We start from the raw sequence: 113,148 nt of genomic DNA on the forward strand, positions 1-113,148 counted from the left end.
GGCCCCGCGTCGGGCCCACACCATGCCCACCGGCAGAAACACCGACAGCCGCACCCACAACACCAAGATCAATCACTCATGAAAGACCGAGGCTAGACAAAGACGGCATCCGGCGCCTCCGCCTGGCGCGCACCCGCAGTCACGTCGAAGCCATGGTCAACACCGCCGACTCGGCACTTCACCTCATCCGGCACCCGTTGCTGGAATTCGACCTCGCAGGCGTGACGACCCATCTCGAGCTAGATGTGCTGTCCTGCGCCTCGCTCGGCCAGCTGACTCCCATCGAAATCAAGTCGCTGCCCCTGCACCACCAGACCGATGCCGACCCGCACAAGGTCGGGGCCGCCGTCCGTCAGATCGCGGTGTACATGGTGGCGCTACGCCGGCTGGTCATCGTCTCCGGCGGCACGCGAGATCAGGTAGCCGATCAGGCCCTCCTGGTCATGACCAGTGGCTTCAGCATGCGGCCCGAGGCCTTCGTCGTGGACATGCGACCGCACGTCGATCACCTTGAGTGGGTGTTGGCCCAACAGCCTAACGCTGGTCTGGTACTCGCTGACCTGCCCCGACCTGCGATCCTTCCGTCGCCGATGGCGCCCGAGGCCTCCCCGGAGGAGAAACTCGAAATCAAGGCTGCGACCAAGGAGGCGGTGTCGGCCTTGCCGATGCACTACGGCGATGGCTGCGCCACCTGCCCCATGTTGGCGTTCTGCGCCAAGGAAGCGGAGCTACACGACTCCGTTGCGCAGATGGGTACCCAGGCGGCCAACGCCTGCGGCAGCGTCGGCACGATCTCCGCCGCTTTCGACCTAATCGGAGGCAGGCGCATGCCCGTGAGCGGAGCCGAACGAGCGGTGGTCGCCGATTTCAGCCGCGCCTCAGCCGCACTCGCCCTGGCCGGGGTGCAGCTTGACCACTGATGTGCTGCTTGCCATGCACGCGAACCGCTACGGCCGTGCCTTCCCGGCGGCCCGGCACCGCCACGTGCACGTCTCGAAGCGGCCATTCGTGGTCGTCGGTTATCACCTGCCGGGAGATCCATCAGCGCCGATCGGCGTGATGTTCGGCGATAATCCCGACCGCCCCGGCTTCACGTACGCCGTTGAACCGACGCGCTGGCGCAACAAGATCGACTCCATGGAAGGCTTCGCCCGTTCGCTTAACCGATACATCGCGGGCGCCATCCAAGGCAACAATGGTGCGCCGCAGCTACTGCTGGCCAACCAAGCAGCGGTCGAGTGGCTCTGCGGCGACATCGGCCGATACTGGCGTGGTCTGGACGCGGACGGGCAGTGGGGTGCCGGGCCGTCGATCCCGATCGCCGGCGCTCACCTGTCCTACTTCGCCGGCGCCAACCGAATTCCGGGCAGTAGTGCCGTACTGCCGCTGGCGGACGTGCTGACCCTCCACTGGGCCACCGGCCGGCTCGCCACTCTCGACCGGCGGCTCGGCGTCGCGCTCGCCTGGATCCAGCGTCCAGACGATATCGCCGCCGCTGAAGCGGAGCTATCCGACGGACCAGTGCCGGACGCGACGTGGGAACAGCAGGAGTACCTCGTTTCCCTGCGCGCCTACGAACGCCACAAGGGCCCAGATCGTCAACTCGCGATGAAGATCATCGATGGGGCGGTACGGAGTGCGCTGGAGCCGACCTGGTGCCATGCCTGGCAGGCGCACGAACTGCTTTATGGGATGAGCGAGGCGGAGACGGTAGGCGAGCGCTGGGAGCGCGACCTCGCCAGGTTCCGCCTACACGCCGAGCGCCTCCGGGCCGGTCAGGCACGTTTTAGAAGCATTCTGCCGCTGCTGGACGCCTATAACCACATCGACCGGGTGGAGCGGATGACCGCAGAGCTCCACCACGCGATGGCCTTCGACGACGACATCATCATGGCCGCCCATGTCGCGCGAGGGGCCGCACTGTCCGGGATCGTCACCGCCCGCAACGGGCGAACCCTCGCTATCCGGCCCGATCTACCGTTCGAGCGTGCCGCCGGCACCCGGCTCTGGTGGCGTACCCGCGCCACGATCAAGAACCGTGAGCGTCACGTCTTCGTTGAACTACGGGTACGCGCCGGCCTCACGAACGATTTAGTGGAACTCGATGTCGTCCGCGGCGCCGCCACCTCTGCCACCCGCAACCGGCTCCCCGCCGTCGGCACTCACATCGTCTGCCCGCCCTTCGGCGGACCGAAGTTCATCCGCCGAAGCATGCCCGACGAACTGCCCTGGACCCACTTGCCTGCAGGGGTTACACCGTGACCGAGACAACCTCACCGGCGAGCGCGCACGCCGCCGCCGTCACAAGTGTCATGGCCAATCTCGACTCGGATAATCGCGCGATAGTAGTCAACTCGCCGCCCGGCGCTGGCAAATCCACTCTAGTCCGCATCGTGGCACGACAGATCGCGCAGACCGGTAATACCGTCCCGATCATCACTCAGACCAACGACCAGGCAGATGACCACGTCCGCGCACTTCGCCAGTCCCGACTCCGAATCGGTCGGCTACACGGGGTCGAATACAACCCCGGGCGACACCCCGACAACCACCATGACCTGCGCCAACTCCAAGGCTGCGACATCATCGTCGCACCCGCCGCGAAGTGGGCAACTCTCCATGCCCGCGAGAATCCCGACTGGTCGCCCCGCCTCGGCATCATCGACGAGGCCTATCAAATGTCCTCGGCCGCCCTAGCGGCCGTCGCCGACTTCCACTACCGACTCTTGCTCGTCGGCGACCCAGGACAACTCAGCCCGTTCACCACCGCCGACATGCGAACCCTTCGGTCTTCGATCACCTGGCCTCTCGACACCGCCGCTCACACCGTCCTCGCCAGACATCCAGCTAGCCCGCAGGTCGAACTTCCGGTCACCTGGCGTCTACCACCCACCACCGCCCGCCTCGTAGCCCGCGCGTTCTACCGGCAACACTTCACCTCCGGGCTCAGCCCCGCACAGCGGCGCCTCAGCCCACTCGGACTTGTTCGGGACGCCTACGATCAGGCAATACACGCGGCGGCCGAGCACAGCATTTGCATGCTGGAACTACCCGACGAGCATGTCGCGCTCAACGACCCGGATATGGCCTCTGCCATCGCAACGCTCGTGAGCCGGCTGCTCACCAGGCGAATCACCCTTATCGACGGCGAAGAACGACGACCGCTGGAAGCCCGGGACATCGCCGTCGGGGTAGTCCACACCGAGCAACGTGACCGCATTCAGTACGCCGTCGACACCATGACGGCCTCACTCGGCCTTGCATCCGGCGACATCCTGGTTGACACCGCCAACCGCCTCCAAGGCCGCGAATTCGAAGTCGTCATCGCACTACACCCGCTATCCGGCCGACGCGACGCCACCTCGTTCCACCTCGAGGCCGGGCGGCTCTGTGTGCTGACGTCTCGACACCGCACGGCATGCATCGTCATCACCCGTGCCGGTATCCAACGACAGCTTCATGGCTACCCGCACACCCAGCCAGTGTGGCTCAACGCACCTCGCCCGCCGATGGACGGATGGACCGCCAACCGGACTTTTCTCGACGGCCTACGGCACACAGCTACTATATCGCTGCCGCCTGACTTACTGATTCCCCGACCACGCTAAACCACTCGACGCGTTCAGTCTCGAGACCAATGCTAGCTTCGTTTCACTCACCTGGCGGAGGCAGGAAAGTCGGACGGACAGGGTACACCGAATTGCGGTCGGATCGATTAGGCCAGTTAAGGGGCTACGCGATCATGTTATGGCGCATTAGTCGACCATCGGTTTCGGCAAATTACTGGGCACTCGGAGCGCGGGCTTGGAATCGTAGCGGCTCGCGTCCTGAGTCGAGCGGGTCGCGATGGTGCGGACGCACGGTCGGTGCGTGCCGAATTCGCGAGGCCGTCCGCCGCAGCGCCTTCTCGCGAGGCCATGCCAACTTCGGCCGATAACTACAATGCGTCGGCCGCGTGAAGAAATGTCCGCGTCCACTTTATCTCGCCGTCGACATCTGAGCGCTTTATTTTCCTGTAGTAAAGGTGTTGTGGACGCTCTTGTGGCTTATAGTCGCCTTCATGGGTGATCTGATTTCTCCGGGCGTACTGACGGTTGAGCCTTTCGCGAATAGCCTGAGGGCTTTCGTTCATGCTCACCGAAAGCGCTGACCAGCACTTCGCTACACCAAGCAGGTTGAATGCACGCTCGATGTTCCGAGCCCCCTGAAACGTGTCCTTGAGAAGAGCTTCTTGCACGATCTTCATCAGTCGAACTCTTGGGCGGGAAGTAGTTCGATTATCCAAGAAAGCTCCAACCATCTCCTCGATGGGTCCAAGCGGAACCAGATATCCTTGGGCAGCCTTACTCATGGGCATCATCAACAAAGCGCGACGAACACGTTCGTGAAAGTACGTATCCAAAGACGCGCCAACAAAAGTCCATGATGCTCGCAGAATGTCGCTTTCCACAGACCACTGATCGACGGGCGGTACTTCAGCGCGCTCGGCAAGAAGTTCGGCGCGCTGCAGCAAATCATCAGCTGCGTTCAAAGCAGTAAGGGGCACGGGCGCATCCCAGCATAGAAGTCGATCAGGGCAAGCGAGCGTACGCCACGTGAGCAACAGTCACACCTCAGCACAGGGCACTGCCGTGCTTTGGAGCGACGAAAGCCGCGTACGCACGGCGCGCTCACACCCAGCCTCACCAACATCCGCGACGGCGGCTGGACCTTCGCCCACGGCCCGCCCGACGCCGACGTCACCACCCGCACGAACGCCGACCTGAAGCTCCTCCCAGCGGACTAATCACGCCAGGCGCCGCACATCGCGCAGCCCAGAAGCGTCGCCCCCAACCGCGGTTCTGGTTCCACGGCTACTGCCGGTGCTTCCGGAAGCCTCGGGCCCTGTCAACGTCGAGCACCCGGTCGGACCAGTGTCTGGCTTCGGCCGCGCTTCCTCGTCCTTCATCGAGGCAAGCCTGAACCCGGGCGAGCCGGCTCTCGTCCCCCGAACGGGCCAACTAGAGCGACCCTGGCGCACAGCAGAGCGCCAGCCAGCAGACATTGGGGTCGCGTCCTACCGGCCCTGCTGGGAGCCGGCCGTGTCGTCCCCTACGGGCACGGAGGACCTTCGGCATCGCGAGCGGCGGCACCAGGGCGTGGCACCCTGCGCACTCGCTACGCGATCATTCGGCGATAGCCGTCAGGTCCGGCGCTCCGCCGCCCGTAATCAGTTTCCCAGGTCACCGACCTGCCGAGCCTGCGCCACCGCTGTATCGACGTGTTGCCGGGCCGCAGTCCCGCGCGTCCGGACAGTCACCAGGACCTGCAGCACCTGCTGCAGCCGCGCCACCATCGGACCAGGCTGCCCTCCGTGCAACGCCGCCCTGACCAACCGTCGCGCGTCATCGACCGCAGACGCCGCCGCCGCGAGATGGCCGTCGACGGCGGTCAGCGCGGCCACCACCGGCGTGAGGACGGCGATCGTTTCCTGCGGCGACGGCTGCTGCGCCACCGCACCCAGCGACCGCGACGCCTCACCCAAGACGCCACCGGCCTCCGTCAGGTCAGACCGAGCCTGCCCAAGCACTGCTCGCACTCGGGCCAACCCCACCGTGATGCCAGCAAAGCCGGAGGCCACCGCCCGGACGGCGATCTGCTCGATCCCACGGTCGGCGGCCGAGGCCTCCTGCTGCGCCCGGTCCATACCCGCCGCCATCGCCTGCAAATCGGGCCCCAATGGTGTCGGTCAGCGACATCGCGCCACCCTCCGGCTCAGAGTCCACACCGAACCGTGGCAGCGTAGAGACGAGCGCCTATGGAACACAACCGACCGGTGACAGCGCCGAAATTCGGCATGCCTGCCGGATTTTTGCCGATATCCAGCGGCCCACCCCCGACCCTTTGGTTGCGTGGGGAACACCGCCGGTGCGCGGCGTCGGGCCCATCCCCATGAGCGCGGGGATCAGGTGTCGACGATTCCCGTCGGATGGCCGCATGCCGATCCAACCCACCGGCGCGAGGGTAGAACGGGTGCCGCGCAGTGCCTGCGCGACAAGCTGAGGTGCTCCCCACGCCCGTGAGCTGGCCGGCCGACCCACTGCCCGTGGAGTCGACACGCCGCCGGATTAGTACAAGTGAGCTAATTCTTCGGTAGTCTGGCGGTTGTGACAGTCGACGAGTCGCTACCGACGCCGACGCCTCGACAGCGACGGATCCTCGCTGTGATTCAGGGCTGGGTGGATCAGCATGGCTACCCGCCGACCGTACGGGAGATCGGTGCCGCAGTCGGCCTCGGTTCTCCGTCGTCGGTGGCGCATCACTTAAAGATCCTGCAGCGGCACGGTCTGATTCGCCGGATCCCGGGTGGACCGCGCGCGCTCGACGCACGCCCGGCCGCCGTGCCTAACCGGCAGGGTGCAGTCTCTGTCCCACTGCTGGGGGCCATCGCCGCGGGCGCACCGATTCTCGCCGACGAGCATGTCGAGGATGTTCTTCACCTGCCTGCCGACCTCGTCGGCCGGGGCACGTTGTTCGCCCTGCGGGTGCGCGGCGATTCGATGGTCGAGGCGGGCATCGCTGACGGGGATGTGATCGTCGTACGCCAGCAGCCAGTGGCTGACTCCGGGGATATCGTCGCGGCGCTGATCGGTGATGAGGCCACGGTCAAGCAGTACCGAGTCCGAGATGGGCGCGTTGAACTCGTCCCCCGCAATCCCCGCTATCCCGTAGTCCTCGCCGACGGCGCGCAGCTTCTCGGCAAGGTCGTCTGTGTCCTGCACGGCCAATAAAGGCTTTCTTCGTCGCAGCACCAGACAAACAAATGTTCCCTACCTTGGCAGATCATGCAGCTTTGGGAAAGGGGAGCCGGGGCACGCCGTACCCGCGCGAGGGCTCGTTAGCCCGGGGTGATCCTGGGCGTTGCCCCGGCTCCCGGCTTACGTCCCGTTCTCGGCTGCGGAGTCGGGTGGGGCAGGGAAGGCGAGGTCCTCGTCGTAGAGGATGCCGGCGCGCAGGCAGTGGTGCAGGCTGCCGAGGAGCCGGGCGTAGATGCGCCGTAAGGCGGCGGGGTGGCGGTCGCCGGTGGCGCGGCGGCGGTCGTAGAGGGCGCGGGCGCCTGGGGAGCGGGTCAGGGTGGCGAAGGCCCATAGGTGGCCGGTTTCGGCCAGGATCGGGTTGGCTTTGCGTCGGTGGCTGACCTTGTGGGAGGTGCCGCTTGCCCAGGTGATTGGTGTGGCCGCGCAGAATGCCCGCAGGTTGCGTGCGGTGGGGAATCGCTGTGGGTCGTCGCCGAGTTCGGCGAGCAGTCGGGCGGCAAGGAGCGGGCCCATGCCGGGGAAGCTGCGGTAGATCGCTGTGTGCGGGTGCTGCTCTGCCAGGTTGTCGATCTGTGTCCATAGGGTGTGCGCCGAGGCGATGGCAGCGTTGAGCTGGGTCAGCAGGGCGGTGGTGGTGTGTCCCATTGCGGTTTCGACTTCGGCGGGTTGGCGGAGCGTACGGGTGTGGAACAGCTCGTGCAGTCGGCTGGCCTCGGCGGTGATGAGCCGGGTACGTCCGGACGCGGTCAGCAGCGTTTCCAGACGTCGGTGGGTGAGCCGGGCCGCGCGGGTCGGGTTGGGGGCGGCGGTGAGGACGGTTCGGGCTTCCGGCCTGGTGAGACCTCCTGGCAGGTGCGCCCAAGCGGTCGCCGCCCCGGGGTAGTAGTCGCGCAACACCGATCGGAGCCGTCGCGCCAGCAGGCCGGCGGTGTGTAGCGCTTGCCGGTGGGTGCGGGTCAGCTCTCGCAGCGCGGCGGCCTGGGGCGATACCGCTGGTGCGGGTCGGTGGGCGTCTCCGTCGACCCGTAGTACGTGCGCGAGTAGGTGGGCGTCGCCCCGGTCGGATTTCTTGCGCTGGGCAGCGAGGCGGCTGCGGTAGTTGGCTACCTGCGTCGGGTTGAGCACGACGACCGGCTGGCCCGCCTTACGCAGGCCGGCGACCATCAGACCACGGCCAGTCTCGATTCCGATCGGGATCGAGCTTCGGTTGCGCCGCACCGCGGCGAGCGCGGCCAGGAGTTGGGCCAGACCGTGAACGTCGTCGGTCACACGTAGGTGGGTGATGAGCTGACCTTGCTCGTCGACGACGGCTACGTCGTGATGACTCTCGCCCCAGTCCAGGCCCGCGTAGTACCTCATGATGGTCCAGTTCAGAGAAGGGGCGTGGTGGTGCTGGTCGGGCGCACGGTCTCGCTTGAGGGCTCGGCAGCCCAGGATCGCAACGGGCATGGACCCGACCAGCCGGTGATTCGATGATCACCGGGATGGACACTAGATCGACTTACGGCCGGGATCGAGTCACGCCGATCGGTTGCGGGATTGGCCCCACCCTGGCCGGCCCCGTCGGCGCCACCACGGTGGGCCCCTCAGCTCCGGTACCTGCCGGATACGCCTCGGCGGTCTAGGGTTTGTCGGGTGCCCGGTACGCAGCCGACGTTGCCCCTAAAGATGCGGCCGGCCGAGGCGGGTGACCAGCAACCCGTCGCTGAGATGATCCGCGCCAGGTCGGCGTGGATGCGCGGGCACGGGCTTCCGGACTGGGACGCAGCCGCAGACGAACTAGCAGCCCAGGCCGGCGAGCCGAGCATTCCCATGTGGGTCCTTACCGGCGCCAGCGAAGTGATCGGCTGCACCACCCTGTACGAGCAGTCGCCAGCCTGGCTCTGGACCGAGCAAGAACGCGCCGAGCCGGCGCTGTTTATGGCCACCACCGTGACGCACCCCCGCTTCGCCGGTCAGCGCTTGGGCTGCCGACTGGCATGGTGGGTACTCGACCACGCCGCCTGCACGGGCCGGATGACGGTGCGCCGCGGCACCGTCGTGCCTCGGCTGGTTCGCTACTACCGGGACGCGCAGGGCTGGCAGGTCGTCCGCGAGAGGGAACGGGGCGGGTTGACGGTCGTAGGACTCGCCCGGCGGGCAGTCCTCATGCCGGACCTGCGAATCAGCGTGATTCAGTAACCGGTGGCCGGCGTCGCTTAACGGTCGGCAGTCGATCCATAGGTCGCATTGGTTGCCGGAGGGTGGGCAGTTAGGCGGCGAGCGGGTCGGCGAGTTCGTGTGCGGCGGGGTGGTGCGCAGGGTCGCGCAGATGGTGCGGAGGTCGTTGGCGCGGCTGCGGACTAGGCCGGTGCGGAACGCGCGTGGCACCACCGCCTGATCCGGCCTGGGGCCACGGCCGAGTCCCCACCACCGCGTCGGCTACATCCGGCACGCCTCCAACGGGATAACCAGGCTCGCCCGCGCACCCACACGCTTCAGGTCATCCATGGTGCGCTGCACACCCGCGCGCTTGACCATCGCCCGCACCGCTACCCAGCCGGCGCGCGCCAGCGGCGACACGGTCGGCCCTTCGATTCCCGGCGTCAAAGCGCACGCCGCGTCCAGCGCCTCACTGGGGCAGTCGTACTCGACCATCACATACCGCCGGGCCGTCAGCACACCCTCCAGCCGCTCGACGAGGGCGTCGATCGCCTCGGCTGCCCGCGACGACTGGCGGGACGTCTCGCTGCGGATCAGCACCGCCTCGGACTCCATCAACGAGTCGCCGAACGTCACCAGTCCACAGTTCTGCAACGAGGTGCCCGTCTCGACCACATCGGCGATCGCGTCCGCCAGTCCCAGGCTGATCGCGTTCTCCACCGCCCCGTCGAGCTTCACCAACGACACGCTCACCCCAACATCCGCGAGGTACTTCCCGACCAGGGTCGGGTAACTCGTGGCGACGCTGAGACCCGCGAGATCAGCCAGTTGCTGCGGGCCGTCGGGGCGGGCAGCGAAGTGGAACCGTGACCGCGCGAACCCCAGCCGAAGGGCCTCCCGCGCTGGAGCCGCTGAATCCACCAGCAGATCCAGACCGGTGATGCCCACGTCGAGCGCTCCCGACCCGACATAGACCGCGATGTCCCTGGGACGCTGAAAAAAGAACGTCATATTGTTCTCAGGATCATTACATTGCAGCTCCCTGCCGCTGCCCCGGTACACCAGGTAACCGGCGTCGGTCAGCAATCTGAAAGCTGACTCACTCAATGAGCCCTTATTGGGGACAGCCACCCGCAGCGGAGAAGTAGACATGGGCCAGATGATGGCACGATTTCCACTCCAACCAACAACCGATTCCCCGGGCAGACCTCGCCCCGGCCCAGCGTGATCCGTGAGGATCTTTCACTGCCGATGAGGTCGCGTGACATGCCGGGTACGCCACGACGTTGTACCCACTGCGCCAGGGCGATCAGCTGCTCAGGGTCGCCACGCGAATGTCGACGCCAGCCTCACGGAATTTCTGGTGGTACTCCTCGATCCAAGTCAGGGCAGCCTTCTGCGGATCGTCGTCGTACTCGTAGATCGTCCACGTCTGCGAGCCCACCCGGACGCGCTGCACATCCATGCGCCACTGCCCGGCAGCTCGGCCAAGCGCCGGGTCGGCGTCGAGGATCTGCTGCACCTCGGCGCGCGCCTCGTCGCGGGTGAGGTAGCCGGGACCGATTGCCGGTCGGGCCAGCAGATCGTCCAACGACACATCCACGTGCAGCGTGTTCCACATGCCGATCAGGAGATCACACCGCCGCCGCACCTGAATGCACACGGAAGAGTCAGAAATCAGTCCGCGGCTCAGCGCGAGTCGATGCCGGCTGGTGCGGGCGACTGCGCGACGTCGGGCCAGCCACTCCTCAAGATGGGAGTTCGTCGGTTTGCCGTCAGCCGGCGCGCGAGGTTGTCCGGCGCGCGAGTTGGTGCAAGGCGGCAAGAATGTGCTCTTTCTCGGCGGAGGTGGTGCGGGGGTCGATAAATCGGTCGCGCACGGCCATGAGAAGCAGTTCCATCGCCGTCGCCGCGGGCACCTCTGGCGACGGCGAAGTCTTGTAGGTCAGCGGGGTGAGGGCGCGCAGGGCAGCACCGAGCGGGAGGTCCAAGGCCGCGCAGAACGCCCGCACCTTGGGTAGCTCTGGATGGTGCTGCCAGTCACCGGAGAGCCACCGGAAGATGGTGGAGCGTCCGACGCCGCTACGTGCCGCCACTTGCGTGATCGACCAGTCATGCTCGTCATGAGCGGCGTCAACGGCGTGCCGTACGAACTGAGCGAACGCGTCCTGCGCTGCCCGTTCGGTGGCACCCATCTCCTGGCCGTCGCCGTCCCCGTAGTCGGTACCCAACTAGCTTCTCCCACCCTCCCTGCTGCCGTCTGCAATGCAGTCGCGCGAGTGTGCAGACGGCCGTTGTGAGCGCTCGCGCCTGAGGGGCCGGGTCCGCTACTAGGTGACGGGGCCCGAATCTCCGCACCAGGCGCGGCAGCCCATCGCTGCGCGTACTGCCGTCCCATCGCTGTCGCCTTCACCCGAAGTCGAAGGCCTGAGTTCACAGTACGACTGGGGGCAAGCGAAGCCTATTGGAAGGCCTGGCAGCTGACGGAGGCCCTCATTTACATGATCAGCGGATGGTCGCGTGTCGACTACCGCCCATAGCTGCTCCGCCGGGCGCGCCGCCCTCGACGCTGGACGCGAAACGTTCGGGCCCCGAGATCGCCGGGGCGGCGCGCGTCACCGGTGGGGTTAACGCGGTGGCTCGACGACGACCCTGCCGCGCCTAGGGACGTCGCCGTCGTGGGCGCCGCGGCCACGGACGTGGACGACGGTGCTTGGGATGATGACGCGCCGGTCGGGTTGGACGACTGGTTCCGCCGGCTCGACGTTGCCAAGCCCGCACAACTAGTGCGCCAAGGGTGGCCGTAACCCGCCGAATGCTCGTTGAGGGCTGCACTCTGTCACCGCCTTCTCGCATGATGTATAGATGGCGGGTGCTCCGCGCTAACCCGGCGCTCAACCAAGCAGCACGGAGCACCCTGACCGACCAGCCAGTCAGCACCGATCGGCGCGGATAACTTTCCTCGACGTCCCTAATGTCGGGAAAGGAGTCCGGACCAACTCCCGACAACATCGACCGCTGTCGGGCCACCCTCGTGCATCAAGGACGACCGCATGAGCACCGGCCAGCACCCCGCGCCGCGCCGCAACGCCCGCCCTTACGCCGTCGACGAGGTCACCATCCGCCAGCGGTGCGCCAGCCCCGACGCCGCCGAGTACACCCTCTACGTGCGCGGGCTCATCGACGCCTACCTGGGCGTCGGCGGGCAGGCGAAGATCCTCGAACACGCCCGCAACAGAGGGCTGCACTACCCCGGTCTCAACAGGCAGAAGGTCTCCGAGCAGCTCAGCCGCTACCGCCTCGGCCCGACCTGGGAGATGACCGAGCTGATCATCGCCTGCCTGCCCGACAGCTGCGACACCGCCGGCATCCGAGCCCTCGCCGCGGGCTGGTACCAGTGCGCCCGCGGCCAGCTCCCTGACGGCTATAACGGTCCGGTCAGCCGCCCACCGGGTAAACCCGGCCAGCGCAACGTCCCGGAGAGCGAACCCTCAATTCCGGTCTTGCAACGCCGAGTCGCCCGCCTGCAGGAACGCCTCAAGGCGGAAACCGATCGCCACGTCAGCAACCTGCGGGCCTCGGAGAACGCCCGCAACGAAGCGGTCCGCCAGGCCATCCAGCTCGAAGTGCAATTCCACCAGACACGCGATGAGCTGCTGCGGGTTCGCACCGTCGCCGCGGAGGTCGCGACGCTCCGCGAGGAGTACGCGCGCCAGTGCGTCGCGCTCGAACTCGTGGCCGCGCCCGGCCTGCGCTCGACGCCGGTCATCGACCTGCCGGAACTGCCCGCCACCCGCCGCCGGGTCCGCTTCGGACTCCTCGTCGCCGGGATCGACACACAGTCACCACCGGCGCGCCGGGCGCTGGCCCGCTATCTGTGTGTCTACGCCGAGCTCACCGGCGTCTCCCCCACCGAGCTCGCCAGCAGGGCGGACATCGCGACCACGGTGACGATGGACATCCTCGCTGGGCGCCTCGTACCCACCGCCGCCCACGCCACCCGATTGACCACCGTACTGAACTGCGAACCAGACACCTTGCGCTACCTCATCGGCGCCGCCAGCAGCGCCACCGCCGTCGACGAACACTTCTGGAGCATCGCCGGCACCGTCGACACCACAACCTCTCCAGGCGGCGCGCCGATCGTCGAACACGTTGTCGGGTTGGATCCCGACAACCATGTCGCGCATCCCCACCCCGACCCGACAACTGCACCGTCCAGCCCGATCGCCGACCGGCTCCGCCAGGTCGCCGCCGTCTATCAGCAGGGGCTGATCAGCGTTGGCGAGTACGCCGAGCAACGCACTCGCATCCTGGGCGAGCTGTAAGGGGCCACTCGGTTACGAATGCGCGAGCCGACAGAACCGCTCGAAGGGGTAGACGCGGCGCGCCCTCTGACGGGATCGCGGTTCATCGCCGGCACGACCGTCATCTTCGGCCGCGCCCCGACCGAGCGCACGGGGTGATCTGGGATTCTCGGCGACCTCAGCGCCAGGGGCACGCACTTGCCCTCTCGGACCCGGCTGGTTGGCGACGCCGGCCGGTGCCTGCGGCCGAAAACGCGCGGGCGGCAGCGGGTAGCCGGTGTCGGACTGCTCTGGCACTCTAGTGCGGCAGTGACACAGGGCAGTCTCTTCGTTACGGAGGATCGCGGGCGTGGATGAACCGGAGGGCCGTCGGCGGCTCGGCATGGGCGCGGTGGGGCAGCTGCTGGGTGTGCCCCGGCTGAACGTGTGGTGGTTGCCATCGAAACGTGCTGAGGGCAAGCCGCCACACGTCGCGGAAGGAGTCCGGTGACCGTCCCCGATCCACTGCTCGATGCCGTGCCGGAGCACTACTACGTCGACAACGAGCACCGCGGTGAGACCCTGCACCGGTCCGCCGCGCAAGCCATCCACCGCGATGTGATCGCCCTCAACGTCGGCGACAGCGCGCGCGTGCTGGAAATCGGCACCGGCACGGGATACTCCGGCGCGTTACTCGCCGCGCATGCCGGGCCCACCGGACACGTAACCAGCATCGATATCAGCGATCACCTGGTCGGCTGGGCGAACCAGCTGCATCACCAACGCGGGGTTACCACGATCACCTGCCACGTCGCCGACGGAATGGCCGGCTACCCGCCGCACGCCCCCTACCAACGACTCGTGGCCTGGTGCACACCCCCACGGCTTCCCCGAGCGTGGGTCGAACAGCTCACCCCCGACGGACGGATCGTGGCCTGCCTGCCCATCGCCGCCCAGCCCTCCACCACCCTCATCGCGACCATCACCCTCACAGCGGGGCAACCGCACATCGAGACGATCACCTTCGGCGGATACGCCCAGAGCACCGCCGTCCCCGTCGACGACGTGCTGACCATCCCCGGCCGCTGGGTGGACTACTGCATCCAGCAGCCCGAGCCAGCGTGGATATCCATCAGCTGGCGCGACCGCGACGACCAGCATCACAGCGGCGCCCGCACCGCCCTCAACCTGCTACTGAACCCTGGTCACACGGAAACCTACGCCCATGCACCGTTGGACTGGTTGTCATGGACGGCCTTCTCCGTCATCGTCGGCGGCCACCACCGCAGCATCGCCGCTCTCCGCGACGGCATACGCGGCATCGGCCACACCACCGCAACCTCAGCCGCTGTGATCCTGACCGACTCGACCATCATCGCCGACAGCCCGGACTCCGCATCCCTGACAGCGCTGCGGACGTGGCTCGGCCGATGGGAACAGGCCGCACGACCCGCCGTGGATTGGTTCACACCCACCCTCACCCTCATCGAGGACGGTGATCTTCCAGGCTGGGACCTACAGATCAAGAACCACATCGGTACACGACGGCAGCCATGACCGGACTTGCACCACCGACAACAGCCACACTGGGCTCAGCGCACCGCATCGACAACGTCAACCCACTCACCGCCCGAACAGGCCTGGCCCAGTCCCTGAATCGGGCCATCGACTCCGCTCGCGCAATGGACACTATGGATGACGTGTAGGCACCACCGCAAAAGGTTGCACTGTCCTGACAAATCTTCCTACGCCTGGTGCTGGCGGCCGGGCCGGTTCGGCAGGTGCTGCGGGCAAGCCGCCGCCGAACCGGGGGTGATGGGCTGGCCCCAGCGTCTGGCAACCACGCCAAGCTCCTCAGCCGCCGGCGGCGGGGATTTGCCGCCCAGCCCGGTCGGAGACGAAAGCAGATTCGCCACCATCGTGGAACCACCGCCTGTCCCGCGACCGGTCAGGGGGTCAGCTGTGAAAGTTGACCGTTAGGCAGTCCTGCCGGTTCGGCACCGATAAGCCGCCCATTGAGACGTCCAGGCCGCAAGGTCCCGCACCCAAGCCGCGGTCGACCCGGTCGACTTCGACGCCCACTTCTCCGCGCTCTTCGTCGCGAAGTAGTCCAATGCCTCTGGGTCGGTCAGCCCCCACGCGGGGTGTCGCGCTAGCCACTGTTCGGCCTGTTGCGGGGTGTGTCCGGCGCTGATCAGCCACTGGGTGAGCATGGCCAGCTCGACCCACGGCGCGGCCCTGGCCGCCATCGCCCAATCGACGATCCGCAGGCCGTGCGGGGTCACGATCAGGTTGGCCGGGCCGAGGTCGGTATGAACGAGCGTGTTGCCGCCCATTGCCGGGTGCTCGAACCCGAGCCGCGCCTTCGGAGTGAACAACGGCACATCGGGTGCTGGTGTCTCACCGAGCACCGTCAGTGCTTCAGCGAGAAGATCCAGATCGGGGCTAGCCGGGGACAGGTCAGCGTGCGGGCCGTCGCAGTGCTCGAAGCCCACCACCAGCCAGCCAGCCGCCTCGAAGTGCCACTCGACGGCGGGTAGGTGAGCCCCGCAGACGGCCTCACTTACCCGCAGCTCGAAGCGCAGTGACCGAACACCAAAGTCGGTATGGGCGGCTTTGACGAACACCTTTCCGGTCGTTCCGGTGACGGTTGCGGCTATCTCCGCGTGGTCACCGGTTATGGCAGGGGTGATGTGAGATCCGCCGGCCCGGGCGGCTACCTCTTTGGTGACGGCCTTGGGTAGTGCGGTCCAGTCAATGCGCATCGGTGAGGTCGCCCTTTCAGACCCCGGGTTCGGCGGGCAGCAGGACCGCGCCTCGCCGTCTGAGAACTCGGGGTCGATGTAGTAGCCGGTCGCCTTCGAGCCTCGCGGGTGTACTCGATGGAGGAGCTGTCCGCCATGCCCTCCGTCAGGATCGGCACGTGGTGCATGAAGCCTCCCGCAATCGGCGCAGGCGGCCCTGGTACGCCTCAGCGTGTTGCGGCGAAACGTGCCAGGCGGCGTTGAACGGCTCGGTCGGGACGACCCGGTAGGACTGCACGCCTGCCGAGCCTCGTCGTAGTCGGCGCCCTCCAGATGCCCGATCGGGCGCCTCACGCGGGTCAGGTGCCAGTCGGTCTACCCAGACACTGGAGTACCCGGATGCGGCAGGATTCAGCTCATCTGAGCAGTCACCGCCGGTTGCTCCGCCGGTCGGCGACTGCTTGGCGAACGTTGGCGGTTTGCGATACGAGGACGGGGTGATACCCCGCCGGCCCGGCAGGCGATGCGGGTGGCCGTCGGTGCCCGTTTAATGAACGGCCGGTCCGACGGTCAGCGTGCCGGCGGCAGTGTCGATGGTCGCTATCGTGCCGAGTGGAATCGTCGGGGGGTGCAGGCCGTGTCCGGCTGGGATCCCCCCGAGCACGGGGACGCCGAGGCGGGTCAGACGGTCACGCAGGACGTCGATAATGCCCCACCCGCCGAGCGACGGGTCGTCGGCGGCGCCTTCAAAACCAAGCGCCGACCAGGACCCCTGTCGCGGTGCCGTCCACGGTGACCGGCGTGGTGACCTCGCCCCGCTGCTGTTGCAGGACGACGGATTCAGTTGTCATCAGCGCGCTACGCAGCGCCTCGGCGGACGCGGGTCCGGTCCATTCGTCGCTCCAATTGGCGAACGGGCCATGTAGGCTGGCCAGCCCGGCACGCGCCCATAGGGCGAGGTGAACATGGCTGATATCGCTGAAGCCGACCAGCGGCTTGGGGTCTCGCCGGGCGGCCACTAGGTCCAAATCATCAACGATGCGGTACGCGCCTTTGCCACCGCGCGCCGTGAAGATGGCACGGACCCCAGGATCGCGGAACGCGGAATTCAGGTCGGCGGCTCGGTCCTCGTCTCGTCCGGCCATGTAGCCCCACCGGTCGAACACGTGGGGCCCGATCTCGACCTGAAGCCCCCACGAGGTCAACAGTTTTACGCCGCGAGCGACGCCGTCACGGGTCGGCGGGCTGGCCGGGGCGACGATGCGCACCCGATCCCCTTGGCGCAGCCGCGGGGCACGGACTCCTGCAGGCACCTCGTGGTCATTCAACGGATGTTCCCTTCGCAGACTGCAGATTAAGGGTCTTATGGAAATGTTCGGTCGGCCTTCGGGACGCGCCGAGGGTGCGCTGCGTTGCTGTAGTGCGGCGTTTCCGCCCCGTGTAGGCAGGGTGCGTAGCTCGGTGACGAGGTCATGGACGGCTGGGGCGCGCGAGGTGGCGGGGGCGAGTTCGTCGTGCAGGCGCAGCAGCAACGCCACGCTACGGGTGGAGGTTCACAGCGGGTAGGCGCCGCTCCGCCTAAAAACAGGTCCTCGCGACCTCGGCTCGTCTCGCCCGCCACACGCCCTCACAGGTGATCCGACGCCGAGGAACGGCCGGACCACGCGGCGCCGACACGGCATCTCATATCACCCTGGCGTGCCGCCTAGGGCTGCGGGCGCGACCTGTCCTCGCCGACGGTCGAAGGCTCGGGATGCCTCCGCCCTTCTGCCGGCGCTGAATGTTCAGCTATACCAGGCTGAGTCCGTTGAGTCCTTGCGCTGACAACCGGCCGCCTCCACCGATTGCAAGCCGGCCGTGCGCTTCGGCACGAGCCGTGGTGACGTCCTGCGGATGAAGATCAAGCCGGACTCGGACCAAGCGGCCACGGTGCCGAACGCGACCGAACGGGCCGTCGAGCGCAGTGTCGACTTCCACCTCGGCGACCAGAGTCGGCTCTACCGGGATGAACGCCACCGGCCGCCGCTCGGCGAAGTTGCCGGTCCACGCGGCCGGCAGCGGACACGGCCACGGGTGGCCGGCCTCGGGCCTGCGGAACGGCAGGCCGCGCAGCGCGCGTGCCACATCCTGACGATCCTCGGTCTTTACCGGGTGCGTCTGGCCGACGAAACGGAAAGTCCCGCGGTCGTCGAAGCGGCCGAGCAGCAACGTCACCGGCCGATCGAGGGCACCGGTCACCCCACCGATGACGAACTCCGCGGTGTCACGAGCGCGGACCTTCACCCACAACCCAGCGGCAGGGCGATACAAACTGGCGGCGGGCTTAATTACGAGGCCCTCCACTCCAGCGACACCGAGCTCGCCCAGCCAGCCCAGCGCAACATCCCGGTCCTGGGTCTGCGGGCAGACGGCGATTTGCGCAGGCGCGCCGCGCAGCAGCCGCTCCAGTTTCGTCCGGCGCGTCGCCAGCGGCTGAGCAAGTAATTCGACGCCACGCCCGTCGCGGAGCAGGTCAAACGCGACGAGATGAGCCGGGTGCTTCCGGACGATCTCCGGCAGCCGGTGGCCGGCCGTCAGCCGACGCTGCAGCAACGAAAAACTGGACCGGCCACGGCGGGTGTCCCAGACCAGCAGCTCCCCGTCCAGCACCGTCCTAGCCGGCAACGCACCCGCCAGCGGGGACACCAGATCGGGGAAGAACCGGGTGAGATCAACACCTTGACGTGACTGAATCCGAATGCCACCGGCAGCGCGCCAGACCACCGCCCGGAACCCGTCCCACTTCATCTCATACAGGGACCCGCTGCGCGGCGCGGGCACTGACCGGGCCGCGACCGCGCGAACCGGGTCCACGGGCCAGCTCAGCACGACGGTCCCCCTCACGGTCGGAACCCTCGACGCTAACCGCAGCAGAACGCCACTGAGCTGCCAGAACACCGAATTCGCTGACCCTGAGAGGACGGCCAGCCGGCGCTGACCGCCCCAGTCGAGCAATGACAGGCACAAGGGTGCCGAAGGGGCTGACACGCCACCCGGCGAGTCACGAGGACCAGACGGCTCTCCGCTGCCCTGATCACCGGCGAATCTGGCGGCGGTCGCAAAAATTCTATGAATTACATATCCGACATGCCCGCCTACAGAAGGTGACGAACTGCGCCGGCCGCCCTGGGCTGCAAGCGGCGCGGGACGACAGCAGCATCCGTCGGTCGCCGACCATGACTGAAAGCGATTTGCCGTGCACCTACCGATGACGATCGCATGACTCGACTCGCAATAGTCGTCACTGCCGCACCACTGCGAGGTCGCCGCAAGGGGACAGCACCCTGCTTTTACTTTCGCAGGGAGCAGTTTGCGGGTTACTGTGCTATCAGTTACCTGCCGATTCGGTTCGAAGGAGTATTGACGTGGCCAAGCAGATCATTCACAAGCTGCTCGATGACCTGGACGGCGGGGACGCCGACGAGACCGTCAGGTTCGCCCTCGATGGGGTTCATTACGAGATTGACCTCTCGAGCGCTAACGCCGGGAAATTGCGCGAGGTCTTCGGGCTGTACACCTCGAACGGGAGCAGGGTCGGCCGGGCCGGTGTCGTTGGTGGCGGACGGGCACGCGGCCCTGCAGGAGCTGGTGACGGACGAGTCACCGGGGGGCGGGTCAGCGCGGCCAGCTCCCCGGAGCAGAACAAGGCAATTCGGGTGTGGGCCAAGCGGGCCGGCAAGAACATCTCTGACCGAGGACGGATTCCCCAGGAGATCGTCATGGAGTTCCACGCACAGGCGGGTCGCTGACCTGCCGCACGTGCGAACCAAGTTGTTCGCGCCACCACCACACCGACTAGCAGCGTTCCTGCCGTTGGGGCTAACTGGACGTCGCGAGTCGCCGAGCTTTGATATTCGAGTCCGGTCGCGTGGTTGGCGAGCCGGGGACGTGTTGCACTAGGCCAGTCGCTGCTAACACGGGCTGACCCTGACTGAAATCGCCTTGCCGCTGGTAGCTCGGCAATTCGATGCAAGTTTCACACGTCCCCGGACCCCTTTGCCCCAGGGTTAGAAGCACCACGGAAAAGATTGCACCACTACGGCTTCGCTGTAGTGAAACCGCGGTGCTCGGGCGCCCGCTTCCGGGTCACTCGCATCGAGGCGTTCTTACGCTTCTCACCCGGCGGCCCTGAACGGCAGCGCCCGTCGGGCCGCGATCCCGTCGCACCCCAGAGGCCCAGGTCAACCGACTGCTACAGCAGGGAGACACGGAAGCCCACTGACGTGAGCCCACCCTAGGGCCAGCTGCCAGGCGTGACGCCCAAGGTTCCCATCCCCGCTGGTTACCGAGGTGCGCGAGGTGCGGCACGACCCGCCACATCGTCCCACCACCCACCTCACTGTGTTCGAACGTGCGTACGATCGGGTCTGTGGATGAGGTGGTCCGGAGGTGGTGGAACGGCATTTGGGGCCGTCTCGCGCGCCGTGATGTGTGGCTGATCCGCGAGACGCGCTGGAAGGTCGTCGCACGGGCCGGGGACAGCGAAACGGGCAGGGTGCTGCGTTGGGACTTTGACACGCAAGCCGAAGCGCAGGAGGTAGTCGACCGCCTGCTGCGGGCACCCTCGCCGGGATCATGGCGCGAACACATCACACCCGACTGAGCGGCTCTCGCCGCGACGCGACCCCGGCGTTCTGCGAGCCTGTTACCTCGGCTGACGAGCCGCGGCGACCGCACCCGCAGGCGGCCGACCTCTGCAAGACCGCGCGGCAGATGGCGGTGTGCGACACAGCCAGGTAGAACGCCCGTCTCCCCGAGGGAGCCTCTGCCCCTCATTCAGCTCTTCACAGGAATGCCGCCCCACCGCCATGTTCATCGAAGATGGTGAGTGCGATCGTTTGTTGATGATGACGGGGAGGTACGGCATGGCACGACCAACAGCGAAGACGTCCTCACCCGCTCGACCCCGTGCGCGTGCAGCGTCCCTGGCACTCGCGGCGCTCGCTGGCGCGGCCCTGTCGGTCGCCAGCGCAGGGCCTGCGGCGGCAACGCCACCGGGCATCCCATCGAAAGCGACCGCGCAGTCGCAGCTGAACGCCCTCACCGTCGCCAGCGAGGGATCGACCAGCGGTTACTCCCGCGACCTGTTTCCGCACTGGATCGCCGTCAGCGGCAACTGCGACACTCGGGAGCAGGTCCTCAAGCGCGACGGCACGTCAGTGGTCGTCAACGCATCGTGTCAGGCCACGTCTGGTCGCTGGTACAGCCCGTACGACGGGGCGACCTGGTCAGCGGCCTCAGACGTCGACATCGATCACGTCGTTCCTCTCGCGGAGGCGTGGCGCTCCGGCGCGAATTCTTGGACGACCAGCCGCCGGCAGAGCTTCGCGAACGACCTGTCGCGCCCACAGTTGATCGCGGTGACCGACAACGTTAACCAGTCCAAGGGCGACCAGGATCCGTCGACGTGGCAGCCGTCGGTGTCGTCGTACCGGTGCACCTACAGCAAGATGTGGATCACCGTGAAGTATGCCTGGGGTCTGCGGCTGCAGTCATCGGAAAAGTCCGCCCTGCAGAGCATGCTCAACACCTGTTCCTCCTGAGCCCGAGCGGCGTTGCGGTGTCGGTGTCCTCGCTCTGGGCCGCCGACGCCGAACCGCGCCGCGGTGAGTTGCCCTCCGGTGATCACAGGCTACTGAGCGCAGCCGAGAAAACCGCGCCGGCGAGCATGTAGGGGCCGAAGGCGATGTCTGGTTGGCGGCGCAGCAGGAGGCGGGTCAGCGCCTCCGGCACGGCGAGCGCGTACGGCAGGGCAGCGCCCAGGAACACCGCCGGCCATCCGATCACGCCGAGCGAGGTGCCAAGGAGCACGGCCAGGCGAACGTCGCCGAGGCCCATCTGGCTTGTGGTGATGAGTGCCAGCAAGAGGTAGCCGCCGCCGAGGGCTCCGCCAGCTAGAGCCGCGGTGGTCAGGGTGTGTGCTTGGCCGGTGGCCAGCGCGTGGGCGGTGAGGATTATCCCGATCGCGAGCGTCGCAATGCCGATGATCGGCGTGGGGAGTCTCCTCGTTGCGACGTCGACGGCAGCGAGCAGCGTGCCGGCGTAGAGCACGGTGGCCCAGGTCGCGACCAGCAGCAACCCGTCGGGCCGGTCCCCGAGGAGCCAAGCCATGCCCGTGAACGCTGCGGCCATAGCGATCCCGCTTGCCAGCGCATCGAGCGTTCGTTGAGCCGGGCGGCTCGCATGAGGGCGGTGGTGGGTGTGGCGACTCGGGGAGGGCTGGGCGTTCGGCGCCGTCAGGGTCGTCATGATCCGGACGTAGGCATCAGGCATTGTCAGGCCGGCCAGCGCACCGATCAGCGCGGCGCACCACAGGACCGGTCCGGTCATCGTGTACCGCACCCATCCCTCAACCACGGCAGCAGCCGGTGAACCCGGCGGCTCGTCACCAGGCCATCGAGGGCACCGCCCACAGCGAGGTCAGCGCTGCCAGCGTTCGGGCAGCGAACTTGGTCCATGAATACGATCTGCGGCCGACACCACACGACGCAACCATAGTTGGCCGGAGTGCAAACCGTGGTTGACGATGTGAGTGAATCCGTGCTTAGCTCGCCTCAGTGGAGCTAACTGCGGTTCGGTCAAGGCGAACCACAGTTAGCCCCGGAGTGCGCTGGGTGGCCCACGGAGTGTCGGCTCTGGAGCGTCGGTGGCGACGCTGTTGGAGCAGTCAGCGCGCTGGGTCAGTTCGCCGGATGCCCGCGACGTTCATGATCGCGAGACCGTCGTCTCGCCGTTACCAGGAGGCAGGATCAGCAATGACGGTAGTTATCGCGAGACGTAGGTTCCGTGCCAGGTCGGGTGGCCGGTGGGCTCGGCTGCTCGGGCTGCCAATAGTGCTCTGCCTCGCTGCCGCCGTCGGCGCCTGTGATTCAGATGGACCCGGCGAAGACGCGACACCGAGCGTCTCCGCGCCGCCGCCGAGCCAGAGTCCGCGGGCGAGCGCGGACGACGCGGCGTTGTCCGCGTATCGGGAGATGTGGCAGGCCTATGCCAAGGCCGGTCTGGCCGCGAACCCGGACGACCCTGACCTCGCTCGCTTCGCGAGCGACGCCGCACTACAGACGTTGAAAAGCGGTCTGTCCTCGTACCGGAGCAAGGGCCAGATTCTCAAGGGTGATCTGGTGGTGAACCCGCAGGTGCGGCAGTCGTCGCTGGTGTCGACGCCGCCCACGGTGACGGTGACCGACTGCATCGATGACACCCGGTTTCTGGTCTACACCGCTGCCGGTTCCCCTATCAACGACGTGCCGGGTGGGCGCCGAGCCGTCGAGGCGACGGTGACTGACGGTGGCACGCAGGGTTGGAAGGTCGTCAGCTTCGGTGTGCGGGAGGTCGGCACATGCTGACGCGGCGCGGCGGTCTGGCCGTGCCCCCCGTAGTCGCTGCCGCTGTTGTCCTGGCTTGCTCCGGGGTCGCTGCGGCGGACGGGGGCCTGGGCGGCGTGGACTGCCGGCAGAACCCGTCGGCGCCGCAGTGCGACATCACCGCCGGCACCCCCGGCGACCCCGGACAGCCGGCCGGTTCATCGAATGATGGCAGCGGCGGATCGGACGACGGCGCGACGGGCCAGAAGGACCCGTGCCATTGGGCGCCGGTGGAGGGACAGCGTCCGCCACCGGCAGGGAAGGGCCCGGCTGGCGGTTGGTACGCGTGGACGTGCGCGGGGGACGGTTTCGGTTCGCAGCGCACGCCGGTGTGGCTCGATCAGGCACCCGGAGTGGACTTGGCCGCGATGGCGCAGATGGCGCGCTCGCGGCTGGTGCTGCCCACGCCGCAGATCCGCACGAGCCCCGACAGGGTGCCGTTCGTGCTGGTCCGGGTGCCCGTGTGGCTGTGGGTAGATCCGCTGACGTGGGGTCCACGATCAGCGACGGCCGCGGTGCCCGGGGTGACGGTAACGGCAACGGCGACACCGGTGCGGGTGCGGTGGTCCTTCGGGGACAACACCGCGGACCTCACCTGCGCTGGCCCGGGTAAGCCGTGGGCGCCCGGCACGGATCCCCGGACCGCCTCGTCGTGTGGGCACACCTACACCCGATCCTCGGCCGCGACGCGCGATGAGGCGTTCGTTCTGCGGGCGACGGTGACGTGGACGGTGACCTGGTCCGGGCCGGGCGGCGGGGGCACGCTCGCGGCGCTGACGACGACCTCGGCGGCGCCCGTGCGGGTGGCCCAGTCGCAGTCCATCGTCGGGAGTACCCGATGAGCGTGACGACGGAGCGACCGCCAGCCAGCCCGGCCGTACAGAGCACGAAGGCCGGCCCGTCGCATCGGGCGGGCCAGCGCAGCGGCCGACGGGTGGCCGCCGGCGTGCTCCTGGTGCTGGCGACGGTGGTGACGTTCTGGCAGGTCGACCTGCGTCGGCACGCCGAAGAACAGGTCCTTGCCCTGACCCGAGGCGTGAACGCCGGAGCGGTGATCAGCGACGGGGACGTGCGGGTGGTGCGGGTGGCGAACCCGTCGGGCCTGGCGCTCATCAGCGCTGACCGGCGCGACGAGGTGGTGGGGCGAACGGCGGCGGTCCCGCTGGCCGCCGGCAGCTTGGTGGTGTCGTCGCAGGTGGGTCCGCCGGCGTGGCCAGCGGCCGGACAGGCGGTGATCGCGGTGCCGGTCAAGGCGGGCCGCGCCCCCGCCGCTCTCGCCGCAGGGACCCGAGTCGTGGTGCTCGTGGGTCCGCCTGCCGCGGCTCAGCAGGCCGGTGGAACCCCCACCGCTGACCAGCCTGCGGCGGGGGCGCGGCGGGCACTGGCCACCGTGGTGTCAGCGGGCGCAGGGGAACAGGCAGGCGGGCAGGTGGTGGGCCTGCTGCTGGCCGCTCAGGAGGCGGAGGCGGTGGCCTCGGCGTCGGGGGATGTGTCGCTGGTGCAACTGGGGCCAGGGCAATGAGGGACGGGACGGTGCACAGCATGTTGGTGGTGGTCGCGTCGGTGTCCGGCGCAGCAGGAGTATCGACGGCGGCGCTCGGCTTGGCCGCGCTGTGGCCCAACCGACCCGGGCTGCTGGTAGAGGCAGACCCCTGCGGAGGGGTGCTCGCCGCGCGGTTCGGCCTCCCACAGGACCCGGGCCTCGCGACGCTCGCGGCGGCGGCCCGCCACGGCCCGCCACTGAGTGGGCCGGCGCCGTTCGTGCAGTCGTTGCCACTGGGGTTGCACGCGCTCGTCGGGCCCGGCGCCGCCGAGACCGCCGCGGCGGCGCTGTCGGTCCTCGCCCACCAACCGACGGTGGAGGCGTTGGCACCGGTGGTGGTCGCGGACGTGGGCCGGCTGTATCTGGGCAGTCCGGCTCACGGGCTGCTGCCCCGCGCGCACGCGGTGGTCCTGGTGACCTCGGGGACCGTCGAGCACCTGCATCATCTCGACACCCGGCTCGCTGCGCTGCGGGTGAGCACCTCGCCCGGCGGTGTCGGCGTCGCCGTCGTCGGCAAATGCGCCTATGAGCCGCAGGAGATTAGTAACCGCCTCGGCGTGCCGGTGTGGGCACACCTGCCCAGTGACCGGTGGGGCGCGGCGGTGCTCTCGGGGCGGATGACTGGGCCGGCGTGGTCGCGGACCCGGCTGGCGCAGGCATTGCGCGCCCTGGCCGGCACCGTCGCGGGACAGCCGCGACCGCGACCAGCCCGTCCCGCGTTGGAGGTCGTGCGATGACCGCCCCACGATCCGATGGTGAAAGCCCGCTCGTGGTGGCCCCGGAGCTGGTGGCGCAGCTACGCGCCCGCGTCAGTGACCGCCTCACCGCCCACGGCGCGGACCTGCCCGACGGGCAACGTGAGGCAGTGATCGCCGGTTACATCGCCCAAGAGTTGATGGCATACGCGCAGGAGACCATCAGCAGCGGCCGGGCTCCACTGACACCGCAGGTCGAGGGGGCGTTGGCGCGGGCGCTGCGCGACAGCCTTACCGGCCTCGGCGGCCTGCAACGCCTGATTGACGACCCGCAGATCGAGGACATTTTCGCCAACGGCTGCGACAACGTGTGGGTCCGCGGGACCGACGGGCGCACCCGGCGAGTCCCGCCGGTCGCCGCGTCGGACGCAGACCTGATCGACCTGGTGCGCATCGCGGCGGCCCGAAGCGGTCTGGAAGAGCGCCGCTTCGACCGCGGCTCCCCGAGCCTGTCGCTGCGGCTGCCAGGCGGGCAGCGGCTGTTCGCGGTGATGGCCGTGTCGAAGCGCCCGTCGGTGTCGATCCGCCGCAACGTGCTACACCGGGTTACCCTCGACGACCTCGTACACCGTGCGGAAATCACCCCCGGGCTGCGGGACCTGATCACGGCCATGGTGCGGGCCCGCAAGAACCTGGTGATCTGCGGCGGCACGGGCGCCGGTAAGACCACGCTGCTGCGCGCCGCAGCCGGGGCGATCGGCGTTCACGAGCGGATCGTCACCGTCGAAGACGCGTTCGAACTCGGCCTGGACGAGGACGCCACGTCGCACCCGAACACCGCCGCGTTGCAGCAGCGCGAGCCGAACCTGGAGGGTGTCGGTGGCATTGACATGGCCGCGATGGTCCGGTGGGGGCTGCGGATGCGCCCCGACCGGGTCATCGTCGGTGAGTCCCGCGGCGCCGAGGCCGTGCCAATGCTGCTGGCGATGTCGCAGGGCAACGACGGGTCAATGTGCACCGTGCACGCCTCCTCCAGCAAACAGGCGCTGACCCGGCTGGCGATGTATGTGATGCAGGCGCCGGAGCGGTTGGCGTTCGACGCGGCGAACGTGCTCATCGGTCAAGCCGTGCATTTCGTGCTGCACCTCGACGTCGCCACCGACGGCACCCGAGTGCTCTCCTCAATCCGGGAGGTGTTGGAGACAGACGGCGAGCAGATCCCGTCCAACGAGATCTACCGGCCCGGCCCGGACCGTCGGGCGGTCCCGGCCGCGCCGATGCGCGCCGAAACCCTCGACGAGCTCATCGCCGCCGTACCCAACGTGGTCTTCCTCGCCCAGGACCGGTGGTAAGAATGCTGCCGATCCTGCTCGGTCTCGGCTGCGCCGCCGGCCTCGTTCTCATCGCCGACGGCCTACGCCGCCGGCCACCCGGCACCCCCACCCGCCGGTCGCGCCGACCCTGGACGGGCGCCGACCGCAGCCGACTGCTCGCAGCTGTGGGCGGGGGGCTCGCGGCGGCGGCGCTGACCCGATGGCCGGTGGCGGCGCTGCTGGCCGGCGCGGCCGTGTGGGCATTGCCCCGGGTGCTCGGCCCCGACCGGGAGCACACCCGAGCGGTCGCCCGCATCGAGGCGGTCGCCACCTGGGCGGAACTGCTGCGCGACACCCTGTCCTCGGCCGCCGGACTGGAGCAGGCCATCACCGCTACCGCCCCGGTCACCCCGCAGCCGATCCGCGCGCAGGTCACCGCCCTCGCGCAGGCAGTGCGCGGTGGGGCGCGGCTGCCCGACGCGCTGCGCGTGTTCGCCGCCGACCTCGCCGACCCGGTCGCCGACCTCATGGTGCGGGCGCTAACTCAGGCCGCCGGATACCACGGCGGGCAGTTGTCGCAGTGCCTGACCAGCCTCGCCGTCACCGCCCGCGAGCTGGCCGGGATCCGGATGCGGGTGGCCACGACGCGGGCGGCGACCCGCACCGCCGCGCGGGTCATCACCGGCACCTCGGTGGCGATGGTCGTCGGGCTGATCCTGCTCAACCGCGGATTCCTCGCCCCCTACCACAGCGTCAACGGTCAACTGGTCCTGCTCGTCGTGGGCGGCGTCTTCGGTGGCGGGTTCTGGTGGCTGGCCCGCGCTTCCCGTATCCCCCAGCCTCCGAGGGTGCTGGCCGAACCGGGGCGGGCGTCATGAGTGTGGTGCTCGCGTGTGGGCTCATCGCCGGGCTCGGCCTGGTCCTGGCGGGATCTGGCCTGGTGCCGGCCCGGCCCGGCCTCGCGCACACCCTTGACGCGCTGCGCCGCTCACCGCAGGCACCGCCGGAGCCGATTCGGGCGCGGACCCGTCTGCTGGCCGCGCCGATGCGCGCGCTCGGCATGCCCCGCGAGCGGATGCGCGTCGACCTGGCCGTACTCGAGCGACCCGTTGCCTTGCACTTGGCCGATCAAACCTTGGCCGTCCTCGCCGGGCTGGTTCTGCCTCCGGTCGCGATGGCCGTGCTCGCCACCACGGGGGTCACCTTCGCCGCCGGAATGCCGCTGTGGGCGTGCCTCGCTGGCGCCGTTGGCGGGTGGTGGCTGGCCGAGACCACGGTGCGCGGCGAGGCGCAGCGCCGCCGCGACGAGCTGCGCTACGCCCTGTCCGCCGTCCTCGACCTCGCCGTCATCTCCCTCGCCGGCGGCGCCGGCCTCGAGCAGGCAATCGACGACGCCTGCGCCGACAGCCACGGCTGGGCGGCACAGCGGCTACGCCGCGCGGTCGACACCGCCCGCCTACTGCGCGTCGCACCCTGGCAAACCTTAGGCCAGCTCGGTGAGGACACCGGCGTGAGCGAGCTGCACGAGCTCGCCGCGACGATGAGCCTCGCCGGCACCGAAGGCGCACGCATCCGCGACTCCCTGACCATCCGCGCCGCCACCCTGCGCGCCCACCAGGCAGCGGCCCTCGAAGCGCAAGCGAACTCCGCCACCGAGCGTATGTCGATGCCCGTCATGCTCCTCGCCGCCGCCTACCTGCTGTTCCTGCTCTACCCGGCGATCTCTGGAATCGGCACATTTTGACCAAACCCGCGCGTGCCGCATACGACGCACCCAAGGAGGCAGACCCATGCGCCCGAGGAATTTACTCGTCCTGCTGACCCTGGCACAGCTCACGCTCACCGATCGGATCCGCCAACTGCGCCACAGCGGAGACCGAGGCAGCGAGACCGCCGAAAAGGTCATGTGGATCGCCCTGCTGGTCGGCCTCGCCCTGTCCGTCTTCGCCATCTTCCGAGACAAGATCATCGGCAAGGTCAGCGGGATCAACCTGTGACAACCATCCGGCAAACCCGCGCCAGGCGGCGCCTGCGCGTCAACGATCGGGGATCAGCGAGCACCGAGGTCGTCCTCTACGCGCCCCTGCTGTTCCTGCTCGTCCTCATCGGCGTGCAACTCGCGCTGTGGGCCCTCGCGCAGCTCGGCATCCAGCACGCCGCCAACCACGCCCTACAGACCACCAGGGTGTCCGGCGGCACCGCCGCCGCCGGCACTGCCGACGCCACCACCGTCCTGGACCAAGTCGCGGGCCGCGCCGTCGACGACCCGCAGGTGTCCGTGGCCCGTAGCGCCGACACCGCGACCGTGGCGATAGCCGGTCGGGTGCCGGCCGTGGTGCCGTTTCTGCGCCTGCGGGTGGACACCCACGTCAGCGCGCCCGTCGAGCGATTCCGACCCGAAGTCGGCTAGATCGCGTCTAGACAAGGGGGGATGCTGGTGAGCAACCTCGGCAGGACGAAACGTCGTCCCGGCATGCGCCGGGCGCGCCTGGCCCGGTCGGCTCGCGATCGGGGGTCGGTCAGCGTCGAGATGGCCCTCGGCTACGTGCCGCTGATGGTCCTGGCCGTCCTCGCCATCGTGGCGTGCCTGCGCCTGGCATCGGCCGCCATCGACGTACGCTCCGCGGCAGCGGCGGCGGCCCGGCAGGCATCCATCGCCCGCACGCCCGCCGAAGCCCGTCTCGACGGCGCTGACGCCGCATCGATCACCCTGGCCGGACGCTCCCTCCCCTGCCGACCGTCGACCATCACCGTCGAGCCCGGCGCGTTCGTCCCCGGCGGGCAGGTCACCGCAGCAGTGGCCTGCACCGTGAGCCTCGAAGACCTCTACGGCCTGGGCCTGCCCGGGTCGGTGACAATTCGCGCCACCTCGCGGCAGCCCCTGGACACGTACGGGAGTCAGCCGTGAACCGCCCGCCGGCATCTGCCTCTCACCGGCCGCGCTTAGACGATCAGGGGCAAATCACTCCGTGGACCGTGGTCGGCACCCTCATCGTGCTCATCCTCGCCGGTCTCGTCTTCGACCAGGGCATGGCGATGGCCACCAAGGTGTCCGCATACGACACCGCCCAGGCCGCCGCCCGCGCGGGAGCCGACGAGATCGACCTGGCCAAGTACCGGCTCACCGGCGCCGTGCAGCTCGATCCCGCTGCCGCGACCGCCGCCGCCCACACCTTCCTCGCCCAAGCTGGTCAGGGCGGCAACGTGGCCGCGACCACCGGTCAGGTCACCGTCACCATCACCACCCGCCACCGCACCCAACTGCTGCACCTCGTCGGCATCACCGACATCCCGGTGGCCGCGACCGCCTCCGCCACGCCCGCCACCGGTGTCACCACCGCCACCGAACCCAGCTGATGTCCGCGCCCGGAAGGTTGCCGCCGTGATCGCGACGCTGCTCAACATTGTCCGCCGTGCCGTCGGCGGCGCCGCGCTGGTGCTACTGCTCGCCGCCCCGCCATACGCGCTGCTGCGCTACCTCGACTCGCCGCTTCCCAACCAGTCGCCCACCCGGGACACCGTCACCGCAGCGCTGACCAGCCCGCTGACTGACGAGATGATCGGCGCGGTCCTCACCGCCCTACTCTGGGCGGCCTGGGTGTCTTTCGCGTGGTCGGTGCTCGCCGAGCTCGCTGCCGCTCTCACCGGCCGAAGACTGCCGCAGCCCCGTGTCCTCAGCCCTGGTCGTGGCCTCGCTGCGCTGCTCGTCGCCGCGATTACTGGCGGAGTCCTGGCCACCGCCGCGCAAGCCGCCAGCCCACCCCTGACCGACACCGCTCACGCCCACCCGAGCGCCTCCGGCGTTGCCGCGGCCACAGCAACCGTCGCGCACCGCGAGCCGCTCCCCGTCAGCGTCACTCTCCAGGTCGCGCAGGTAGCCGCGTTGCCCGAGCAGACGCTGGCGCACGGCGAGGTCACCCTCGTCGCGAACGGCCGCGAGTACACCCACACCGTCAAGCGCGGCGACACGATGTCGAAGATCGCCGAGCAATGGCTCGGCGACGCGAACCGCTGGCCGGAAATTTTCGCCCTCAACCGGGGCGCCCATTTCACCGACGTTGGCGGCACGCTGCGCAACCCGAACGTCATCTACCCGGGTTGGACCCTCGACCTGCCCGCCGACGCCACCCCACCCAGCGGGCAACAGCCCCGGCCGCCCGCCGCTGCGTCAAACCAACCCGGCGCTAGTGACACACCGAGGGAACCCGAGACGGCGCCGTCGCGCCCCACGCCCTCAGCTCCCACGCCCCGCCCGCAGCAGCCCACAGAGACAGCCCCGACGCCCACCAGCACTCCTTCCGGCAGCGCTGTCACCGTTCCGGCACCCGCCACCTCATCAGCGGATGCGCCCAGTCCATCGGTCAGCGGCGCCAGCCAGTCCGAGCGGGCGCACCGAGGTGTGTGGCTGCCCAGCGGCAGTTGGATCGACCTCGGCCTGGCCCTCGCGATCGCTGCCGCAGTCGCGTTGGTCTGGGCCCGCCGGCAACACCGCTACGTGCCCCGCAAGCCGTCAGCCCAGCCTCGTCTCAACGACTCCACCCTTACTCCCATGCCTGCCGTCGTGCGACAGATCCGCCGTGGCCTGCGTCGCGCCGACGCCGGGCACCCCGATCCCTACGAACCCGAGGATCTGCGCCCGCACGCCGATCAGCGCGGCGTCGACGAGCAGGACCAACTCGACGCCGAGCCAGACGGCAGCGGCGATGCCGCATCTGACGAGCACGACGACGTCGCACGGGCAGGCAACGACGATCGCCCAGCGCCGGGACCGGTGGCGCCGGCATCTGACGACCCGCTGTCGGAGCTGTGGCCGGCTGCGGGACTGGGCCTTGTCGGGCACGGCGCGGAAGCCGCCGCGCGGGGATTCCTGAGCGCGGCGCTCGCCTCTGGCGGGGTAGAGCATCCCGAGGCCCGCACTGAAGTGGTCATTCCGTCGATGACCGCGGCGACGCTGCTCGGCGCCGCAGCGGTGACCATGCCTCGCACACCACGTCTGACCGTGACCGCCGGGTTGGAGGAGGCGTTGGAATTCCTGGAGACGCAGACCCTTCAGCGCACCCGCCTGGCGTACCAGCACGAGGTTGACAGCGTGGCCGAGTTGCGCCGCGCCGCCCCCTACGAGCAGCCTCTCCCGCCGATCATGCTGCTGGCCGACGTCACCAGCAGCCACGAACGCGCCCGCGTCGCTGCTCTGCTCGCACAGGGCCAACGGCTTGACATCCACGGAATCCTGCTCGGCGACTGGCCCGACGGAGACACCGTTGTCGTCGCCGCTGACGGCACCACCACCGCCGCCGTCGACAGCGACCGCGCCCGTCACGGCGCCCACCCCGCCGACATCGGTCGGCTGGCGGTGCTCGACCCACTCGAGACCGCCGATCTGCTCACCACGCTCGCGGAATCGCACACCGGCCTGCCGCAGGCCCCCGCCCCCACCGAACCCATGCCCACTCCACCCGCCCAAGAGTCCGACCCGACCGCCCCCGAAGACGCCGAAGACCCCAAAAACACCAACACCACCGGCAGCTCGGCGGACACCACCGCCGAGGACGACAATTACGCCGACGACGCTCCGGGTTCCGCCGCTTCACCGCCAGGGCGCCAGGACAAAGCCATCGCGCCAGTCCCCGACGCCGAGGAACCGCCCGCAACGGACGAAAAGAGCACCGGGCACGCCTACAGCGAGCACGCGCACGAGTCGGGGAGCGCGCAAACGACACCGGCGCGCGTGCAAATACTAGGGGCGCCCCAGGTCGTGGACGGCGACCCGCAACGCACCCCACGCGCCAAATCCCTAGAGCTGCTGGTGTACCTGGCGGTCAACGACGGCGTCGCCTCGACCGAAGCGATCCTCGACGACCTGCTGCCCGACGCCCCGTCCAGCAAGGCAGCCGCCCGGCTCTACACCTACGTCTCCGGGCTACGCGCCCTCCTAGGCCACGCCAGTGGAACCAGTGGGCACGTCCCCCACCCCGACCACCGCTACCTACTCAGCCGCGACCTGCTCGACGTGGACCTCTGGCGCATGCGCGAAGCCATCCGCGACGCCGCGCGAGCCAGCGACCCGCACGACCGCGTTGCCGCGCTACGGCGGGCGGTCGAGGCCTACACCGGTCCCCTCGCCGAGGGCTGTGAGTACGAGTGGGTCGAGTCCTACCGCGAGGCGATACGCCAAGAGAGCCTCGACGCCTCGCTCGCTCTCGCCGATGCCCTCACCGGTGAACCTGCGGAGCAACTCACCGTTCTCGACGCCGCCATCGCGCACAGCCCTCACCACGAAGCCCTCTACCAGGCAGCCATGCGCGCCCGCGCGGACCTCGGCCACGCCGACGGCATCCGTGAGCTGCGACGCACCCTGACCCGCCGGCTCATCGACATCGACGCCGAACCCGGCGACGACACCCTCGCCCTCGCCGACCGGCTGATCGCTGACCTACGCCGCCGAGGCCGCACCTCGGGCAAGCAGCACCCGCCGGACCGGGACGGACCTCCGCAGTGACCACGACCGCCGCCACTAACAGCGACGCTCCCCTAAACGCGGTAGTAGGTGGTGCCACCACACACCTGCGACGGCTGCGGTGGGCAGTGCGCGCCACGCTCGTCCTCGGCGTCGCCGCGTCGGTGGCCGCGAACGTCTTACATGCCCGCCCGAACCCGATCAGCCAAATCATCGCCGCGTGGCCACCGCTGGCACTGCTCCTCACCGTAGAACTGATCTCGCGAGTGCCCCACCACCGGCGCCTGCTCGGCGCGATTCGCATCGCGGCAACCTCTGTCATCGCCGCCATCGCTACCTGGGTGAGCTACTGGCATCTCGCCGGGGTCGCAGCCCGCTACGGCGAGACCGAGCACGGCGGGGCGTACCTGCTGCCCATCTCCGTCGACGGGCTCGTCATCGTGGCCAGTGTCAGCCTCGTCGAAATTACCGCCAAGATCCGAACCACCGCACCCCCACCATCGCCGCCCGCGCTCACACACACGCCGCCGCCCACCAACGCACCTGAAGCAACGACCGCAGCACCGTTCAGTGCGAGGCATCTGGCCACCGCAACCGACACGTCAACCACTACCGCCCCGGCCCGACTCGTCGGCCCCTCCGCCGTATCGGCGATGCCATCACACACCCCTGCACCAGGCACGGCCGAATCGGCCGCCGACAGCGCCAGCACCTTATCCACCCCTCAGCATCGCCAACACGACGACAGCAATCCGCACGGGGAAGGGGCATTCGCCACGCTCAGCGACTGCGCGCCCCAACCCGAGACAGAGGCGAATCCGGACGACGTAGGCGAACCCGCGCCGTCGCAGACCTCATCGCCAAGCGTCAGAGGCGCCGAGCCGACCAGACCAGCGGATGACGAGCGAACAGACAACGCACCAGCCGATACCGCCGCTGCGGTCGCCTACTGGCGCCACCGCGACCCGGAACTATTGCCGGCGGACATCGCCGCCCGAATCGGGAAATCGGAACGCACGGTCTACCGCTATTGGTCACCGCCAACACCGAACGTCAACGGTCGCCCCGCCGACAACCTCCGACGCTGACAGGGAAGGAAGACCTCGCACCCTCGGCAATGCAAGCGGCTACGAGCACGGCACCACAAGCTCGGCTCTCTGCCGCCCAACAGCCGTCACCGGGCCTGAACCGACCCGCGAGCCGAGCCGGAGCGCGTCCGCCTCCTATATCAACGAGGAAGGGTCTCTGACTCTCACGGGGTGTTGGCGCGGCACACCGAGGGGCGTTGAGGCAATAGCGTTGCTGAGCGCGGGGGGCCAGGGGGCCGACTCGTGGCTCCAGACGTCGTGTTCGCGCCTGCTCGCTCGACGGCCAGCGACGCCGCGGCGCAAGACAACGCTCACCCGCCACGTCGCCACACCTCAGCAGGTCCACCCGTGAGGCCACAGAAGCCAGCCCCTCATCGAGAGATGCCGGCAAAAATTTCCAGGATTGACATTGCCCCGGCGGAGGTGGTGCTCGTGAGCTACGAGGAGGGGTATCGGCCGAGCACACGAGCAGTCGCCCGTCCCACCACCCCAAGCGGGGTCCTACAACGAAAAAAGGCCACATCTCTTACTCATCCGGTCCAGCAAGGCAGGGAACCTACCCGAAGTAATTTGATCGGATTCGGCATGACGGGTCCGACAATGGGTGGGCGGGACGCGGTGATACCGGTCCAGCCCACCCATCATCGATGGGCATCCCAGTTACCCCACTGCAGGGTCTACCCAACAGCATGTGCACGCGGTGCGATGGCACACGTACAGGCCATCGGCATCGGAACCCGGTGCTGATATGGCCGGCCGCCTGCTTAGACGTTCCTTACCTATGTGCTGGTCCGGACTCAGCGCTGCCAGTGGCACAGTCCCTCGTCGGCACAGTGCCGTCGGTCGGAGTTGCGTCCTTCTCGGGCGGGTCGACTTCAAGGAACCCGAAGAGCCGTTCGATCACCTGCAGCGTCTGGGTGGAGTAGCGGTCGGCGAATCCTCGGCAAATAGCGGGTTTGACACCGGGGCGCCGATAGCCGGGCAGCGTCTCGTGGCAGATGACGAAACCCTCGTCACGCCGAGCCTCGGCAACCAGATCACGTAAGCGGCCCTCGGAAAGGTGCATCAGGTTCCCGGGACGGAAGATGCACGTGTCGCACTTTCTGGACAGCAGCCGCGACTTCCGCAGCACCGGATCGCCGACGCTGAGGTCGCCGCCGTCATCCCCCACCTCGTCGCTCTCCTGCGGTGCAGGCGGGCCGGTTCTGGGCTCGTCTCGCGCGTAGGGCTCCTGCGCGTCGATGGCCAACCGACTGAGCCAGTTGAGGACCTGATCGATGTGACCTCGTTGTAGGCCCGTGACGCCGTCGACGGGCACTAGCAGAGTGGCGTTGCCACGCGCGGTGCGGTCAGCGGCCTCAGACCCATCCCGGCCGCCGAACGTGTCGTCGAGAACGGCCACCGGTCGTCCGCCTATCGCGCGGTAAAGACCGGCGAGCTTGAGCTGGCGACCGAACCGTACGCCACTTTGGCCGACGTCGATGACCGGCAGGTCAACCGGCAGGCCGAGTCGAGGTCCGATCCACGTCGCGGCGAGCGCGCCCCAGCTCGTGCACCAGACCAGGTCGGCGTGGAGGGCGAGTTCTCTGAGCCAGGTGCCGTGGTCGGGGTGCAGCCACACCTCGCCGGAGACGTGCTGACCGCTGGGCGCGGGACCGTCGTAGCGGTGCGGGTGGTAGCCGAGCTGGCGGGCGGTCCTCGGGTCGTCGGGGTTGAGTACCCCGTCGACGTCGATGGCGACCACCGGCCGTGCCCGGTTCGCGGCCAGAGCAGGAGCGGTACGTGGGGTGGTCATCGGACCTCGAATCCGCGGGCTCGGGTTGGGCTGGTTGAGCCTGCCGACTGCTGGGTCGCGGGGGTGAAGGCGACCCGGCCGTCACCAAACAGGCAGGCGACGATGTGCCCTTGACGAATTGCCTCGATCAGCGCGGCGTCGATGGCCAGGCTGCCGTCTCGACTTTCGGAATGGTCCCCCATCACCAGGAGACTTACCGCCTCATCGGCCGCCAGCAGCCGCCCGCCGGGCGGTATGGAGGGCAGGCCTGGCCTGTCGCGCCAATCGGCGTCGGCCTCGGGGCGATGGGCGTGACCAAGACCGTCGGCGTCGTCTGGCTCGTGCGGCGACCATTTCCACCGGTAGGCGCCGATCGCGTAGTGGTCGTCGGCGTCGGCTGGCACCCGGTCGTCCTCGATCCACAGGCTGCCCTCGTCGCTCGCGGTCTCCTCGTACTGCACGCTGACGAAGTCGCGGGCGGTATGCAGGACGGGGTGCTCGCCGGGCATGTCGCCGATCGACAGACTGTGCAGGTGCCTGCTCATGCGTTCGACCTCGTGGCGCGGGAAGCGGCACAGCAGGCCACCGCGCAGAGCGGTATATCCGTCGGCGACGAGTGCCCGGTAGTAGCCTCCCCCTGCGTTGTGGCAGGTGACGAGTGCCGGCACCCAGAGCGCGTTGGCGGGTAGGACATCGCCCCGGCTGTGCGAGATCACGTACCGGTCGGTGCCCTCTTGGCTGGTTCGGACCGGGTTAACGCCGAACCACTGCAGGCCGTGGGCGCGGGCGAAGCGGAGCAATTCGAGCAGCGTTCGGCGCCCGTCGGAGTGTTGCAGGCGCAGAGGAAGGAACCCGTCACCGTCGTCGCCGGGATGGGGGTTACCGGTTGTGCCGGTTGCTGTGTGGGTCCAGGTCTCGGCCCGCACGCGGTACTCGGTCCCATCGGCGCTGTACCAGGTGGGGTCACCATTGGAGGACAACCAGTCGCCGTCGGCGTCGTGGGACCAGATTAGCGCGGGCACAGCAGGCCATCCGGCGCGGTTCTGCTGACGGGTCTGGTGGTGATGGGGCGTGGCGGCGGCGTGCTCGGCCAGGGGCAGGATCTTGTCGGTTCGCCACCATAGTCTGCGTGTCATCGTTCGGTGTTTCCTTCCGTTGGTCAGGCGAGTGGCCCGGTCCACGTGGCGGGAACCGGGCGAGATGAAGAGCGTGTGAATCGCGGGCGTCGCGGTTAGATGACCGCCCGGACGCGCCCCCGGCGCGGGTACCGAAGACGGGGGCGCGTTGCCGTAGCGGGGGCAACCGCGGGCGCTAGGCCGAGGGCATACGGGCGGTAGGCCCGGCAGGGCCTGCATTGCTCAGCTAGCGCGGCGGCGACTGATCGGGGCTCACCGGCCGAGGACGGATACCAGTTCACCGTGCAGGAGCGGGGCTCCGTCCGGTCCCTTGATGTGGGTGTGGATCCAGATCCGGTACCGGGTGCCGTCCTTGGCGGTGAGGTGTCGCCAGTGTCCACGGACGAAAAACCGCACCCGGTAGTGCCACTTCGCGTCACCGTCAACGCCTGCCCCGACGGGGCTGGTTCGACGGAGCATGACCACGCGGGTGTTGTGCACGATCGATGACCGTGCGGCGCGGCGGCTCGTTGCGCGCGGCAGGGGTGGCTCGCTGATGGTGGCGAGGGGTTGGGCTTGGATGCGCCAGAACGCGTACGTGATAGCGGCGCAGACTCTGGATGCTGTGCGATCGTCGATCACCGTGCGGCCGTCCGGCGCGCCCTGCCAGTCGATGGGCGGGGCATCGGTGTCGGGTAGGTCAAGCGCGGGCACTGGTCTGCCGACTGGCAGGGTCGCCAGGTCAGTGAGGATGTAGGGCCCGAAGGTGGCCCGGTTGCGCTGGTACTCGGCTGAGGCGAGCAGCGCCGCGATGTGAGGATCATCGGTGTCCTCGTGATCCGCCCAGCCGCAAATCAACCAGGACCTGCCGGCAGGCGTGATCATCGTGGTCCAGGTGATCGCGGCTATGCCTCGGATGGTGCCGGCGGCAGAGCGGATGAAGATTGGCTCGGGGAGGAACAGCACGCCGCTGTCAGTCGGCGCGGTGTCGGCGGTGAGTAGGTCATCGGTCAGGTCTAGGGCCTGCGCGGCGGCGGCGATGATCGCCGTCATCGCTGGGGCGACGACGAATGGCTCCCCGATGCGCCAGGCAGTTTCGAGTTGCCGTGTAAGGGTGCGGCCAGCGCTCTGCGCGGTCGCCGTCTGTGCCTGCCACTGGTGATTGTTGACTTTGACAGTCAGGGCATCCGCCATGATCACCGAGACAAGCTCGTCGGCGCCTTGTCGGGCGCAGTGCTCCGCCATGAGGGTCTTCGCGTTTACGGCGGCCCGGGCGTACCCGGCGTAGGTTGTTTCCCGTCTCAGGCCCACGGTAATTGATCCTTTCTTTGGGGTCTTCGGGAGCAGCAGGCGCAGGTATGCACCCACGAATTAGAGACGCGTGGCGGTAACGAGCTGAAGAAGGATTCGGTGGGTTGGCGTCTCCGCGTAAACCGAGCCATCGGCGTCGTACTCGTTCTCTGGAGCCGCGCCCCGCAGCCGTGCTATCCGATACAGGCCGCCATGCTCGTCCGCCGCATCAACGACCCGGGCTTCCTTGCCATCCGCAGATTGCTTGATGTAGACGAAGACCCAGCCCACATTGCGGGTGTACGGATTGTCGTGGGAAGTAAGTACCGCCACCGCTTGGGAGGCAGGTGACCGGAACTGCGCGAGGAGCGCGTCTAGGACCTCGATCGGGCCGGCGTCGTGCCAGATCCGCCGCGGTACATCTACTGATCTCGCGGCAAGCCGCCACTCGTCGGCCGTTCCCGGCACAGGTTCGTTCGTGATGGCGAGGAGTACCGGCGAATGATTCCAGCCGGAAGATTCGCCGAACGCCTCGATCCCAATCAGGTGCTTCAGGAGATGCTCTCGGTTTAGGTCGGGTATGCCGTTGCCAGGGCTGTTCATTGAAAGTCCGCCTTTCCTCATTGTGCTTACTTGCCGTCTCGGGCTGAGCAATAATTGTTTATTCCGGCTGGATCGCGTTCTCGGCTTGTCGTTGGTACCCCTCCAGCGTTAGTGGCGGTTCGCGGGGCGGTTCGGGGATGGCGGCCAGCAGTCGCTCGACGCCCTCGTAGCACCTCTTGCACACAGGACGCCGCCGTCGATGAAAACGGTGACTGCGCGAAGCAGTAAGGCGAGAGATAAATAGGCCCCCAGGAAAGCTCGATGTAGGCAGGTCGCAGCGATCGACAAAGATCACATCTGGCATCGGCGGATGGTGGGCATAGCTATTACTTGGGCTGACTGTGAGCGCCTCACATCAGGCGGATTGCTTGGCGAATCGCGTTAGAATTGACGCTCGCTTTAATGAAGACAGCAAGTCGTGTCCCGCTGAGACGTCGTCGTTTCGCTGTGATCGGACGCCCGAATGCGGGAACGGCCCCGACGCGGGTCGGGGCCGTTCCCGTCTTCTCGGAGGGGCGGGCGGGAGGCGAACGTGCGGTTTGGTCAGAGGGGACGTTGACAACTACCGGCGACGCTCACCTCGTAGGCGGTGCCGGTCACGGTGAGTTGCAGCCAGCGGTAACCCTCGGCGTGAGCCGCGCGTAGCTCTCTGATCAGTGGCGCGGCCGGGTCAGTGAGGTGTAAATGTTCGGCGAAGTCGTCGCCGCCGAGGTCAACGTCGCGGCGATAGCCGTCGGTGTTCGGGTTCCAGCCGTCGGCGTAGACCAGGAGGTTGGAGTCGGGACGGTCCGGGTCGTGGAGGCGCGGCAGGCCGCTGGACATGAGGTAGACGCCCTCGTCGTGGACCCAGACCAGCGCGCCAGGGCAGGCGATGCCGTCCTCGGTTTCTGTGTAGGACTGTGCCTGCTCGGTGCTGGAGACGGCGTGTTCGGCCAGCCGCAGCGTCTCGGTCAGGTTGAAGTGAAGGTGCAGGGCCATCAGGGTCTGCTCATTTCTGGTCGGTTGATGGCGGGTTCTCGGCAGGGGTTGTCGGGGTGGCTTGGCTGTCAAGGGCGGCGGGTGGAATGCCGGCGCGCAGGGCGTGGTCGATCAGCTGGGCGAGAGGGTCGTTGGGGTCGGCGTCCAATGCCCGGTCGATAGCGACGGAGGCGAGGGCGCCGAGTCCTGTCCGCCAGGCGATGACGGCGAGTAGGACGGCTGGTGGTGCGGCGAGGGCTGGGTCGACGCGGCGGGTGATGTCGGTCCATAAGGCGAGGTCCGATGAGTTGGCGTCGTTGGTTCGCCAGGCGGCGTCACGGACCTTGTAGTCGAGGAGGAGCACGGACAGCCAGGCCACCTCGTCGTCGGTGAGGACCCGGTCGTCGGCGTAGCGGGCGACCGCCGCTCGGAGCGCCTTCTTTCCGGCGCGGATGACTGCCGCCCGCCGGCCCGCAGCGAACAGGGTGTCGCGTCGCTCATGTGCCCGCTGGGTGGCTGTCGTGACGGCGTCGCGGGCGGCGCCGGTCGTGGGGGCGATGCTGGCCACGAGAGCAGCCCGGTCGGGCAGCGCCGTCTGGCCCGCGACGATCGCGTTCACGGCGACGACGCTGCCGACGGCGTCGAACGGGACCCCGTCGACGGGGCAGCACGCTGGGTCGTGGCAGAGGTAGGAGTAGTAGCGGCCGTCGGTGACCCGCAACGCGTCGCGCACGGTAATACCGGCCTGGTCGAAGTGTGGGGTGAGGATGTCGACGATCGGGGTGACCGTGTCAGCGGGCCCGTAGCCGATGATGGTCGCGGCGGTGGCGCCGACGTTGCGCAGCATGGCGAGAGACTGTGATGTGGTGGTGTCGACCCATGAGGGGACTTCGTCACGCTTGGGCAGGTCAGCGCGGGTGGCCGCGGTGAGCATGGACTCGGTGTATCCGACGATGACGACGCTGTGGTCAACATGAAAGCCGAACAGGTACGGCACTGCGGCAAGCAGGTCAGCAACGGAAGCCAGAGAAATATGGGGTCGGTGATCGTGGGCCATAGGAAACTCCTTGTGGGCGTGGGGAGGCACACCGGTAGGCCCCGCGGCGGAGATTGAGCCGAGGGGCCTACCGGTGTGCGGATGTGGACGCGCGCCATTCATGCGCTGGGCGCGGGTGCGGCCCTCGCCGATGTGCTCGGTTGCCGTCCCCGCTGTGCCCCAGGGTTGACGCGGTTGCGTGCAGTGGGCCACGACTCGGGCTCTGGCAGCCTCGTCAGTGGCTTGGAATTGGTGAGGGGCTGTCAGAGGTTGGAGCCATCGGGGTATGTGAGGGTCATCATCTGCCGCAGCAGGTCAATGACCGGGTTGCCGCCCGGGTCGTCGATGGTCGCGACGAGACCCGTGTCGGTGTCCGGCATGCGGGTGAGCACATAGATCGTGCCGTCGGTGGCGACCGCGTCGATGCACCGCACCTCGGTGGGTGCGTCGCTCTCGTGCTCGACAATCCTCGGGTACACGAACAGGTAGGCCAGGACGCGTTGCTGGTAGTCGCGGTTGCCGGCCTGTAAGGCGATGGCCGCCTGGTGGTCGGGGTGGTGCGCCTCGGTGGCGATCTCGCGCAGGGCCGCAACCGGCCCGTCCGGTTCGTTGTGCCATCGCTGCGGGTCGACGAGCAGCGGGACGACATCGACGGCGCGGGCGCTCGGGTCAGGGTGATCGGGCAGTGAGGTCTCTCGGAGCCAGCCGAACACGACTGGCCCGGGCCACGGGTGCGTTGTCGCTGCGAGCCTGTCTATGCCGTGCAAGCAGTGCACGATGGCTTCGTGTTGAATCGGTGACAGCATCGGGATCCGTTTCTCTAGGTGTTGCCAGGGCGTTCCGCCGTTTGGCCGCGCCGCCACGGTGACGAGTCAGGCGTGACGTCAGGTCTGAGTCGCTGGTGTGCCGGGCCTGTGTGGCGTTGGGTCGGCACCGCCCGTGGTGAACAGGAGCGTGGCGGTGCCGACTCAGGTGGCTGTCATTTGGCGCAGCGAAAAGCACCGGCCTGAGGAGTCAGGCCGGTGCGGGGTTGAGCGGATGCGGCCAATCGTCGAGTTGCGGCCTTCTACGGTGAGTCCGTCTCGGACGCAGGTGGGTGCAGGCCGACGACGACGCGGTCCACAGGCGGCCATCCGTCGGTGTCGGGTTGCCATGCCTGCGCGTCCGCGGGGGTGGAGAAGGGGCCGACAATGACCATCTGGGCGCGGTCGCGGTCGAGCAGCACCAAGCCGACGCTTGTGGTGTCGAGCGCTCCGGTGTGGGCGGCTGCCGCGATGTCGGGTGGGATGGTCAGCCACTCGCTGGTCCCGATTGTCGTGTTGTCGGGGTGGTGTAGGGCGGCTGGCGTGGTGGCGGCGATGTCCGCGTTGTGCATGGCGAGGTGGGGGGCGTAGTCAGCCGCTGCTGTCCGTCCGGCGATGGGTCCGTGCAGGGACAGGGCCGCGTCGGTGGTGACAGCGAGCAGCGCGTGCGCCTGGTGGTCGTCGGCGGTGTCGATCAGGGCGAGGCTGACCGCGTCGTGGCTGGCGACGTCGACCAGGGTGAGCATGGTGGGTCGGCCGGTGGCGTTCTCCCAGGTGACGACTTCGAAGTGTTCGCCGGCGAGGGTGAGCAACCGCTGGTAGGCGCGATTGTTGGTATCGAAGGGGTAGTCGGTGTGCAACATGATGTCGCTCTCTCTGTTCTCGTAGCGGGCACGGCTGCCAGGCGGGGTGGCGTAGTCGCCGCACGGCGTGGCAGCGGTACGTCGATCAGTTCGAGTTGGGGTCAGCGGGCGAGGACGGCGACGGTTTCGCCGAGAAGCAGGGGCGCTCCGTCGGGGCCCTTGATGTGGGAGTGGATCCAGATGCGGTATGGCTGGTCGTTGGCGTCGGTCAGGCGTCGCCAGTGCCCGCGCACGATGAACCGGACGCGGTAGTGCCATTTGGCCTCGCCGGTGGCTTCGGCGGCGGCCTTGGTGCGTCGAAGCATGACCACGCGGGTGTCGTGGCGCAGGCTGGCGCGCAGAGCCCGCCTGCGGGCGGCCCGGTCCAGGGGTGGGTGGGCGACGGTGGCGATGGGTTGTTCCTGGATGCGCCAGAACGCGTACAGCACCGCCGCCACGGCCCGCATGCTCAGCGCGGACTCGTCGATGCAGAACCGGCCGTCGGGCGCGGTTTCCCAGTCCACGTCTGCGGCTTCGGGTTGCTCGCCGTGCGCGGGGATCGGGGTGCCGATGGGGATGTTGGCGAAGGTGTTGAGGACGTAGGGGCCGAACTGCGCGGCGAGTTCGGGGGCCGCCGCGACCTGTTTGCGGCGTCGGGCGGCGGAGGGGTCGAGGGGGTCGTCGCGGTCGGCCCAGCCGAAGATCGCCCAGAAGCTGCCTCCGCTGTCGCGAAGGCGGGCCTTGATCCAGGTGATCGCGCCAATGGAGGTGACCTCGCCGTGGGGGCCGCGCTCGTAAATTGGTTCGGGCAGGAACAGCACACCGGCGTCGCTAGGGGCGGTGTCGCTGCTGACGATGTCGCCGGTCAGGTCGAGCGCTTGCGCGGCGGCGGCGATGATCGCGGTCATGGCCGGGGCGAGAACGTAGGGGTCGCCGTCGCGCCACGGTTGGTGAGCGATGCGGCTGAACGTCTCATGGAGGTCGAGGTCGTGGGCGATGTCGTCGTCGAAGCGGGACTCCAACCACGCCCGCATGTACTGCTGGGCGAATCGCCCACGGCAGTAATCGGTCATACGCAGGCGCAGGTCGACTGCAGCGCGGGCGTAGCCGGCGATCGTCTTCTCGGTGTGAAAGCTCAATTGTTCTCCTTTGATAAATGGGCACCCAGGGACGGGTCGTCGCCGGGTTTGGGCCGCGTGAGGTCCGGCAGGGTGCTTGGGTGCTCAGGCGGCCCGGGGGGACGGCACGGACCGTGGCGACGATGGCGGGATCGGTCGGGTGGGTCGGAACCAGCCGGTGAACCTCGTCGCCAGGGCGGCGGCCGGTGCGGTGACTCGGGCCCGGCCGCGCGCGATCAGGGTGGGCCGAGTGGCGGCCTGGCGGGCGCGCTGTGCGTCACGCGCCGGTGGGCACGGATACACCTCGTCGACGCAGCGCAGGTTGGCGCAGTGACCCGGCCGGTCGGGACGGGGTGGGTGGGCGTCGGCGACATCGGCGGCGAGCAGCCACAGCAGGACGTCACTGACGTTGCGGGGTAGGGCGCGGCGGTGCGGCATGGTCGAGTTGCCTCTTTCGCGGTCGTCTCAGCAGCGGGTCGCCGCCGCTGGCCAGCGGTTGTAGGGAGGCCGCTGTCGGGTACGCCGGGGCGGCGACTAGGTGCAGTCACGCTCGACTTCACGAATTGATCAAGTCACCGCGGCGGCCGGGCAAGCGAGGTGGCGAGAGTGCGCTGATGGCCCGGCTGCGGAGCCATCCACAGGGCTACGCCGCGCGGGGCGTGCGGGACGGCGAAGGCGCTTGAGCGCCAGCGTCTCGGTCTCGACCCCTTGATCTGTTCGATCAGGGCGTCAAGGCGTCATCCAGTTCGGTGTAGCTGTGGGCCGATAGCCGCGCCGTCGGGTCGCCGTTTTGTCCGATATCGGGTCAGGGTGTTGGCAGGCCGAGCCGGCTGCGTTCGGCGGCCAGGAGTGTGCGGGCGGGAGTGTGCCAACTCTCGTCGTCGAACGGCGCGGGGATCGTCCCGTCGGCGAGTGCCTGCAGCGCGGGGACCTGCTCGGCGTATGGGCCGCCGAGCTTGTCGAGGTCCGCGCACGCTCTTGTGATGTCGGCTCGGGTTTTGGCGGTCCACGGCCCAGGCCGACGCCAGGTCTCGCTGCGGCGCCCTCGGATGGGGCCTTCGCACAGGTGGTAGCCCAGCCATACCACCGGCGGGTGCAGGCCGGTCGCCTCGGCGAGCAGGGCAACCTTGTCGTAGTCGCCGGCATGGTCTCCGCGATACGAGCGGTAGCCGACCGGGCGAGGATTTGTCAGGAGGCGCCAGTAGCCGGGATACACGGCGGTGGACGCCACCAGCTCTGTCGCGGTGCGGAAGTTGCCGGCGGTGAGCGCATGTGGGAGTTGGTCGAGGAGCAGGTGCGCCAGTTCGCGGCGTACCGCGGGCACGCCCGGGTCGTCAGCCCGCCAGTTGCGGCCCCGCAAGCCCGAACCGTCGGCCTTCGAATTTCGGCCCTGGTGATCGGGGACCGCGGCGGCGGCATCGATCTGCGGTAGCCCGCAGTCGTCGGCCAGTAGACCGAGCAGCCGGGCGGCGAAGTCTTGGAGCATGTTCTCGAAGCCACGGCTGCGGTCATGGTAGTCAGGGATCGCCGACCAGTGGCCGCCGCCGCGATGCCCGACCCGGTGCGCGGCCTCGTGCAGCAACACCCCCAGCGTCCGGTGCCGGTCGGTGAGCTGGTCGCGGTGGATGGCCACGTCTCCGGTCAGCGGTCGGTAGAAGCCACGGGAGCAGGGCGACTCCTCGCTCTGGTCGTACACCTTCACCCGGTCGAGCGCGAACGGGCCAATCGCGCGCCGCACTAACTCGCAGCATTCGTTCAACAGGGTGCGCTCCGCGTCGGTCAGTGCCTTCCGCGCGACCCAACTGGTCCTGTTGGCATTACGGACGACGTGGCGAGTCTGGCTGGCTCTGGCCGCCTCCACACCCAGCAGGCCCATGACGGCCAGCTGTTGGTGTCCACTGAGACCGGCGGCGAGCAGCTCGGTGTAGCCCTTGTCCTTGAGATAGAGAGCGGCTTCCTCACCGCCCGGTGAGGTGTAGTACGCCCGCTCCGGCAGGTGGGCGCGGGCCCAGGAACGCCACGCTGCGCGGGGGCGGGGCATCCTCACGTCGCCGAAGAACTGTTCCTGTTCCCGGAGTTTCCCGCCATCGAGCACGTGACGAGCGAACAGGTCGATGATCTGCGGGTCGTCGCTGCCGGCGAGGATGTCGCGCACGGCGGTGCGCAACGCGCCGGCCTCCACCACGGTCCGGTCCCGGTTTTGCAGCGCCTTGTGGTCCAGGGACAGGTCGTAGGAGGCAAGGAAGCCGGACATGCGGGTGACCAGCACACCGCCGATCCACACCCGTCCCGGATCGCCGTCGCGCACGCACACCCCCGGTGCCTGCGGCGGCCGGTAGCCAGGCTCGGCCAGAGCGCGGAACCGCCCGATGGCCTCCTCTGCCAGCTTTCGGGGGCACTCGACGGTGAAGACGGTGCCACCGGTGCGGGCGCTGGGGTGGAATCGGTAGACGAGGACCTCGCTGCCCTGCTGCGAGCGGGAGGGGATCAGCCCGCCGAGCAGCTTGCGACGCTCGACGGCGGGAATGAAGCCGTACCCGACGGTCTCGCAGCGCACGGCGCCGATCTCCGGAGAGCGGGCCAGTACGAGGCAGGCGAGTTTCTTCCCTTCGCCGAATTGACCGATCTGCTCGTTGGTCTTGGTGGAGACACCCAGGATGAGACCTTCCTCGGGGATGCCGGGGCCCTCGTCGGCGATAGTCAGGACCCCGTCGGCCCAGCTGACCTGGGCGTTCGGGTCTTCGTCGATCGCGTTGGCGATCAGTTCGGACACCGCCCGCACGGGCGTCCACGACTTCACGTACTCCGGTGAGATGGGGTAGGCCAAGCTGTCGGTATCAGCCGCGGCCCCGCTTGCGGACGGGTCTGCTCCGGCGCGTGAGACGCCGATGGCACTGTTGATGTCGGACACGAATTTCCTCCGGAAATAGCGAAATCCGCGACCGGGTTCGGTCGCGGATCGGGAATGTCGGGATAGGTACTGGTGACTCGTTCGCCGCTAAAGCCCGGCAATCGCTGGGACCCGCAGGGAGACGTCGAAGAAGTGGCGTCGCTGGTGGCAGCCGGGCGCGGTTTGCTACCTCCCGCTCAGCGACGACTCGTCGACCAGCACCCACAGCAGGACATCGTCGACGTTGGCGGGTAACTCGTGGCGGCACGGAATAGTTGCGGCTGCCCTCTCAGGATCGGGCGTCGACGCAGCGGTCGCCGTCCAGACCAGCGGCAGGGAAACCCGCCGTCGAGCCCGTCGGAGCGGCCACCCCACTACATGGACGAAGGCAGGCAGCTTTAGCCGACCTTTTCCACAAGCTGCCAACGTCGCGGCCTTCCGCCAACTGACGTCACCAAACCCCGCCTTTCGAGGGCATGCAAAGCCAAATGCACACTGCCCTCGGTGCGGCCGACAACCTTCCTAATCTCGGCGTTTGACATTCCAGGAAGGCCCTTCAACCCAGGGATTTTCAGAATTTCCCGTTGAACGGGCCCCAACCTCGGATTCGCACGCCGGGCCTTAGCCGCGAACAACTCGTCAAGCATTGCGTCCGTCAGCTCGGGGAGTTGCTCGATTGCAGACTGCAGATCGCTGTACGCTCCCCTTCGCAATTCGATGTCGTCTGCCGCTTTCTTAAGAGCCGCAGCCAAAGTGCGGTAGGCCAAGACCACGCCCGCCATTACATCACCCATAAACTGCTCCAATCCACTGAGGTGATCTCAGCAACGCATAAGGGTTGATTGGTGCGACACGGGCGAAGGCTGCGAGTCGGGCGGCAGTGGAAACAGGCGTGGAGCCATCGATAGACACGTCCTTGCGACAGATCCGCGTCTTCGAGAGGGCTCCACGTGATTGCCTATCGTGCCATGGTCGACGTCCCGAGGGAACTCGTGCAACACCTCGCCCGGCTGCTGAACACGCAGCGCCGCGCCTGCGGTACCCGTCGTGGCACCCGCGCCTTGACCTGCTTCTACCAGGCCCTGATGGTGCTCGTCTGGTTCCGCAAGGCCGAGGACGTGACCCTCCTCGCCGCCGGCTTCGGGATCTCCCGGGCCACGGCGTACCGCTACCGCGACGAGGGCATCGCGGTGCTCGCCGCCCAAGCCAGCGACCTGCACACCGCCCTGCGCCAGGCCGCCGCCGACGGCTGGTCTCACGTGATTCTCGACGGCAAGCTGTTCGACTGCGACCGGCTCACCGAGACAACCCTGTCAGTCAAGGGTGAGGTGATCGACGCCTGGTATTCCGGGAAACACCGCGACTTCGGCGCGAACATCCAAGCAGTCATGCGGCCGGACGGTTTGCCGATATGGACCTCCGAGGCAATGCCCGGGCACTTGCATGACACCAGCTGCGCCCGTGAACTCGGGATCACCGCCGCTCTGAACTGGTCCGCCGCCGCACTGGAGCTGCCCACCCTCGCCGACGCCGGCTACGAAGGCGCAGGCCAGGGCATCAAGACACCGGTCAAGCAGCCCGCCGACGGCCACCGGCTCGCACCCGACAACCGCGCCTACAACCGGCTGCTACGCGGCCTGCGCTGGCAAGGAGAACGCGGCTTCGCGATCCTCATCGGACGCTGGAAAACGTTACGCCACACGACCGCCAGCCCACGCCGAATCGGTGACATCGTCGCCGCCGCGCTACACCTGACCCACTTCGAATACAAATACCTACCAGATTCTTGCTGAGATCACTTCACTAACGTCGCAACTTGCTCTTAGTCGGCAAGCGATCAATTCCGCACGATCAAGCCCTGGAAATCATGGACAGTCAAGTCGCCGTTGGGCCCGGCGGCTGACTGGGCAGCGATTGCACGTCGAAGTCTCTTGAACGTTTCCTTGACCGGCGTATTGCGCTCTGGCGTTTTAAGGCGACCTAGGCGCGGTGGATGAGGAAGCAGTCGGGCGCGGCGGGGTCGTCGTGCCGGTAGTCGTCAAGGCGCGAGTCGTAGTGGGCGGGCCGACCGCAGTGCTGACAGTGCATGGGTTGTGTCGCAGGAAGGTCGGCGCCGTCGGGGCTGTGCAAGGTGGTGTGGTCGTGATCGGCGAAGGTGCAGGCTCCGTAGGTGCAGAACGGTCGGCCGGTGGTTCGCAGGCGAGCCTCGACGAGGTCCTGCACGGCGACGGTGATCTCGCTGGCGGCTTCCGTGCCGTAGGGGACGCCTTCGGCGTAGAGGTAGTCGTTGGCGTCGAGGTAGGAGTGCAGGTCGGAGAAGGAGCCGACACCGAGGGGCAGGACGCCTTCACTGATGTCGTTGTCGATCAGGATGATGATTCCGTTGGCGAAGTCCTTGATGGTGCTGTCGGAGGGTGCGCCCTGTTGCGATTGGTGGGCTAGCCAGATGCGGACCACGGCGCGTAGGTGAGTGATCTGAGAGGCCCATTGCGCGGTCAGTCCGTCGCAGCGGGGCCCGAGCTGCTGCGGGGCGACGAGGCGGTGGCGGGTGACGTAGGAGGTGCTCGGTCCTCCGGTGACGGCGCGGCGTATCTGGCTGAGGTGCCCGCTGATCGCGTCGACGCTTGTGGCGAGGTCGGCTTCGGTGGCCATGAGGGCGTGGCAGGCGTCGGTGATCGCCGAGGCGGTCGCTGCGAGTGATCCGCCTCGGGTGCGGGCGGCGGCGAGTGTGTTGTCGGCGATGGTGTGGCCGGTGTGAGTGCGTATGAGTTCTGAGATCACAGCAGGGTTCCTTTGAACGTGGGAGCGGTGAGGGACCTGTGGGGACGTCATGTCGGGAGTTCGGGCGCGTCGGCGGTGGCATCGACGTCTCCGGCGGTCGCGCCGTCGCGGATGACGCGTTCCCACTCGAGGCGGGTGTCGTTCTCGCCACCGTCAAGCGCGGCGTGTATGGCGTCCTCAGCGGCTTCGAAGGCGCCATCTCGGTCGACAGCGAGCACGTCCATCGTTAGCGGCAGGGTGAGGCCGACCTGCCAGCGTCGTGGTAGCCCGGGCAGGTCCAGGGAGTGCAGGATCGCCTCGGCCGCGCCCGGGGTGAGGCGGTTATTGACGGTCGCGTCGCGCAGGGTGTGCCAGACCTGTCGGAGCAGCCGCGTGAGCTGTTCGTCGATGGCGGTGGGCGCAGTGGGTGGGATCGGAGTGGGTTGCTGGGTCCGGAGGTATTCGTGGATGCGGGCGGTGGTGTGCGTGAGCCACCCCAATGGGGCCAGCGTGCCCAGGGTGGAAGGTGTCCCACGCGTCGCCCAGGATGGATTCGACATTGTCGGGGCTGTCGGACATGACGTACTCCCGGTTGTTGGCAGCCCGCCTGTCCCGAACCCCAAAAGGGGGTTCGGGACAGGCGGCTGGGGGTGTTCAGTCGTGCTGGCGGGTGCGGGTGACACCCACCTCGTAGGTGTCGGCGTGGACGGTCAGGCGCAGCCACTCGTAGCCGGCGGCGCGGGCTTCGCGCAGCGTGTCGATCAGCGGTGCGGGAGCTTCGGTGAGGTGCAGATGCTCGACGAAGTCGTCTCCGCCGAGGTCGGGGTCGTAGCGGCGGCCGTCGGTGTCGGGGTTCCAGCCGTCCGCGTAGACGGTCAGATTGGCGTCGGGCTGGTCGGGGTCGTTGAGTCGGGGCAGGCCGCTGGACATGAGGTAGACGCCGTGGTCGTGGACCCACTCCAAGGCGCCCGGGCAGGAGGTGCCGGCTTCGCGCTCGGTGAAGGACGGGACGCGTTCTGCGGCGGCAACGGCATGTTCGGCCAATAGCAAAGCGTCCCTGAGATCGAAGTACAGGTGCAGCGCCATCAGGTTTCCTTCCTGGCTGCTTGGGTGATCGAGTAGCCGGCCGGTCGGGGTTCGGCCGGATGTCACGGGTTGCTGAGTCCGAGGTGCGCGGCGAGGGCGGGACCTTGCTGCACCGCGCTGATGGCTCCGGGGAGGTGCCGCCGCTGCCAGGCATGCAGCGCCGCGGACAGGTCGGCGCGGTGGCGGTGATGGTGGGTCAGTGCGGCACTCAGTCCGGCGGCTTGTTCGATGCCGTTGTTCGCGCCGCGGGCGGTGTGCGGGCGGACGGGGGCGAGGGCGTCGCCGAGCAGCACCGCCCATCCGTGCCCGACGGGCCACGCCATGCGCGTGGGTGCGTCGATGTCCATCACGGGCACGGCCATGCGTTCGGTGGTGGCGTGCACGGTCGCCGCGTGTGGGGCCGGCAGCAGCCGGGCGGCGTGCTCGTCGACGTGGGCGCGGGCTGCCGGTCCGACGTGCTGGGGCAGGGCGAAGACGCGCCGCTCGGGTGGCGCGCCGAAGTGGTGGGCGTAGGCGGTGGGACTGCACGGCAGGTAGAACGTCCAGTCCACGCCGCCCGGAATTGGGGCGACGTTGTACTGGCAGCGCGGCGGTTCCAGGCGCAGGAAGTCGCGCAGCGGTGCGTTCTCGGTGGTGGCCTGGCCGCGGTGGGCGGTGTAGCCGGCGTAGCGCAGCCGGCGGTGGGGGTCGAGTAGGCGGCGGCCGGCTGACGAGCGGCCGTCGGCGAAGACGACCAGGTCCGCGGGCTCGTGGGATCCGTCGGCGAAGGCGAGCGTCGGTTGTCCGTGGCGCACGTCGAGGCGGGTGAAGCGGCGGCCGGTGTGCAGCAGCGCGTCGGGTAGGCGGCTGGTCAGCGCGTGGTGCAGCAGCGTCCAGGTGGTGTTGCGGCCCGGATAGACCTGCTGGGCGGTGTGGATGGGTTGGCGGGCGCGGACGGTGACCTGCCAGACGGTTTCGGAGGTGTAGGCGACGATCTCGTTCTGGCCGATGCCGAGGCGGTCGAGAATGTCCAGAGCGGGGTGCTCCAAGCCGATCAACCCGCCGCCGCGCGGGGCGCTGTGCGGGGCGGCTTCGTACACGGCGATCTGGTCGAAGCCGGCGTGCAGGAGGAGCAGCGCGGTGGTGCATCCGGTGAGGGATCCGCCGATTACTGCGATGCGTGGCTGCGTGCGATGGGTCAGCAGATTCGCTGCGCGAGGTGTCGATGCGCCTGTCGGGTGTGTGAGCGTCGGCAGTGCCATCAGATTCCCTTCCGAGCATGGGGGAACCCGGGCACGGCCGTACGGCCGTGCCCGGGGGTGCGCTGGTGCGCGGGTGGCCGGGCGACGGCCTGGTGCGTGCGAGGTGTGTCAGAGCGCAGCGGCGACGGTGCGTCGCCGCTGGAGGTGCCTTTCGTGGCGCGTCGCGCCGTCGGTGGCGCCGAGGTGACCTGTGATCAGGTGCCTCGGCACCGTCGAGACATGGACGGCGGTGGTGCGGGCCTCCATTGAATTCCTATGAGCGGTAGAGGTTCTGTGCCTCGGTCAGCTGCTCTGTCAGGCGTGTTCGAGGGCGAAGACGGCGGCGTCGGCGATGGCCTCAATTGCCTGGATCGGGTCGTCGACCAGGAGGGTGGTGGTGTCAGCGAAGGTGTGCCCGGACAGGTCTGCGGGGCGTAGCCACAGCACTGGACATCCCGCACGGTGCAGAGTGGTGATGAGGCGTTGGGCGGGGTCGATGTCAGGTAGCTCGCCGTCGGAGACGACGGCGAGCATGCGCAGCCGTCCGGGCTGGCGCAGATGGAGGAGTTGGTCGGCGAGTTTGACCGCGTCGGTGAACGCGGTGCTGCCGCCGCCGAGGCCCAGTTCGAGCACGTGGGTGGGGTGTCGGTGAGGCGGGACGAGCAGGGTGACGTCGCTGCCGAAGCCGATCATGGTGGTGACGGCCTGGTTGCTGCGCGCGGCGTGGGCGAGGATCCACCCGGCCGATGACATCGGGGCGGTGTAGGGGAGCATCGAGAAGGAGGCGTCGACGATGATGCCCAGGTTCAGGTTTGGCTTCGGTGGTGGGAGTTGGGCCCGTCGCTGCCAAGGTGAGGCGGTGGGCATGGCGCCAGCGGCGATCTGCGCCTGGGCGGTGATGGCGTGGCGGGTGCGCAGCCGTCCGGGTGGTGTCGGGCTGAGTCGCTTGTCGGGTTCGGCTTGGTGGGTACGGGCGCGGCGTAGCCGCGCGGCGAGGTGCCGAGCGGCAGCGCGCTCCATCTCGGTGGGCTCGCGGTGTATCCACCCCGCGGGAGCTGAGTACCGTTTCCTGCTCGCGTTGTACTCAGTTACGGTCTGACCGGTTGCGCGGGCGAGGTAGTCAGCGAGTGCTTGGGCGAGCTGGCCGGCGAACTCGCCGGTGTCAACCTCGGGTGGCGTCGGCCGCCGAAGGGGGTCGATGCCGAGGATGTGACACCACCGCCATGCCAGGCCGATCATCGAGGCGGCGTCGTCGTCGTCGACCCGATGGGCTTCGCGCCACACGTCACGCAACTGCCACAGCCGCTTGCGGCCCAGGACGGCGGTGACGGCAGCGCGTACGCCCTTGATGTCCTTGGCGGTGACGATGCGGGCATCCACGCGGGCCAGGAGTAAGGCGGCGAGGTTGCCGGCGTGCCAGGCGTCGTCGACAGGCGCGTCGCCGGGATCGAGCAGGGTGGTGATGGTGTGGCGCAGCCACTTGCGGTCCCCGCGGCGCCTGCCGCGTTGCCGATTCTCGACGCGAGACTCTTCGAGCATGTCGGCGACGGCGGCCACGACCGGCGGGGTGTTCGGGGGTGTCGTCCACAGGCTGTGGGTGGCGTGGGCGGCTTCGTGCACGAGCAGGCCGTAGGCGGTGGGTACGAGGCGTTTGTGTCCGGCGCGGTATGGGTCGGTGATGTCGGGGTCGCCGATGTGGGTGGCGTCGATCTCGATGCGGCGGGCGTCGGGGTAGAAGCAGGCCGCGGCGCCGCCTGCGGCGTCGGGGGCGACGGTGACGCTCAGGTCTTCGCGGCCGGTCAGGATCGGGACGTGCCGGGTCCAGGCGTCGCTCCAGGCACTCCAGCCCGAGGTGTTGGCCGGTGACGTGCCGGAGCCGGAGCGCCGGTGGGTGGACGGGTTGGGCATCGAGCTGGTCCTTTCGATTGAGGGGTCAGCGCTGTTTGCCGAGGGTCAGCGGTGTGATCTCGGCACCGAACTGCGCCTTGAGGGCGGCGAGGACCTGCTCGCGGTCGTCGATGGGGGCACGGCCGACGAGGTTGGAGACTGCGGCCGCGGACCCGAGGGTCTTGGTGACCCGGGTGAAGCCGAGCAGTTCGCGCAGTTGCGGCGCCCAGCCGACGCGGCCGGCGGCGAGGTCGGCGTTCAGGGTCATCGCGGCCTCGACGGCGGGTCGGGGAACGCCGAGGTGGCGGGCGAGGTCCCAGTCGGTGGTGACCTCGATATGCACGTCGAACCGGGACGCGAGCGCCTCGGTGAGGATCGCCCCGTGCACGCCGGGGTTGTGTCCGGCGATGACGTAGAACCCTTCTGTGGCCTCGACGCGTTCGTTGCGGTACCCGGGGATGCTGATGACGCGGCGGCCGTCCATGGCCGGGTAGAGCACGGCGAGGACCTTGGGCGCGATGAGGGTGGCGTCGTCGACCAGCAGCGCCCGGCCCTCGCGCATGGCGGCGACGAGGGGTCCATAGATGAACTCGAAGCCGCCGTCGGGCAGGGGGATGAAGTTGCCGAGGAAGTCCTCCACGACGGTGTCGCCGGTGCCGGCGACGGTGAGCAGGTCATCGAAGGCGGCCTCGACGAGCGCGGTCTTGCCGGTGCCGGGCGGGCCGTAGAGCAGCACCGGGATCCGTTTGTCGCGCAGTCGGCGCAGCACGTCCACGTCGGTGGCCCCGGCGAGTTTGCGCGGGAAGTACAGGTCTCCGTTGGGGCGGGTGACCGGCTGTCGGCGGCTTGTCCCGCGGCCCTGGCGGGGGGTGTGCGGGGCGGGCGGTGGCATCGTGCCCGCAGCGTCGATGCCGGCTTGGGTGACCTGAAAGCGGTGCGGGTTCGTCTGGTGGGTGGCGTACCCGGCCTTAGCCATCTTCTTGAGCGCCTCGAAGACCGCGCCAGTTGACGGCACGGACAGAGCCTTGGTGATCTCCCCGACCGTAAAGACTTGGTCCGGGTGGGAGCTGAGGTACGCGGCGACCATGTGGTACAGATAGCCCGGTCGCTTGCCACCGCCCGTGGTGGGCGCGGTGGCGGCTGAAGCTGTGGGATCCATGCGGGTCCTCCTGGGTCAGGGGATGGGCCCGCGCACCCGTCTCCGGGTGCGCGGGCAGAAACAATCCGCGCAGCGGAGACAGGAACAGCTCAAACGACGTCAGCAGCCAGACGGTGGGCTTTCGCCGCGAGCTGCTGACGGGTGGGACGCAACGTTGCCGACCAGAATCGGTCGGCGTACCAGGGTCTAGGGGTGTCCGACGACCCGGTCACAGCGCCGGGGGTCTACGGGCATCCAGGGCAGACCCCAGCCGATTCGGTAGCGCCCGTCGGTGGGCTTTGCGAGGTGGACGCCGCCGCCGAAGGACAGCGGTCGGGCGATGGTGAGCACGTCGCCGTCGAAGTCGACGGTGCGCCAGTCACCGCCGACGGTCTCGGCCATCTCGGCGAAACCCCGGGCGAGCGCCCGAGCCACGTCGGCGTCGATGCTGAGCTCGCAGGCGCCGTTCCACCAGCCGATCAGCGTCGCCGCGTAGCCCTCTTGGTAGCGGTGCGACTGGCGACTCGTCTGGTAGCGCAGCCACGGCCCTGAGAACACCGCGGCGCTGCCGCGCGGTGGCAGGTAGTCAGGAGTGGGCATCGACGACCGCCACCGACCAATCCGCCGCCCGGAACGCAGAGCGTTCCCGTTGTATTCGCCCGGGGTGCCGCGCGGGCAGGGGCCAGCCGGCCACGGTGGGTCGGCGTACGGCGGGCAGCACCGTCGGGTCGGGGTTTCGACGTCCGTTGAGCAGATCCCGGAAGACCGTCCGCAGACGCGGCGGCACGTCACCGCTGTCGCTGCCGGCGAAGTTGGCCTGCTCGGTGTCGAGCCACACAACGCCGGCCAGGTCGACCCAGGCCACCGGGGTGCGGCCCGGCGGGAACCGCCAGCCCGGATGGAGCAGCCTCGGCAGCGCCACGATGTCGCCCGGGTACCGGGCCCAATCGGTGTAGCTCCAGGGCACCACGGTGCCGGGCCGGCGGCCGGCCTGCGCGGCGTCGGCGCACATGAGACACGTCGTCCCGTCAATCTGGGTGGTGCCATGGCAGGCGTCGCAGGTGTGCCAGTTGTTCGGGTCGGCGGCGGGGTCGTAGCTGCGATCCCACGCTCCGGTGACCTGCCCACCGAGCCGGTAGCCATCGATGCGGTGCTCACGGCTCACGAGCCGCATCGGCTTGACCAGGTGCGCGTCGATGCTGGCGACGGTCGCCCCGGCGCGTACCAGGACGGCGAAGATCTGATGTGCCATCAGCGTGTCCCCTGACCGGTCGTGCGGGCGGCAGCGGCGCGGTAGGCGTCGTACACCGCCGGTGGGATCGGGCCGTGCCTGCGGTGCGGGGGAAGCCGCAGCGGTTGTTCGTGGGTTTTCCAGAATGCGCGGACATCGGCCGGAAGGCCGGTGGGGGCGCCTCGGCCGTGTCGCTTGGGTAGCCGGCGGGCTGCTGCGAGGTACGTATCCCGTAGCCGCTGCAGGTTGTGCGAGGACAGGTCGATTTCGTACTCGACGCCGTCGAAGGCGAGGCGATGCGTGCTGACGTCCTCGGTGCTGTTGTCCAGGTCGTCGGTGAGCACGACAACCGTCCTGGTTGCCATCGGGGTGATTCCTTTCATGAGGTGACAGAGCTGCCTCCGACGCACGGCGACGCGCGCCAGGGGCAGCTCTGTCACGAAGGATGGGTAGGGCGGTACACCTCTGCGGTGTTGATGGCCCGTCGGTCAGCCCCATTGCCTGGGGTGATGACCCGCGGAATACCGCTGGCCGCAGGCGACGGCGCTCGGCGTCGGGCGGCGTTTCTCGCGACCGCGGGAATCACCTGCGGCGACCGGAGCTGGCGTGATCGTGGTCAGCCGGTGTTCAGCCCGCGGTGTACGCCGGCCTGCCGATCGTGCGAGTTGGGCGACGCGGTGCCCTGTGGGACCGCGGCAGCGCTGAGGGGCGGTTGGCAGATGGTCAGCCGGCCCTCTGTCTGGGCGGGACTCGCGGTTAATCTGGGCTGCTGACGGCGGTCAGGCTCGGAAGCACCGCTTGGTGCCATCTGGCGAGCGGTTGTGGCCGCTGGCAATGGAGGTGACTTTGCCTAGTCCTGACAGCCGTAGCGGCAGCCATTGGGGTCGCAGGGCTGACCGGCCGCCATGCGCGCGAACCTTCGCCGGTTGGCGTCGCCGATGATTCCTAGCGGCCAACCGAGCCCGTCGGCGAAGGCCGCGATCTTCGGCGCCCCGTGGATCGGGTAGGGGGCCGCGTCCATGGCCGCGACAGCGTCGTCGTGGCCGAACAACCAGGCCAGTTCGGTGAGCTGATCGACCGACCGGCCCGCCCAGCGGCGGCGATGCGTCAGGATGTCATGCACCGCCGACCAGAGGTAAGAGCGGGCGTACGTCTCGGGGTCAGGGCGCCCACCCCACCGTTCATGGTCGAACAGCCGCGCGTCTACCCAGTCGGGAAGAAGCACTCGGGCGTCTTCGTAGCTGAGCGCCTGCAGGAGGATCTCTCGGCGGAAACCGAACGGATCCCTGCTCGGGACGTCGCGCAGCGCTTCTAGCCGGTCGCCGATCTCGTACACACGGCGTCTGATCATGATTTGTTCCTTCGAAGTAGCTGTCATCGCCGAAGCGGACGATGGTGCGGCATCGACTGGAGGTCGACGGCGTACGGGAGCCGGCGCGTGTCCGCGACCGGCGTGGGCGCGACGGTGCCGCTTTGTCCGGGTTGCGGCCTTCGCCGACGGTCGGGTGTCCGCTGGTCAGTTACCGACCTCTCCCGTGCGGTGGGGGCCGTGCTCGGCGTGGCCGTGCGCTGGTGGGTCGGGGATGGCACCGACGATGCGGTCACAGTCGTAGGGATGCACAGGCAGCCAGGTCCACGACCGGCCCATCACGTCGTACCGGCCGTCCGTGTCCGGGCTGACTCGCTCGATGGCGTCCAGGTCGTCCTCGTTGCGGGTGAAGTCCGCGACGATGGCGTCTCCGTCGAAGGACAGCCGCGCCATGGATTGGTCCACGACGCGGTCCAGGTCCGCCTCGGGCAAACCTCCCTGTGCCAGGGACTGGCGCAGGCTGTCGCGGGCGGCCTGTTGGTCAGCGACGATCGCCTCCGCGACCTCGCGGGTGCAGGTGAACACGGCCCAGCCGTTCCACAGGTCGACCAGGATGCCGACGAACCCGACCGGGACGCGCATCTGCCCGTCGGCGTTGGGCCGCCAGGCCCAGTCGCCGGCGAACACACCCGGCCCGCCCAGACGAACACGGTCGGGGTGGACATGGGTGAGGTCGCTCTCGTCGCCGTCGGGGTGCAGGAGCATGCGGCACTGGCGCTCGGCCTCGGCGTGCGCGGCGTCGTCGTAGCCGTCGCACCACGCCCACCGCGCCTGGTCGCACTGCTGCACGCTCAGGTCCTGCCAGGCTGGCGCGCCGGGCGGGGCGTGCTCGGCGTACCGCTCAGGGTCCTCGGCGAGGTGGTACCGATCGGCTGTCGGGAGCCCGTCGAGGATCATCGGGACGATGTCCTCGATGCCGGACAAGACCCGTCGCGCGATGTCGGTGACGTCGCCGCGCGCCTGGCCGCCCAGGGTGTGTTGCGCCCACCAGCCGGCGGCGTCGCGACCGGCAGCCTCCCCCGCGGCACGCAACGCATCACGCACCGGCTGCCACAACTCGGCGGGGGGTACGGCGGGGAGCCGACGGACACGGTCGCCCTCGCCCAACAGAAGCGACAGCTGGGAGCCGCCGTCCCAGGCCACGTCGAGGACCTGGCCTTGTGGGTCGTAGCGGCGCACCGTGCCCTGGGCTTCGGGGCGCAGCCCAGTGTCGGAGTCGCTGGTGTGCTCCAAGGCGACCCGGTCGCCGCGGCGGTAATGATCCGCTGCGGGCTGTTCTTCGGGGTCGCTGTTGCTGGTAGAGCTTGTCATCGCAGTTGCCCTCCTCAATGGTGTCGTGGGTGCGGCCGTTGGTATTGGCGGTCTCAGTTGCCGCGGTGGGGCTGTCCTCGCCCGTGTGCCCGTGGTGTCGTCGCGGCGGGACGCCAGGCGTGCTGGGGCGGTCAGCTCTCGAGGCGGATCTGATGCGGCCAGACCGCGGTGGGGATGCCAGGTCGGGGGCCGCGGGTGCAGTAGGCAGTCAGGGTGGGCGGGTTGATCGCGCCGTAGACGGGCCGGTTGTCGGGACGCACGAGCACGCGTTGCCCGGCGGGGAAGTCCACCGGCGCGGCGGGGTCGTTGCGCCAATGGATATCGGCCACGACGCGGCCGAACACCCAGTCGGCGAAGTAGGCGTTCGTGTACTGGGGATATCTGCCGTAGTCGGAGGCGATGTCGGTAAAACGCTCCCGCGCCTGCTCCAGGCTCAGCCCTTCCAGGAGGTCGTCGGGCACCGGTGGATGCGCGGCGAGGCTGACGACCTCCACATCACGACCGGCGAGCGTGCGGGGCGTGTCGCTGTCGCTGGTGATGGTGATCTGGCCGGTCTGGTGGTCAACGGCGGTGACCCGCTGTCGAGTGGCTTCGCCGACTGGTTCGACGAGGTCGCCGACGGCGATGGCGCTGCCGTTCTCGCCGCGGCCGGCCAGGCGGTATTCGACGGCGGCGCGGTCGAGGACCGTGCTGCCCGGATCGTGGCTGTAGGCGCCGAGGTCTACGGGCGCTGCCGGCGGCAGGGGCGGCAGGGGCGGGATGTAGCCGGTGGGTTCGGGTGGGGGCGGCTGAGAGGTCACCTGGGGTGGTCCTTTCGGTAAGGGGGGAAACGAGATCCGGCCGCGACCCGCGGTCGGGTCGCGGCCGGTGGTGAGCCACGTGCTGGGCGGGTCGTTCCGGGGCGGGGTTACTGCTCGCATCCCCGGACGCAGCCGTCGGGGCTGCAGGGCAGGCCGGTGGCCATGCGGATAAAGGCGTCACGCCAGTCGGGGTCCTGCGAGAGGCTGTGCAGGGGCCAGCCGAGCCCATCGGCGAACACGGTGATCTTCGGGGCCCCGTACATCGGGTAGGCGGCGCTGTTCATAGCGGTCACGACGTCGTCGCGGCCGAACAGCCAGGCCAGTTCGGTGAGCTTGTCGACCGCGCGTCCTGCGGATCCACTGCGGTGATCCAGGATCTTGTGCACGGCGAACCATAGGTAGTTGCGGCCATACTCCTCGGGGCCGGCGTGACTATCCCAACGGTGGCGGTTCCACTGCGGCGCGGTGGTGTCGGGCTGCAGGAACGGGCGGGCGTGGTCGATATCGAGGGCGTTGATCAGCAGTTCGCGGCGGATGCCGAACATGTCCTCACGAGCGGTGGCGTGCTGGTCGATGCGGTGCAGGATCTCCTCCTGCGTGCGCAGAATCATGAGCCCTTCCTTTCGGGTTGTCGGTCTTGTCGCGGGTGCGGTGATGGCACTAAGGCGCGCGTGCTCAGGAAGTTCGCCATCGGTGATGAGGACCCCGTACCGCCGCTGGTGGGCGGCGGCGTTGGGGGGGACGTGCTCATCGGGTGCCGCCCGCGTCATCCGTCGTGGGGGCATGCGGCGGCCAGGGCTTGCGGGTGATGTGGGCGCCGAACATCGGGTCGGTGGCCACCGAGGAGCCGCAGCGGGTGCAGATGGTGGCGGTGTCGTGGCCGTAGCCGGCCATGGACGGCACTTCGACGTGGTCGATTTCGTCGACCGCCCCGCAGACGGTGCACACCGTCATTACCGGGCCGCCCTCGTCGAGGGCGGGTGCGGTGACGAACAGGTCCTCGACCGGGTCGAGGTGGTGCACGCTGTGCCGCAGCCAGCGGCCGTGGACCGTCGCCTCGTACACCACCAGCAGCCGCTGGTCGAGGCGCAGCAGGTACAGCCACTCGTCGAACCCGTCGAGTTTCTCTCGCAGCGATCCCTGCCGGATCGTGTTGATCTCGGTGACGGCCGGGTAGCCCAGCCCCGCTACAGGCGGCTGCCGGTGCCATCGCCGAGGCTTGGGGTCGACGGCGAGGCTCCACCAGTTACGGGCCAGCAGCGCGCCGGCCATCGCGGCGGTGTCGCGGCCGAACGTCTCGGTCCAGATCCGGCGCAGCAGCGGCACCAGGACCTCCGGGTTCTCGCCTAACTGAATGGAGCGGGCGGTGTACCTGCCGCGGAGTGCGGCGACACCGATCAGTGCGGGTGGGCTCACGTGCCTTCCTCCTCCATTGGGAACTGTGGGTGGGGGTACGGCGGGTCGCCCGTGGTCGGGCGCCGTCGAATCGGGTGATCGTGGGTCCGCCGGCTTCGCCGCTAGGGCCCGTGCTGGGAGACGGCGTTATTCGTGGTGCGGGGTATGGGCTGCGGGGGCCATCGATCGCCGCTTCGCGATCACGGCTTTTCTCGAACTGCCTGCGGGTTGAGCGGGTAGCCCGCTTGAGGCCAGCGTCCACGGCGCCAGCGGGGATGCTCTGGGTTTCTCAGGTAGGCGTGAGGAGCTGGTCCGTCCTTACTGGACGCTCATGTGGATGTGGTTGGTGTGCCATCCGGAGGGGTCGTTGCCACCCCATGGGTTGTTGTAGGGGTGCCAGCCTTCGGACTCGGTCCAGATCTGGCGAAACCAGATGACGTACTGGATGCCGAGACGGTCGGCGTTGGCGACGGCCCATGCGGCCATCGCGTCGCCGCGGGCTTTCTGGGTGCCGGACGCTTCGCCGCCGGAGGTCATCATCCAGTCGCAGGCGCGGCCTTTCGGGTGTTCGCCGTGGTCATCGACGCGGTAGCAGCCTGGCTTTGGGAAGCCGGCAGCGGTGGTTTGTTGGACGAGATGGAGTAGGCGGGGCGTCACGCAGCCGGTGCCGGTGGTCGGATCGGGACGGATAGCGCAGTTCTCCTCCGGCCAGGAGCCGTCGGAGTTGCGCGGGGCCGGCTCGGCGGCGCCGAGCATGGAGGAGCAGTCGAGCTCGACGCCACCGCTTGATGTGACCTGCTCCTGCACAAGTGAGGTCGCGTCGTCCTCCCACTTCGCGTAAGCGTCGGGGTAGGCGGAGCGTTGGACTGCTTGGGCGGCCTCGGTGAGCGGCATGGTCTGCCAGCCGGTGATGGCGGCTAGCTTGTCGTAGAACTTGCCGGCGGCGTAGGTGGGGTCGCCGAGTTGGGCCGGCGTTCCCCAGCCTTGGCTGGGGCGTTGCTGGAACAGGCCGACGGAGTCGCGGTCGCCGCCGGTGAGGTTACGGAGCCCGGACTCCTGCATGGCGGTGGCGAGCGCGATGATCCAGCCGCGAGCTGGCACCTGCTGTCCGGCGCCGACGGTGATGATCGTGCGGGCGTTGGCGAGTTGTTCGCTGTTCCAGCTCCCAGCTCCGTCAGTTGGCGGGGACGCCGCGAGGGTGGGCAGCACCGGTTGTCCGTCTGGGCCGACAGCGGTGTAGCAGGCGGCTGACGCGCTGCCGCCTCCGCCGAACAGCGCGGCGATGCCGCCAGCGCAGAGCACCAGCACAGCGACCACCCCGGCGGCGACCGCACCGAGTGCGCGGGCACTCATCGCGGTGCCGATGCTGGTGGCGGGTGCGATCCGCACCGCCGCTCGGCCGCCCCGGCGCCGTCGGTGCTCAGGCAGGTGCCCAGCGGGTAGACGGAGACGCGGGTCCCGTCGCCGGTGTGCACGACGATGGTGTCGGTGGCGGCATCGATGAGGTAAATCCACTCGACGTCGAGGTGCCCGGCGTGGCAGAGCGGGAAAACCGTGACCGGTTCCGGCGGGTCCACCGTCAGGCCGTCGCTGGCGGAGGCCAGGGTGATGCCGACTCCGGGCACCGGCTTCTGGCCGGCGAAGTTCGAGTCGGTGCTGGCGGTGGTGTCCTCGTCGAGCTGCTCCCAGTCGTTGGTGAGGATCGTGGTGATCAGCGCGGCGGTGTCCCGGTGGGTGTGGGTGGCCCAGATCGCGGCCAGGGTCGGCAGCACGTTGGACGGGTATCCGTCGTAGTGCACGATCCGTGCGCGCACGAGGGTTGAGTTGTCGGGGTCGGTGGCGCCGATGCAGCAGGTGGTACTCACGGACAGGCTCCTTCGCACGCAGGTGTGGGTAGCGCTTTCACGTGGGGCTCGGTCTGGGGCAGGCGGGGGGTGCGGGGCCTGGCGCGCCAGCCGTACACCGGGTCGGTGGTCTCGCTCGACCCGCAGCGCAAGCAGCGGGCAGTGGTGTTCTCGCCGCAGGCGGCCATCGACGCCGGAAGTTCCGTGACGACGACCTCGTTGACGGCCAAGCAGACCCGGCACCGGATGGACCCGCCGTCGGGTCCGCACCGGCTGAAGATCGGCTCGTCTGCGCTGGCGTCGGCTGCGGTGGCCGGGATCATGCCTTCGCCCCGGCGGACGCGGGTTGGGCGTAGCGGGCGGTGGCGGCCAGCAACGCGACCAGGCCGGGGTAGGTGGCGGGCAGGTCGCGGGGGTCGGGGGTGTCGTCGACGAGCACCAGGGGGTGCTCCTCGCCGGTGAGGTGAGTGAGCTGGTAGAGCCTTCCGTCGATGTCGACAGCATCGACGCGGCGGATCTGACGGGGTTCGCCGTCGAGCGTGTCGAGGTCCCCGTAGCAGGCGGCCCAGGCCAGAAGGCGCGTGTCCGGGGCGGCATCGCGGATCCGGGTCATGATCGTGTCGAGGGTGCGGTGGTAGGGCGTGACCCTCGGAGTGCTGTGCAGGGTGGCCGCGAGGCGGTGCAGGAGGGCGGGTAGTCCGGCCGGGTTGTCGAGCATGTCGCCGGGGTGCGGCGGGAACTCCAGGCTGCGCATCGCCGGGCCCCGCGATGTAGGGACGGTGATCAGCGGCCAGTCGTGGACGAGCAACAGCGTTGGCGGCTGGTTCCATGCGAATCGGGTTGAGTCGGTGGAAGCCTCGATGAGGCAGGTGCAGAGGTTGTGGACAGCGGTGAAGGACAGCACGGGGTCTCCCATCTCGGGGGCGCAAGACGGCAAGGACCCCGCAACCGGATTGGCTGCGGGGTCCTTGGCGCGTGAGGTTCGGGCGGGCGAGGTTCAGTGGCGCTGCCGGTCGCGGCTGCGCACCGTCGCGGTGCGGTGGGGCAGGTATTCGCGGACCCCACCGTCGATGCGCTTGGCCTCGTACATCGCGCTGTCGGCCTGGGTCAGCAGTTGCCGGGTGCTGACGGTGGGGTGGTGGGTGTGGGTGTAGCCGACCGAGGCCGTCACGGGCAGGTCGGCGTTGACCACCAAGATCGTGCCGGTGGCGATCGCCTTCCAGGCGGCCTCGGCCGCGGCGGCGGTGTCCTCGCGAGTACCGGTGACGAGCAGCGCGAATTCGTCGCCGGAGAGCCTCGCGGCGATCCGCACGGGCGTGGGAAGGCTGGACAGGCGACGGCCGACCTGGTCGAGCAGGTCGTTGCCGACCTCGTGCGTGAGGGTGTCGTTGACGGTTTTGAAGTTGTTGAGGTCCAGCAGCACGACCCCGACCGGTGTGTTGTCGGCGAGGGCGGCGCGCAGCCGGGTGTGGAACAGCCGCCGGTTGGGCAGGCCGGTGATGTCGTCGTGGTTTGCCTCCCAGCGAGCCCTCGTGAGGGCTCGCTGCTGCCGCGAGAGCACGGGTGCGGCGAGGGCGAGACCGGCGACGACTCCGCCGGCGCAGGTGAGCAGTTGTTGCATGGTTTGCGACACTGGTATGGCTCCTTTTCTAGGAAGGAGCACCGGGGGCGGGCGAGCAGCGTCCAACTTCACGCCCGCCCCTGGGCTGCCTGACGAGTGGGTGCAGCCGCCTACTGAGCGGCGGGGGCGAGTTGGAACGTCGCGGGCTTCTCGACGGTCTGCACGACCTTGCCCTCGCCGACCAACTTGACCGCCGCGTTCACGACCGCGCCCGGGCGGGCCTTGAGCACGCCGGTGTCGGCCTCGGCGGCGTCGATGAGCTTGCACAACTCGCCGGTCTTGTAGGCCCGGTCGGGGTGCGCTTCGAGGATGTCCAGCACCGCCGCGCGTAGGGAGCCCTTAGCGCGGCGGCTGCTCGCGCTCGCCGTTTCCGTCGAGGCGGTCGTGTCCGGCTCGGCGCCTTGGGACGCCGTGGCGCGGGGCTCGCCGTCGTCGGCTGCGTCGGGTTGACCCGCGTCGGTGTCGGGCTCGGTGGATGCTGCGGGCGGGGCCGCCGTGGCGGAGGGTTCGGCGTCCGTGGGGTTGGTGGGCTGCGGGGTGGGCGGTTCAGCGTCGAAGGTGTCGACCGGCTCCGGCAGGTCCTCGCCGGAGGCCTGCGCCGGAGACACGTCTGGCGCGTCGGTGCTGGTGTCGGCGGCTGGCGGCGGAGTGCGATCGGCGGCGGCGCTGGTCCGGCCGGCGTCGGTCAGGCGCCACACCGACCGCTTGTCCTCGGTGCGGATCGACTCGGCCTGCCCGGTGTGTTCCAGCGCGCGTAGTTTCGCGGTGGCGGTGGAGTAGCCGAGCCCAGCCTTGTCGGCGACGGCGGCGGCGGTGGCGTCACCGAGTTCCGCGAGTGCGGCCAGGACCTTGAACAGAGCGTGTGGCGTCACCGGTTCGGGGGCGTCGCTCATGGGCGTCTCCTTATGTGAGGTGGGTCGGCACTGATCCACGCTTCATCCGCGGCGCGGATCAAGTGCGATGGCTGGATCTCGGAACTCCGAGATCCGGTGGGGCCTGGGGGCGGGGCCGCCGGCGGCTAGAACGGGGGCTCGTCGAACGCGGCGGGTTCCTGCCGGGTTGGCAGGTGGGTGGCGGCTCTGTTACGCAGCCGACCGGTGAGAGCGGCCAGGTGCAGGCGCATCCGAGCACGCCGCGGCGTGGGGGTCCAGGTGTCGGCGGTCCAGAACCAGCGGTGGGCGCCGATGCTGTAGTAGCCGTCCCGATCGGGGTGGCAGCGCTCATCGAGATCGAGGACGATCTCGCCGGTGCCGGTGTCGCGTTCTTCCAGTAGCGCCGCGATGTCGCCGTCGAAGCGCAGCAGCGGGTACTCCCCGGGCATGCTGCCCATCCGCCAACGGCCGGTCAGGTCTTCGGCCATCTGTCTGGCGGTGGTCGGGTCGAAGCGGCAGATGAGGCCGCGAGCGTCAGTGCTGCAGCCGTCGGCCACCAGGGCGGGATAGCTGTGATTGCGGACTTGCCGCGAGGTGACCATCACGGGCCGCCAGCGCGCGTCGGGTGGCGCGATGTCGATCCGGTAGTCGAAGGACTGCAGGTGGATCGTGTTGAGAGCTGCGCCGGGCCACACCGGGGTGTCGATTGCCAGCCAGTTGCGCTCAAGGTGACGCGCGCCGCGCAGGACATCGATCAGCCGCCGCTCGGCGGCGGTGGATGAGCCGAGCGGCATGTACAGGTGCTGTACCCGCTCGCGATCGGGGCTCGCGGCGGGGGTGCGGCGCCAGGAGGCGCTGAAGGCGATCTGCTCGTCGCCGTCGTGGGTGTACCAGACGGGGACGCCGTTGGACCGTATCTGTGCGCGCTCGCCGGTGCGGGTGAGGCTCAGCGCCGGGCCGTTGAGTTCGCCGGCGGCGATCTGCCCTGCGGTGAGGCGGTGGGTGGGGCTGGCGAGGGCGTGTTCTGCCAGGGGCAGGACGTCCTCGATGCGGAACCACAGTCGGGACATGGTTAAGGGACCTCCGTGAGGGTGTTGGGCGGGAAGAGGAATAGGGCGGCCTGTCTCAGGCCGGTGATGGGCGAAGCCCCACGCCCGGGGCGCCTGGCGCGTCAGGGCGTGACCTTCGGCGCCGCCGTAGCAGAAGGCCGCATGCCCTGGGCCTGCAGTTGGCGGCGCTGAGGTTTGACCGAGGGCCGGCCGGTCGGTGAGTGGCACCCGGCCACCGCCCCCACGACGCGTTCGTATCGGCGGCGGCTGTGGCGGCCTGCTGTATGGAGGGTCTGGCGCAGCCTTCTGGCTGTGGCGGTGCGTGCGGGCCGAGCGGGCTCGTGTGCGCCGCAGGTGAGCGGCGGGCTGCCGGGTCGGCGTAGGTCAGGCGTGGGCGGTGCTGAGCAGACGTCGCAGGTCGGCCGCGATGCCGTGGTCTGCGATCTCAGCCGGCGGGTCGTTCAGCATGACGCTCGTGGTGGCGGCGGCGCTGCGGTAGCGCAGGATCTGGTAGTGGCGGCCGTCGACGTCACACGCGGTCAGCGCCCGCAGCGGGATCCCGTCGTCGGCGGCCGGGATGCCGAGGGCGGCGGCGGCGTGGCGGCCGGACTCGCTGGTGTCGAGTCCTTCGCCGAGGAACGCCATGGCGAGCAGGGGCCCCAGTTGCGCGTGGCTCCATGCCCGCAGCTCGCCGGCCTTGGTGGTGGTCAGTGTGTCGGTGATCGCGTGAAGGCCGATCCAGTAGGGCAGCGTGAGGCGGGTGCCGAGCATCGCGTGCTGGCGCCACACCTGCGTGTCGATGGGAAATACCGCGGTGTCGAGGCTTCCTACCCCGGTGAGGGAAGTGGAGTCGAACAGGCCGAGCAAGGTGGGGTACGCATCAAAGCCCTCCTCGTCGGCGAGGGCTTCGACAGCGGTCAGCGCGGCTGTCAATACGGTGGCGCGACGTACTGCCTTCATGAGGTGCCTCCTAGGCGTGCGGGTTGAGGTAGAAGCCGGTGCCCGTAAGGGCCGTGCGAAGCGCCGGGCGGCGCGCCTGAGTTCCCCCGGGTGCGGGGACTGAGGGCGCGCCGTCCGGCGAATCTCATGCGGTGGAGTCGAGGGCGACCGCGAGGAGCCGCTGGCTGGGCTCGAGGGTGTCGAGGTGGCGCAGGGCTTGTTCGAGGTAGGTCACCCGGTGGCTGAGGGCGTCGCTGACCGGGGCCAGCTTGTGGCCGTCGACGGTGAGCATCGCGTCGCCGACGACGGCGCTCGCGGCTCGGTGGTGCTGGTAGGCCATCTGGCCTGCCTGGTACATCTCCAGTTCTCCGACGCCGGGTTGGCCGGGGCCGGGGGTGACGGCGGCGTGCAGTCGCATGGCGTTGACGCGGGGTTGGGCGTGGAAGTCCGCCACCGCCGTGTCGTACGGGTACTTCTGCGGGTCGGTCAGGGTGCGGCCTTCGAAGGTCGGCCACGGAGTGGCCACCCGAGTGCCATGCACCGCCTGCTCCCAGATCTGGTAGCGAATGGCGGCGCCGATGGCGGCGGCGTGACGCATGCCGTGCAGGTCGAGCAGCCGCAACGGTCCTCCCGCGCAGGGGATGGGACGGCCCTTACGCAGGCCGATCATCTGGCTGCGCTGCCACAGCCGCAGCTGCGGTACTGCCCAGAACAGCGGGGTGAGGGTGCCGGTGACACCGAAGTGGGTGCGCAGCTGATGCGCGGTGAGCGCTTCGGCGGGCACCTCGTCGGGCAGGCAGATGACCATCGTGGCGATGGTCGGTGCCGGCGTGACGGGCGTGCGGACGACACTGCTGGCCTGAGCGGGGGCCGGTGGGCGCGCGGGCGCCGCGGTGGCCTTCGCGGGGGCCGGTCGGGTGGGCATGGCGGGCACGCGGCTGCCGTGGGGGGTCAGCGGGGTGCCGTTGACAGCGGACATGGTGGGGTCCTCCTTCGGGTTGGGTGGTGCGTGTTGGGGCGCGCGGATCTGACCGGCTCACTGGTTTCGTGGGTCGGGTCAGGTCGGCATGGGGAGTGGAGATCGCGCGTTGACGCGCGAGGCGACCGGGCCACTGGGTAGGTGGGGGCGGTCTGTGGTGCGGTGGTGCGGGTGGTTGGGTGCGACCGTTGGGGGTCGCCGCGGGTGCGCGTGCCGACCGGCGTAGGCGGGTGGGCGTTGGCGTACCGGGTGGTGCGGCGAGGATCCCTGAGGTGGGACCGAACCGGGTGGAGCGATATGTGGGGTGTGGTAGTGCCGAAACGATAGCGAGAGGGTCTGTCAGCGACTCTCGCCTCGCGTGACCGCCGAAACCCGCTCTGAGCTGGGCTGTTAGACGTTCAGGGCAGTGGTGGGCGGTAGAGGCGGGCGTTCCTGTCAGACCGGCCGGATCTGACAGGAGCAGGAGGTGTCTGACAGGTTGCCGCCGCAGGTCACCGCCGCGGCGTAATGCTCACCGGCGGTGACCTGCGTTGTCGGGCTCGGCCGGGTTCACTCGTCGTCGGGGTTGGTGAAGCGGTGGGGGTTGGTGGCGGGGTTGTCGGGGCCGTCGTCGCTGGGCAGTTCGTGCAACCAGCGGCGCAGGCCCGGCTCAGTGGTCAGGGTCCAGGCCGGTCCGGCGGGATGTTCGTCGTGGACGCCGGTGGCCACGGGCATGGCGGTGGGCACGTCGGCCAGAACGTGCAGGAGATTGTTCTCGCGGCGGCGGCTGCGCACCCGCAGCAGGACGGGGTAGCGGGGGCCGAACTCGGCGAGGCGTTCGTAGGCGCGCAACTTGCGCAGTACCCGGTTGAGGTCCTCGGTGTTGTTGTCGTGCTCGAGGAAGAACCCGACGTGACGCTCGCCGACGGCCCAGACGCCGTGGGCGTCGGGGCGGATGTCGGCGGCGGCGTAGGCGGCGGTGGCGTGCTGTTCGGACCACCACCGCTGCAGGCGGGCGTTGGGGTCGGTGCGGGTGTAGGCGTGCAGGTCGACGAAGAGTTGGTTGACGCCGAGCAGGTGGTGCAGCTTTGTGCTGCCGACGATGCGTTCGGTGCGTTCGATGTTGCTGCGCGGCGGGCGGGCGGTGGGCTGGTCGGGGTCGGTGTAGGCGTCGCGGTGTAGCACGGTGCCGAGCGGTCCGAGGGCGTAGAGGTACTGCTGGGTGCCGGTGGTGATGTCCACGAAGCGGGTGACCGCTCCGATGTGCCGCAGGGTCGCCAGGCGCAGCAGGGCCGAGCGTCGGGACGTGAACAGTGCGGTGGTGATCTGCTCGGTGGTGAGCAGGTAGTGCTCGGCCAGCCAGGCGAGCAGGGTGCGGTCACGCAGGGTCAGCCGCCGCAGGAGCTCCAGGCGCTCCTGCCGCGATGGCGGACGAGCAGGCGGTGGTGGGGAGGTCTCAGGCGGGGTAGGCGGATTCGGTTGGGAGGAGTCAGGGCAGTCGGAGTTGTCAGATTCGGCTGACATGGGTGGGTTTCCCTTCAGGGGTGAACGAGGGTGCCCCTCCGTTGGAGGGGTGTCTGGCTTCGGGGGTGACTGAGTCGACGAGCCGTCAGGGCGCTGTGCGGCACTGACAGACGTATTCGGAGGATCTGTCAGCTGCGGTGCGCGCTTCGGTGGTGAACGGCCGGCGAAGGACCCGGTGAAGGGGCGGTGAAGCCCAGCACCGATGGCCGTGACAGATGGGCAAGACTCGCTGACGTGCCGGTTCAGCGTCGGCGAGGCAGGTCAGCGTTTACCTCTGCCGCCCCTGCCATTACTGGCGGATTTGTCGCCTGCGGGTTTGGAGAGGCGATCGACCAGCGCGTCGATGGCGCTGCTGTCCTGCGGGTCTGAGGTCCCTGCGGCTTCTTGGCGGATCGTGGTGGCCTCGCCGACGACGGGCTGAGGCGGGCGGGTTTTGAGGGTGAACGCTGGTGTCTGCCGGCCGTCGACGACCAGGCGCGTCGCGGCGGTGTAGGCGTCGAGGTGGGTCAGGTCGTGCTCGTCGAGTTCCGGCAGTGTGTGGCGGGCCAACACGCGGGCGTCTTCCGGCGCACACGAGAAGTAGATCTTGTTTCGGGCGTTGGCGGAGACCGCCGCGAGGAGGTCCTTCGGGAATTGGGCGAGGTCCTGATGGGCCAGGACCATGGACAGCCGGTACTTGCGGGCTTCGGCGAGCATCGTGTCCAGCGAGTTGGCGAGGGTGAGGAAGTTCTGCGCCTCGTCGATGATCAGCGTGGCGTCACGGCGCTTTTCGGGGGCGACGCGGGCGCGGGCGGTGGCGGCCTGCCACACCTGGGCCAGGATCAGTGAGCCCAGCAGTTTGCTGGTGTCCTCCCCGAGCTGGCCCTTGGGGATGCGCACGAGCAGCGCGCCGCCGTCGAGGACTTTGCCCATGTCGAAGCTCGACTGGGGGTGGCGCATGGTGCGTTTGACGAAGTCGCGGAGCAGGAACGCCCGCAGTCGGGCGAGGACGGGTCCGATGACCTGGGAGCGCAGGGCGGGGTTAAGTTCGTCGTACCACTGCCAGAAACCGGACAGGCCGGCCGGGTCGTCGAGGTCGACGGTCATCGCCGAGCGGAACTGCGCCGAGTTGAGCAGCGGCGGGATGTGTTGCAGGGTGACGTTGGCGTGGCGCAGCAGGGTCAGGCAGGCGACGCGCATGACGTCGTCCATGCGGGGTCCCCACGCTTTGGCGAAGATGTTGCCGAAGATCGACACGAGGTTGTCCACGACGAGGTCGGGGTCGTCGCCGGACAGTGGGTTGATCGTCGGCGGGTTGGGTTGGTCGGGGTCGAACAGCACCACCCGGTCCGCGACCGACGCGGGAAGCCGGTCGAGGATGTCCAGGACGAGGTCGCCGTGCGGGTCGATGACGACGGTGCCGCGGCCGGCTTTGATGTCGTCGACGGCCATGTTGACGAGCAGGGTTGTCTTTCCTGAGCCGGTAGATCCGACGACGTGTAGGTGGTACCGGGCGTCGGGCACCGACAGGGCGATGCCGTGGCCGCCAACCTGCGCGTCGCCGATCACCTTCGTGCCGCGCCCGCCGGTGGGCACGGCGACGGGGCTGGGCATGGACTTCGCGCGGGCGCGGTCTAGGCCGGGAACGGCCAGGTCGTGAGGCAGTGCGGCGAGGGCGGCCAGTTCCGGGGTGCAGGTGAGGAACCCGACGCCGAGGCGCCGTTGGGCGAGCACGGCGGCCGGGTGCGGCATGCGGGTGCGGTGGGCGAGGCGGTTGCGGCCGGAGTAAACCGCGAAGGCCGAGGCGATGGTGTCGGCGATGCCCCTCAGCCGGGGGCGTTGGTCGGTGCCGGCGCGTCGGCTGTCCTTGCCGACGCCATAACGCACCGCGGTCTCCCAAAGGGGGTGGGAGGTCTTGTCGAGGATGGCCCGCACGTCGCGCTCCAGCCCGGGATCGCGTCGGCCTGTCCGCGCCGGTTGCCCGGGGGTGGCGGTGCGGCCGGGTAGGAACGCGTCGATGAGCCACAGCAGCGGCGCGGCCGGGTTGATGGCTGGCACGGCGGTCTTGCCGTCGCGTAGTCGGGTCGCGGCGCGTCGGGCGCGCAGCGCGCGGCGGGCGGTGGCGGGGCGGGCGAGGATCTGCACGCAGGCGTGCTCGTCGGCGCGCAGTCCGGATCCGGCGGACATGAGGGCGCGCAGCGGGTCGTTGTCGTGGTCGGTTGCCAGGGGCAGCCATTCCGCGGCGGTGGGCAGCAGGTGTCCGCCCACCGCCGTCGTGTCGGCGGGGATCGGAGGTCCGGGGGTGTCGTCGGTGGTGCAGGCGGCGCCGGGCCAGGCGGCACGCACGGCGGCTTCGACGGCGCCGGGTGGGACGGTGCCGGGCACCCACACGCTGATCAGCAGCCGCCGGCCAGTCCAGACGTATTGCCAGGCCACGTGTGGGCTGCCGTAGAGCAGCCGGCGGCGGCGAGACGTGGTGAGGGTTCCAGCGAGGTTGGCCCACAACGCCGCCGCGCTGTGCGGGTCGACCTCGGGCGGCGGAGCGATCGTGATCAGCCGGGCGCCGTCGGCGTGCCGGCGGTGCCGCCGCAAGGCGAGGAGGTTGCGGCCAGCGACGTAGATGATCAGGATGGTCGCGGCGACGGCGAGCAACCAGGGCCGTTGAACGGCCCAGGCGGCGGCGTCGAGCACCCACCGCGCGGGTCCGGTCGCTGCGGTGGGCACGTCGGTCTCGGGCAAGGTCGGGGGCGAGGTGGTGGGGGGCGGTGTCATAGGTCGTGTCCTTCGTCGTCGAGGTCGGCCAGGTCGCTCGGGCGTGTCGTGCAGAGGTGGTGCTCGGCGTCGGAGGCGACGGCGTCGAAACTGGTCCGGTTGGTCCCGGAGATCAGCAGGCCGGTGCCGACCCGGGCGGCGAGCAGCAGCCGCCGCTCACCGGCGGTGAGGCCGAACGCGTCGCCGACGGCGTCGATGGACTGCGGGGCCTGTTTGAGCAGTACTTGGGTGGCGGCGTTGGCGACGACGGCTTGGCCGAGGTCGGTGCCGAGAACGTCCGCGACGTCCTGGGTGATCACGGCCAGGCCGGCGTGGCGTTTGCGGGCGGCCTTGGACATGCGGAACAGGAACCGGGCGCCCTCGCCGTCGCGCATCAGCAGCCACGCCTCGTCCACCACCACGAGCCGCCGTGGCGCTGACCGACTGGGGGCGTCGACCTGCCGCCAGATCGCGTCGAGCGCGAGGAGGGTGCCGACGGTGCGCAGTTCGTCGGGCAGGTGCCGCAGCGACCACACCACCAGGTGCCCGTCGGGTCGGGTGGTGGTGTGGCCGTCGAACAGGTGCGAGAACGAGCCGTTTACCCACGGGGCGAGGCGCGCGGCGAGCTGCCGCGCAGCCGCGTCCTCGTCGGCGCGCAGGCGGGCTTCGAGGTCGCGCAGCAGCGGCGCGGTCCGGTGATGCGTGGCCGGGTCGGCGGTGATCCCGGCCTCGCGGTAGACCGCGAGGATCGCCCGGTCCAGCGCCGCCCGTTCGGCCGGAGGTGGCTGCTGGCCGAGCAGCACCGCGATGAGGGTATGCAGGAACAAACCTCGGCGGGTCAGGACATCGGGTCGCCGGTCACCAGCGGGCAGGTCCAAGGGGTTGACCTTCACCCCGGCCACGCCGAGGCGCACCACGGTCCCGCCGACAGCGTCGGCGAGCCTCAGGTACTCGTCTTCGGGGTCGATGACAGCGACCTGGACCTGCTGGTAAAGGTTGCGCAGGATTTCCAGCTTGACGAAGTAGGATTTTCCGGCGCCGGAGCGGGCCAGGACCACGGAGTTGTGATTCTCCTGCGCCCAGCGGTCCCACCACACGATGCCCTGCGAGTCGGGGTTGACCCCGTAGAGCACCCCGCCCTCGGCGGGTGGATCGCCCGGCAGTGGGGCCGGTAGGTCCGCTGAGGCGAGGGGGAACGCGGCGGCGAGGGCTGCGGTGTCCATGGTGCGGCGCATCTGCAGGCTGTCGGTGGCCAGCGGCAGGGTGGTGGTCCACCCGGCCAGGTGCCGCCACGTCGCTGGCTGCACTTCGATCAGCGTCGACGCGGCGGCGGCTTTGACTTGCGAGCAGGCTTGCAGGAGTTCGTCTTCGGTGCGGGCGTGCACGGTCAGGTACAGCCCGACGCGGAACAGTTTCGCCGCGCCGCGGGCGAGCCGGTTGGCCAGGTCTGCGGCGTCCTCTGCCGCCGCGTCCACCATTGGGTCGGCGAGCTTGCCGCGCTCGGCGTCGGCCCGCCGCGATGATTCGTAGCGGGCCCGTTGGTTGCGCAGCCGTGTGGCGGCGATCGGGGCGGGCAGCGGGTCGATGTGCAGGGCGAGGTCGAGACGACCTGGCCAGGACAGCAGAGGCTCCAGCCAGGCCGGGCCGACCTCGGCCGGGTAGCCGGTCACTACCAGGGTGGCGGCGTAGCCGTCACCGACGCGCAGCATGCGCGGGGTCACCTCCACCGAGGCGGGGGCGACGGTCGCGGCCAGCCGGTGAGGCTGCCGGTCCTGGTGCGCGTCGAGCGGGGTACGAGAGCGAAGTTTCATGGCTGTGGTCTCCTTGCGGGTCGATGCCCTGGTCGCGGCGGGATTGAGGTGACGACGGCGTCCGGTGCGGCGAGACCACCGGGCCGGTGCGGTCGGTAGGGATCGGCGGCGGCGGCGATCGCCGAGGTGACCGCCGCCCCGTCCAGGGCGCGGGTGGTGACGCCGAGGCCGGACAGCGCGCGAACGGTGTCGTCGGCGCGCCGCCTCGTGGCGTGCTCGCCTCGTTCCCCGTCGCTGGTGCGGGTGACGATGAGGACCTGCCGGCGCAGCGGATCCCGACGCTCGGCCAAGTCGTCCAGGAACCGCGCGTGGTCGGTTGCCGCGGCGGCCAGCGCCGGGTGGGCGAGGTGCTCTCCGGCGTTGGCGAGGGTGCGGGCGGCGCCGTGCAGGTCCACTGGCTGCGCGGATACCACGATCTGCGTCGGGGTGGACAGGCTGTTGAGCCAGCGGCCGAACGTGTCGATCAGCGCGGCCTGCTCATCAGCGGTGCGCAGCGCCAGGTTGACGTTCGACGCGGCGACCATCGCCGCCCGCCCGCTCCCAAGGGAGATCTCGCCGCTGTCGTCGATCGCGTCGGCGGGCAGCCGCAGTGGCGCTGGCAGCATCACCGCGCTTTTCGGTGCCTGCACCCAATCCGGCGTCGTTGACGTGGTGTCCGTGGTCGTCAGTGCGCGAGGCGCCCGCGCGTGGCGCGCGGCGGCGAGCAGCCACACATCCAGCGGCAGCCCGTCGCGGCGGCCGACGGCGATGCCGAAGGCAAGACCGCCCACCACCACGGCGGCGCCGATGAGCACGGGCACCGGCACCACCTGGTGCAGAGCCCGCCACGCTCCGTAGAAGGCCAGGGCGGCGACGGAGAGGATCGCCAGTTGCCGGAACGTCAGCCCGTAGGCGACCGTGTCGGGGGCGTCGACGTCGGCGGGGATACGAGTTCTATAGGGCTCTGTTTCGGAGTTCTTCGTTGGATTCACTGTGCTTACGCATCCTTTCCACCCTTCGGCGGGTGCAGGGCTGGCGGTGTCGGGCACGGCCCCGGATGAGCGGGCCGCGTCGCATCCCGGAAGCTGGCAATTCAGCACCGGTCCGCGAGGATTCGGCCGGTTCGGCATGCGTCGCGACGCACGTCGCCGGGCTTCTGGTCTGGTCCCGCGTCTGCGCGGCAACCGGCGCGAAGGTGTCTCGGTTGGAGAGTTGGGGCGGCTGCGGGACCTGGCCCGGCTCAGCGACACGTTGATGGTCGGCACCGACGGTGTGCACACGTTGCCGGAACGACCCGATCAACCCGAAGAGGCCAACAGGTCCGATCGCGAGGCCGCCTCAAACGACCATCAACCTCCGCGCCCGCCCCGACTCGGTAGTGAGCTGTCGTGGGCGCTCATCGGCTGACTGCCCGCAGTCCGCGACCGAGGCCGGGAATCGCACGGGTGGCCTGCTGCACGATGATCACCCGCACGGCCGCGCCGATCATGTTCGCGCCGCGGCCGTTGCCGGTGGACACGAGGCGGGTCATCATGGCGGGCACCCGCAGGGTGGTCCACAGCATGACCATCACCACGAACAGGTTGATCACCCCGCCCGGGTCCACCGGCAGACCCAGGACGGGCAGCAGGTTGTCGGGGTCGGTGAGCATCCACTGCCCGGCGTACAGGGTGAAGCCCTGCACGATCGGCACCGCGAGCGTTCCGGCGTAGGCCTTCCACCACATCCGGGCGATCGCGTCGGTTATCGGTAGGGCGTGACAGGCCAGCGCGAGAGGCGCGAACGCGGTCAGGACGAGCACGGTCGCGAAACGCACGATCACGCTGAACGCGGTGGACGCGAGCAGGACCGCGATGATGGCCACGCAGATCACGAACAGCAGCACCGCGGTCTTGTCCTGACCCGCGCTGATGTGGGTCTTGATCGCCCGCAGCGCGCCGTCGCTGTCCCCGTCGCCGGTGGTGAGGGCACCTGTCAAAGCGTTGGCGAGTCCGATGAGCATGCCGCACCACAGTTGGGAGAAATGAGCGGCGACGAACCCCACGATCAACCTCGGCGCGAGGTCCTTGATCGTGTAGCGGGAGGTTTCGCTGCCGCCGGCGGTCATGGTGAGCACCCCGGCGGCAACAAAGGCGAGGACGAAGACGGTGTCGACGACGAGGACCGAACGGCCAGTCAGGGCCTGCACCTGAGGCAGGGCGGTGACGTCCGGGGTGATCAGCAGCGCGCTGCTGATCACCCCGATCAGCGCGTCCAGCGTGGCGAGGATCGCCGCGGCCAGCCAGTCGAGGATTTCGTTCAGCACGTAGCCCATAGCCGCATCAGCCCCCGACGATGCCCTTGGCGATTTCCAGCAGAATCGGTGCCAGCACGGCGAGGGCGTAGCCGATCAGCGCGTTCTTGAAGGTGCTCTTCGCTCTCTCCACCTGGGCGGTGTCACCGCCGGCGGTTGCCCAGAAGACGCCCGACAGGATGAGGAACAGGGTCGCGATCGCGAAGAGGATCCCCATCACCCAGGTCTGAATGTTGAAGATGACGATCGGCAGGGAGTTCACCGCCAGCATCGGCACGCCGCTGTCGGCGTACGCGGCGGCCGGCACGGACAACACCAGCAGCACCTCGCCGGCGACGCCGGCGGCGCGGCCGGTTACGCGGGCTGCGCGGGAGTGGGTGAGGGCACGAAGACGTGCCGGGATGTGGGACATGAGCGGGTTCACCTCCGGCCCCGCGTCGAGCGACGGCGGGGCGGTTGTCGGCGGTCAGTGGGGTGGACCGCCGCCGAAGGGGCGCGGGGGCGCACAGCGCCACGAACACAGGCCGTCTCCGGGAGGAGCACGTCCTCCCCTTGTCGGGTAGTGGTGTTCGATGAGGTGTCAGCGCACCAAACTGCGCGGCACCCGGGGACGTCTGGTGCGTGGGGCGGTTACGATTTCGGCCCCTTCGGCGGCGAACGGAAGCTCCCTCGCGCAGCCGGTGGACGACCGCTGGGGAACTTCCGCACCCTCAAAACAGCTCATGTCAGCTCTGGCGAACGCCCCCCCGGTCTGACACCGACCTGACAGACGCTGACCCGCTTCCGGCACCGTCAACTGACACGGCCTGCGACAGGAGGTCCTTTGCCAGTTGACCTGCTCTTTTCTTAGTTCAGGTGATGCGACTGGAGGGTTTGGCGGTGGAAGTGATCCGGCTGCCTGTCAGCGGTTGGCCCCCGGTGCTTTCTCACAGGGCTGAGGCTCGTTGTCAGGTTCCTGAGGACTGCTGCTGGTCAAACAGCGGCTGCTGCACGGGCCGTCGCGGTCCAGCCGATCGACACGCGGGTCGTAAAGGCGATGCACGCGTTGCCAGGAGCAGGTCAACAGAAAAACCAACCCGCAACGCCGACGTGGATCAGGTCATCTGAAACCTGATCATCGGCATCGGCGCCGGTGAGCCGCACGGTCGAGACGCCCAGTTCTGTGGGCTGCGGCTTGCAACGACCGGTGTAGCTCACGGCCCACGATGGCGTCGGTGCCGGCGGAGGTAGTTCTCTCGACTTGAATGGCCGTTGGACGTGCCGCACCAGCATGGTCACAAACGGGTGCGGGCCCGACCAGGAGGCCGGGCCCGCACGAATCCTGTTGCTTAGGCGACCAGACCTGCCGCCGCCAGGGGTGCCGGATCGGTGCTGGTGGCGACCGCGATCCGGGTTCGCTCCCGGTGTGAGGCGTCCGCAGCCAGTTCCGCGGCGGCCTGCGGGGATGCCACACCGGTGAGCAGCCCGTTCGCCAGCGCCCGGGCGATGCGCTCATCGATGCGCCGCAACCGCATGCGCAGAGCGTCGACGGTGATACCCAGGGCCGCGGCGATCGGCTCGATCGCCCTACGGCCCAGCCTCAGGTCGATGTAGGGCTGCTCCTCGTTGGCATCCAGCAGACCCAGCTGGACCGCCCGCTGCACCAGCAGGTCGGGATGGCCGTAGGGAACGCTCGGGGTGCGAGGTCCCACCACCCGTTCCACGTCGTCGACAGGCACCGCCGCACCGACGCTCTGGCGCAGCTCAAACCCGGCCCTCCAGCCGGCCATGCACAACGACGCATACGGTGCCGGCTGGGACAGGTCCACCCGGTCGCGTAACGCCTCCAGGAAGCCGGTGAGGATCTCCGCGTCGATGTCATAGGCGTCGCCGGACCAGCCGACGCGCAGCTGCCCAGCGCAGCGGCGTAAGGCCGGCAGGGCCATTCCCGCCGCCGCCACCACCCACGCTGGGCCGTCCATGCGCGCCCGCAGGATAAGTTCCCGCCAGACAGCGGCGCGGGCCTTGTAGGCGTGCGGATGCGCCAGCAACCAGTCGCGCAGCGCCGACAGAGTTATGTCCCCCCGCGGCAGCCCGGTGCCGTCGCCACACCTGTCGAGATCGAATGTCATCGGATCGGGATCCCGTGTCAGCGCCACGAAGGCCGCGTCGACGGCGTCCAGCGGCGAGTCAGGCCAAGCAGTGTCAGACGAAGCCATCTCCACAACTCCATGTCAACGAAGGAAGCCGATGACACGTCGGCGCGTGTCATCCCGCGGATGCGGTGACAGTGATTGCGCCACGACGACCTCACAGACCTCTGACAACGCAGCTCAGCACAGCCTGCGCCGATACGAGCGGGTGTCTGACACGAGCTGACAACGACGATCCCACCTGGCTGCGGGGATCTGACAAAGCCCGCCTGACCTGGACATTCGCCGCCGCCATGCCGCCCAGCTGCCAACGGGCGCTGGGCGCGACACCCGACCGATGCGCGCCTTCAGAGCACGGTCGGGGCGACCTGACAAATACGACTGTCAGACTCACAGCGCGCCGGACGCCGGGTTCCTGTCACATCGGCGGGCTCTGACAGGCGCGCGGTACGCAGCTCGTCGGCGTCATCCGACACGGCGCGACGACCGTGACAGACAGAGGCCGGCGCAGGAGTGCGCTGCGGCGGCACCGGCAGGCGCCCGCGTGCATGTGGGTCCGCATCGCTGCTACACGCCGGCACTCTGACTGCGCCGACGGCGAACACGTTGTCATCGCTCCGGTGGCCTGACAGGACCCTGCTTGTCGTCGCGCTCGACTGCGGACATGCCTTTGCTGTCCCGTCGCAGGAAAAGATCCGCGGCAGTGGCGGTGAGCTGGGATGGATCACTCTGAGTGAGGCCGGTCCGGCATGGCTGTCTCAGTCGACCTGGCTGAACATCGTGCTTGCTTCTGCCCGCCCACTCGAGTCTGCCGAGCCGGTCCGGCAGATGCCGGCCCACCTCACCCACGTTCGGCCAGCCGGCCAGAACGGCGCAGGCGACCCCCACCACCACCGGATCGAAGTCCAGCAGGGATCGCCCTCACCACGAACAACGCCCGCGTGGGGCGCCACGTCCTAGAAGGGTTCCCGCCACACCGCGCCAGCCGCTCCGGCGCACCTGACGGTCATGCCGACGACGTCGACAGCGGCACCCGAAGCAGCGCCACGAACCTGACAACCAAGCCATGGCCCTGCCAGAGACCGCCTGATGGCCACCGCTCACAGGCTGTCCCAGAGCACCTTGATTGAGCAGACCCAGTCGGAGCAGACACAGTGAGAAAGAGCAGTTCAGCTGAGGGAAGACGGAGGGGTGTCAGCTCAGCATCGATCGCTGTCAGAGTGCTGTCAGACCGGGGGGGCGTTCGCTAGAGCTGACAAGAGCCGATTTGAGTGTGTCAGCGCACTGCAGCGCGGCGCGGAGCCGACATCCACATGAGCGAGCACACGCCGCAGCACCACAACGACCCTGTCCACCCGATCGACCCGCCTGCGGTCGACCCGACCCTGATCGACCTGGTCCCCGGTGATCCGCCGGTGCCGGTCACCGTGTGGCGCACCGCCCACAGCCCGGCCGACGCCGGGCGCAGCATCGGCGCCCGCCTGGCCTACCGGCTCGTCGCCGCTTACACCCGCCCCGGCGAGACTGTTGTCGACCTTACCGCCGATCACGCCCTGCGCGCCGTCAGCGCGGCGGGTAGCCGGCGGCACCACCCCGGCTGGTTCACCGACGCGTCCAGCCTGATCATCGGACCGGCCACCCCACCGGCACACCCCGACCCCGCCGCGTTCGCAGAGGACGGCGGCGACGTGCCGCACATGCAGGCGTGGTTCGGCGACGATCTCACCGACCCAGACCTGCCCACGGAGGCTGCCACCACCGAGCCCGGGCACGGGTCCCTCGCAGCCGCGACGAGCCTGGTCGTGGCCTGCTGGCCGCTGGATCCTGCGGATGCCACCAACCGCATCCGGCTGGCGTGGCTGCTGACCGCGTGCGCGCGGCTGCTGCGCCCCGGCGGCTGCCTCGTCCTGGTCGTCACCGTCCCCGCCGCCGCCTTCGGCAGCCGGCCGGAGGACTTCACCCCGGTAGCCACCGCGGCCGCGCAGGTGGGAATGGGCTACCTGCAGCACATCGTCGCCGTCAGCGCCGACACCGACGGCGACGCCTTCGTCTACCACGTCACCGACGAGGAACTGCTCACCCTGACCCACCAGAGCGACCCGCAGTGGACGGTGACGCACCTACACGTCCACTCGGACCTGCTCGTCTTCTCCCCCGTCGGCGCGCCGCGCGACGGACACCGCAACGGGGGTGAGTCGCGTGGCTGAGCAACCGACGAACCCCGCCGGGGCCGACGAACCGGCCGCAGGCTACCGAGGCCAGCACCCCGCCTACGAAGGGCGGCACCTCGACAACGCCGGCCGCCACGCCGTCGAGCCTGAGGGCCTGTCGGTGTGGGCGACCGCGCAAAAGACAGGTCCGGTGCAGCGGCGCGGCCGGTACGTGCCGGAGTCGGTCAAGCACCCCGCCCGGATGCTTCCAGCGATCGCCGCACACGCCGTGCACGCCTACACCCAGCCCGGCGACCTCGTCCTCGACCCGATGTGTGGAATCGGCACCACCCTCGTCGAGGCCATTCACGCCGGCCGCGACGCGATCGGAGTGGAGTACGAGCCGCGGTGGTCGAACACCGCCGACTCCAACATCACCCACGCGCACACCCAGGGTGCCAGCGGCCGGGCATCCGTGGTCCGCGGGGACGCCACCCGCATCTCCGCGCTGCTACCCGCGGCTCTGGCCGGACAGGTCGCCCTGGTCGTCACCTCACCTCCGTACGGGCCGACCGTGCACGGCCTGGTCCGGCCCGGCACCGACGGGGTGGCGAAATTCGACAACGCCTACAACGACGGCACCGACCGGGGAAACCTCGCCTACCGCGACCTCACCGGACTCGCCAATGGGTTCGAGCAGATCCTGCGTGGCTGCGCGAGTTTGCTGCGACCCGGCGGCACCGTCGTGGTCACCGCCCGGCCGTGGCGCAAGCACGGGCAGCTGATCGACCTACCCAGCGTGGTCATCGCCGCCGGCACCCGCGCCGGTCTTGTGCCCACCGAGAGGTGCGTGGCGCTGCTCGCCGCGGTCCGCGACGACCAGCTCGTCGCGCGCCCGTCGTTCTTCCAACTCCAAGCCGTGCGCAAGGCCCGCTCGGGCGGCACGCCGCTGCATCTGATCACCCACGAGGACGTGCTGATCTTCCGCCGCCCGCCCGCAGTGGACCACCTGGGTTCAGAAATCCTGAACACCCCCGAGGGCCCGGTGGTCGCGTGAGCACACCCACCCACAGGTACCTGAGCCTCGGCGCCGGGGTCCAGAGCTCCACACTTCTGCTGCTCGCGGTGCGCGGGGAGATTCCCCGCTTCGGTGCGGCGGTCTTCGCCGACACCGGCTGGGAGCCCGCCCCGGTCTACGCCCACCTGCGCAGACTGCAGCGGCTCGCCGCCGCAGCGGGGATCCCGATCGTGCGGGTGTCGGCGGGAAACATCCGACACGACGCCCTCGACCCCACTCACCGATTCGCCTCTATGCCTCTGTTCACACTCGGGCCCGCAGGCGAGAGGGGGATGGCACGTCGGCAATGGTGGGTTATCTGCACCACCTACCTCTCGTTGATCACGACACAAGTCACCGTGATCAAGGAGTTTGGTGTGGACCTTCGTTCTCTTCTTATGGAAGGCGGTGCCGACGTGTCTCGCGTCGGCGCCGTCGTGCCCAGCGGCCTGATTCATCCACCGGTCGTGGTCGTCGACAGCGACTGCGTCGAGGTCAAGCCCGTGACCGTCTTTTTGCGGGACTTGACGGTCGGCGACTGCAGCCCGTTGACGGGCCGCAGCTACGCGTTCGGGATGTTGCGCTGGTTCCGCCTGCTGTGGCAGCTCGGCGTCGGATGGGAGAAGGCCACCGAGGCGGACGTCGCCGTGCTCGTCGGGTGGCTACGCACGGCCGAGAATCCGCAACGTCGGCGTCGTTCGGCGACGGCGGCTGTGCCGGGGTCGGTGAATCCCCGGACGGGTAAGCCCAGCCTGGGGCAGGGGTACGCACCGAGGACGATCAACCACGCGCTCTCGGTGGTCAGCAGCTTCTACGAGTACCACGCTCACCTCGGCCATGGCCCCGTCGTCAACCCGGTGCCGGTCTCGGCGCAACGGCGCCGGGCGCTGGCCCATCGAAGCCCGCTAGAAGCGGCCCCGGTTATGCGCCGTGCCCGGCTTCGGCAACGCGTAGTTGATCTCACGCCGCGCTCGATCCCGGACCCGCTGTGGGACGAACTGTTCGATGCGCTGGGCTGCGATCGGGATCGAGCGATGGTCGAGATGTTCGTCTCCAGCGGGGCACGAGCGGCCGAGCTGCTGGGCGTCTGCCCAGAGGACGTCGACTGGGCAGGCCAGCGGATCTGGGTCATCTCGAAGGGAACCCGCGCACGACAGATGGTTCCTGCGTCACCGAAGGCGTTCGTGTTCCTGGCCCGCTACCTCGATCAGGACGGAACACCCAGTGCTGGAGAGCCGGTCTGGCGGACCCGACGTGGACGGCGTCGACCGCTGACGTACTTCGCGTTGCGCCGCATGATGCAGCGCGTCAACCAGCGGCTCGGCACCAACTGGAGCCTCCACGATCTCCGCCACACGGCAGCCGTCAGGATGGCCAACGGCAACAAGCTGACCCTGCCCGAGGTGCAGGCGATCATGCGTCACGCCGACATCCAGACCACCAGCCGCTACCTTGCCGTCCGCGTCGAAGAGCTGTTCGACCGGCTGGCAGAGCACTATGCCCAGCCGCGCCGGGAGAAGGCCTACCCGGCCGGCTACGACGCGGCTGACATCGCGGCGGTGTTCGGTGCCTAAGTCCCAGACCAGCATGACCACCGGGCACAGCCGCCGGCACCGCCACGGGCCGGTGCTCGACGAGCTCGGCTTTCCCAGCCGCTTCGTCTCCGGCGCCATGGCATCGGCTCCGGCCGTCGCGGCAGTCCCGCCGCGACCGTTCGGCGATCTGAGTGCCGCAAGGGCTGCCGACATCGCCGAACTGGTCGCCGAGTTCGGCGGCGGCAGCCGCGTCACGGTGCTTCAGCGCCGCTCGGCTACGCACGCCGTGCTGGACTACCTGGCAGGGTTCGACGGCAGGGACTGGCAGCAGCGATGGGACGCGAGTCCGCTCGGGCAAGGCGAGTTCAGCGCCGCCGTGCTGGGGTCCAGACGCACCACCGGGCACAGCCTGCCAACGGGCGTTCGCACGTTGTTCTGCCTGCGTGTGATCCAGCCGTCGCTGCTGGCCTTCCGCCGTCAGGCGTTCGGCGAATACAACGCCCCGTTCGTCGACGCGCAGAGCGACCCGCTGCTGGACAAGGCCATCACGGCGATCAAGGCACACGACGTTTCCTGGAGTCACCGCCGCGACGCGATCTCCGACCTATGCTGCCTGCTCACCGTTCAGGGAGTCAGCCTGGCCGACGTCACGCCGCCAGCTCTGCTGCACTTCGCGCACGCCAACCGGGCCGTATTGGCGTCCATGCGGCCCGGGAACAAGGCTGCGAACCGATTCGCCGGCCGCGGCGCCTGGAACGTGCTGCACCGTATGGGTCACTTCCCGGCCGCGACCCCGCAGACGATGCGCGAAGCGATGCACCGCGGCCAGCAAACCATCCCCGAGATCATCGATCGATACCCGATCCGCAACCAGGCCGTCCGGCAACTGCTCATCGACTACTTCACCCGCCGGCGCGCCGACACCGACTACGCCAGCCTGGTCAACCTCATCCTCCACCTCGCGCACCACTTCTGGGAGAAGATCGAACGCCTCAACCCCGAACAAGTAGACCTGCACATCGCCCCGGACCTCTACACCACCTGGCGCGAGCACCTCGCCGTCCGCGACGACGGGAAAGCCAGGGCCACCGTCGACCAGATCATCATCGGCGTCCGCAGCTTCTACCTGGACCTGCACACCTGGGCCGCCGAGGAACCCGAACGCTGGGCGATCTGGGTAGCGCCCTGCCCCGTCCCGCCGAGCGAGCTTCGCGGTCTCGGCAAGCGGCGCCGGCGCATCAACGAGCGATCCGCCGACCGCACCCGCGTTCGCCAACCCCTACTGCCCACGCTCGTCGCACACGTCGAAGAGCGCTACGAACACCACCGCCGCCTGCTGGAACTGGCCGCGCCATTGCGGGTCGGCGAAACCTTCGTTCTCGACGGGCGCAGCTACCGGCGCCACCACAGCGAGCACGACATCAAACGCCTCCGAGCCGGCCACGAGATCGTCATCCGAGTCATCGACGAAACCTCCGGCACGACGATCCACGCCTCCGCCGAGGAGGAATCGGCCTTCTGGGCCTGGGCCTGCGTCGAAACGCTGCGCCACTCCGGCGTGCGGATCGAAGAGCTGTGCGAGCTGACGCAGCTCAGCATCCGGCAATACCAGCGCGCCAACGGCGAGGTCATCGCACTGCTCGTCATCGCGCCGTCGAAGACCGACCGCGAACGCGTGATCCCGATGTCGGCCGAGTTGTTCCACATCATCGCCACGATCGTCCGTCGGCACGCCCGCGACGGGAAGACGATCCCGCTGGTTCGCCGCTTCGACCCGCACGACAAGGTCTGGAGCGTTCCTCTGCCGTTCCTGTTCCAGAGGCTCGGCGGATCCACCCGGGCCGTCATCGGCAGCGGCACCGTTCTGACCTGGATACGCCGCATCTGCGCCGCCGTCGCCGAATACAACCCCACGTTCCGTGGCCTGCGGTTCACCCCGCACGACTTCCGGCGGATCTTCGCCACCGAACTGGTCAACAGCGGTCTGCCGATCCACATCGGCGCGGCCCTGCTCGGCCACCTCAACGTCCAGACCACCCGCGGCTACGTCGCCGTCTTCGACGAGGACGTGGTCCGCCACTACCAAGCCCACCTACAGCAACGCCGGCAAATCCGGCCTCAGGACGAGTACGCCTCCGTCACTCCGCAGGAGTGGGCCGAGTTCGAGGAGCACTTCGACAAACGCAAGGTCGAACTCGGCTCCTGCGCCCGCCCCTACGGCACGCCCTGCCAGCACGAACACGCCTGTATTCGCTGCCCGATGCTGCACGTCAACCCCAAAATGATCGACCGCCTCGGCGAACTCGAACACGACCTAACCACCCGCCGCCAGCACGCCGAGAACGAAAACTGGCTCGGCGAAATCGAAGGAATCGACTTGACCCTCAACTTCCTGCGCACCAAGCGCGAAGAAGCCCAACGCCTCACCCGCCGCCCACTCGTCCAGCTCGGGCTGCCACAACCGAGGGGGGACAACGCTTGATACGTCGCCGCCCCTCACCCACCACCCTTCAGCCCCTACACGGCCGGCCCTGCCGTCTGCTGCGCGTCCTCGATCTTGTCGAGCAGCCGCAGCAGCAGGTCAGCCAGCAGCACGATTTCCGCGGCCTCAGTCGCATCGGTGAAGTCCACCCGCCGATGGCTCGACGGGTTCTTGAACAACCCGATCGCACCCTGGAACAGGTTCATCTGCGCGATCGACTCGCCGCCTTCCAACTCCCCACGGAACAGCGGGCCGCCCTGCCGGAACGCCTTCGTCATCAGCTTGACGCCAACCTCGTCAGGCCCAGTGCCAAGCCCAGCCTTAGCCCGCACCTGAACCTCGACTTCCTTCATCGCGGCAAACGCCGCCAGCTCGAAGTCGCCTCGGAGGAACTGGGGTCGCGCAACGCGCTCAAGAGCCGGAACCAACTCAACATCCAGCCGCTCCACCGCTCGCAGCCACCGCAGGCCATCCTGCAGCAGTTGTCGCCCCTTGCGGCTGATCGCGAAGGATTTGTCGGTGTCCGAGCCCAGATCCCAGGCGATCAAGCCGTGGCTCTCCAACCAGTTCCACGCCTCGCTCAACGCAAGCGCGGCATCCGACCGCTTCACCCCTGCCTGCCTAGCTTCGAGCAGCCAGCTACGCCAATTCCACGCGCCGGTTCTGTCGGCATCACCCAACACAAGCAGCGCCAGCTCGTCCAACGGCAAAGCGACGATCTCGTCCTCGGTCATATTCAGTCCATTAGTCACATCGACATTGTCGTGTTCGCCGAGGCGCCCTGGCCAACGGCTTCCCTTGCGGCGTCGAGCCAGCTACAGCCGGAAGCATGCCCCCACCAGGCCTATGTCACCCGATCAAGTGAAGTGCAGATAAGCACCTCCGAATACAAGATCAAACCCATCAAGGCGGAGGTGCGGCGCCGACTCGGCTACCCGCACCCCGCCCGGGTCCCGGCTGGTCTGGTAGCCGAGATGGCGATCGGAATCAGCCTTGACGAGATCGGGCGTGCCCGCGACGCCGACGTTGCCTACATGCGCAACGTCTTCCCGCTACTCGACCTCGGTTGGCGGCGGGAGGACTGCCTGGCCTACCTCACCGAACACGGGCTGGCGGGCACCCCGCGCAGCGCGTGCGTCGGCTGTCCGTTCCGCACCGACTCCGAGTGGGCGCGGCTGCGCCGCGACGACCCGGGCGGGTGGGCAGACGCCGTCGCGTTCGACGCCGCGATCCGCCACGGGTCCGCGCGGGCCAACGCCGCCGGGCAGCCGCTGCGGGGGCAGTTCTTCCTCCACCGCCAGCGCATTCCCCTCGCCCAAGTCACTCTGCGACCTCAAGAGCAGGCCGAGGCGGACGCACCAGGGTGCGGGCCGTGGACCTGCCCGCACGACCCGGCGGACGCGGCGGCGATCGACGCTGCGGCGCCGGGACGGGAGGTGCGCCATTGAGCAGCACCCTCCGCCCCGGATCGGGTCCCTGTGCACCGGCTACGGCGGCCTCGACATGGCCGTCGAGCTGGTGCTCGGCGGCCAGCTCGCCTGGTACGCCGAGACCGACCGACACGCCAGCACCGTCTGCGCCCACCACTGGCCTGACGTGCCCAACCTCGGCGACATCCGCAGCATCGACTGGGACTCAGTTCCCCGCGTCGACATCCTCACCGCCGGATTCCCCTGCCAGGACATATCCAACGCCGGCAAACGCGCCGGCATCACCGGAGCGCACTCCAGCCTGTGGAGCGCTGTCGCCGACGCCGTTCGCGCGCTTCGACCGCCGCTCCTCTTCGTGGAAAACGTCGCCGCGCTTCTCCGCCGCGGCTTCGACGTCGTCGAAGCCGACCTGGCCGAGATCGGGTACGACACGAGCTGGACGTGCCTACGCGCATCCGACATCGGCGCCGCCCACCGCCGCGACCGACTGTTCCTGCTCGCCGTACCCGCAGAGCAACTACTCGCAGGGGGTGCGGACGCTGCCGACACCATGCGCCCGTGACGGCAAAGGCCCCGGCCACCAGTACGGGCTGCCCGACCTGATCGAACCGTCCGGCTCCACCCACGGGCTCCTGCCCACCCCCACCGCAGTGGCATACGGGTCGAACAAATCCCCATCCGCAGGCGCCGCCCGCCGACCAAGCCTGGCCGGCATCACCGGACAGTTCCTGCCCACCCCAACGGTGGCCGACAGCCGCTCCTCGGCCAACGCCACCGCCCGACGCGCTACCCTCACCCACCACCAGGGGCGGACGCTGACCGACGCCACCCGGCTGCTGCCCACCCCACGAGCCAGCGACACCGGCACCCCCGGCCGCAAGGCCGGAGCGGGCTTCCGACCTCCGCTGTCCCAGGTGCTGCTACCCACCCCGAGGGCCACTGACGGGTCGAAAGGCTGCCCCGGCCAGCGCGGCTCCCACGGCGACCTCACCCTTCCATCCGCGGCGGTGCGGGTACCCGCCCGCACCCTGCCTACCCCCCGCGCGTCCGACGGACGCGGCCCCGGACGCCACGGCGACGGCGGCGCGGACCTACGCACCACCGTCGCCGGGCTCGGACACCTCGACGAGCAGAAGTGGGGCGTCTACGCCGCCGCCGTAGCCCGGTGGGAACTGCTGCTCGGCCGCCCCGCACCAGAGCCCACCCAGTCCGGGCAGCACGGAAAACCCGTGCTCGCCCCGTCGTTCGTCGAATGGCTCATGGGTTTGCCCGCGCTCTGGGTCACCGACCCGCAGCTAGGGCTGCCGCGCACCCTCGCGCTGCGGGTCCTCGGCAACGGTGTCGTCCCCCAACAAGCGGCAGCCGCGCTGCGGCTGCTGCTGTGCCCCCACCGCTGGCAGGTGCCGTCATGAACGGCCACCGCGACCAGCGGCCGGACGGCCTGGCCGGATACGAGTACCACCGGTCCGGGCCGGTCACCCTCTACCTCGGCGACGCGCGGCGGGTCCTCGCGGCCATGCCCGACGCGGTCGTTACCTCCCCACCCTTCTGGTCACTGCGCGACTACGGCACCGGTCGCTGGAGCGGCGGCGACTTCGACTGTCCCCACCCTGGGCGGCAACGGCGTCTTAACGGCGCGAGGTGTGTTCGCTGCCCAGCGGTGTGGATCGACCCGCAGTACGGCCTGGAGTCCACCATCGAGCAATACGTCGACCGGCTGGTCGGCGTGTTCGACGAAGTCCGCCGCGTGCTGTCCCCTACCGGCACCTGCTGGCTCAACCTGGGAGACAGCTACAGCGCGCCAGGCCGACGCGCCCAACCCACCAGCGGCGCCACACCGGCCACTAACACCGCCTCAATGCTGCCAGCGAAGAACCTCATCGGGGTGCCCTGGCGGGTCGCCTTCGCCCTGCAAACCTCGGGCTGGTGGCTCCGCAACGCCGTGATCTGGTCCAAGACCAACCCCATGCCAGAGTCGGTCGCCGACCGGCTGTCCACCACCTACGAACTGCTGTTCCTGCTCACCACATCACAGAACTACTACTTCGACCTAGACCCGATCCGCGTGCCGTTGGCCCGGCCAGAAGCGGCCGACGGCACGCGGATCATCGGCGGCGCCCGAAAGGGCGCCACCGGCGGCATCGGCCCCACCGCCCGCCGGCGTGGTGCCACCGCCTACGGCGGCAAATACACCACCGACACCGCAACCGAACCCCGCGCGGGCGCGGGCAACCTCAAGCCGCTCGGGCACGCCCACACCGCCGCCCACCCGCGAGGCCGCAACCCGGGGGACGTGTGGCGCATCGCCACCCGCCCCTACCGCGGCTCCCACGTCGCCCCGTTCCCCATCGACCTTCCCCTGCGGGCCATCGCCGCCGGCTGTCCACCCGGTGGCGTGGTGCTGGACCCCTTCTCTGGTGCCGGCACCACCGGCCTGGCCGCCACACGACTCGGCAGGCGCTACATCGGCGTCGACATAGCCGCCCGGTTCCACGACGAGGCGATCACCCGGCTACGCCCCCACCTACCCGGGGGCTCCGGATGAGCCTTCGGCTCGTGCCAGTCACCTTCACCCAAGCGGCGGACTTCATCGGCGACTGGCACCGCCACCACCGCCCACCCCAGGGACACAAGTTCTCCCTCGGCATCGCCGAGCACGAGGTGCTCGTCGGGGTGGCGGTGGTGGGCCGGCCCGTCGCCCGGATGCTCGACGACGGGCACACCCTCGAAGTCACCCGCGTCGCCGTCGCCGATGCCACCCCCAACGCTGCAGCATGCTCTACGCCGCCGCGTGGCGGGCAGCCAAGGCACTCGGCTACCGCCGCCTGCTCACCTACACCCAGCACGACGAATCCGGTGCGAGCCTGCGCGCCGCCGGCTGGCACATCGTCGCGACACGCCCGCCGACCCCCGGCTGGTCGCGCCCCGCGCGGCCCCGCGCCGACCACGGCGTCGACCACGTCGCCCGCCTGCGCTGGCAGCCCACCCCCTAGCCCCCCGCACACCGCCTCGGGCAGGGGTGGACGTCCCGCGATGCGCGGACGCCCACCCCTGCCCGCTCTACGACCCACGGAGCACACCATGCATCCCCGACCCGCACACTCCCTAGCCGCCCGCACAACTACCGCACCCCGCAGCAGGCCACTCAGCTTCCGGGTGCCCGTCGCCGCCCGCCTCATCCACGAAGACGACGAAACCGACATCGGTGTCTTCGAAAACCTCCTGGAAGAAGCCCTCGGCGGCAACATCCGCTTCGACGGCTGCCCCGGCGGACACACCCTCTGGCCGCCAGGACCCGCCGACCCGCACACAGAACGCCGTCTACGCGTGGTGGCGGCCAACGCCCAGGTCACCGTTGGCAGCCGCCACCTGGTCAGATACCCCACCAAGGTGCTCACCGCCCGGCTCAGAAAGCTGCGGGATTACGGCCTCCGACTACTGGACACGCCCGTCCCATGGCAGGACACGGACGCAGGTTCCGACGAACAGGGCCCGCTCGACCCCGACCATCCCGACCACGACATGCCCGACGACACCATCTTCGGCGACAGCGACAGCGAGGACGACCGCACTCCCACCTCCTGCGTCGCGATCCCCAGCGGACTCAAACGGGTCGAAGCAGACGGGGACCACGGCGACGAAGAGCCGGGCTACGACCACGAGGACGACCCGGCCGACCGCGCCAGCAGGCGCGGCAGCCGCACCCGGCGTAACGAACCCCGGCCGTGACAAGCGAACTCGTCACCGCCGACGAGGCTCCGCGCCGGTCGGCACCGCTCACACAGCCCCATCTAAACCACGGACTAGCTGCCGGACGAGTCGACCCGGCGCGCAGCTGGGCCCGTTCAGGTTCTGTCACTCCGAATTCCACCCGACATCACCCCACATCGGCGACAACGGCTGGCGACTGCTCGGCTTCGCCCGAGCATTCAACGGGCCCGGACTACTCGACCTGGCTTCTTGACACGGCACCATCGGCGACCCCGAAACCGCCCGGCTCCGTAAACTCCTCAAGGCGTACCCACGGCCGCCAGTGGACCCCAGCAGTCCTCGCGCGGCGCGGCGGACTACCCGCAGAACAGTGGGCCCGGGGGCTGGTACCGAATCTGAGCCGTCACCTGGTTCCTGGACCAATCGGTGAGCTGGATCAACGACCCGGCCACCGACCCCGTTTGCATCACGGCCGTACGCCGGCACCTCCGCGAAGCAGCCACCCTCCTCGCACCATGACCACCGTCGCGGCGAACATCGCGGCTCGCCAACCGCACCCGACAGAGGAAGCCGTTACATGGCTTGTACCGCAGCCGGTTGACCGGCGTGCCGCTGATCTCGGGCTGGAAACTACGGCTGGGCCTTGAAGGAGGATCGAAGCCAAGGCCATACGCCAGCCGATGGTGGAGCGCTCGCGATGGCCAACTGGTGCACGCCCTGGCCGCTGTGAGGCTGTCGACTTGGGGACGGGCCCGTGGCACGACGCGAACGTCTAGTGGCCTGCCGCCAATTCCGAGGCAACACCTGGCGACACCCCCGGGCCTGAGGTCCGAAGGCTTCGCGAGGTGAGAGGGTAGGGCTGTGGCGGCTAGCGGAGTCCGTGTACTGCGGCACGGCTTACCCCAGCCCGCCTAGAGAACGCGCAGCTGAGGCCAGCGCCGTGTCTGCTGGGCGCGTTAGACGAGGCGGTCGCCCCCGCGCGGAGCGGCTGCTAGCCCTGAGCGGTGAGAGGGAGAGGACAGCGGCATGCGGCGACGGACCTTGGTGACTGGAACGCTCGCCGGTGTCGTGCTGGGCGCGCAAGCGCCGGCAATCGGATCGGCAGCCGTAGTTGGTCATGACCGGCTGCTGTTTGAGCCCGCCGCCCCAGGCGCGGCACCCGTCACCATCGACGCCCTGCGAACGGCGACGTCGCAAGCGTCAGCCAACTTCCACGCGGTCCGCTATCGCCAACTCGCTCGACAACTGCCGGAGCTGCTGCGCGCCGCCGAGGCGGCCCGTGACGCGGCACCGACCGACCGGGCGGGTTCAGTGCAGACAGTGCTCGCTGAGGTTTATGGCCTGGCGACGCGCCTCAGCGTGAAGTTGCACGATCCTGGCGTGGCGTGGTCGATGGCGGACCAGGCGGTGCAGGCGGCGCGGGCGTGCGACGACCTCCACGTACTCGCGGAGACATACCGGACGGCCGCCGTGGTGTTGCGCCGATCAGGCCGCCACGATGAGGCGCAGCGAATGGTCATTCAGGCTGCGGCTCGCCTCCAGGAGCACACCCGTTTGAAAGCCGGCAAGGATGTGTCCCTGTACGCGTCGATGCTGGCGACGGCCGCCTACACCGCTGCTCGCGCAGACCGACGCGACGATGCGTGGACACTGGCTGCGGAGGCAGGAGATGCGTTGGCTTCCGGCACGGCGTCCGGATTCGGGTCGAACGATCTTGAGCTGTACCGGTCGGGAATCGCACGGGCGCTCGGCGACTTCGGCGCGGCCGTCGATCATGCTCGCCGAGTTCGGATCGAATTGTTCTCGACTGCGGAGCGTCGGGCCCGCTACTGGGAAGACGTCGCGCTGGCATGGATGGGTCGCGGCCGGGCCTCGGAGGCGTGGGTGGCGTTGCAGGAGGCCGAGGCGACGGCACCCCAAGAGGTGCGGTATCGGCCTTGGGTACAGCATCTGACCGCTGACCTCCTTGCCGCCGACCGAGGGGGAATGCTGCCCGGGATCCGTCCGTTCGCCGCCCGCATCCAGGCGGCTGGACCAGCCTAGAGCTCGCCATGTCCTCGGAAGGCTATGCCTGATGTCCAACGCGTGGCGTGCCGCCTCGGTGCAGGAGTCTCTCTTCGGGGAAGGTGACCCTTTAGCCGGCCCTGAGCCCGTCCTGATGGCCCTAAATCCGGATTACTATGCACTCTTTTGGCGGCATGCGAAGGTTCACGAGTTCCGTCGTAGGTTCATCCAAGGTCAACCGACACGTTGGTTCGTTTACCTCACCGCGCCCGCAAGTCGGTTAGGGCCTGTCATCGACCTTGCGCCAGCGATCGTGGATTCTCCCGCGCGCATCGCCGAGATCGCTGATCGGGTCCGCCAGGGCAACGGTTCAACCGTCCTCGAGTACGTCAAAGATCTTGACCAGGCTTTCGCCATTCCGGTCCGGCGGATCCGTGAGTATCCGGGCCTCTCCCTGGCGGAAGTGCGCGCCGAACTCGGCCGCTTCCATCCGCCACAGGGGTATGTGCGCCTGCGTCAGCATCCTACTTTGCTGCGGCTTTGCGAGAGGATCGCGGCTGGTGAGCCGGTTCGGGAGATGGCGATCGATGGCGAACATAGGCGTTGTGCGTGAACAGCCGTGCGTCCCGCCCCTCGTAGCGGCGGGGGCAGCACGGCGGAGCGACGGGTGGGCGGGCCTCGTCCTTGGGGCGGGTCCGAGCTGGACCCCCGCGGTCCAGGGCTAGAGGCCGGAGGTCATCACTCATGGCCAGAATCCAGGAAGCCGCCGCCGCGCTCGTCGCTCCCGCGGGTGGACTCCGACCAGTTCGATCGGACAAGGCTCAGCAGCCCGCACCCGTGATCGGTGTACGGAGGATGTGTCGCCTCGCCACTGGTCCACGTGCGCGTCAAACGCGGTGCTGCCAGCTACAGCGAGACCAGCAACGAACTGTTGGCCCGGCAAGACACACAGTTTAGCGGGTCCGGGGTCGGTCCGACGCTGCGTGCCGGCCGTCGACCTGAACGGGGCGATGAGGAGCGGAAGCCCTCACGCGTCAGGGCGTAGTGGCGGGTGCCCGCCACGGTGGAACTCGAACCGCTCCTGCACCAACCCATACTGCTCGAACGCACCGGCGAATATCGCGCCCGCACGCGACAACAACCGCTTGGATCGATCGTTCGCTCGTTGAGTCGTGGCTATCAGCAGGTTCTCGTCGAGGTTCTCGAAGAACCAGACGCGGATCAGCTCAACCGCTTCGCCGGCCAGCCCATGCCCCCAGTACGCGCGCCGGAGCTGGTAGGACACCTCCCACGGGCCCCGCTTCCGCGCGAGGCTTCCGCTTCCAACGACCTCGCCGCTCACGCGCCCGACGATCACGAACTGGCCCCACGCCTGGGCGCTGATTTTCTGCATCGCGTTGGCTGCCGCGACCGGCGGATCGATCGGACCGCCGATGTATGAACGAACGTGCGGGTCGGTTGCCATTTCGATCAAAGCTGGCTCATCGCCGTAACCCGGTGGCCTTAACCTCACCCGTTCTCCTTCAGGCGAGAACGACAGCCAATCGGTCATCGGACAAGCGTGACAGACGCACCGCTTGAGCACGATGCCGACAGGCCAGAACCGGCACCATCGATGCGGCGGTTCGTTTGGGAATCACGGTTTCAGCACCGCGTGCAGGTGTTGCCGCTCCTCGACGGGCAACCCGAGCGATCAATGTTGGCTAGCAGTCGGCTGCTACCCGCGGGTCGCGTCGGGTCCAATCAACGCGCATTGCACGCCGTTGGCCCGCCGCGAGCCGCAGCGCTTGATCTGGATCTACGGGCGGTACCGGGCCTCGGTCGCCAGGCCGCACCCGGCGGTCCGGTAGAGCAGAGCCTGAAACAGACCGATTTCGGACAACGGTCTCTTCAAGTATCGGTGCTGTTCGGGGTGGCAGGGGACCCGTCAGTAGCCGGCTACCTCAGGGTTGCGTGGAAGGTGTTCCGGTGTCGTTGGCGGCGTGGCCACGCTCGAGGATCAGCACGCAGGAGAACAGACCCGACCGTGCGCCGGACACTTGTTCGCGCGCGGAGAGGAGCTCACCTGTGCCGGGGTTGATGATGAGCTGCGTCGTGGAGCCGGCAGCGGTCACCGTGAAGCCGAGGCCGGTCCGTCCGGCGAGGTCTGTTTGCTCGCCTTGATAGGCGATGTTCGGTACGGCGGCTAGGACGCGCAGAGTGGCCCGGCGCTGGTCCTGGTTGAGGTATTGATGGATGGCGAGGCCGGTGACGCCGTGAACGAGCATTCGCGGGTAGGCGGGCCTACCGGCCAGCTCGCGTGGGGCCAGCGCGCTGGCGAGCGCGGTGGCGTCGGCGGGCAGCGGTTCGGTGAGGTACGGCTTCAGGTCGCCCGCGAGGTATGGGGTGGTCGTCTTTTGGGCTGTGGCAAATTGGCCGTGCTCGGCCTGGGTCGGGCGGTAGGCGAGGCCAGGCACGTCGGGGAGCCGGCGGGTCACCTCCCGGCCGGAGTCGTCAGCGTCGCGGCGCCAGCGCCGGAGGTCGGTGCGGGTGATCTTGTTGGTGGCGCGGGTCCACGACTGGGTGTGCAGGTAGGTATAGGGCAGTCCGGTGGCGGCGTCGGCGGGTGTGCTGCCGACGTTCCCGGCGAGGGCAATCAGGCGTTGGTGCGGGGTGAGGCCGGGATCGGTGGCGGCCGTTGGAGGCGTCGTGGTGCTTTGCTGCCGTGGTGCTACGGACGCAGAATGCGGGTGGTCTTGGCCGGCGGGGGTGCTTGATTGGCAGGCAGTGAGCAGGACTCCGAGAGCGCTCGCAATCAGCGGGTGGGCGAGAGCAGTCCGTCGGGGCATGGGCATCGTTGTACGGATTCCTCGCTGGATCGGTAGGTGGTCAGAGGCTGGCGCTGGCCGGCTTCGGCATTCAGACGGCCCGGCTTTGGGGTCGTCGGTGACAGTTGGGACGTAAGCGCGCGTACGCCGCTCGTGTTGTTTCCGTTGGCTGTAGGCGCTAGGTGGCATTGCGGAGCAGGTTGGTCAGTGCCTGTTGGCCGCGGTCGGTGAGCATGGCCGTCAGGGAGCGCCGGTGTGGCACCTGCCGCAGGTGTCCGTCGGCGAGCAGCACGTTGAAGGTGTCGCGGACGGTGCCCTCAGAAGGGGTGTTCACCGAGGCGGCTAGTTCACGCACCGTCCATGTCCGGCTAGGGTCCGCGAGCAGCGTCGTGTAGATGCGGCGCCGCTTGCCCGCCATCGACCCACCGTCCAAGCGCAATTCCTCACCGCCTAGTCAGATTGGCCTGCCGCGCAGGACAGGGCTGCGGTCACTGGGCGATGTGTCGGTCGCAACGGGCGTCTCTCGATTCGGCTGGTCGGAGACGTGGGCGGGTCAACCGATGGTGCCTGCGGCGACCCACTCCGGGTTTAAGCCGACGGGCGCGCGTGGCTGCCGGCTTAGGGGAAGTCAGCATCAGGTGCTCATGCGGGCGTGGAGGGTGACGTTGCTGCCGACGCGTAGCAGGACCCCCGGGTCCTGCATGAGTCGGTCGAACTGGTCGAGTTCGGCGTTGGTGAACCCGACGGTGCCGGTGAGCTGATCGCGCAGGTGCCGGGCGGCGTGGCGGTAGCGGGCGCATCCGGGTCCGCCGCCGCGGATGGTCTCGGTGTGAGTGGTGGCGCATACCTGGTCCATGCCCAGGGCGACGAGTAGCCCGATGGTGGCGTCGGTCGAGGGACCGGCCGCTGGCGACGGAGTGAGGGCATTGATCGCCCGGATGACCTTGTCGATGATGGTGGTGCCACCCGGGACGGCGGTGTAGACGATCGGCGGGGCGACGATGGTGCCGGCGAGGATGAGCCAGCCCTCGGGGCGGAGCAGCGCGGTCGCCGGCGCGATCGCGTCGAGGTGGTCTGGCTGACGGTGGGCGAGCACGATGTCGTAGCCGCGTGGATCAGCGGGTAAATCCGTCCCGGTTGAAGCGTCGACGGCGGTGACGTGTCCGCTCGGGCCAACCAGGCGGGCCACGTGCGCGATGTCGGCGGCGCCGGTGAGGTCTAAGACTCGGTGTCCGGTGCTGACGTTTACTCGCTCGAGTTGGTCGCCGAGTAGTCGCGTGAGTGTTGTCTGCGCCGCTGTGCGCCACTGCTGTCCGCTGGTCGGCGCGTCGGTGTCGTTGTTCTGATCAGCGCGGCTAGTGCTGTGAGTCAAGGTGTTGAGCTCCCCTCGGTGATGCCGCCGCGAAGTCGTGTGGCGGGTCGTCGGTTCCGGCCGGGTGGCCGTGGCGTTGGTCGACGCAGGTGGCACGCATGCGGTTCAGTTCTTGGCGCAGGCGCGGGCCGTCGCGGTGACCTGGGTGTGCGGCGCGGTGCTCGGCGGCGGCCCGGGCGAGGAGTTGGCGCGCTTGGGCGCAGTGCCCGTCTTGATAAAGGACGAGGGCAAGAGTCGCTTGGGCGGCGAGGGTGGGCAATGCCCGGGGGCCTTCGGCGGAGGTGTGGTGGCGGATGAGATCGCGGTAGCAGTCGGCCGCTTCGGGGAGTTCGCCGGTACGGCGGTACGCGACGGCAAGAATCTTGAGCGCGGCACTCGCCTCCGGTGATGTGGCACCGCGCAGACGACGCAGGGATCGGTGCGCCCACCCGGCCCATGGCAACGCGGCGTTGGGGTCGCCATCGGCGAGAGCGAGTTCTGCGAGTAACGCGGCAGAGTTGGCAGTGGCGACGTCCAGGGCGGAGCTGTCACCGGTGGGGTCGGTGTGCAGCAGGCCAGTGTGCAGAACCTCGATGGCGCGTGCACGATCACCATGATTGGCGCGAGCACGGGCATAGTTGAGCCGTTGAGCCGGGGACATACGCGGTCCGACGAGCTGCCGCGGGTCGGACCGCCACGTGAAGTGCAGATCGCTGGGCGAGGCACCGACTGCGACCCGGTGAATGCCACCGGGGGCGTACGCGGCAGCGGCATCGATCTTGTCTTTCGGCACGAGGTGCGGGGCGCGGTGCAGCACCGCCCGCGCGACCGCGTCGCGTAGCCCCTGCGCCGGCACGGGTGCCCGGCCGCAGGCCGGCATGCACAGGTATACCGGCGGGCACTTGGGAAGCTGCACCAGGATCATCGGGTGGTCGCAGTCATGGCAGGTCACCAGTCCCGGCGGGACTGGTGCGGCTGGCACCGCGCGGGCTCGGGCCACCCACTCGTCGATCGTGGCCTGTGACAACCCGCGCTCGCGGGCCGCCTCGGTGATCGCATGGTGCAGGTCGTGCTCGGCGGCACGCTTGAGCGTCGCGGCGACCGCGTCGGCAACGAACGCCGGCGTCCATGGGGTAGCCGGTGAGGTCCGCGACGGCATGGCTGGTTCCTTCCCTGATCAGGTGGTTTTCGCGGTTGATAAGCCACTCGGCGCTGGCCATGAGGGCGTTGCCTGGGTGCAGACGGCGCGGTGGTTTTCACCGGCGGGCGTCTGAGCGATGTCCGTGATGCGGGCGCGGATTGGATCGCCTTTGGGCAGGTAGCGGGCGGCGATGGTCGTGGCGGCGGTGAGGCAGCGGTGGGCGACGTCGTGCCACCCGCAGTCGCGATAGAGGCACGTGAGCTGTGTGAGCGCTTTCAAGCTGACCGGCGCTTCGGGTCCGTGCCGTTGTGCGGCAGTGGTGTAGACGTCGGCAAGGTCTCGGATTGCTTTCTCACAGCGGCCGACGCGGTGGTGCGCTTCGGCCATGCCGGCGCGGGCGTACAGGGTCCGCTCGTGGCTAGGGCCGAGTTCGGCGGTGGCGAGGTCGACCAGGTCGCGGTAGGCGGTGACGGCCTGGTCGGCGTGTCCGGTCAGCGCGGCCAGGGGTGCCAGCATCGCCGCGGCGTCGAGGCGCTCCGCGGGGTGATTGGTGCGGTGGGCAAGCGTGTGGGCGTAGACGGCCCACTGGTAGGCGTCGTTGAGATCACCTAGCGTCTGCCGTTCGGCGGCGTGGTCGATTGCCCTGCGAGCGGGCGTCTGGTGGAGCCCTCGCGCTGGTTGCGGTGCCGCCCGGGGCATCGTGAGATGCATGGTTGTTCCCTTGCGTTCGTCGAAGGGCTGGCGGGGACTCTCGGGCTAGGCGCGAGCCGCCGGTCAGGTGCCGCTCAGGTCGGTGTCGTGTGGTGGCGGCCGGGCGCTGAGGTTTCGTTCTGGCTCGGGCGGCTAGTGGGCGGGGGCTTGGGCGATGGTGGAGGTGTACTGGTAGGAGCGCAGCACCACCATCGGGTCGGCCATCAGCTCGGCGAAGCGGTCCAGGTCCTCTTCCGTCGCGCCGTCGGCGAGCAGTTGGTCGGCCAGTTGGTGGACGTTGTCGGCGTAGAGCTGGCAGCCGGGGCCGCCGCCGGTCCAGGTGCGGGCGGTGGTGCGGGCGTGCACGTGGTTCATCCCGGCGTGCAGCAGCAGGGAGGCTGCCCTGTCGCCCCAGTGGAGGTCGACGCCCTGGCTGGCGAGGACGTCGAGAACGCGGTGCACCACATTGGCGAGTAGTTCCGCGTCTTCGGGGGAGGGTGCGCGGTGTACCCACATGCGGGAGTAGACGATGTCACCGAGGACGAGCCATCCGCCCGGCTTCAGTAGGGACATCATCTCGTCGAGCAAATCGGTTCGGTTGGCAAGCGGCGCCAGGGCGCAGCGCGCATTGATCAGGTCGAACGGCGCGGCTTCGGAGGGTAGTTGCAGCCCGTGGCGGAGGTCGCGTTCGTAGACGTGGACGATCGCGGTGGGGTCGAGCAGTTTCGCGTTGCTGTCCACGGCGACGACACGACCCGACGATCCGACCAGGCCGGCGAGGTGACGCGTGAGCGAACCGGTTCCGGCGCCGACATCGAGGACGCGCTGCCCATCCTTGATCCCGATGCGGGTGAACTCGCGTGTCGTGATTGGGTCGAACACGTTCGGCAGGTCTCGGGGCGGCGTGCTGCTGGAGATCTGGTGGCGCTGGTGGGTGGACGTCATTGGTTCCTCCTGGGTTCAGCCCTGGTTCGCGAGAACGCTGGTGCCGCTGTGGGTCCAGCGCAGTTCGACGGATTCAGGGCTCTGGACGAGGGCCTGTTCGACAAGCCGGATCAGGTGTTGGCGTAGGTCGGCCCGGGTGGACTCCTGCCATCGCTGGTAGGTAATAAGTGGCCAGGTGGCCGCGGTGCGCCGGTCGTAGGCGGCGGCGAAGCCGACGACGAGTGCCTCCAGGTGCTGCGCGTCGTACAGGGCCCCAGGGCAGAAGCAGACATAGAGCCGGCGACGCGGGGCGGCGGCGTAGGGCTGGAGGAGCCCTCGGCAGGTGGTGCAGCTGGCCAGGTCGGTGAGCAGCCAGAGGCTGGTGTCGTCGTCGTTCACGATGTCACCGCCTTTGCCTGCTTGAAGGTGGGTGAGATGGTCGGCGGCGCCGTTCGGGTCGGCGACGCCAACCACCCACCGCCGCCCGCGATGGATGCTCGGACGGCGGCCCTGCACCTGGGGGCCGGACCCGCCAGGTGCAGGGCGTACGCGAGGCGCGGAGGTCGCCTCGCCGGGCTGCGGAGAGGAGTCCTGGTGGTCATCGTGTGGATCCCGTCGGTACGGCAAGCACGTCGTGCAGGCGGGTGGGATCGGCACGCAGATCGGCTGCGGGGGCGTGCAGGGCGATGGTGCCTCGGTCGAGGACGGCGACGTCGTGCGCGATGTCGAGGGCGAGGGCGAGGTTCTGCTCGGCGAGCAGGACCGCGCTGCCGGTCGCGGCGAGGCCGGTGATGATCGCGGCGAGCTGGCCGACGATGGCGGGGGCGAGGCCTTCGGAGGGCTCGTCGAGCAGCAGCACCTGCGGCCCGGCGAGCAGGGCTCGGGCCAGGGCGAGCATTTGCTGTTCGCCGCCGGAGAGTTGGTGGGGTCGGTGGTGACGGCGCCCGGCGAGCGCGGGAAACAGGTCGAGGATCTGCCGTGCGGTGATGGTGCGGGGGCGGCCGGGCTGGGGTCGGGGCAGCGCGAGGTGTTCGGCGACGGTGAGGCCGGCGAACAGGCGGCGTCCTTGCGGAACGAGGCCGACGCCGCCGTGGCAGCGGCGCCGGGTAGAAAGGCCAGTTACCAGCCGGTCGTGCAGGAGGATCTCGCTGCCCGGCAGGGCGGGGTGCAGGCCAGCGATGGTGTTGATCAGAGTGGTCTTGCCGGCGCCGTTGCGGCCGACGACGGCGCTTACCCTCCCGGCCTGCACATCGAGGGTGACGCCGGTGAGCACGGGTGCGCCGTGGTGACCGGCGCGCAGGTTGCGCACCCGCAGGACCGGCTGGGCAGCTGCGGGTGAGCCGGTGGGGGTGCCGCCCGGCGCGTTGGGCTGATGGTTGGTGGGGTCTGCTTCGGCGAGGTACACGCGGCGTACGTCCGGGTGAGCGCGTACTTCGCTGGGGGTGCCGGTGGTGAGGTGTTGGCCGTGGTGCAGGACGGTGACGGTGTCGGCGACCGCGGTGACGAAGTCGAGGTTGTGGTCGACCAGCAGCACGGCGATGTCGGTGGGCAGTGCGCGGATCAGCTCGGCGAGGCGGGTGACCTCGGTGGTGGCGAGGCCTGCGGAGGGTTCGTCGAGCAGGAGCAGTCGGGGCTGGGCGGCCAGGGCGACGGCGACTTCGAGGCGGCGTTGGTCGCCGTACGAGAGTTGGCTGGTAGGCCAGTCGGCGCGCTCGGCCAGCCCGACCCGGGCCAACGCGTCCAGGGCCGCCGCCGACACGCGAGGCCGCAGGCGTAGCGCGGCCAGACGCTGCCCGGGCACGGCGAGCAGTACGTTCTGCGCAACAGTCAGCGGGCGGGCCAGAGCGGGATGCTGCCAGGTGCGAGCGATTCCGGCGCGGGCGCGCCGGTGGGCCGGCCAGCGGTGGATGTCGTGTCCGGCGTAGTGGATACGCCCCGAAGTGGGCCGCAGGGTGCCAGCGATCAGGTGCAACAAGGTGCTCTTGCCGGCGCCGTTGGGTCCGATGAGCGCGTGCCGAGCCCCGGCGTGCAGGCCGAGGCTGACCTCGTCGACGGCTCGGCGAGCGCCGTAGGCGCGGCTGACGGTGTCCAGTCGCAGCAGCGGTGTACTCATGTTCGCCCCCGATCGCCTCGGGTGACAAGCCCGACCAGCCGGTGTCGGGGCAGGTAGGCCAGGGCGAGGAAGCTCAGGCCGAGCAGGGTGCTGCCGTGACCGCTGAGCAGGCCGCCGGCCCAATCTCGGGCGGCCACCAAGAGAATCGCGGCGGCGCAGGCGCCGATCATGCTGCCGGACCCGATCAGCGCGGCGGCGAGGGCTAGGGCCGATACGCCCATGGCGGCGTCGGCGGGCGAGACGTAGCGGGTCACCGCAACGAGCAGCGCGCCGGCCGCTCCGGCGATCGCCCCGGCAAGGGTGTACGCGGCGAGCAAGAGTCGGCTGGTGTGGTGGCCGGTCGCTTGTACACGGGGCTCGTGGGCGGCGAGGCCGCGCAGGAGCAAGGCGAAACGGGTGCGGGCGATGACGATGACGGCGGCGCCGATGATCAGGGTGCAGGTCAGGACGTACAGGTACACCCAGCCGGGCCGGACCATCGGCGGCAGGCCGGGCAGCGCGACCACCGGCTCGGTGTGGGTGCCCTCGCTGCCGCCCGGCGCCCACTGACCGGCGGCGGCGTGCACGAGCTCACCGAGACCGAACGTAACCATGAGGAAGGTGGTGCCCCGGACCCGCACCGCGAGCAGGCCGGTCACCGCGGCGGCGACGGCCCCGACGGCGCTCGCCGCGAGCAACTGAACCGGACCGAGACTGGTCAGCGTGGCGAGGGTCGCGGCGGTGTACGCGCCGACGACGAGGTACGCGGCCTGCCCGAGCGGTGGTTGCCCGGCCAGCCCTACCAGCAGCTGCGCACTCATCGCGAGCACCGCCATCACCAGGGCGGTTGCGGCGAGCGAGACGACGTAGGCGTTGACCATCCACGGCAGCGCCACTGCCGCCACGACGACGATCCCCGAAGCGACGGGTACCAGGCGAGCCGCCCGGCTGACGGGTCGCCGTTGCGCCGTTGCGTTGGTGGGGGCGGGTGTGAGGGTGGTGGTCACGCGGGCCGTCCCGCAAGCGAGGGGCGGTGCCGGACGGTGAGAGCGATCAGCATCGCGGCGGCAAGAACAAAGGCGGCGGCGCCAGGGACGAGCGAGACACCGAGCGTGAGGATTTGTCCAACTCCGAGGGCGGCGAGCAGGGCGCCGCGGATGCTGCCGAGGCCGCCGACGACGCAGACGATCAGCGAATAGACCAGGATCGTGGTGTCCACGCCGGGGGCCGGGCCAATGACCGGGGCGCCGAGCACGCCGGCGGTGACCGCAAGGACTCCCCCACCGACCAGCACGGCCGCCCGGGTCGTGCGGGTGCGTAGTCCGGTGGCGGCGGCCATGTCGGGGTCGGCGACCACGGCCCGCACGATCGCTCCTGCCCGGGAACGCTCGACGACCCAGATCAGCAGCACCACGATCAGGGCGGCGACCGCGATGAACCCCAGCCGGTAGACCGGGTACTGGTAGCCGCCGAGGCTGACCGACCCGGCGAGCGCCCGGGGTGGGTCGACTGAGCGCGGTTCGGCCCCGAACACGGTGCTGAACTGGTCGGCGGCGATGTAGGCCACCCCGAGGGTGGCGAGCACCTGGTCCAGCGGGCGGTCCGTGAGGGGGCGCACGGCGGCGGCGAGGCCCGCGCCCCCGACGGCGCCGATCAGGACCGCCGCGGCGAGGGCCAGGCCGAGGCCGGCCCAGCCGCCGTCGCCGAGGTGCCAGGCAAGATAGGCGCCAGCGAGGTAGAGGGTGCCGTGGGCCATGCTGAACACCCCGGCCACGCCGAAGATCAGCGTGAGTCCGGCCGCGATGACGAACAGCAGCAGTCCGTACGCGACCCCGTCCAACGCGGTAATCGTGTAAGGGTTGACCAGCCCGCTCAGGCCCACGGCACTCCTCCTTTCCGAACGCAGGTCAGGCGGACGCGAGGCGCCGGCCGATGGTGGTGTGCATCAGGTAGCCCGACAGCATCAGCTGCGGGTCCATCAGCACCTGCCGCAGCTCGGCCAAGTCATCGCGGCTCATGCCGGCCGCGGCCAACTCGGCCTCGCGCTGAATGGAGTTGGAGTGGTGCAGCCGGCAGATGCCGGTGCCGCCGTGCCACGAGCGGGACTCGACGCGACTGTCAACGTCGACCAGGCCGAGGCGCAGCATCACCTCCGGCGCCCGCTGCGCCCAGCCCATATCCGCCCCACGGGACTCGCCGAAGGCGAGCAGGGCGTCCTGGAACCGTTCGATCAGCTCGGTCGCCCGAGGGCTGGGGCTGCGGCGGATCATGTCCCGCCAGGTGCAGTCCCAGTCCGCCACGACCAGCGCGCCGCCCGGGGTGAGAGCGCGCGTCAGGTCGGCGAGGACCTGCTCCCGCTCGGGCAGGTGCATCAGCACCAGGCGGGCGACGATTGCCTGCTGCGACCCCGCCGGCAGTTCGATATCGCGGATGTCGCCGGCCCGGACGGTGACATTGGGCCCTTCGGGGATGTGGCGGGGGTCGAGGTCCACGGCGGTGACGTGCCCGTCCGGGGCGACCTGGTCGGCCAGCCAGGTCGTCATGGTGCCCGCCCCGGCGCCGATGTCCGTGACCTTCCAGCCAGGCCCGACCCCGAGCTCGATCAGGGTCCGGCGGGTGCCAGCGTCGAGGATCTCAGCGAGGTGACGTAGCTGGTTGGCGGCCTCGTCGGTGGCGTTGTCGAACATGTACCCGGCCTGCGCGCCGGTGATCATCGCGCTCATGGTGTGTACGCCTTTCGGTGTCAGGAGCCGAGGGTGGTGAGCGTCTGCACGGTGCGGTTGACCCACACCTGTCCGTCCTGGGCCACTTCCCGCAGGTAGTACGCCTGCACAGGGGTGTGGTTTACCGGCCCGAACTGCCAGGCGCCTCGGGGCGAGTCGATCGACCCCACCCGCGGCAGCGCCGCGGTGAGCGTCTGCGAGGTCAGCCCGCTGGCTGTCCCACCAGCGGCGGCGGATGACGCAGCCGGGCTGCTACCTGCCAGGCTGCTGCTCGCCGCTGGGCTGCTGGGGGCCGGTGCCGTGCCGGTGGCGCTGGGTGTGGTCGCGGGGGCGTCAGGCTGGGCGAGCGCTTCGGAAATGGCCCTGTCCAGGACGAGGGCCGCGTCCCACGCGCAGACGTGGTAGAGGTTCGGCAGCTTCCCGTCGTTGGCCGAGGTGAACCGGCGCACGAAGTCACGGTTGGCCGCGTTGTCCAAGGTCGACGAGTAGTTAAGCGTGGTGTAGATGCCCTTGGCCTGCTCCTTCAACGCCGCCAGTGGCGCGCCTTCGGTGAGGAAGCCCGAGGCGTACAGCGGCGTGGTGATGCCGTACTGGCGGTATTGCTTGACGAACTCGATCGCGGACGCACCGGCGTAGAAGGTGTAGACGGCCGCTGGCTTGGCTTCCTTGATCTTCGTCAGGTATGGGGAGAATTCGGTCGTTGGCGCCGGCGCCCACGGCGTCCAGGTCGGCTCGCCGCCTGGGTTCGCCAACTGCCCACCCGCCTTGCGGAAGGCGGTGACGAAGCCGCCGATTTGATCACGGCCGCCGATGTAGTCCGGGCCGATCACCCACACCTGGCCGTTGCCCACCGTCGTGCGCAGGTAGCCGGCGATCGACGCGCCGGTCTCCTGACTCAGCCACGACGTCGACCACAGATGGGTGGGATCGGCGATCGTGGAGGGCCGCCCGCCCATGCCGATCAGCGGCACCTTGGTCTCGTTCAGCAGCGGGTACAGGGTCTGCACCGTGTCAGCGGTGCCCCCGCCGACGAGGGCGAGGACTTTGTCCTGCTCGATGAGCTTGCGCGCCGAGGCGAGGGCGGTGGCCTTGCCGTCGCCTTCGTCGGCCTCGATCACCTTCACGGGTCGGCCGCCGAGCTTGCCGCCCAGCTTGTCCAGGGCCAGCCGCCACCCGGCGGCCTGGTCGTCGCCGATCGACTTATAGGGCCCGCTCCTCGGCACGATCAAGCCGATGCGGATCTCGTTGTTGGTGGTGTCCGCGTCGCTGAGGCTCGAGCCGGCGCAGCCGGTGGCAGCGAGCAGGGCGGTGGCAGCGATGGCGGCGGTGGCCGTTCGCCAGCGATGAGGCCGGCGGGTGGTTGGTTGAGGGGTCACGAGAGTCGACGTCCTTTCGTTGCGAGGGGATGTTGCGAGGGCCGTATGTGGTGCTGGGGTGGTCGGGCGGGGCTGGCCAGGTGGTGCAGGATGGCCAGGACGGAGTCGGGTTCCGTGGCGTCGCAGGTCAGGACCGGCACCTGCGCGCTGACCCGGAGGGCGTCGCGGATCTCGTGGCGGTTGCGAGAGCCGCCGAGCGGCCGGTTGATCGCGACCAGGTACGGCAGGTCGCAAGCATCGAGGTAGTCCAACGCCGGATAAGACACCGGCAGGCGAGTCGTGTCGACCAGCACGATCGCGCCTGTGGCGCCGAGAGCGAGGTGGTCCCACATCCACCACCAGCGTCGCTGCTCCGGCGTCACCTGCAGGACGACGGTGGCGCCGCTGGGCAGTGCGGCGTAGCCGACCTCTCCGACCGCACCCGGCTGGCCAAGCAGCGTCGCGCGGCCACGTTGAGCGGCTCGCAGGAAGCAGGACTTGCCCACACCCGCGCCGCCGGTCACCAGCACCTTGACCATCGAGGCGGCACGTTCCATCACGCCCGGGTCCGCGCTCATGCTCATCACCGCCCGCACGCCGGCTCAGCCGGCCGTTCGCGGCCCTGGCCTGACCGCCTCGCCGATGCGCGCCGCCATGGTGGCCAGCTCGTAGGCGACCTGCGATGGGTCGCAGTCGTTGCGGGCGAGCGCCGCCAGAGACGACCCGTCGGGCACCTGCTGCACGACGAGGATCCCGTCTCGCATCGTCAGCATCTGGAAATGCACGCCGCCGGTCTGCAGCAGGTCGGTGGCGCCGCGCGCCAGACTGACCAGCCCGGCCACAATCGCCGCGAGCTGATCGCCCCGGTCGGTGTCCAGACGGTCGGTGCTGGCCAGCAGCAGACCGTCGCCGGATACCGCGACGACATGCGCCACTGCGGGAATCTGGCTGGCCAGGTTGTTCAGAACAGTGGACAGCTGCGAATTGCGGGCAGTAGTGGCGATGCTCATCGGCGTTCTCCTGTCGAGAGGGGAGGGGCGGACGGCGCGGCTCGCAGGCCGCGCATCGTGCCGGCGACCTGCGCCCGGATCGCCGCCGGGTCGATCTGCACGTAAGGCTCCGAGGGGGTCCGCTGTGCCGGCAGACCACCGGGGACGACGTGCGCCTGGGGACGACGTCGAGGTAGACCGGAGGTGGTGCGCCCATCGGTGGCTGGTTGCGCGGCGGACGCCGCCGCCTGCCAGCCCGCGTCGGCGTCGGTGCTGAAGCCACGCTCGTCGTTGGGAGACGGCCACAACCACGGCGACTGGGCGGCCATCTCCTGGAACATCGGCGGGTCCGGCGGTCGCGGCGCGCCGACCGGCAATGACATCGGCCCTCGCTGGCGAGGCACGGGCGGCAGCTCCATCGTCACGTCCGTGCGCGGGGGTGATGGTGGCGCCGGCACCACCGGGGTTTGCCGTGTTGGACCAGTCCACCCAGTCCCCGTCCACGGCGCCGCGACCGGCTGAGCGGCCGGCGCGGGAGCCAACCGGGACGGCCGTTCAATGTGGCCCGGCACGACGATCTCCCGAACGTGCACCCGTGTGACGTACTCAGCCGGCACCAGAACCTCGGCGGTGACGCCGGTCGGCTCGGTAGTGCCCAGCCGCACCCGCACTCCGAACTCCGCAGCCAACCGGGGCATCACGACCAAGCCCATCTGGTCAGTGACCGCAACGTCCATCTCTGGGCTCGCCAGCAGCGCGTTGGCACGGTCGAACTGCTCCACACTCATCCCGAGACCGGAATCGGCGACAAGGATCCGCACGTCATGCCCCGACCACCCCGCGAAGACCCGCACCTGGTCGGCGGAGAACCGCGTGGCGTTGTCCAGCAGCTCTGCGAGGATCGACTTCACGGCGTCGACCGCGCGGGCGTCGACCTCGACCTCGACCAGCTCCTCTATCGTAATTCGGGCGAAACCCTCGATCTCGGACAAGGCGGCGTTGACCAGGTCCGCGAGCACCACCGGATGTGGCTGTGATTGGCCGGGGCCACCACCGGCAACGATCAACAGATTTGACCCATAGCGGCGCAGCCGGGTGGCCTGCTGGTCTGCGGCGAACACCCTCGCCAGCCGCTCCGGGTCTTCCTCGTCGCGCTCAAGACGGTCGATGCTGCCAAGTAGTTGGTCGGTCAGGGCCTGCACGCGTCGACCAACGGAGGTGATCATGGCGATGACCAGGGCACGTCCTCGTGCCTCCCCCACCGCCGCGTTCACCGCCGCGTCCAGCACCAAATTGAAAGCGCCGGCGACCTGGCCGACCTCGTCCCCGCCGACCACCGGCACCGCCACGCGGCCGGTGTCCTCGGCCAGCCGTTGCGCCGCCGCTGGATCCGACGTCGCCCGCAACCGCGCCACCAGAGCCGGCAGCTCCACGTCCGCGACCCGACGGGCGCCCTGCTCCAGCGACGACAACTGCGCGACCAGCGACCGGGCCACCCGCACCGCCGTCACCGCGGCGACCAGCAACATCACCAACAACACCGCGGCCTGCACCGCCGCCGCGCGGACCTGCGCTATCCACAGGTCATCAGCGGCAGACGCGATGTCAGCGTTCACCGCTGCCTGCACCTGCGCCAACAGGTCCGCCCGAGTGGTCATTACCCGGCTCCACTGCTGCGCGCCGCCCGGCAACCGCACCGGCTCATACACCCCGGTGCCAGACACCAGCCCGTCCAGACGCACTGCGGCGAGGACATCCCCGCCAGTCAACGTCCGTCCCAACCGCGCCCGCCACGACGGGCGCGCCAAGGCGTCGAACTCCCGCAACGCCTCGTCCTGGCCGGAGCGGGCGGCCACGACCTCCGCGTGCAGCGCCGGAGTCAACCGCCGCGCCGCCACCGCCTGCAACACCGCCACCTGCTGCTGACCCACCGCCTCACGGGCCCGCGACACTGCCGCCGACGCCCGCATCTCATCTGCCAGCTGCGGCTGCACACCGCTCTGCGCCACCGCCAACAGCAGATCACCAAGATCAACAATGACAATCCGATAGCCAAACGCCACGGCGGACAACGCCACCGGGCCATCCCCGCGCACCCGCTGCCGCTGCGCCTGCACATCCGCCAACCCCGCGTCAGCACGAGACAGGACAGCGCGCACACCCCCGGGCGGGTCTTCGAGTTCTCCTCGCAACAGCCGAAATCGGGAGATCGCCTCATCGGTGCCCTGCACGGCCCGCTCGAAATCCGCCGGCGTCACCGTCGACCCCGGCAGCAGCAAACCCACGGCCGCAATCCGCTCCGCCTGCAGACGCTGAGTCACCTCCGTCGCCGACGAACCGACAGAGAACAAGTCCCCGGCCCCCTCGGCGGCCCTGGCCTCCCCCACCGAGGACCACAATCCGAAACCCGCCGACACCATCGCGACCAGCACAGTCGGCAGCACGATCAGCGCTGCCTTCCACCGCACCGACATATCCGCCAACCGGCGGCCCACCCTCACCCGCGAGACCCGCACCGCACCGCCACTGGACGCGCTCACACCGCCGCCCGGCTGTCCGCGGATGCGGCCCCGCAGCCACGCCCGCTCCACGCCGCGTCACGCGGCGAATGCCGCCCGGTCGCCGAAACGGCCGCCATAGCAAGCGCCTGCTCATTGACGGGCCTGCCGGCGGAGAGTTGCCGGCCGGTCGATACCAGCAGCTGCGGCGCGATGGCCACATGCACCACCAGCGGCGTGATCAGCAGAGGCATCAACCTCCTGGCAACAGGCACGGCGAACCTTCCCTCGGCGAGTTGGTATCGGCTGGCTGGTGTGTACAGCGCAGCAGCGGCGATGACGCCGGCATAGAGCCACCTAAGACGAAATCGATCAATGTCGGCCAGCCCTGCCAAGCGGTTCTGACAATCCGCCGACATTCCCGGCGCCGGCAACATCCGTTAAAGATGAATGTCAGCGGATTGTCGGAGATTGACGACAACCCTTATCGACAGCGCCAGCAGCGGCATTTGATGTCTGAGTCGCCGCCTGCATCCGCTGAGCAGGCGATGAGGGACCGCAGCTGCGATGCGGCAACGCGATCAGCTGTGTCCACTACCCCCTTGGGAGGGCATGCACCATGGCCAGTTCATCCATGGCAGAGGTGCTGTATAGGTCACTGCCACACGTCCGCGCCTGTGAATGTGCTGCATCACCTCGGGAGCCAGTCAGCACGTCGGCACGCCTCGACGCCACCCACGCTCCGCGTGTTATGGCCACCGCTCGTGCGCTGCACGCAGGCGCGCGGTGAACAGCGCCATGCTCGACGAGCGCGTCCTCACCCCACTACGAGGCGACCTGCTCGCCGCATCCCGACGGGTGCCGACGCGGCGACACATCATCCAGACATGGGAGCTGTCCTCGGTCGAGCGCTGGTTCTTCCCCGATGGCAGCAGTCTGATCTGCAAGCTCGCCACCGCGCCGTTCACCGGCGAAGCAACCGTCCTTCGCGCGCTCAACAATCAGCAAGCCCCAGTGCCGCTGCTAGATGGCTACGCGATGCGCCCCGACGGTTTGGGGATGCTGATGGAGGACCTTGGCGAGCCGAGCCGGACCGCGACGTTCGCGGAGGCTGCCGCCGCGGCCCGATGGGTTCACGCCACTGCTGGCATCCCCAACCTGCCGGCCTTCGACGAAGCGGGCCTGGCGCGGCTGCCGGGACAAGGACTCGACGCGTTGAACGAGCTCCGTCGGCAAGGGCGCTTCACCCACGACGCGGAAGGGATCGAGGCGGTGCTGCAGCGACTCGCTGGCACCGCACGACGCAGAGCTGACGGTGCCGAGCGACCACCGTTCGGGCTGTGCCACGGCGAGTTCCACCGCACGTCGCTGCATGTCAGTCGCGCCGGGTGCCGCCTCGTCGACTGGGCTAAAGCATTCAGCGGACCGGGCCTCCTCGACCTGGCCACCTGGTTCGGGACCCGCACACCCACCGAACCCCGACTCCTCACCAAACTTATCCACGCCTACGTCGCCGCAGGCGGCCATCCCGACGCGGAAGCCGACCGGGGTGGGCTTCCCGCTGCCCGATGGGCGCTGGGCTGGCACCGGGTGTGGGCAGCCTGGTGGCTGCTCACTACCGCCGCCGCTGGCCACCACCAAGCTCCCGCCGATGGCCGCCATGCCCAAGTCGTCCTCCGGCAACTCCAGGGCGCAGTGGACCTGCTCAGAGCACCGCCGCCCACCGGAGCAAGCCGCCCATCACTTACTGCAGGAAGATTCTCGTGAAGCGCCTCATCGTCGACACCCACGCCTCGTCCTGCTACTTCCGCACCTCCGTCGGTGGCGACGGGCGCAAGGCGTTGGTGCAGATCACCGAACGGTGCAACCTGCACTGCGCCCACTGCTTCGTCTCCTCGACTGCCGCCGGGTCCGACCTGTCCCTGGTCGACTTCACCACCCGCGTGCTGCCGCGGCTGCTCGACGCCCGCGTCGAACGCCTCACGCTCACCGGGGGCGAGCCCTTCGTGCACCCCGACCTGATCGCCATGTGCCAGGCAGTAGCCGACCGAGGCCTACCGCTCAGCATCTGCACCAACGCGACGCTGACCCGCGACGCCGACATCGACGCCCTGGCCGCCCGCGGCAACGTACACATCAACGTGTCCTTCGACGGATTCCGGCCCGAAAGCCACGGCAAGTTCCGCGGCGACCGATCGTCGTTCGACACCACCGTCGCGACCACCCGCAAGTTCGCCGACGCCGGCTTACTCAAGGGCCTGCTGTCCACACCCAACGCGCTGACCACCCCGGAAGAGTTCGCCGACCTGTGCGCGTTCGCCGTCGATGTCGGCGCCGAATACGTGCTGATGAACCCGCTCTCCTCCTTCGGACGTGGAGTGAAGAGCCGCAGCAAGCTGGCCGCGACCGCTGCTGCTATGGACGCGATCCGGGCGGTAACCGACCGCTTCGCCGACCAGCTCGATCTCGTGCGCATTCGCTTCCCCAACGACAGCCTGCCGTTGGGTGGCTGCGACGCCGGCAAGCTGATCTACGTCTTCGTCGACGGGCAGGTCGCCGTATGCCCGTACCTGGTCTTCGCCGCCCGCACGCCCACCTCAGCGCACCACGACACCGAGTTCCTGACGGGCAACATCCTCGATGGAGAGGCCGCCCCCAGCCTCGACGCCTACGACTTCCACACCCGCTACCAACTCGGCGCCAACCCGACCTGCGGCTCCTGCGATGTGGCCGGACAGTGCGGCAAGGGCTGCCCCGCCGCGGTCGTCGCCGCCGGTGGTCGCATCGGCGACGTCGACACCGAGCAGTGCCCCGTCACGGCACCCAGCGGCCGTCGCTTGCTGCCGCTGTCCCCGGCGAAGGGGTGAGCAGTCTGTTCATCGCCGTCGAGGGCCCGAATGGAGTCGGCAAGAGCACCATCGCCCGCCTCCTGGCCGACCGTCTCGCCGAACTCGGATCGGCCGGGGTCCACCTGACCGGCGAGCCCACCCGCACACCACTGGGCCAACTCCTGCGCCGGCAGGAATCCTTCCTGCACGGCAAGGCCCTGGCCCTCGCCCTGGCCGCCGACCGCGCCGCGCACATCGAAACAGAGATCATCCCCCGCCTCGACGACGGACTGCACGTCGTCACCGACCGGTACGTCGCCTCCTCCTTAGTGCTGCAACGCATCGACGGGCTCGACCTCGGCGAGATCTGGTCCTACAACCGCTACGTCCTGCCCGCCACCGTCATCTACCTCGAAGACCACCCAGAGGTCATCCGCACCCGCCTGGCAGCCCGGCCGCACCTGACCAGGCTGGAACTCGCCGGCTCACCCGAGAAGGAGCTAGACCTCTACCGCGACGCCGCGACCCACCTGCAC

The 113,148-nt window shown here is 69.2% G+C and carries 110 protein-coding genes and 2 pseudogenes (1 of these 112 only partly in view); 43 read left to right on the plus strand and 69 right to left on the minus strand.

Annotated elements, in window-relative coordinates; translation table 11 throughout:
• Positions 1–152: 152 nt before the first annotated feature.
• The 3 genes from ABZS40_RS19370 to ABZS40_RS19380 are packed head-to-tail and all read left to right on the plus strand — an operon-like array spanning position 153 to position 3,608.
• Complete coding sequence (locus ABZS40_RS19370; protein ID WP_354944590.1) at positions 153–920, plus strand: hypothetical protein; 768 nt, start codon at positions 153–155, stop codon at positions 918–920.
• Positions 910–2,262, plus strand: a complete 1,353-nt coding sequence (locus tag ABZS40_RS19375) for a hypothetical protein (protein WP_354944591.1) — start codon at positions 910–912, stop codon at positions 2,260–2,262. Before ABZS40_RS19370 ends, ABZS40_RS19375 begins: the two co-directional genes overlap by 11 nt.
• Positions 2,259–3,608, plus strand: a complete 1,350-nt coding sequence (locus ABZS40_RS19380) for an AAA family ATPase (protein ID WP_354944592.1) — start codon at positions 2,259–2,261, stop codon at positions 3,606–3,608. Before ABZS40_RS19375 ends, ABZS40_RS19380 begins: the two co-directional genes overlap by 4 nt.
• Positions 3,609–3,937: 329 nt before the next feature.
• Here the strand turns inward: ABZS40_RS19380 and ABZS40_RS19385 are convergent, their stop codons facing one another.
• Positions 3,938–4,546 carry a hypothetical protein gene (locus tag ABZS40_RS19385; protein WP_354944593.1) on the minus strand — a complete coding sequence of 203 codons (609 nt, stop codon included), beginning with the start codon at positions 4,544–4,546 and terminating at the stop codon, positions 3,938–3,940.
• A 90-nt stretch (positions 4,547–4,636) separates the two neighbouring features.
• On the opposite strand from ABZS40_RS19385, the gene ABZS40_RS19390 reads away from it, so the two are divergent.
• The gene (locus ABZS40_RS19390; RefSeq protein ID WP_354944595.1) at positions 4,637–4,786 is read left to right on the plus strand and encodes a hypothetical protein; all 150 of its coding nucleotides are present in this window, start codon (positions 4,637–4,639) and stop codon (positions 4,784–4,786) included.
• A gap of 423 nt (positions 4,787–5,209) precedes the next feature.
• On the opposite strand, the gene ABZS40_RS19395 is transcribed toward ABZS40_RS19390, so the two are convergent.
• Entirely contained in the window at positions 5,210–5,686 is a 477-nt protein-coding gene (locus tag ABZS40_RS19395) for a DUF6244 family protein (protein ID WP_354944596.1), read from the minus strand.
• Positions 5,687–6,146: 460 nt separating this feature from the next.
• On the opposite strand from ABZS40_RS19395, the gene lexA reads away from it, so the two are divergent.
• Positions 6,147–6,770: a transcriptional repressor LexA gene (gene lexA / locus ABZS40_RS19400; protein WP_354944597.1), complete on the plus strand. Its 624-nt coding sequence runs from the start codon at positions 6,147–6,149 to the stop codon at positions 6,768–6,770.
• 147 nt (positions 6,771–6,917) lie between these two features.
• On the opposite strand, the gene ABZS40_RS19405 is transcribed toward lexA, so the two are convergent.
• Positions 6,918–8,156: an IS110 family transposase gene (locus ABZS40_RS19405; RefSeq protein WP_354944599.1), complete on the minus strand. Its 1,239-nt coding sequence runs from the start codon at positions 8,154–8,156 to the stop codon at positions 6,918–6,920.
• 276 nt (positions 8,157–8,432) lie between these two features.
• On the opposite strand from ABZS40_RS19405, the gene ABZS40_RS19410 reads away from it, so the two are divergent.
• A complete protein-coding gene (locus ABZS40_RS19410; RefSeq protein WP_354944601.1) occupies positions 8,433–8,978 on the plus strand; it encodes a hypothetical protein in 546 nt (181 codons plus the stop codon).
• 240 nt (positions 8,979–9,218) lie between these two features.
• On the opposite strand, the gene hisG is transcribed toward ABZS40_RS19410, so the two are convergent.
• From hisG to ABZS40_RS19425, 3 genes are all read right to left on the minus strand, one after another.
• Positions 9,219–10,091, minus strand: a complete 873-nt coding sequence (hisG, locus tag ABZS40_RS19415) for an ATP phosphoribosyltransferase (RefSeq protein WP_354944602.1) — start codon at positions 10,089–10,091, stop codon at positions 9,219–9,221.
• A gap of 157 nt (positions 10,092–10,248) precedes the next feature.
• A complete protein-coding gene (locus ABZS40_RS19420; RefSeq protein WP_354944603.1) occupies positions 10,249–10,530 on the minus strand; it encodes a hypothetical protein in 282 nt (93 codons plus the stop codon).
• A gap of 184 nt (positions 10,531–10,714) precedes the next feature.
• Positions 10,715–11,134, minus strand: coding sequence for a helix-turn-helix transcriptional regulator (locus ABZS40_RS19425; RefSeq protein ID WP_354944753.1), 420 nt, complete (start codon positions 11,132–11,134; stop codon positions 10,715–10,717).
• An 858-nt stretch (positions 11,135–11,992) separates the two neighbouring features.
• Between ABZS40_RS19425 and ABZS40_RS19430 the strand changes: the two genes are divergently transcribed.
• From ABZS40_RS19430 to ABZS40_RS19440, 3 genes are all read left to right on the plus strand, one after another.
• Positions 11,993–13,267, plus strand: a complete 1,275-nt coding sequence (locus ABZS40_RS19430; protein ID WP_354944604.1) for a hypothetical protein — start codon at positions 11,993–11,995, stop codon at positions 13,265–13,267.
• 328 nt (positions 13,268–13,595) lie between these two features.
• Positions 13,596–13,736, plus strand: coding sequence for a hypothetical protein (locus ABZS40_RS19435; protein ID WP_354944605.1), 141 nt, complete (start codon positions 13,596–13,598; stop codon positions 13,734–13,736).
• Entirely contained in the window at positions 13,733–14,782 is a 1,050-nt protein-coding gene (locus tag ABZS40_RS19440; protein ID WP_354944607.1) for a methyltransferase domain-containing protein, read from the plus strand. Before ABZS40_RS19435 ends, ABZS40_RS19440 begins: the two co-directional genes overlap by 4 nt.
• Before the next feature lie 419 nt (positions 14,783–15,201).
• Here the strand turns inward: ABZS40_RS19440 and ABZS40_RS19445 are convergent, their stop codons facing one another.
• From ABZS40_RS19445 to ABZS40_RS19455, 3 genes and pseudogenes are all read right to left on the minus strand, one after another.
• Positions 15,202–15,990: a phosphotransferase gene (locus ABZS40_RS19445; RefSeq protein ID WP_354944608.1), complete on the minus strand. Its 789-nt coding sequence runs from the start codon at positions 15,988–15,990 to the stop codon at positions 15,202–15,204.
• Between the two features lie 526 nt (positions 15,991–16,516).
• A pseudogene (locus tag ABZS40_RS19450) lies at positions 16,517–17,297 on the minus strand (LD-carboxypeptidase).
• Between the two features lie 460 nt (positions 17,298–17,757).
• The gene (locus ABZS40_RS19455) at positions 17,758–18,837 is read right to left on the minus strand and encodes an ATP-dependent DNA ligase (RefSeq protein WP_354944609.1); all 1,080 of its coding nucleotides are present in this window, start codon (positions 18,835–18,837) and stop codon (positions 17,758–17,760) included.
• Positions 18,838–19,373: 536 nt separating this feature from the next.
• Between ABZS40_RS19455 and ABZS40_RS19460 the strand changes: the two genes are divergently transcribed.
• From ABZS40_RS19460 to ABZS40_RS19475, 4 genes are all read left to right on the plus strand, one after another.
• Positions 19,374–19,757 (plus strand): Lsr2 family protein, encoded by a 384-nt coding sequence (locus ABZS40_RS19460; protein ID WP_354944610.1) that lies wholly within the window; start codon positions 19,374–19,376, stop codon positions 19,755–19,757.
• Positions 19,758–20,060: 303 nt separating this feature from the next.
• Entirely contained in the window at positions 20,061–20,246 is a 186-nt protein-coding gene (locus ABZS40_RS19465; protein ID WP_354944755.1) for a DUF5954 family protein, read from the plus strand.
• 131 nt (positions 20,247–20,377) lie between these two features.
• Complete coding sequence (locus ABZS40_RS19470; RefSeq protein ID WP_278124562.1) at positions 20,378–20,611, plus strand: hypothetical protein; 234 nt, start codon at positions 20,378–20,380, stop codon at positions 20,609–20,611.
• Positions 20,612–20,873: 262 nt separating this feature from the next.
• Positions 20,874–21,551, plus strand: a complete 678-nt coding sequence (locus ABZS40_RS19475; RefSeq protein ID WP_354944611.1) for an HNH endonuclease family protein — start codon at positions 20,874–20,876, stop codon at positions 21,549–21,551.
• Between the two features lie 82 nt (positions 21,552–21,633).
• On the opposite strand, the gene ABZS40_RS19480 is transcribed toward ABZS40_RS19475, so the two are convergent.
• Positions 21,634–22,338: a prepilin peptidase gene (locus ABZS40_RS19480; RefSeq protein WP_354944612.1), complete on the minus strand. Its 705-nt coding sequence runs from the start codon at positions 22,336–22,338 to the stop codon at positions 21,634–21,636.
• Between the two features lie 425 nt (positions 22,339–22,763).
• Here ABZS40_RS19480 and ABZS40_RS19485 point away from each other — a divergent pair, with 425 nt between their 5' ends.
• The 13 genes from ABZS40_RS19485 (at position 22,764) to ABZS40_RS19545 (ending at position 34,468) form a co-directional block, all read left to right on the plus strand.
• On the plus strand, positions 22,764–23,354 hold the full coding sequence (locus ABZS40_RS19485) for a hypothetical protein (protein WP_354944613.1): 591 nt from the start codon (positions 22,764–22,766) through the stop codon (positions 23,352–23,354).
• A gap of 386 nt (positions 23,355–23,740) precedes the next feature.
• Positions 23,741–24,214: a hypothetical protein gene (locus ABZS40_RS19490; protein WP_354944614.1), complete on the plus strand. Its 474-nt coding sequence runs from the start codon at positions 23,741–23,743 to the stop codon at positions 24,212–24,214.
• A 92-nt stretch (positions 24,215–24,306) separates the two neighbouring features.
• Positions 24,307–24,894 carry an SAF domain-containing protein gene (locus tag ABZS40_RS19495; protein ID WP_278127085.1) on the plus strand — a complete coding sequence of 196 codons (588 nt, stop codon included), beginning with the start codon at positions 24,307–24,309 and terminating at the stop codon, positions 24,892–24,894.
• A gap of 20 nt (positions 24,895–24,914) precedes the next feature.
• Positions 24,915–25,652: a hypothetical protein gene (locus ABZS40_RS19500; RefSeq protein ID WP_278127087.1), complete on the plus strand. Its 738-nt coding sequence runs from the start codon at positions 24,915–24,917 to the stop codon at positions 25,650–25,652.
• The gene (locus ABZS40_RS19505; RefSeq protein ID WP_354944615.1) at positions 25,649–26,962 is read left to right on the plus strand and encodes an ATPase, T2SS/T4P/T4SS family; all 1,314 of its coding nucleotides are present in this window, start codon (positions 25,649–25,651) and stop codon (positions 26,960–26,962) included. Before ABZS40_RS19500 ends, ABZS40_RS19505 begins: the two co-directional genes overlap by 4 nt.
• A gap of 2 nt (positions 26,963–26,964) precedes the next feature.
• On the plus strand, positions 26,965–27,801 hold the full coding sequence (locus ABZS40_RS19510; RefSeq protein WP_278124568.1) for a type II secretion system F family protein: 837 nt from the start codon (positions 26,965–26,967) through the stop codon (positions 27,799–27,801).
• Entirely contained in the window at positions 27,798–28,667 is an 870-nt protein-coding gene (locus tag ABZS40_RS19515) for a type II secretion system F family protein (RefSeq protein ID WP_354944616.1), read from the plus strand. Before ABZS40_RS19510 ends, ABZS40_RS19515 begins: the two co-directional genes overlap by 4 nt.
• Before the next feature lie 46 nt (positions 28,668–28,713).
• A complete protein-coding gene (locus ABZS40_RS19520; protein WP_354944617.1) occupies positions 28,714–28,920 on the plus strand; it encodes a hypothetical protein in 207 nt (68 codons plus the stop codon).
• Positions 28,921–28,925: 5 nt separating this feature from the next.
• Complete coding sequence (locus tag ABZS40_RS19525) at positions 28,926–29,333, plus strand: TadE family protein (protein ID WP_354944757.1); 408 nt, start codon at positions 28,926–28,928, stop codon at positions 29,331–29,333.
• Positions 29,334–29,396: 63 nt separating this feature from the next.
• Positions 29,397–29,831, plus strand: coding sequence for a TadE family protein (locus tag ABZS40_RS19530; protein ID WP_354944759.1), 435 nt, complete (start codon positions 29,397–29,399; stop codon positions 29,829–29,831).
• Positions 29,828–30,280, plus strand: a complete 453-nt coding sequence (locus ABZS40_RS19535; protein WP_354944618.1) for a pilus assembly protein TadG-related protein — start codon at positions 29,828–29,830, stop codon at positions 30,278–30,280. The genes ABZS40_RS19530 and ABZS40_RS19535 overlap by 4 nt, the downstream gene beginning before the upstream one ends.
• A gap of 25 nt (positions 30,281–30,305) precedes the next feature.
• Positions 30,306–33,422, plus strand: coding sequence for a BTAD domain-containing putative transcriptional regulator (locus ABZS40_RS19540; RefSeq protein WP_354944619.1), 3,117 nt, complete (start codon positions 30,306–30,308; stop codon positions 33,420–33,422).
• A gap of 86 nt (positions 33,423–33,508) precedes the next feature.
• Positions 33,509–34,468, plus strand: a complete 960-nt coding sequence (locus ABZS40_RS19545) for a DUF2637 domain-containing protein (protein WP_354944620.1) — start codon at positions 33,509–33,511, stop codon at positions 34,466–34,468.
• A 775-nt stretch (positions 34,469–35,243) separates the two neighbouring features.
• Here the strand turns inward: ABZS40_RS19545 and ABZS40_RS19550 are convergent.
• The 11 genes from ABZS40_RS19550 to ABZS40_RS19600 form a co-directional block, all read right to left on the minus strand.
• Positions 35,244–36,263: an HAD domain-containing protein gene (locus ABZS40_RS19550; RefSeq protein WP_354944621.1), complete on the minus strand. Its 1,020-nt coding sequence runs from the start codon at positions 36,261–36,263 to the stop codon at positions 35,244–35,246.
• On the minus strand, positions 36,260–37,423 hold the full coding sequence (locus ABZS40_RS19555) for a hypothetical protein (protein WP_354944623.1): 1,164 nt from the start codon (positions 37,421–37,423) through the stop codon (positions 36,260–36,262). Before ABZS40_RS19555 ends, ABZS40_RS19550 begins: the two co-directional genes overlap by 4 nt.
• Before the next feature lie 207 nt (positions 37,424–37,630).
• The gene (locus ABZS40_RS19560; RefSeq protein ID WP_354944624.1) at positions 37,631–38,725 is read right to left on the minus strand and encodes a hypothetical protein; all 1,095 of its coding nucleotides are present in this window, start codon (positions 38,723–38,725) and stop codon (positions 37,631–37,633) included.
• Positions 38,726–38,728: 3 nt separating this feature from the next.
• Positions 38,729–39,250, minus strand: a complete 522-nt coding sequence (locus tag ABZS40_RS19565; RefSeq protein WP_354944625.1) for a hypothetical protein — start codon at positions 39,248–39,250, stop codon at positions 38,729–38,731.
• Positions 39,251–39,793: 543 nt separating this feature from the next.
• On the minus strand, positions 39,794–40,228 hold the full coding sequence (locus ABZS40_RS19570; RefSeq protein ID WP_354944626.1) for a DUF3085 domain-containing protein: 435 nt from the start codon (positions 40,226–40,228) through the stop codon (positions 39,794–39,796).
• 10 nt (positions 40,229–40,238) lie between these two features.
• A complete protein-coding gene (locus ABZS40_RS19575; protein WP_354944627.1) occupies positions 40,239–41,264 on the minus strand; it encodes a DUF4192 domain-containing protein in 1,026 nt (341 codons plus the stop codon).
• 242 nt (positions 41,265–41,506) lie between these two features.
• The gene (locus ABZS40_RS19580) at positions 41,507–41,956 is read right to left on the minus strand and encodes a hypothetical protein (RefSeq protein ID WP_354944628.1); all 450 of its coding nucleotides are present in this window, start codon (positions 41,954–41,956) and stop codon (positions 41,507–41,509) included.
• A gap of 353 nt (positions 41,957–42,309) precedes the next feature.
• Positions 42,310–42,909 (minus strand): hypothetical protein, encoded by a 600-nt coding sequence (locus tag ABZS40_RS19585; protein ID WP_354944629.1) that lies wholly within the window; start codon positions 42,907–42,909, stop codon positions 42,310–42,312.
• A gap of 101 nt (positions 42,910–43,010) precedes the next feature.
• Complete coding sequence (locus tag ABZS40_RS19590; protein ID WP_354944630.1) at positions 43,011–44,027, minus strand: hypothetical protein; 1,017 nt, start codon at positions 44,025–44,027, stop codon at positions 43,011–43,013.
• Between the two features lie 84 nt (positions 44,028–44,111).
• Complete coding sequence (locus ABZS40_RS19595; RefSeq protein WP_354944631.1) at positions 44,112–44,444, minus strand: hypothetical protein; 333 nt, start codon at positions 44,442–44,444, stop codon at positions 44,112–44,114.
• 367 nt (positions 44,445–44,811) lie between these two features.
• The gene (locus ABZS40_RS19600) at positions 44,812–46,833 is read right to left on the minus strand and encodes a hypothetical protein (RefSeq protein WP_354944632.1); all 2,022 of its coding nucleotides are present in this window, start codon (positions 46,831–46,833) and stop codon (positions 44,812–44,814) included.
• A gap of 1,031 nt (positions 46,834–47,864) precedes the next feature.
• Between ABZS40_RS19600 and ABZS40_RS19605 the strand changes: the two genes are divergently transcribed.
• The gene (locus ABZS40_RS19605) at positions 47,865–48,689 is read left to right on the plus strand and encodes a transposase family protein (protein WP_354944633.1); all 825 of its coding nucleotides are present in this window, start codon (positions 47,865–47,867) and stop codon (positions 48,687–48,689) included.
• A 187-nt stretch (positions 48,690–48,876) separates the two neighbouring features.
• Here the strand turns inward: ABZS40_RS19605 and ABZS40_RS19610 are convergent, their stop codons facing one another.
• From ABZS40_RS19610 to ABZS40_RS19735, 26 genes are all read right to left on the minus strand, one after another.
• Positions 48,877–49,677: a hypothetical protein gene (locus ABZS40_RS19610; RefSeq protein WP_354944634.1), complete on the minus strand. Its 801-nt coding sequence runs from the start codon at positions 49,675–49,677 to the stop codon at positions 48,877–48,879.
• Positions 49,678–49,724: 47 nt separating this feature from the next.
• Positions 49,725–50,156, minus strand: a complete 432-nt coding sequence (locus tag ABZS40_RS19615; protein WP_354944635.1) for a hypothetical protein — start codon at positions 50,154–50,156, stop codon at positions 49,725–49,727.
• Positions 50,157–50,310: 154 nt separating this feature from the next.
• On the minus strand, positions 50,311–50,742 hold the full coding sequence (locus ABZS40_RS19620; protein WP_354944636.1) for a DUF3085 domain-containing protein: 432 nt from the start codon (positions 50,740–50,742) through the stop codon (positions 50,311–50,313).
• A 62-nt stretch (positions 50,743–50,804) separates the two neighbouring features.
• Positions 50,805–51,983, minus strand: a complete 1,179-nt coding sequence (locus tag ABZS40_RS19625; RefSeq protein WP_354944637.1) for an FAD-dependent monooxygenase — start codon at positions 51,981–51,983, stop codon at positions 50,805–50,807.
• A 294-nt stretch (positions 51,984–52,277) separates the two neighbouring features.
• A complete protein-coding gene (locus tag ABZS40_RS19630) occupies positions 52,278–53,870 on the minus strand; it encodes a VWA domain-containing protein (protein ID WP_354944638.1) in 1,593 nt (530 codons plus the stop codon).
• A gap of 25 nt (positions 53,871–53,895) precedes the next feature.
• Positions 53,896–55,008 (minus strand): AAA family ATPase, encoded by a 1,113-nt coding sequence (locus tag ABZS40_RS19635; RefSeq protein WP_354944640.1) that lies wholly within the window; start codon positions 55,006–55,008, stop codon positions 53,896–53,898.
• A gap of 186 nt (positions 55,009–55,194) precedes the next feature.
• Positions 55,195–55,587, minus strand: a complete 393-nt coding sequence (locus ABZS40_RS19640; protein ID WP_354944641.1) for a hypothetical protein — start codon at positions 55,585–55,587, stop codon at positions 55,195–55,197.
• Complete coding sequence (locus ABZS40_RS19645) at positions 55,574–56,239, minus strand: hypothetical protein (RefSeq protein WP_354944643.1); 666 nt, start codon at positions 56,237–56,239, stop codon at positions 55,574–55,576. The genes ABZS40_RS19640 and ABZS40_RS19645 overlap by 14 nt, the downstream gene beginning before the upstream one ends.
• Positions 56,239–56,583 carry a histone-like nucleoid-structuring protein Lsr2 gene (locus ABZS40_RS19650; RefSeq protein WP_354944644.1) on the minus strand — a complete coding sequence of 115 codons (345 nt, stop codon included), beginning with the start codon at positions 56,581–56,583 and terminating at the stop codon, positions 56,239–56,241. Before ABZS40_RS19650 ends, ABZS40_RS19645 begins: the two co-directional genes overlap by 1 nt.
• Before the next feature lie 485 nt (positions 56,584–57,068).
• Positions 57,069–57,554, minus strand: coding sequence for a hypothetical protein (locus ABZS40_RS19655; protein WP_354944646.1), 486 nt, complete (start codon positions 57,552–57,554; stop codon positions 57,069–57,071).
• A 180-nt stretch (positions 57,555–57,734) separates the two neighbouring features.
• Positions 57,735–58,898: a DUF4314 domain-containing protein gene (locus tag ABZS40_RS19660; RefSeq protein ID WP_354944647.1), complete on the minus strand. Its 1,164-nt coding sequence runs from the start codon at positions 58,896–58,898 to the stop codon at positions 57,735–57,737.
• Positions 58,899–59,029: 131 nt separating this feature from the next.
• On the minus strand, positions 59,030–59,698 hold the full coding sequence (locus ABZS40_RS19665; RefSeq protein ID WP_354944649.1) for a hypothetical protein: 669 nt from the start codon (positions 59,696–59,698) through the stop codon (positions 59,030–59,032).
• 107 nt (positions 59,699–59,805) lie between these two features.
• Positions 59,806–60,309 carry a hypothetical protein gene (locus ABZS40_RS19670; RefSeq protein ID WP_354944650.1) on the minus strand — a complete coding sequence of 168 codons (504 nt, stop codon included), beginning with the start codon at positions 60,307–60,309 and terminating at the stop codon, positions 59,806–59,808.
• 136 nt (positions 60,310–60,445) lie between these two features.
• On the minus strand, positions 60,446–61,114 hold the full coding sequence (locus ABZS40_RS19675; protein ID WP_354944652.1) for a hypothetical protein: 669 nt from the start codon (positions 61,112–61,114) through the stop codon (positions 60,446–60,448).
• 297 nt (positions 61,115–61,411) lie between these two features.
• Complete coding sequence (locus ABZS40_RS19680; RefSeq protein WP_354944761.1) at positions 61,412–62,446, minus strand: hypothetical protein; 1,035 nt, start codon at positions 62,444–62,446, stop codon at positions 61,412–61,414.
• Positions 62,443–62,958, minus strand: a complete 516-nt coding sequence (locus ABZS40_RS19685; RefSeq protein ID WP_354944654.1) for a hypothetical protein — start codon at positions 62,956–62,958, stop codon at positions 62,443–62,445. Before ABZS40_RS19685 ends, ABZS40_RS19680 begins: the two co-directional genes overlap by 4 nt.
• Positions 62,959–63,256: 298 nt before the next feature.
• Positions 63,257–63,691 (minus strand): hypothetical protein, encoded by a 435-nt coding sequence (locus tag ABZS40_RS19690; RefSeq protein WP_354944655.1) that lies wholly within the window; start codon positions 63,689–63,691, stop codon positions 63,257–63,259.
• A 243-nt stretch (positions 63,692–63,934) separates the two neighbouring features.
• A complete protein-coding gene (locus ABZS40_RS19695; protein ID WP_354944656.1) occupies positions 63,935–64,570 on the minus strand; it encodes a GGDEF domain-containing protein in 636 nt (211 codons plus the stop codon).
• A 98-nt stretch (positions 64,571–64,668) separates the two neighbouring features.
• Positions 64,669–65,451, minus strand: coding sequence for a MarR family winged helix-turn-helix transcriptional regulator (locus ABZS40_RS19700; protein ID WP_354944657.1), 783 nt, complete (start codon positions 65,449–65,451; stop codon positions 64,669–64,671).
• Between the two features lie 125 nt (positions 65,452–65,576).
• Positions 65,577–66,500: a hypothetical protein gene (locus ABZS40_RS19705; RefSeq protein ID WP_354944658.1), complete on the minus strand. Its 924-nt coding sequence runs from the start codon at positions 66,498–66,500 to the stop codon at positions 65,577–65,579.
• Between the two features lie 363 nt (positions 66,501–66,863).
• Complete coding sequence (locus ABZS40_RS19710) at positions 66,864–67,439, minus strand: hypothetical protein (RefSeq protein WP_354944659.1); 576 nt, start codon at positions 67,437–67,439, stop codon at positions 66,864–66,866.
• A gap of 124 nt (positions 67,440–67,563) precedes the next feature.
• Positions 67,564–68,397 carry a hypothetical protein gene (locus ABZS40_RS19715; RefSeq protein ID WP_354944660.1) on the minus strand — a complete coding sequence of 278 codons (834 nt, stop codon included), beginning with the start codon at positions 68,395–68,397 and terminating at the stop codon, positions 67,564–67,566.
• 549 nt (positions 68,398–68,946) lie between these two features.
• Positions 68,947–69,900 carry a replication-relaxation family protein gene (locus tag ABZS40_RS19720; RefSeq protein WP_354944662.1) on the minus strand — a complete coding sequence of 318 codons (954 nt, stop codon included), beginning with the start codon at positions 69,898–69,900 and terminating at the stop codon, positions 68,947–68,949.
• 261 nt (positions 69,901–70,161) lie between these two features.
• Positions 70,162–72,651 (minus strand): DUF87 domain-containing protein, encoded by a 2,490-nt coding sequence (locus ABZS40_RS19725; RefSeq protein ID WP_354944663.1) that lies wholly within the window; start codon positions 72,649–72,651, stop codon positions 70,162–70,164.
• Positions 72,648–74,441 carry a DUF87 domain-containing protein gene (locus ABZS40_RS19730; protein WP_354944664.1) on the minus strand — a complete coding sequence of 598 codons (1,794 nt, stop codon included), beginning with the start codon at positions 74,439–74,441 and terminating at the stop codon, positions 72,648–72,650. Before ABZS40_RS19730 ends, ABZS40_RS19725 begins: the two co-directional genes overlap by 4 nt.
• On the minus strand, positions 74,438–75,367 hold the full coding sequence (locus ABZS40_RS19735) for a PrgI family protein (RefSeq protein ID WP_354944763.1): 930 nt from the start codon (positions 75,365–75,367) through the stop codon (positions 74,438–74,440). Before ABZS40_RS19735 ends, ABZS40_RS19730 begins: the two co-directional genes overlap by 4 nt.
• Positions 75,368–75,548: 181 nt before the next feature.
• Between ABZS40_RS19735 and ABZS40_RS19740 the strand changes: the two genes are divergently transcribed.
• Entirely contained in the window at positions 75,549–75,827 is a 279-nt protein-coding gene (locus ABZS40_RS19740; RefSeq protein WP_354944665.1) for a hypothetical protein, read from the plus strand.
• Here ABZS40_RS19740 and ABZS40_RS19745 read toward each other — a convergent pair.
• The 4 genes from ABZS40_RS19745 to ABZS40_RS19760 form a co-directional block, all read right to left on the minus strand.
• Complete coding sequence (locus ABZS40_RS19745) at positions 75,817–76,734, minus strand: hypothetical protein (RefSeq protein ID WP_354944666.1); 918 nt, start codon at positions 76,732–76,734, stop codon at positions 75,817–75,819. The two genes, ABZS40_RS19740 and ABZS40_RS19745, sit on opposite strands and share 11 nt — an antisense overlap.
• Positions 76,735–76,741: 7 nt before the next feature.
• Entirely contained in the window at positions 76,742–77,125 is a 384-nt protein-coding gene (locus ABZS40_RS19750; protein ID WP_354944668.1) for a pilin, read from the minus strand.
• Between the two features lie 647 nt (positions 77,126–77,772).
• Positions 77,773–77,910 carry a hypothetical protein gene (locus tag ABZS40_RS19755; RefSeq protein WP_354944669.1) on the minus strand — a complete coding sequence of 46 codons (138 nt, stop codon included), beginning with the start codon at positions 77,908–77,910 and terminating at the stop codon, positions 77,773–77,775.
• A gap of 131 nt (positions 77,911–78,041) precedes the next feature.
• Positions 78,042–78,911 (minus strand): hypothetical protein, encoded by an 870-nt coding sequence (locus ABZS40_RS19760; RefSeq protein ID WP_354944671.1) that lies wholly within the window; start codon positions 78,909–78,911, stop codon positions 78,042–78,044.
• 1,247 nt (positions 78,912–80,158) lie between these two features.
• Between ABZS40_RS19760 and ABZS40_RS19765 the strand changes: the two genes are divergently transcribed.
• From ABZS40_RS19765 to ABZS40_RS19780, 4 genes are read left to right on the plus strand one after another with little or no spacing between them, the layout of a single operon-like run.
• Positions 80,159–81,052: a hypothetical protein gene (locus tag ABZS40_RS19765; protein WP_354944672.1), complete on the plus strand. Its 894-nt coding sequence runs from the start codon at positions 80,159–80,161 to the stop codon at positions 81,050–81,052.
• Positions 81,045–82,052, plus strand: coding sequence for a DNA methyltransferase (locus ABZS40_RS19770; RefSeq protein WP_354944674.1), 1,008 nt, complete (start codon positions 81,045–81,047; stop codon positions 82,050–82,052). Before ABZS40_RS19765 ends, ABZS40_RS19770 begins: the two co-directional genes overlap by 8 nt.
• Positions 82,049–83,626: a tyrosine-type recombinase/integrase gene (locus ABZS40_RS19775; RefSeq protein WP_354944675.1), complete on the plus strand. Its 1,578-nt coding sequence runs from the start codon at positions 82,049–82,051 to the stop codon at positions 83,624–83,626. Before ABZS40_RS19770 ends, ABZS40_RS19775 begins: the two co-directional genes overlap by 4 nt.
• On the plus strand, positions 83,619–86,069 hold the full coding sequence (locus ABZS40_RS19780; RefSeq protein WP_354944676.1) for a tyrosine-type recombinase/integrase: 2,451 nt from the start codon (positions 83,619–83,621) through the stop codon (positions 86,067–86,069). The genes ABZS40_RS19775 and ABZS40_RS19780 overlap by 8 nt, the downstream gene beginning before the upstream one ends.
• Before the next feature lie 35 nt (positions 86,070–86,104).
• Here ABZS40_RS19780 and ABZS40_RS19785 read toward each other — a convergent pair whose 3' ends face one another.
• The gene (locus ABZS40_RS19785; RefSeq protein ID WP_354944678.1) at positions 86,105–86,803 is read right to left on the minus strand and encodes a TIGR02391 family protein; all 699 of its coding nucleotides are present in this window, start codon (positions 86,801–86,803) and stop codon (positions 86,105–86,107) included.
• 132 nt (positions 86,804–86,935) lie between these two features.
• On the opposite strand from ABZS40_RS19785, the gene ABZS40_RS19790 reads away from it, so the two are divergent.
• The 8 genes and pseudogenes from ABZS40_RS19790 to ABZS40_RS19825 all read left to right on the plus strand — a co-directional run bounded on the left by ABZS40_RS19790 (position 86,936) and on the right by ABZS40_RS19825 (position 93,827).
• Positions 86,936–87,517 carry a hypothetical protein gene (locus ABZS40_RS19790; RefSeq protein ID WP_354944765.1) on the plus strand — a complete coding sequence of 194 codons (582 nt, stop codon included), beginning with the start codon at positions 86,936–86,938 and terminating at the stop codon, positions 87,515–87,517.
• Positions 87,518–87,545: 28 nt separating this feature from the next.
• The gene (dcm, locus tag ABZS40_RS19795) at positions 87,546–88,061 is read left to right on the plus strand and encodes a DNA (cytosine-5-)-methyltransferase (protein WP_354944764.1); all 516 of its coding nucleotides are present in this window, start codon (positions 87,546–87,548) and stop codon (positions 88,059–88,061) included.
• Positions 88,030–88,911: a hypothetical protein gene (locus ABZS40_RS19800; protein ID WP_354944679.1), complete on the plus strand. Its 882-nt coding sequence runs from the start codon at positions 88,030–88,032 to the stop codon at positions 88,909–88,911. Before dcm ends, ABZS40_RS19800 begins: the two co-directional genes overlap by 32 nt.
• Positions 88,908–90,044, plus strand: coding sequence for a site-specific DNA-methyltransferase (locus tag ABZS40_RS19805; RefSeq protein WP_354944681.1), 1,137 nt, complete (start codon positions 88,908–88,910; stop codon positions 90,042–90,044). Before ABZS40_RS19800 ends, ABZS40_RS19805 begins: the two co-directional genes overlap by 4 nt.
• Positions 90,041–90,492 (plus strand): annotated as a pseudogene (locus tag ABZS40_RS19810) (XF1762 family protein). The gene ABZS40_RS19805 and the pseudogene ABZS40_RS19810 overlap by 4 nt, the downstream one beginning before the upstream one ends.
• 88 nt (positions 90,493–90,580) lie before the next feature.
• Positions 90,581–91,228, plus strand: a complete 648-nt coding sequence (locus ABZS40_RS19815; RefSeq protein ID WP_354944682.1) for a hypothetical protein — start codon at positions 90,581–90,583, stop codon at positions 91,226–91,228.
• A 1,008-nt stretch (positions 91,229–92,236) separates the two neighbouring features.
• The gene (locus ABZS40_RS19820; protein ID WP_354944684.1) at positions 92,237–93,253 is read left to right on the plus strand and encodes a hypothetical protein; all 1,017 of its coding nucleotides are present in this window, start codon (positions 92,237–92,239) and stop codon (positions 93,251–93,253) included.
• 31 nt (positions 93,254–93,284) lie between these two features.
• On the plus strand, positions 93,285–93,827 hold the full coding sequence (locus ABZS40_RS19825) for a hypothetical protein (RefSeq protein ID WP_354944685.1): 543 nt from the start codon (positions 93,285–93,287) through the stop codon (positions 93,825–93,827).
• 414 nt (positions 93,828–94,241) lie between these two features.
• Here the strand turns inward: ABZS40_RS19825 and ABZS40_RS19830 are convergent, their stop codons facing one another.
• The 17 genes from ABZS40_RS19830 to ABZS40_RS19910 all read right to left on the minus strand — a co-directional run bounded on the left by ABZS40_RS19830 (position 94,242) and on the right by ABZS40_RS19910 (position 110,221).
• Complete coding sequence (locus tag ABZS40_RS19830) at positions 94,242–94,766, minus strand: GNAT family N-acetyltransferase (RefSeq protein ID WP_354944687.1); 525 nt, start codon at positions 94,764–94,766, stop codon at positions 94,242–94,244.
• Positions 94,767–95,157: 391 nt separating this feature from the next.
• Complete coding sequence (locus tag ABZS40_RS19835; RefSeq protein ID WP_354944689.1) at positions 95,158–96,042, minus strand: hypothetical protein; 885 nt, start codon at positions 96,040–96,042, stop codon at positions 95,158–95,160.
• A 157-nt stretch (positions 96,043–96,199) separates the two neighbouring features.
• A complete protein-coding gene (locus tag ABZS40_RS19840; protein WP_354944691.1) occupies positions 96,200–96,439 on the minus strand; it encodes a hypothetical protein in 240 nt (79 codons plus the stop codon).
• Positions 96,440–96,655: 216 nt separating this feature from the next.
• The gene (locus ABZS40_RS19845; RefSeq protein WP_354944693.1) at positions 96,656–97,393 is read right to left on the minus strand and encodes a hypothetical protein; all 738 of its coding nucleotides are present in this window, start codon (positions 97,391–97,393) and stop codon (positions 96,656–96,658) included.
• Complete coding sequence (locus ABZS40_RS19850) at positions 97,377–98,531, minus strand: tetratricopeptide repeat protein (protein ID WP_354944694.1); 1,155 nt, start codon at positions 98,529–98,531, stop codon at positions 97,377–97,379. Before ABZS40_RS19850 ends, ABZS40_RS19845 begins: the two co-directional genes overlap by 17 nt.
• An 18-nt stretch (positions 98,532–98,549) precedes the next feature.
• Positions 98,550–99,224, minus strand: a complete 675-nt coding sequence (locus tag ABZS40_RS19855; protein WP_354944695.1) for a hypothetical protein — start codon at positions 99,222–99,224, stop codon at positions 98,550–98,552.
• A gap of 132 nt (positions 99,225–99,356) precedes the next feature.
• A complete protein-coding gene (locus ABZS40_RS19860; RefSeq protein ID WP_354944697.1) occupies positions 99,357–100,148 on the minus strand; it encodes a methyltransferase domain-containing protein in 792 nt (263 codons plus the stop codon).
• 15 nt (positions 100,149–100,163) lie between these two features.
• Positions 100,164–100,526 (minus strand): hypothetical protein, encoded by a 363-nt coding sequence (locus ABZS40_RS19865; protein ID WP_354944699.1) that lies wholly within the window; start codon positions 100,524–100,526, stop codon positions 100,164–100,166.
• 199 nt (positions 100,527–100,725) lie between these two features.
• Positions 100,726–102,240, minus strand: coding sequence for an ATP-binding cassette domain-containing protein (locus ABZS40_RS19870; protein ID WP_354944701.1), 1,515 nt, complete (start codon positions 102,238–102,240; stop codon positions 100,726–100,728).
• On the minus strand, positions 102,237–103,226 hold the full coding sequence (locus tag ABZS40_RS19875; protein WP_354944703.1) for a branched-chain amino acid ABC transporter permease: 990 nt from the start codon (positions 103,224–103,226) through the stop codon (positions 102,237–102,239). Before ABZS40_RS19875 ends, ABZS40_RS19870 begins: the two co-directional genes overlap by 4 nt.
• Positions 103,223–104,101, minus strand: a complete 879-nt coding sequence (locus ABZS40_RS19880) for a branched-chain amino acid ABC transporter permease (protein WP_354944705.1) — start codon at positions 104,099–104,101, stop codon at positions 103,223–103,225. Before ABZS40_RS19880 ends, ABZS40_RS19875 begins: the two co-directional genes overlap by 4 nt.
• A 25-nt stretch (positions 104,102–104,126) precedes the next feature.
• The gene (locus tag ABZS40_RS19885) at positions 104,127–104,942 is read right to left on the minus strand and encodes a class I SAM-dependent methyltransferase (RefSeq protein ID WP_354944706.1); all 816 of its coding nucleotides are present in this window, start codon (positions 104,940–104,942) and stop codon (positions 104,127–104,129) included.
• Positions 104,943–104,962: 20 nt separating this feature from the next.
• Positions 104,963–106,318, minus strand: a complete 1,356-nt coding sequence (locus tag ABZS40_RS19890; protein ID WP_354944708.1) for an ABC transporter substrate-binding protein — start codon at positions 106,316–106,318, stop codon at positions 104,963–104,965.
• The gene (locus tag ABZS40_RS19895) at positions 106,315–106,875 is read right to left on the minus strand and encodes a hypothetical protein (protein WP_354944710.1); all 561 of its coding nucleotides are present in this window, start codon (positions 106,873–106,875) and stop codon (positions 106,315–106,317) included. The genes ABZS40_RS19890 and ABZS40_RS19895 overlap by 4 nt, the downstream gene beginning before the upstream one ends.
• A gap of 24 nt (positions 106,876–106,899) precedes the next feature.
• Positions 106,900–107,307 carry a roadblock/LC7 domain-containing protein gene (locus ABZS40_RS19900; protein ID WP_354944711.1) on the minus strand — a complete coding sequence of 136 codons (408 nt, stop codon included), beginning with the start codon at positions 107,305–107,307 and terminating at the stop codon, positions 106,900–106,902.
• The gene (locus ABZS40_RS19905; protein WP_354944712.1) at positions 107,304–109,760 is read right to left on the minus strand and encodes a nitrate- and nitrite sensing domain-containing protein; all 2,457 of its coding nucleotides are present in this window, start codon (positions 109,758–109,760) and stop codon (positions 107,304–107,306) included. Before ABZS40_RS19905 ends, ABZS40_RS19900 begins: the two co-directional genes overlap by 4 nt.
• A gap of 62 nt (positions 109,761–109,822) precedes the next feature.
• Positions 109,823–110,221: a hypothetical protein gene (locus tag ABZS40_RS19910; RefSeq protein WP_354944714.1), complete on the minus strand. Its 399-nt coding sequence runs from the start codon at positions 110,219–110,221 to the stop codon at positions 109,823–109,825.
• A gap of 349 nt (positions 110,222–110,570) precedes the next feature.
• On the opposite strand from ABZS40_RS19910, the gene ABZS40_RS19915 reads away from it, so the two are divergent.
• The 3 genes in view from ABZS40_RS19915 to tmk are tightly spaced (each overlapping or abutting the next) and all read left to right on the plus strand, a layout consistent with a single transcriptional unit that may run on beyond the window.
• Positions 110,571–111,551 (plus strand): aminoglycoside phosphotransferase, encoded by a 981-nt coding sequence (locus ABZS40_RS19915; RefSeq protein ID WP_354944715.1) that lies wholly within the window; start codon positions 110,571–110,573, stop codon positions 111,549–111,551.
• Positions 111,548–112,651 carry a radical SAM protein gene (locus tag ABZS40_RS19920; RefSeq protein ID WP_354944716.1) on the plus strand — a complete coding sequence of 368 codons (1,104 nt, stop codon included), beginning with the start codon at positions 111,548–111,550 and terminating at the stop codon, positions 112,649–112,651. The genes ABZS40_RS19915 and ABZS40_RS19920 overlap by 4 nt, the downstream gene beginning before the upstream one ends.
• Positions 112,648–113,148: the 5' portion of a dTMP kinase gene (tmk, locus tag ABZS40_RS19925; RefSeq protein ID WP_354944717.1), read on the plus strand. Its footprint extends 99 nt past the window's final position; 501 of the gene's 600 nt are visible here — the first part of the coding sequence; the start codon lies at positions 112,648–112,650; its stop codon lies off the right edge, out of view. Before ABZS40_RS19920 ends, tmk begins: the two co-directional genes overlap by 4 nt.

The organism is Micromonospora sp. NPDC005324 (assembly GCF_040607155.1).
In the GTDB taxonomy this organism is placed as follows: Bacteria; Actinomycetota; Actinomycetes; order Mycobacteriales; family Micromonosporaceae; genus Micromonospora; species Micromonospora trifolii.

Excerpts from the sequence above, each read along its gene's own strand:
- ABZS40_RS19445 (WP_354944608.1), bottom strand. The coding sequence starts at position 15,990 with ATGCGCATTGACTGGACCGCACTACCCAAGGCCGTCACCAAAGAGGTA.
- ABZS40_RS19835 (WP_354944689.1), bottom strand. The coding sequence starts at position 96,042 with ATGCCCCGACGGACTGCTCTCGCCCACCCGCTGATTGCGAGCGCTCTC.
- ABZS40_RS19475 (WP_354944611.1), top strand. The coding sequence starts at position 20,874 with ATGGCACGACCAACAGCGAAGACGTCCTCACCCGCTCGACCCCGTGCG.
- ABZS40_RS19840 (WP_354944691.1), bottom strand. The coding sequence starts at position 96,439 with ATGGCGGGCAAGCGGCGCCGCATCTACACGACGCTGCTCGCGGACCCT.
- ABZS40_RS19715 (WP_354944660.1), bottom strand. The coding sequence starts at position 68,397 with ATGTCCGCTGTCAACGGCACCCCGCTGACCCCCCACGGCAGCCGCGTG.
- ABZS40_RS19745 (WP_354944666.1), bottom strand. The coding sequence starts at position 76,734 with ATGGGCTACGTGCTGAACGAAATCCTCGACTGGCTGGCCGCGGCGATC.
- ABZS40_RS19510 (WP_278124568.1), top strand. The coding sequence starts at position 26,965 with ATGCTGCCGATCCTGCTCGGTCTCGGCTGCGCCGCCGGCCTCGTTCTC.
- ABZS40_RS19405 (WP_354944599.1), bottom strand. The coding sequence starts at position 8,156 with ATGAGGTACTACGCGGGCCTGGACTGGGGCGAGAGTCATCACGACGTA.
- ABZS40_RS19565 (WP_354944625.1), bottom strand. The coding sequence starts at position 39,250 with ATGAACAGCCCTGGCAACGGCATACCCGACCTAAACCGAGAGCATCTC.
- hisG (WP_354944602.1), bottom strand. The coding sequence starts at position 10,091 with ATGTCTACTTCTCCGCTGCGGGTGGCTGTCCCCAATAAGGGCTCATTG.
- ABZS40_RS19910 (WP_354944714.1), bottom strand. The coding sequence starts at position 110,221 with ATGTTGCCGGCGCCGGGAATGTCGGCGGATTGTCAGAACCGCTTGGCA.
- ABZS40_RS19500 (WP_278127087.1), top strand. The coding sequence starts at position 24,915 with ATGTTGGTGGTGGTCGCGTCGGTGTCCGGCGCAGCAGGAGTATCGACG.
- ABZS40_RS19860 (WP_354944697.1), bottom strand. The coding sequence starts at position 100,148 with ATGACGTCCACCCACCAGCGCCACCAGATCTCCAGCAGCACGCCGCCC.
- ABZS40_RS19830 (WP_354944687.1), bottom strand. The coding sequence starts at position 94,766 with ATGACCGATTGGCTGTCGTTCTCGCCTGAAGGAGAACGGGTGAGGTTA.
- ABZS40_RS19520 (WP_354944617.1), top strand. The coding sequence starts at position 28,714 with ATGCGCCCGAGGAATTTACTCGTCCTGCTGACCCTGGCACAGCTCACG.
- ABZS40_RS19820 (WP_354944684.1), top strand. The coding sequence starts at position 92,237 with ATGCGGCGACGGACCTTGGTGACTGGAACGCTCGCCGGTGTCGTGCTG.
- ABZS40_RS19815 (WP_354944682.1), top strand. The coding sequence starts at position 90,581 with ATGCATCCCCGACCCGCACACTCCCTAGCCGCCCGCACAACTACCGCA.
- ABZS40_RS19805 (WP_354944681.1), top strand. The coding sequence starts at position 88,908 with ATGAACGGCCACCGCGACCAGCGGCCGGACGGCCTGGCCGGATACGAG.
- ABZS40_RS19670 (WP_354944650.1), bottom strand. The coding sequence starts at position 60,309 with ATGATTCTGCGCACGCAGGAGGAGATCCTGCACCGCATCGACCAGCAC.
- ABZS40_RS19530 (WP_354944759.1), top strand. The coding sequence starts at position 29,397 with ATGCGCCGGGCGCGCCTGGCCCGGTCGGCTCGCGATCGGGGGTCGGTC.
- ABZS40_RS19700 (WP_354944657.1), bottom strand. The coding sequence starts at position 65,451 with ATGAGCGACGCCCCCGAACCGGTGACGCCACACGCTCTGTTCAAGGTC.
- ABZS40_RS19765 (WP_354944672.1), top strand. The coding sequence starts at position 80,159 with ATGAGCGAGCACACGCCGCAGCACCACAACGACCCTGTCCACCCGATC.
- ABZS40_RS19645 (WP_354944643.1), bottom strand. The coding sequence starts at position 56,239 with ATGGCACATCAGATCTTCGCCGTCCTGGTACGCGCCGGGGCGACCGTC.
- ABZS40_RS19395 (WP_354944596.1), bottom strand. The coding sequence starts at position 5,686 with ATGGACCGGGCGCAGCAGGAGGCCTCGGCCGCCGACCGTGGGATCGAG.
- ABZS40_RS19730 (WP_354944664.1), bottom strand. The coding sequence starts at position 74,441 with ATGAAACTTCGCTCTCGTACCCCGCTCGACGCGCACCAGGACCGGCAG.
- ABZS40_RS19480 (WP_354944612.1), bottom strand. The coding sequence starts at position 22,338 with ATGACCGGACCGGTCCTGTGGTGCGCCGCGCTGATCGGTGCGCTGGCC.
- ABZS40_RS19885 (WP_354944706.1), bottom strand. The coding sequence starts at position 104,942 with ATGAGCGCGATGATCACCGGCGCGCAGGCCGGGTACATGTTCGACAAC.
- ABZS40_RS19760 (WP_354944671.1), bottom strand. The coding sequence starts at position 78,911 with ATGGCTTCGTCTGACACTGCTTGGCCTGACTCGCCGCTGGACGCCGTC.
- ABZS40_RS19620 (WP_354944636.1), bottom strand. The coding sequence starts at position 50,742 with ATGGCGCTGCACCTGTACTTCGATCTCAGGGACGCTTTGCTATTGGCC.
- ABZS40_RS19870 (WP_354944701.1), bottom strand. The coding sequence starts at position 102,240 with ATGAGTACACCGCTGCTGCGACTGGACACCGTCAGCCGCGCCTACGGC.
- ABZS40_RS19570 (WP_354944626.1), bottom strand. The coding sequence starts at position 40,228 with ATGGCCCTGCACCTTCACTTCAACCTGACCGAGACGCTGCGGCTGGCC.
- ABZS40_RS19605 (WP_354944633.1), top strand. The coding sequence starts at position 47,865 with ATGGTCGACGTCCCGAGGGAACTCGTGCAACACCTCGCCCGGCTGCTG.
- ABZS40_RS19625 (WP_354944637.1), bottom strand. The coding sequence starts at position 51,983 with ATGGCACTGCCGACGCTCACACACCCGACAGGCGCATCGACACCTCGC.
- ABZS40_RS19425 (WP_354944753.1), bottom strand. The coding sequence starts at position 11,134 with ATGGGTGCCACCGAACGGGCAGCGCAGGACGCGTTCGCTCAGTTCGTA.
- ABZS40_RS19750 (WP_354944668.1), bottom strand. The coding sequence starts at position 77,125 with ATGTCCCACATCCCGGCACGTCTTCGTGCCCTCACCCACTCCCGCGCA.
- ABZS40_RS19690 (WP_354944655.1), bottom strand. The coding sequence starts at position 63,691 with ATGCGCAGCCTGGAGTTCCCGCCGCACCCCGGCGACATGCTCGACAAC.
- ABZS40_RS19575 (WP_354944627.1), bottom strand. The coding sequence starts at position 41,264 with ATGGCCCACGATCACCGACCCCATATTTCTCTGGCTTCCGTTGCTGAC.
- ABZS40_RS19650 (WP_354944644.1), bottom strand. The coding sequence starts at position 56,583 with ATGGCAACCAGGACGGTTGTCGTGCTCACCGACGACCTGGACAACAGC.
- ABZS40_RS19710 (WP_354944659.1), bottom strand. The coding sequence starts at position 67,439 with ATGAAGGCAGTACGTCGCGCCACCGTATTGACAGCCGCGCTGACCGCT.
- ABZS40_RS19550 (WP_354944621.1), bottom strand. The coding sequence starts at position 36,263 with ATGACCACCCCACGTACCGCTCCTGCTCTGGCCGCGAACCGGGCACGG.
- ABZS40_RS19855 (WP_354944695.1), bottom strand. The coding sequence starts at position 99,224 with ATGCATCTCACGATGCCCCGGGCGGCACCGCAACCAGCGCGAGGGCTC.
- ABZS40_RS19485 (WP_354944613.1), top strand. The coding sequence starts at position 22,764 with ATGACGGTAGTTATCGCGAGACGTAGGTTCCGTGCCAGGTCGGGTGGC.
- ABZS40_RS19705 (WP_354944658.1), bottom strand. The coding sequence starts at position 66,500 with ATGTCCCGACTGTGGTTCCGCATCGAGGACGTCCTGCCCCTGGCAGAA.
- ABZS40_RS19370 (WP_354944590.1), top strand. The coding sequence starts at position 153 with ATGGTCAACACCGCCGACTCGGCACTTCACCTCATCCGGCACCCGTTG.
- ABZS40_RS19635 (WP_354944640.1), bottom strand. The coding sequence starts at position 55,008 with ATGGATCCCACAGCTTCAGCCGCCACCGCGCCCACCACGGGCGGTGGC.
- ABZS40_RS19595 (WP_354944631.1), bottom strand. The coding sequence starts at position 44,444 with ATGCCGCACCGCCGCGCCCTACCCCGCAACGTCAGTGACGTCCTGCTG.
- ABZS40_RS19740 (WP_354944665.1), top strand. The coding sequence starts at position 75,549 with ATGCGTCGCGACGCACGTCGCCGGGCTTCTGGTCTGGTCCCGCGTCTG.
- ABZS40_RS19430 (WP_354944604.1), top strand. The coding sequence starts at position 11,993 with ATGAGCACCGGCCAGCACCCCGCGCCGCGCCGCAACGCCCGCCCTTAC.
- ABZS40_RS19850 (WP_354944694.1), bottom strand. The coding sequence starts at position 98,531 with ATGCCGTCGCGGACCTCACCGGCTACCCCATGGACGCCGGCGTTCGTT.
- ABZS40_RS19630 (WP_354944638.1), bottom strand. The coding sequence starts at position 53,870 with ATGCCCAACCCGTCCACCCACCGGCGCTCCGGCTCCGGCACGTCACCG.
- ABZS40_RS19585 (WP_354944629.1), bottom strand. The coding sequence starts at position 42,909 with ATGTTGCACACCGACTACCCCTTCGATACCAACAATCGCGCCTACCAG.
- ABZS40_RS19725 (WP_354944663.1), bottom strand. The coding sequence starts at position 72,651 with ATGACACCGCCCCCCACCACCTCGCCCCCGACCTTGCCCGAGACCGAC.
- ABZS40_RS19895 (WP_354944710.1), bottom strand. The coding sequence starts at position 106,875 with ATGAGCGCGGACCCGGGCGTGATGGAACGTGCCGCCTCGATGGTCAAG.
- ABZS40_RS19905 (WP_354944712.1), bottom strand. The coding sequence starts at position 109,760 with ATGTCGGTGCGGTGGAAGGCAGCGCTGATCGTGCTGCCGACTGTGCTG.
- ABZS40_RS19490 (WP_354944614.1), top strand. The coding sequence starts at position 23,741 with ATGGCGCAGATGGCGCGCTCGCGGCTGGTGCTGCCCACGCCGCAGATC.
- ABZS40_RS19660 (WP_354944647.1), bottom strand. The coding sequence starts at position 58,898 with ATGACAAGCTCTACCAGCAACAGCGACCCCGAAGAACAGCCCGCAGCG.
- ABZS40_RS19640 (WP_354944641.1), bottom strand. The coding sequence starts at position 55,587 with ATGCCCACTCCTGACTACCTGCCACCGCGCGGCAGCGCCGCGGTGTTC.
- ABZS40_RS19785 (WP_354944678.1), bottom strand. The coding sequence starts at position 86,803 with ATGACCGAGGACGAGATCGTCGCTTTGCCGTTGGACGAGCTGGCGCTG.
- ABZS40_RS19900 (WP_354944711.1), bottom strand. The coding sequence starts at position 107,307 with ATGAGCATCGCCACTACTGCCCGCAATTCGCAGCTGTCCACTGTTCTG.
- ABZS40_RS19680 (WP_354944761.1), bottom strand. The coding sequence starts at position 62,446 with ATGAGTGCCCGCGCACTCGGTGCGGTCGCCGCCGGGGTGGTCGCTGTG.
- ABZS40_RS19515 (WP_354944616.1), top strand. The coding sequence starts at position 27,798 with ATGAGTGTGGTGCTCGCGTGTGGGCTCATCGCCGGGCTCGGCCTGGTC.
- ABZS40_RS19505 (WP_354944615.1), top strand. The coding sequence starts at position 25,649 with ATGACCGCCCCACGATCCGATGGTGAAAGCCCGCTCGTGGTGGCCCCG.
- ABZS40_RS19825 (WP_354944685.1), top strand. The coding sequence starts at position 93,285 with ATGTCCAACGCGTGGCGTGCCGCCTCGGTGCAGGAGTCTCTCTTCGGG.
- ABZS40_RS19720 (WP_354944662.1), bottom strand. The coding sequence starts at position 69,900 with ATGTCAGCCGAATCTGACAACTCCGACTGCCCTGACTCCTCCCAACCG.